Below are 115,343 nucleotides of genomic sequence, written 5' to 3'. Positions count from 1 at the left end.
TATGGAGGAATATCCATGTTGTACTTCGAACGTGCCGTTCTCTGTGCAACGAGAATTAACTATATAGGCTAACGCCGTTTTCACACAAATCGCCTGGTTAGCCGGAAAAATGAGAAGCTCAACGAGGGGCGAGGCGGGAGGCATCGGAAAGCGTATGGCCTGTGTATTCCTGTGTGGGAAGCGCCGCCTGGAGCCTGGCCGAGGTTGGCCAATTTCCTCTTTTCCTGAACACCGTTCAATACGTCCGGTACCCTCAGATTATGACTTATTTCTCAGTGCGAATGCGGTCTGATTCTGCAGGCCAGCACATTTCGGGAGCAGAGCGAATCGTCAGGGAACACGAGGTTCCAGCAGTCTGTGCGGCGCTATCCGAGCGTGCTTTGGCACACCCGAAGGGAATGGCGGAAAATACCTTCATCACCGTGGAGGCTTTGGCCGAGTCCGATATTCTGCACGTCCCTTCCGTAGGAGTAAAAGAAGAAGCGGTACAATCGCCCTCGCAGGCTAGGGAAGTCATCGAGGAACTATTGCGCCCCATGACCGCTCATTCCCAGGTAGTCATTGAAGAGACGTTTACCGCCAGGAATATGCGCGGTGCGATGCTCATTGCGGCCGATACGGGCATGCGCTGTGAACCAGACGCACAGCGCGGCGTCCGCGTGAGCCACATGGACGCGCACAACGCTCAAGACGCGGATTTTAAAGGCAAGGACGCGGCCCGTGAAGCCATCGTTTTGGCGAGCAAGGTTGCCGCGCATCCCGACGTTCTAGCAGAAGTCTGTGTGTCGGATGACCCGGCCTATACCACCGGTTACGTCTGCATAGATGGCACGTATCACCGCCTTCCGCACATTAAAGAACCTGGATCGGATGAGGGGGCACGGGCCTTCATTATCAAACCGGGAGCCGATATTGACGCGTTGATTGATTATTTGGAAAACCGCGCCGTACTCGTGGATTTTGGGGCAGAAAAGTGAACGAGATCCTAGAAGAAGTCGCATCTGCGCGCCTGGATAAGTGGCGAGAAGACGGCCTGTGGCGCAGCCCTTCGGTCTTTGAAAGTGGGCAAGTGCCGGAAAGCTCCTTGCGGACGGCCGCCGGGAAGACAGTCCAAGACGCGGTGCTCTTTAGCTCGTCGAATTACCTAGGCCTGGCAGAGCATCCGGAGATTAAAAACGCCGTAAAGGACAGCGTTGATCACTACGGCGCAGGCTCAGGTGGCTCGCGTTTGACCACCGGTACGTCTGATCTACACGTTGCGGTAGAAGCCGCTGCGGCCCAGCTGACTGGGTATCCAGACTCGGTATTCTTTGCCACCGGGTACCAAGCCAATCTATCGACGTTGCAGGCGTTGGCCTCGCCCGAGCTCACCATTATTTCTGATGCGCGCAACCACGCCAGCATTATCGATGGCTGCCGGCTCGCAAAGGCGAGTGGTGCCTCCCTCGTCGTCACGGCGCACCGCGATACCTGCGCTGTGGAAGATGCCTTGGCTACCAGGACCACCAAGTATGCCTTGGTTATTACCGATGGCCTCTTTTCCATGGACGGGGTGCTCGCGCCCTTGCCTGAGCTATCGCGATTGGCGCGTGATTACGGCGCCTGGCTTATGGTCGATGATGCTCACTCGTTTGGCGCCGTCGGCGACCGCGGCCTTGGCTTGCCAGAATATTTCGGCGTTCAGCCCGATATCCAACTTATTACCGCTAGCAAGGCGCTTGGTGCTGAAGGCGGGCTCGTTGCAACGAGTAAGCCGGTGGCGCAGCTCTTGCGGCAACAAGCCCGGTCCTTTGTATTTTCTACCTCGCCCACGCCAGCCACCTCTGCCGCCGTGCTCGCGGCGTTAAAGCTCATTGAGTCTGATCCCAGTCTGGTTAGCCAACTGCAGGACAATATTGCTTATTGGCACAAAGCACGCGGTACTACGCCACAGCAAGGGCCCATTATTCCCGTGCACGTGGGCGATGAGGCTGCCGCGATGGACGCTAGCGCTGCATTGCTTGACCGTGGATTTATAGTCCCGGCAATCCGGTGGCCAACTGTTGCACGTGGCGCTGCGATTCTCCGCGTCACCCTCATGGCAACCCATACGCGCGCACAAATCGATGCTCTCTGCACAGAACTTGAACAGTTGGGTTTATAAGTAAATCGCTCGGTGAGTGCGTTCAGAGAGTGGGGCTCTCGTCGCATACACTGGCAGGCGTTATGAGCAGCTTTATCATTGATTATTCGTGGCTCCACGAGCTGGTGCTGTACGGGCGTGACGCTGAGCTGTCCGCTGCAATTACCGGCAACTGGGACATTATTGAAGCCGTGTGGGACTTGGAGGAAAAGCACGCTATAGAAGAGGACTCCAGTTTCTTTGGCGGTGATAATTGGACTGCGCGCTTTGTCTCCGGCCTCGATGATGGCGGTCCCTTGGACGTGGGGCTATTGGACGAAGAAGATACTTCAGTGATGCTCGAGCTCTCCGTTACCGGTGACGATGAAGAGACAATGGAGCACGCGCTTATCGATGCCACCGAGACCATCACCTGGCATTTCTCCGACTGGGGCTTTGAGGACATCGAGTGGACTGCGATGCCTTGAGAAATGGAGACGCCGCCGCAAGGTTTTACTAGCTGAGGGCTCAACAAGTAATCTAACTCGCGTTCATCTTGCTGCTGAGGAGAAAGAAGGATACGGGAACAACTAGCAGAGGTTCTAGTTCGAAAGCTTAGAACCTAGCGTTGAAACGTACATTGAATCGCGTCAGTGGCATGCGCGAATGGAATCCGTTCTTGTTCAATTCGCAGCTTGCCCTCGGTAAAGAGGAGGCGGGAGGCGCGCTGCTCTTCGGTGGTGAGGTGGCTAAGCATGGCGGAGCCATCACCAGGATCGGGGACCGCGAGGTGGTGGAAAGCGGTGACGGTGGCGGTATCCATAAGGAGAGACTTCGTGTGGGGAAAGTGGGCGCGCACGCCGTTGAGGATGCTGAAGCCGGCGGCATCGAGATCGCCCCAGTAGGTGATTTCGGCATCGTGGAGCCAGTCGAGGGCGTGGAGTTGGCGGGCGGCATTGCCGGCGCCGAGGATGGCGATGGTGGGTGGGGCGGCATCGGAAAGCAGGGGCAGGGCTAGGAAGGTCTGCTTGTTTTCTACGATGAGAACGCGCGGGGGAGCGGTGGGAAAGAGTTGTGCAGCCTGGGAAAGGGGAACCTCGATATCGGACAACGCGGGGGCGTGGTTGAGGTAGCGCAGGCGCAGGCGGGCATCGGTGCGGCGCAGCCCCAAATCCGTGATGCCAAAGGGCAAAAGCAGGGCGAGCAACAGGCGCCGGTGGGTGCCTATCCACTTGCCATCCACACCTTCGACAGGAACGGCGCGCTCCCACTCGCCGGAGTCTGGGTGGGCGTGCAGCCAGGTCAAGCATGGTGCTAAGCAGCGCAGATCGTATGCAGTTAAGTCTTTCCACTGGGCATAGGTGCGGTACACGGTGTCGGCGAATGCAGGGGAGTCGGGGAAGATCGCGGCGATGTCGTGTGCGCGCTGTTGCGCGCGGGAGTATTCGGCGCTGAGGCCTGCGGCAGCGGCGATGCGGGGAGCACCGGTAAGGACCGTGCGGGTGGGAACGGAATTGGTGCCTAGGCCCGTGCGGGACCAATTGCGCTGTTCGTAGTGGATCTCTTCTTGGTGCGGCCAGTGCTGCCAGGCGCGGATGAACTCCTGGGTGGCGGGGACATCGCGCGCGGCGGTGGCGGCCGTAGGCGGGTGCAGCGGCCAGTCGATGCTCAGCGAATCGGGAGTCGACAAAGCCTCCGCAAAGTGGTTGCGCAGGTATTTTTCCGCATGTGTGTGCAGGTCACTAGGCATCCGCATTGGGGGACTCCGGGGATTCCTGGGGGTAGGTGGTGGCATCGATAAGCGAATAGCCCGTACGCGCCTGCGGGCGGCCCTGGATAATGGGCTCGTCGTAATTGACCACGATGGTGCCATCCACGTACGGCGATAGCGTCTGGATGAGTTTGAATGGCGTTGCCAAAATCATGTGGAAACCAAAGGACGCAAACACGGACATGGCGGTGCGCGTAAAGGCTGGGTCAGCGCGGTCGAAGGCCTCATCCAAAATGATGGAACCGTAGGTGGGAACGTCCTGGTCTGGTTCCGCCAATCGGAAGCGCAGCGCCGCAGCCAAACAGAAGAAGACCAACTTTTGGGCCTGGCCGCCGGAGAGGGAGGCAGAATCCTGATACGTATTGGCGGTCGTGCCATCGGGATAGCACTCGCGGCCGATGAAGCTGACATGCTTGCGGGTATCGAGGACCAGGTTGCGCCACCGAATATCCTCTGGCTCAGACGAGCCCAAGCGGCTGAGAATCTTGTCCAGGGCGTGGTAGCGCGCTACCGCAGCTTCAGGATCATCGGCGCTAATATCCGCCAGGCTATGGGACGTTGCGGCATCAAGATCCCGCTGGAAGTCTTGCACCACCTGGCCCCGGGCATCCTTCACATCAATGCGCAGGGTGCGGTCCCCATTGAAGGGCGTGCGCTCCAGTGACTTATTAATAAACTCCATGCGCTGTTCGATATCGCTACGGGCATGGCGAAGCGAAGAGGCGAGGTGCGATAGGTTTTGCACCGTCGTGCCATTGAGCAGCTCCAAGAAATGAGCGCGAAAATCCGCCAGGCGGTCCGCGCGCAGGAACTTCAGCTTCTCCATGCCTTCGCCGGCGAAGCTGGCCTGCGGCTCCAAATCCGCGGCTTCTGCCGGCCACTGCGATAGGTATTTGTGGAGGACAGAGACAATCTTGGCATTCGTCTCCTCGATGCGGCGCGCGGCCCTACGCGCGGTTTCTTGCAGGCTGGCCTGCACCTCATCGCGCCGGGCATCGATGTCATCGATGGTGAGTTTTCTCCTGCCCTTGTGCAGGGCTTCTTCGACCGCCTTGGCGATGCCCTGATCCGCCACCGTGGGCACGGTTCCGATGCTTTGGCGCCGCCGGGTGGAGCGGTTCAGCTCGCCCTCCACGTTGCCGAGGTGTTTTTGTGCTTCGTTCAGTTGGGCGCGGGCGGCGGTGAGCTTTTCCTTTGCCTGCTCGTGCGCCGTGGCTAGGGCCTGCGCTTCTGGGGAGGACGCCAAAGAATCGTACTGTTCTTGCAAATCGCGTTTGCGCGCCTCAGCGGAAGCGGTATCAATATCCTGGAACTTAGTCTCCAGTACGCGCTGCGCTTTATCGCGCTGCGTGCGCAGGATATCCATCTTCCGGTTGAGCTCGTGGACCTGTTTGGCCATGGCACGAGCAGTGGCTTTCGCTTCCGCCAATTGGGAACGCAGGAGCTCAATCTTGGCGGTATTGGTGGAACCTACTCGGTACCACCGCGTGCCTTTAAAACGCGTGCGATCATCCTTGATAAAGCGCGTCGAGCCATCCTTATCCTTGGGCCGGCTTTCCAAGCCATCGCGCGTGACGGCCGGGGTCTTGGTTACCTGTTCGAGCGCGGCCACCGAGTTGACGCATTCGTAGTTAAACCGGCTTGAAATATGGTGGCGCACCCACGGCGCCATGGGGTGATCCTGGAACTCCAATTTGTGGATGAGCTGTTGCGGGCTGCGCGCGGGCGCGGGCGCAGGAGCAAACTCGGGGATAGTGCGGTATTCGAGCCGGGTGCCCACATTGCGCGAATTGACCCACTGGTTAATGGCTTCCCGCGCGGTTTCCGGAACGAGCAGGGTGGCGGCGAATCCGTGCAGCAGTTTTTGGATCACCGGTTCCCACTCCGCCTGCTGCGGGGCGATATCCAGTAGCTCGCCAGCGAAGGGAAGCTCCGATTCGGCATAGCCAGTATCCCGCGCGAGTTGGGTGCGCAGCTCCACAAGGGCTTTATCGATATTGGTGCGCCGCGAGCTAAATGAGTGCAGCTCACTTTCTAAGGACGCGGATGTTGTCGCGGCATCGCGGGCGGCCACTCCGGCTTCTTGTTGCTGCTCAGTAAGCTGGGCCGAGTCAGTCTCGAAGTCCGCGATGCGCAGGCGGGCATTCGCCTGCAGCTCGGCGAAGCCGTGCGGGTTGAGCTCAAAGTGATCGGTCCACTGGTCGGCGGCAGCGGCAAGGTGGTGGAACTCCTTGGAGCGGTGCTCAATTTCCTTCTCCGCGGTTTCTATCTTGGCTTCTAGGGCGGCCAGCTCGCCGGCACTAAGTTGGGAGACGGCTACGGCGGCGCGGCGCTCGGCATCGTCAAGGTGCGTGACCTCCGCTTCGAGCGCCTCGGCCGCAGAGTGCGCCTCTGCCTGCTGGGCGGTCAGCGCGCGGATGCGATAGTCCAGTTCCTCTGCCACCAAGCGGGCGCGCACCGCCGGCAGCGCCTCATTCATCGCCTCAGCCGTGTACTTATCCGCTTCTGCAGTGGTGCGCTGGGAGTGCAATTGGGGCAGGGGTGCCAGCGTCTCAATCTGGGCCTTGACGTCCTCTACCCGAAGGTATGCCTGGCGCAGATCCTCAAATTGCTCCACCGCTTCCTCCGCCCGCTCGAAAGTAGACGGCGTATCCAGCATATAGTCCCGGAAGAGCTGGTCCAGGCTGGATAGTGACTTGGCAGACTGCGTGCGGTGCAGCAGGACCTGCCCCTGTTCGCTCTTGATGCCCAGGCGTTTGCGAAAGCGATCCGCAAACGTGGTGTACGTCGGCGTAAATGACGCACCAGGCCCCTTGTACATGGCCTTAATCTTGCGGGTATCCAGGTTGCGGGTGAGTAGGGGGCTGAGCTTATCGATGTCCTCATCTCCCTGCACCACCCCATAGAGCCGTTTAATTTGGCTCACCGAATTTTCACCGCCGTTGAGACGGAAGATGGCGATGAGGGTGTGCTGCGTGCCAGCCCCATTATCGTAGGTCAACGCCACCACCGAGTTTGTTGCGCCCTCACGCAAATACTCCGGGGCGATTTCACCCGTGTGCGCATTTTCTTGCTGCCGCCACGCCCCGCGAATATAGGAGACGAGGTTGCGCCCATTATGCCGCCCGAGGTCCTGCTGCGATGCCGCGTTGAATTTGAGGTCCTTTTGCGGCACCAATACCGCCGACATCGCATCAAGCAGCGTGGACTTGCCCGAACCGGATCCGCCGGTGATGAGGAAGCCCTTGCGGGCTACCGGGATGGAAAAGTAGCCGTGAAAAGTACCCCAGTTAATAAGCTGGATACGGCTGATGCGGAATTGGCCTGGATACAGGTTAGTCATCGGAAGCATCCTCCTGGTCGCTTTCGGCTTCTGCGAGGCGGGCGTATTCATCCCGGATGGCGGTGACCGTGGCGGCATCGAAAAGCTGGCGTAACACGGGCGAAACCTCGTAGCGCCCTTCTGTCTCGGTGGTGCTGAGCAGCGAGTATTCATTGCGGATGCGTTTAATCGCCGCATTGAAGCGGTTATTGAACCCGGCTTCATCGCGGTTATCAACCGCGCGGACGTATCCAATGCCCTCCCGGAGATCTTCTACATCCACAATCACGCGTTCACCGGGCAACGCCAAACCAAGTTCCTGGCGCAGGTTCAGCAGGATGGCGGTATCGATGTGCTTGAGCTTATCCGTGCGCAGCACCTGCGGAATGGGCAGCGTTTCCTCTTCCACCATCCGGGTAAAGGCAAACCCTTCTCCTTCATCGACGACCAGCTCGAGGAATACCTCATGCAGGCGGGCGCGCAGATTGTCTTCGTCCGAGATGATGGCGGACCATAAGACAGGTTCCTTGTGCGCACGCACCAGCGGACCTTTCAACAGCTGCACCAACGCGCGGCGCGAGTTATAGGTCAGCGATCCTTTATCGCTTTCCCACAGCGGGGGCTCATGTGCCGAATCGACGCGGTGATTATCAGTAGCGCTCACTACAACTCCTCAACGGTGGTGCTATCGAAATACATAGTAGGGATATACGCCGCGCGGATTGTCCCATCTTCCTCGGCCCAGGTGACCTTTTCATGATCATCGTGCAAAGCCGGAAGCGGGTGCTGGTCCGCAATATGTACCAATCCCACGACGCTGGCCAGGCCCTGCGTGGGCGGGTATGCCTGCAATACTTGGCCAATCGTGCACGGACCCGACTTGCCGACGGCCCCGCGAATCGCCCCATGCAATTCCTCGAAGTCAATTTCTGATTCGCGCACCAGCTCATACAACGCCTCCGCGTTCTCCTGGCCTGGCTGGAAGGCTTCCGGTGCTTCTTCCACGACCTCGCGACCCGGGTTGGCCAAGTGGATGCGCGATACGGAATGAATGGACATGCCGATGCGCTGCAGGGGAGTTTCCATGCGGTGAAAGGCTTTCAGCTCCGATGCCTGCGCTGCATCAATGGCCATGCCCCGTGCCTCACGCAGTAGCTCAATCATGCGCCGATCTTCTGCGAATTGTTCCGAAGAGACATAGTTGCGCAAGCTGCGCGCCAGGCCAGTCATCGTTTGATTGACCTCGAAGCTCGTTTCTTCCATATCGCGGAAGAGATTCCGCAGCTGCCGACGGTTCTCTGGCGCCAACTCTTGGCCGACCTCGCTTTCTAAAACTTGCTTAATCCACTGGTCTAGCCACGCGCTGCGTTCTCTATCCATGAGGTATGAATAGAATCCGCGGAAGCTGCGCCCAGCGTCCGATTCCGCGATGTGGTCTACACCGCTAAAGATTTCCTCGAGCACCTCACCGCGGTAACCTTCTGGATCCAAAAGCTGTCGGCGCAATCGGTGGTTGAGAGCTTCAAGCTCATGGCGCACCCTGGCGAAATCGCTTGGTACCGCCATGGCCATATTCAGCACGTCTTGGACGCGCTCCTCGGTCTCTGCCGCAGTCAGCCTTTCGAACTGCCCTAAATGAGCCTTTTCAATTTCGCGGTCAATGCGGTCTCGCTCCGCCTCTAAGCTGGCGACGCGGCTCGAAATATCCTCATTCGTATCCCGCGCCAAGCGCTGCAGAGCCGAGCCGATAGATTCCACACGCGATGCCGTGACCGTAGTAACCGGAGTTTCCCATCGCTCAACGGCCTCGAGCGCGGACAGTGCTTCCTCGCTCGGTTCCAACGTTTCCCCGCGCGAGCTCTTGCCAGACTTTCGGACTAGCCAACCAGCTTTTACCCAGTCATTGCAATAACTTTGCGGTGTGCGCGGCATCGGGAACTCACTGGCAAGCACTTCGAAATCGGTGACCATCAGCTCATATACTTCTGCCGCCGGCCGTGCGCGAGTGCCGCGGGGAAAATACTCAGCAATCAGCGCCAAAATCACCGGAGCATTATCGGCCGCCAGCAGCCGCACTGCGGCGGAATCATGTAATAACCGCCGCAGTGAAAGGGCGCGAGCTTCAACAGACATGATTCGATTTTGCCAGCTACGCCGGACACGTGCAGCGTAGTTTGACTCACTTATTCGAATCAGTGGATTCGTCCGCGCATGGTGGCCCTTGCGGGCCGAGGACTAAGAGACTGTATTAGTCCTTATTAGTCCTGCGCCACGGTGACGTTGACTTCAATATTGCCGCGGGTGGCATTGGAGTAGGGGCAGACCTGGTGGGCGGCATCGGCAAGCGCTTGTGCCTTGTCGTGTTCCTGGGCGGGGATAATGACCTCAAGCTCAACGGCGAGCTTGAAGCCTTCGCCCTCCTTGCCAATGGACACGCGGGCGCCCACGGAGGAATCGCCCAACTCAGCCTTCTCGCTGCGGGCTACCGCCTGCAGGGCGGAGTGGAAGCAAGCGGCATAACCAGCGGCGAAGAGCTGCTCCGGGTTGGCGCCGTTGCCATCGCCGCCCATTTCCTTTGGGATGGCCATCTTGAAGTCAAGGTCCGAATTTTGCACTACGGCGCGGCCATCGCGGCCTGCACCGGTAGCGAGTGCTTCGGTGGTGTAGAGGGTATCCATGATTACTCCTTTTCTAAAAGTGATTTTCGTACTAGAGCTGAGTACAGCCGCCGATTGTACTCAGAATTGCTAACGGTGTTTTTCGAGGTCAGCGACCTAAGAAGTGAAAGGACGCGCTAGGAAAAGGTGGTACGGCTCAAGTGAGTGTCGCGGGCCTACTCAACCCGCGCCGGGGGAGTGGGCGCTCCTTCTGGCGGAAGTACCTTGGGGTAGCGCTTCGATTGGCTGGCAAGCTCAACCCACCGCGAGGATGGAGGTAGAAAATAATCCCCGCTGACGCGGGGAACTAGTCAATTGACTATTCAAATGAGCACTAACATGGGCTCATCCCAGTGCTAGCTGGGAGTTTGGCATTTCGCCTCCTGTAATCTTACCGCAAAAAGTGATGAAGATTTTAGGACGATTTCAAAAATCGCAACATGTTAGTGCTAAGCGTGGTATAGTCTTAAATCATTAGTTAATAACTCCAGTTCACCATAAAAAGTGGACTAGGTGAGCCTGTAGTGGAGATAGAACCATGAAATTGCCAGCGACGACAGTGGATTTTTGCACTCGTGCAGATGGTTGGGCTGGTCAACGCAGCCAGCAAGCGCGGAGCTTGTGGGCGAAATCGGGTGACGGTGTAGACCATCTCAACCTGCCGCAACATATGGTTGATTCCGCTTGTGCTGCATCCTTGGTGTATAATTCTTGGCTTTCTCGTTCGGTAAAGGAGTTCCTGAAAGCCGAGTTGCGTGTCTCAGAGACGGATATAGAAGTTCTCTACGTCTTTCTTGCTGGGGCCCATGATGTTGGAAAAGGTGTTAAAACTTTCCAGCGGCTTCTTCTTGACCGCAGTGACGTTGCGCATTTGGTCCACGCCGTTAGCGACGCGGGATTGGATATCGAATTGAGCGCCTCAGAGGCGAATATGTCCAAGCTTCCGCATGGTATTGCCTCTGGTGAAATTTTAGCAATCTGGCTTGAAGAACAGGGACTTACCCTGCCAAAGGCTAACTCTGTAGCCGCAGTTGTCAATGCTCATCATGGTGCCGCAAGCGGGCCGAATAAAGCGGTCCGAGAATTGATTCAAGATTATCCTTCGGGGTGGCGAATGGTTCATGGCGAACTTCTTGATGCCATGGCGAAACTCTGTGGGGAAAATGAGCTTGCGCAGGTCTTTGCCAAGCTGCCGAAAGTCTCGCCCGCAGCCGCGCAAATGCTTACCGGCTTAGTGGTTATGGCGGACTGGATTGCTTCCAATGAAAAGGCTTTCAGCTTGCGCGTGGAGGGAACTCAACTAGACCGAGTGACAAGGGCTGCAGAGCTGATTGACTTGACCTCACCCTGGGAACCGGAAACTCGATTGCATCAGGACATTGACGAGCAATTCCGGCAATCGTTTGGGTGGCCCGCAGAGTTTAAAGCGCGACAAGTACAACAGGAAATGGTGGAGGCTGCCAGAGCGATCAATGAGCCAGCGCTCATAGTCCTGGAAGCCGAAACAGGCGTAGGTAAGACTGAAGCTGCCTTAGCGGCAGCGGAAGTGCTTGCGGCGCGTAGTGGGGCACAAGGAATCTTTTTTGCCGCTCCGACCATGGCCACCGCGAATGGCCTATTGCAAAGGACCATCGAATGGAGTCGAAATATAACGACAGATTCTGTTCGATCGATGTATCTCGCGCATTCCAAAAATGCGTTGGCTAAACCTTATACAGATTTAAAATTTACGGGAATCAACCGTTATGAAGAAGAAGGCGGCAACGTAGTTGCATCGCAGTGGATGTCTGGACGGCGCCTCGGCATTCTTTCCAATTTCGTGGTGGGTACGGTTGACCAAGTGCTCATGATGGCGTTACAGCAGCGGTTTTCCATGCTGAGGCACGTCGGCCTGGCAGGCAAAGTAGTAATTTTTGATGAGGTTCATTCCTTTGATGTGTATTCCTCCGATTACCTCCGCAGTGCCATCGAATGGTTGGGGTTTTATGGTGCCAGCGTCATCGTCATGTCCGCCACGTTGCCAGCGGACAAGCGACGCGCATTGGTCAGCGCGTACTCCGACGGTCAATGGCCAGAGGAAGAGCCGACTGGCTACCCACTAATCACAGTGGCGACAGAAGACGAAATTCGTTCCCTAGAGGTCCCAGCATCTCCAACGGATCTTGAAGCCACCATTAGTTTCCTTGCGGAAGGCGAAGATTCACTGCATGAACTTCTCGGGGAATGGCTCGTTGATGGCGGGTGTGTTCTTATTATCTGCAATACTATCGCACGAGCTCAGGCGGCGTATTCGGAACTCGCCGAAAGCTATGGTGATTGCGTGGAGCTTCATCATGCGGGTTTTGTGGCTTGGGAACGCGTAGAAAAAGAAGATTCATTACGGCGACAACTTGGCCCGGATGCCCACAGGGAAGCAGGCCGGCCGAAGCAAAAAATTGTGGTGGCTACTCAGGTGGCGGAACAGAGCTTGGATATTGATGCCGATGCCCTGATTACTGATATCGCACCTATGGATCTGCTTATTCAGCGCATCGGGAGACTGCACCGCCACGCGCGTCCTTCCAACGACCGACCCGAAAAGCTGCGCGAACCACAGGTTGTTATTCGCGGGCTAGAAACTTCCTCACCAGTTCCGGAATTTGAATCAGGTGCCGAGGCCATTTACGGCCGTGCGATATTGCTATCAACCTATGCAGTCTTGCCAAATAAGATTCGCCGACCAGATGACATCGCTTCACTTGTAGCATCTGCATATGATCGAAATTTTACGCCTCCAGAGGCGTGGACCGAATCGTGGGAAGAGGCCACTGCGACGCGTGATTTTGAGGAATCGACAGCGCATTCAGCGTCCTCAACGTTCCGATTGCCAGATCCATGGAGTACCAACGGCCTGGACGCTCTATTTGCACGGCTGCAGGATGACTCCGCAGACGATGCGGAGATCAAAGGTGCGGCACAAGTTCGTGACGCAGAGCCCAGCGTTGAGGTGATCCCCATCATCGAGACTGATTATGGCTATCGCCCGTGGGGCTGGGATGAAGAAGTCATCGAGGCTGCCGATATTTCGTATAGGCTGGCCTTTCATCTTGCGTCTAGTACAGTACGATTGCCTGTGCGAATGACCCGTTATGACTCGGACTTTGATGCGGTGGTCAATGACCTCGAAGGGGCAACCCCGGCCGAGTGGGGGTCACATTATTTACTGCGGGGACAACTGGCTTTGCCGTTAGATGAAGGGGGAGAGACGCAGGTAGGACGCTTTGTTCTGCGGTATACGAGCCAGCTGGGAATCGAAATTATGAGTGATGGGCGTGAGTGATATGTCCGAGGCGCTAGTTAGGCTGAGAGCACCTCCTTTTACTAGGGGCAGCCACATCATCCACCAATTTACTTTTAAAAGAAAGGAGGCGAAAGATAATGACTGATACAGAAACCTTTAACCTGCTCGATGAGCCATGGATTTTGTGCATGGACAGTGCGGATAACCGCAAAGCGTTGAGCGTCCGGGACATATTTTCTGGACAGGGCGATGCCCATAAAATTGTGGGCGATTCACCGACCCAGGATTATGCGGTCATAAGACTGTTATTGGCTATATTTTGGCGTGCTCATGCGCAAGAATTAGCGGAAGCAGCAGGCGGAAGGCGGAAACGCGCCAGCTTTGATTGGGGTGAATGGTTCGCGGAAAAGCGTGAAGAATTATGCGAGACGAAGCGGGACCAAGTTGTTTTAGATTATCTTGATGCCTTTAGAGACCGATTCGACTTACTCTCTGACACCGTTCCCTTCATGCAGGTAGCGGATCTTCACTCGCAGAAAAATGAGACTCGACCGATTTCCTATATAGTTCCAGAAGCCGCTGATGATCATTTCACGATGCGTACGGCTGAGGGGCGGCGGGCAATTCCTCTAGATGAGGCCGCCCGTTGGTTGCTTCACCTGCAAGCTTATGATTATTCCGGTATTAAAACCGGCGCAGTAGGAGACCCTCGCGTAAAGGGTGGTAGAGGTTACCCCATCGGCACAGGTTGGACTGGTCGAACGGGCGGAACTTTAGTACTTGGAACTGAAGGCCTCCTAGAAACACTTTTGCTAAATACTCCTATGTCAGCTGTTATGGCGGATCAGGGAACTAACCCAATTGAGCTGGATAAACCGGTATGGGAAAGAGAACCTGATACCGCTGCGCAGCGCCGTGGATCGGATGACAAGTTTGGTGCTGTGCCCCAAGGAGCGGCTGATTTGGCAACTTGGCAGGCACGACGAGTGCGCCTAGTAGCTGAAGAAGGCCAGATTACTCGTGTCCTCGTATCGAATGGTGATCGCATTCCGGATGCGGGAAAGAATGTCATGGGTGATCCCATGACGCCGTATCGGTATAGCCCCAACCAGTCGAAGGCCGGCCAAGATGCTTACTACGCGCGTCCCTACGATTCCACTCAGACTATGTGGCGCGCACTTGATGCGTTGGTTGCTGTCGAAGACGACCCAGGTTTCGACCAAAAAAAGGCAAAAGCTCCGAAGAGACCCGCCAATCTCAGCAATCTCGCTGCGCTTGACGTTGATGGATACCTAAACCAAGGCGCCTTTGATATTGCCTTGGTTTCGATGGAATACGGACCGCAGGAATCTTCAGTAGCCACCACTTTCAGCACCACGATCGGGCTTCCCCTAGTGGTATTGCGCGAAGATGATCTCGGCAGGCAAGCGCGTAACGCTGTCCGCACTGCCGCCCAAAAGACCTATGAAACAGCCGTGAGCTTGGGCTGGTTTGAAGGTCAACTGCGGGTAGCCGTGGGCGATGATTATGAATTCGGCGTTAAGTCTAAGGACAGGTTTTATGCCCAGTTGGAGCCGGAGTTTATTGCGTGGATGCAGACCATTTCTGCTGAAAATGCAGACAGCGCTCAAATCAACTGGCAGGAACGAGTTCGAACAGTAGCTGTCTCTCACGCAATGGAACTGCTGCGCGGCGCCGGGATGAAGGCGATCATTGGCAGGGAAGTAGATACAGGAGAAGACGGAAAGGGCCGAATCGTCTCAGCTGGATCCCTTTTCCAGCAGCTACAGCGGCGTTTTGATAAGAACCTGCCGTTAACAGGCAAGTCCACACGAAATCAGAGTCCTAGCTCACCTATGAAGGAAGGTGTTGCCCATGCATGACACCAGTCATCCGCAGGCAGGAACTACTGCGGAGTACACGGGCCCGCGTTTGCGAACCTCCGTGGCGCGTACCGCAGAGGCGCTGCAGAATGATTATTTGCATTCGCCACAGCACAATAAACAAGCGCGAGCACGCGCAGTCCTAGCCCAATTGCGAAAGTATTCTGCGGTACGTCTTGAACAACACCCCGTGGCACTTGAAGAGGTCCTCCTTTTATTGGAGCCTGCATTGAGTGAACAAGAGATGGGAAAGGGTGCCGCACCGTCCGCATCAGAGCTCGCGGCCTTTCAAGCCATGACGATGCTAGGTATCCATCTACAAAGCGCTAGCACTGAAGCACATATTAAAGGCCAAAGCTTCGCACGGGCCTGCGGTCGTTTCTATGCGCACAGTCAGTCACAATCCACGAAACCGCGGTTTGATGCGATGCTCGTATCTTCCGATGAGGCTTCCCGCCTCATACATATTCGTTCCTTGGTAACGCTATTGCGCGGGGAAAATTTGGGGTTTGACTACGGTGCATTTGCTCAGGACCTGCGGGTTCTAGGCAGCAAAAACGCTACTCAAAAAGCTCATACACAGCGACAAGGCGTGCTATTGAAATGGGCACGTGACTTCGCACTCGGTTCTTATGCGTCTTCTCAGACCGAACCGACTTCTTAAAATCAATTTTCATATTCTAGAAAGGAATTTTCGCAATGGCTTTGACCATCGATATCCACGCTCTGCAGACTCTTCCGCCTTCTCTGATCAATCGTGACGACACCGGGGCACCTAAGTCTGCCGTTTACGGCGGCGTACCGCGTCAGCGAGTCTCTTCACAGGCATGGAAGCGTGCAATCCGCAAGTACTTTGAATCTGAAATCGATGCGGAATCTGTGGGGGATCGCTCGAAGCGGCTTCCAGAGAAGATCGCACGTAAGGTTCAAGAACACGAAGGCTGGGATGCGGAGCGAGCTCAAAAGGAAGTTGCTGAGCTTTTCAAAGCTGCAGGAATTAAGACGGAAGTGGATGCGAAACGTATCAAGTCGCTGAAAGATTCCGAGGAAACCACCGAAGAAGAACTAGCAGCAGCGCAGTATCCGCAGACCAAATACTTGTTGTTCTTGAGCCCGCACCAGATTGAACGTGCCGCAGAGGCGATTGTTTCGGCCGATGGTGAAAAGATTAAGAAGAAGGATGCCCTGGAGATCCTTGATACGCAGCACTCGGTAGATATGGCGTTGTTTGGGCGCATGGTTGCCGATGATGCTGCGTATAACGTCGATGCTGCGGTACAAGTCGCGCACGCACTGGGAATTCACGCCAGCGCTCCTGAATTCGACTATTTCACCGCGGTCGATGACTTGGCCGAGGAAGGCGAAGAAACTGGTGCAGGCATGATTGGCACTGTACAAATGATGTCTTCTACCTTGTACCGCTATGCCACGGTGAATCTAGATGGATTGACGCAAAATCTCGACTCGGCAGAAAACGCAAAGCAAGCCGCAGTGAACTTCGTTGATGCATTCATCAAGTCTATGCCCACGGGCAAAATCAATACCTTTGCCAACCAAACAATGCCTGAGCTCGTCTATATCGCAGTTCGCGATACCCGCCCGGTGAGCCTGGTTACGGCCTTCGAAGAACCAATAGAACCAACCACCGGTCAGAGCTTGCGCGTCGCCGGTGCCGAAGCATTGGCGAAAGAAGAAACCGAGTTTGAAGAAAACTATGGGCTGCAGCCTAAGGCAGCCTTTGTGGTTGGGTTGAGCGAGGCCCGTCAGGCTTTCGCACAAATCGCTGACGAAGTAACGCTGCCAGAGCTTTCGCAGCGTTTGTCTGCCGCGCTTTCGGAGTAGGAGGCTTAAAACGATGACAGCATCATTGTTGTTGCTGCTTAAAGGGCCGATGCAGTCTTGGGGAACGGAATCTCGCTACGCTACCCGTGCAACTTCGTCCTTGCCCTCAAAGTCAGGAGTTCTTGGCATGCTAGCCGCAGCTGAAGGACGAAGGCGTGATGAAGATATGGCTGATTTGGCTGGACTCAAGTTCGCGGTGCGCGTCGATCAATCCGGTAGCCTTTTGCGGGATTATCAAACCGCGCAAAACTGGCAAAAGGATCCACAGGCATCCGCAAAGCTCATTACCCGCTATTTCCTATCAGATGCCTCATTCGTTGCGGCAATCGAAAGTGAGGATCGCGAGCAACTCGAGAATTTTGCGGAGAATCTAAACCGACCGGTATTTCCACTCTATTTGGGCCGGCGGTCGTGCCCGGCTCCGCCCAATGTGGTGCTTGGTGTGGTTGAAAAGCCTGCGGTTACGGCATTACAAGAGCACGGCACGTGGCACGCCACCAAGGAATATATGAAATCCAGTGGTGGGGAAGTGTCCCTGCCGATTTACCGGGACTCCCTCCCAGGAGAATCCGGCGTGGCTTGCCAGGATGTACCGAACTCTTTTGACCCGCAGCACCGCAAGTATTCATGGCGCACCGTGGTGCAAAAGGAATTTGCGAATGTGGACAACCCCTTAGATAGCGCAGAGCGGCGCCCGGATCCGTTTTTGGAGGCGGTGATGAATGTATGAGTACGTTAACCAAAATTCTTATCAATCCTCAGCGGCGTCAAGGGCGAAAGCTACTTGCTAATCCACAAGCAATGCACGCTGCGGTCGCCGCGTCATTTCCACCAGATGTGGATCAAGAGTCTGGGCGTATTTTATGGCGCCTTGATGAAGGCGCTCATCACCACTCCCTCTATGTGGTGGGGCCTGAAAAGCCAACTGACCATGTGATTGTGGAACAAGCAGGGTGGGATACACGGCCGGGACAATCGGTTGAGTATGACCGTCTGCTGAATTCACTCACTAAGGGGCAAAGATGGATCTTTGAACTGGTAGCCAACCCAACGTATTCGCAAGCTAATGGAGGCAAGCGAGGAAAAGTGAAGGCTCATGTGTCTGTGGAACACCAGTTGGAGTGGTTGTATCGGCGAGCAGAAAATGCCGGATTTGAACTAGCCCCCCGAGCAGGGGATGATGTCAGCGATGATGAGCGTTCTCGGTGGTCCGTGGAAGAAGAAACCGCGATTATTGAGCGAAAAACGTTGGATTTCCGGAAAGGAAGTGGCAACAGGCGTGTGCGTATCGCCACAGCCCGATACCGCGGAACCTTAGAGGTCAAAGATCCTGAGGCTCTTCGGCACACCCTTACTCATGGGATAGGAAGAGCTCGTGGTTATGGTTGTGGCTTAATGACCCTAGCCCGGCCGATGGGGTCCTGATGTCTAATCCGAGCGAAGTCCCTGTCACCCGCCAAGCTTTGTCCCGGATGGGAGACCGAATCAGTTTCCTGTACGCCGAGCGCTGCGTGATCAATCGAGATGGTAATTCTCTAACGATCACGGACCAGCGCGGCGTCGCACATGTGCCAGCCACGCAGTTGGCGGCACTGCTGCTTGGTCCAGGAACGAGGATTACTTACGCGGGCATGGCTTTGCTTGGCGATGCCGGGGTTACCACCCTCTGGGTAGGTGAGCGCGGCGTTAGGTACTATGCGCACGGTCGGCCCCCAGCGAAATCGTCCCGCATGGCTGAAATTCATGCGCAGGTAGTGTCTCACCAGCGGAAGCGTTTGGACGTGGCTCGCAGAATGTATGCCATGCGGTTTCCAGGAGAAGACGTTTCTCAGCTGACGATGTCCCAGCTGCGTGGCCGCGAAGGTGCACGCATGAAGCGAATCTATGCGGCTGAAGCCGAGCGTACTGGAGTCTATTGGAATCGGAGGTCTTATGATCCCAATGATTTCGATTCTTCTGACCCAATTAACCAGGCTCTGACTGCGGGCAGCGCCGCGCTATATGGAGTTGCTCATGCTGTCGTTGCAGCGCTCGGCTTCATTCCTGCCTTGGGGATAGTACATACAGGCACCGATAGGTCATTTGTCTACGACATTGCTGACCTTTACAAAGCAGAGATTTCTATCCCAGCGGCATTCGATGCTGTCGCAGCACAACAGGGTAATCCCTCTGTGGAAGTGCGTCGCTTCGTGCGGGATCAAGTTGTCTCACGTCGCCTCATGCCGCGGATGGTTCAAGACCTTAAAGCACTTTTTGATGTTCCTGATGACGAGCTTGTCAGTGACGCCGAGTTAATGCTGTGGAGTGAACTTGAAGTCATCGCTTCTGGTCTTAACTGGGCAGAAGAGGAAACGTTGTCATGATGGTGCTGGTTATTACTGCTTGTCCCGCTGGACTACGCGGCGATCTGTCGAAGTGGCTCATTGAACTGACTCCCGGTGTATTCGTGGGACGTCCCTCTGCTCGTATACGAGATTTGCTCTGGGATCGCACAACCGAGCTTTGTAAAGATGGCCGCGCACTTTTGGTGTATTCAGCCGCGAATGAGCAGGGAATGGAGTTCAAGACTCACCGACATCATTGGGAACCTACGGATTTTGACGGGATTACCTTGATGACGCGACCGGCTGAGTCTAAGCAACCACAGCGAAGGACTGGATGGTCTCAAGCCCGACGTAACCGTATTTCTTATAAGAAACAGAAGAGAGGATATTAGACCGCGTGGAGCTTCGAGGGTAGCTTTCCCCAAAATACAAGTTGTATGTAAAATACGTTTAAGGCTCGGATTTCTGCTGTTCAGCAAGTGTGCTCCCCGCGTGAGCGGGGATGAGCCCACCCGCTTAAGCGGAGAAGCCGCACACGGGATGTGCTCCCCGCGTGAGCGGGGATGAGCCCCATATTAGGGGTCGGGTCGGGCCGGGCCGGGCGTGCTCCCCGCGTGAGCGGGGATGAGCCGTAGTCATGAATTTCCCCTGCATAGGAAATGTTGTGCTCCCCGCGTGAGCGGGGATGAGCCGTCCCCATCGTGCGCACGCAGCGAGGAACTAACGTGCTCCCCGCGTGAGCGGGGATGAGCCCGGCTGGCCCAGCCTGGAAAACTCCCCGTTCCTGTGCTCCCCGCGTGAGCGGGGATGAGCCCCGAGGGGTCAATTGCGCGTTTTTTCAACAATCGTGCTCCCCGCGTGAGCGGGGATGAGCCGAAACCAGCGAATAACCCCACCAACCAGCCCTGGTGCTCCCCGCGTGAGCGGGGATGAGCCCGACGATTCATGCGTCACCAGAGCACGATAAGTGTGCTCCCCGCGTGAGCGGGGATGAGCCCCGTGCCATCCTTGATGGCGTAGATGGGCTTGCGTGCTCCCCGCGTGAGCGGGGATGAGCCGACCCGCAAAAATTCGAAGCGGCACTCGCTGACGTGCTCCCCGCGTGAGCGGGGATGAGCCGTCCCAGTCTGACCAGATTGACGCTCTTCGTGAGTGCTCCCCGCGTGAGCGGGGATGAGCCTCAACGCCTACGAGCAAGAACTGGCGGAATGAGGTGCTCCCCGCGTGAGCGGGGATGAGCCGGTGCCGCTTGGCCCGATTTTGTCCACCATCGGGTGCTCCCCGCGTGAGCGGGGATGAGCCACCGCGCCGACCATGAAAACCGACTCATCAAAGCGTGCTCCCCGCGTGAGCGGGGATGAGCCGAAACGATCCCTATCGCGAGAATGCTCCCTCCAGTGCTCCCCGCGTGAGCGGGGATGAGCCGATAGCGAGTCGAGGTCGAAGAGACTTAATTGCGTGCTCCCCGCGTGAGCGGGGATGAGCCCTCACCACACACCAAGACCTCACCGCCCGCGCCGTGCTCCCCGCGTGAGCGGGGATGAGCCGGGCTTCGAGAACGGGCGCGGTAACGGCAATGAGTGCTCCCCGCGTGAGCGGGGATGAGCCGCAATGGCGCTCCACGGTAGACGGCAACCGCGCGTGCTCCCCGCGTGAGCGGGGATGAGCCCGCCTCGTCACTACGCCGCAAAGCCTCGTTCGTGTGCTCCCCGCGTGAGCGGGGATGAGCCGCAATGGCGCTCCACGGTAGACGGCAACCGCGCGTGCTCCCCGCGTGAGCGGGGATGAGCCCGATCCCGATAACGAAGAGGGCGAGAGCTAGTAGTGCTCCCCGCGTGAGCGGGGATGAGCCCGATGATTGGTCCGTGGTGATTACCTCGTCGATGTGCTCCCCGCGTGAGCGGGGATGAGCCCGCGCAGGTCGCGGGCTACACCGTAGACATCAAGTGCTCCCCGCGTGAGCGGGGATGAACCCGACTGCGGCAGTCATAGAGCCTGCAAAAGTGCGTGCTCCCCGCGTGAGCGGGGATGAGCCGTCCAGGGGCAGGTTCCTCACCATTGCGCCGAAGTGCTCCCCGCGTGAGCGGGGATGAACCCCATGCCCCACGACCAGGCGCACCAGACCCCGGGTGCTCCCCGCGTGAGCGGGGATGAGCCCTACTCAAAAGCCCAGAGCTGTAACAGCCGGTTGGTGCTCCCCGCGTGAGCGGGGATGAGCCCCGTCCTCATTAAGAATGCCGAGCCACTGGCCCGTGCTCCCCGCGTGAGCGGGGATGAGCCCGGCACCTGGGCTAAAACACGCGGCTTAGAGTAGTGCTCCCCGCGTGAGCGGGGATGAGCCCTTCCCCGATAAGCCAACCGGGATAGGGACATGGTGCTCCCCGCGTGAGCGGGGATATTTTTTAATTTGATAACCTGAATCTCTTGCTAGGCCTAGTAATCAACACATCGAAAGAACCTCCGTCAACGACGAGCAGCACATCGGGCTATGAGGGGCAGAATTCATCTTCGCTGAGGCTCAAACGTGGGCTGCAGCCGCAGTTGTGTGCCTAAAATCCGATACCCGTAAGCCTTGGTTGAAGAAGAAAACTGTGCAACGTAAGTTCACCGACGCGAATTTTGGTTCGTGATTGGGCTAAGCCGGATTGTGCCGGCAGCGCCGCTGGTTGCGTCCTTTAGTGTGGCGTAACGCTTGCTGATGGTGAGCCCCGGAAATAGTGGGGCGGTCACCGTCAGTTAACCTTTCGACTCAACTACCACATCTCACCGAAAGGCATATGACGATGACCGCTGCACCACATTCTATCGACCCTGCAACCTACTTGGATGATCTGCTCGCTCAAGCCTCCCCTGACTTGATGCGCCAGATGCTGCAAGGGTTTATCAACCAAATCCTCTCCGCCCAGGCCGACACCGTCTGCGGCGCCGAATACGGCGTTGCCTCCACCGAACGCGTCAACCACCGCAATGGGTACCGCCACCGCGACCTTGACACCCGTGTCGGCACGATCGATGTCGCAGTACCGAAGTTGCGTCACGGCGCATTCTTCCCGGACTGGCTGTTAGAACGCCGTACGCGGGCAGAACGAGCCTTATCGACCGTCATTGCAACCTGCTACCTCAAAGGGGTTTCCACCCGCAGAATGAACGACCTGGTAGCCACGTTGGGTATTGCCAACATGTCGAAATCCCAAGTTTCACGCATGTCAGAAGAACTCGACGAGATGGTCGCCGATTTCAAAAACCGTCCGCTCGATCCCGGCGGCTACGCCTACCTGTCCTGCGACGCGCTGACAATCAAAGTGCGCGAAGGCGGCCGTGTGGTCAAATGCTCAGTGCTGCTTGCCACTGGGGTCAACGCTGACGGGTATCGCGAGATGCTTGGCATGCATGTCGCCACCACGGAATCCAACGCGTCGTGGAAAGGCTTCTTCCAAGACTTAAAAGCTCGTGGGCTTTCCGATGTCTACTTGGTTACCAGTGATGCCCACGAAGGCATCCAGCACGCCATTTCCGAAGTGCTACCTGATGCGTCGTGGCAGCGCTGCCGCACCCATTTTGCGAAGAACCTTTACGAGAAGGTCCCGAAGACACAGTGGCCTATGGTCTCTGCAATGTTCCAGACCATCTTTCAACAACCAGATGCCCAATCCACCTGGTCCCAAGCCCGTGAGGTAGTCGATCTACTAGAGCCGAAGTTCCCGCAAGTTGCGACCTATCTGGAGGAATCACTCGATGAAGTATTAGCGTTTACCGCAGCCCCGAAGTCGGTGTGGTCGAAGGTCTGGTCGAATAACCCCACAGAACGGTTAAACCGGGAGATCCGCCGGCGCACCGATGTTGTGGGCATCTTCCCGAACCGCGAATCCATCATCCGGCTTGTCGGTGCGGTCCTAGCCGAGCAACACGACGATTGGATCCAACAAAAACGCTACATGTCACTGACCGCACTCGAACACACCAGACACCTCATGCACCGCACAGGAGACGCCAATGGTGACCACAACCAGCTAACCGCCTGACCTCAAACACAGAACTGAATACCGAGCCGAAAGCACAAACGGCTACACCACTACACGGGACTTGACCGCGCCGCTCGAAGTGAAACGGCGTCACGCACTCAACTGGGGTTATTCTATGAGGGGCCGAGAATTGGTCTTTCGCGAGCTATTGACTAATCTTTTGGGAGCGGAGTGTCGTAATATACGACATGGCATCCGTGTGGGGCTATAGCTCAGTCGGTTAGAGCTCCGGACTCATAATCCGTCGGTCCCGGGTTCGAGCCCCGGTGGCCCCACGGTAGAAGGAGGCGTCGGCAAGCAATGCTGGCGCCTCCTTTTTAGTATTCGGTGCGCACGCGCTCGGAGAAAATCGGCCTGGCGGTCAGCTCGATGCGGGTGCCGATATTCTCGTCTTCTTGGGACCTGCAATGGACGGATTTTTGATTCGTGGCCATGATGCAGTGGAGATCGTAGCTCTCACCAGAGCTCGGGTTCTTTACAGTAATGTCGCTCTGCCAGGCTGCAGTAACGGTTGGATCAGGAGTTTCGAGCCTGTATGTGGCATCCATTGCGTGCTTATAAATGTCCAGGGCAAAGGCGCAATCGGTGGCGTCGTCGGCGATGATTTGTGCGTAATCGCGAATGCCGCACATGCCGCCTACCTGCGCAGCGAGTGCGGAATCATCGTCTTTCTCCGCTTTCTGCGGCTTGGAAAGCTTGGCAGTTGCGGAAGGCGCGGAATCGGTATCGAAGTCGGCATCGGCAAGCGCACCGCTGTCTGAACTGGTGCTGTGCGGGCTGGTATCGGTGAAGTTGGGCTCGTCGTCAGCGGGGGCGGATGAGCACCCAACCAGCAGGAGCGCTGGCAAGAGCGCGAGAATCTTTTTCATGCGGAATATCGGCAGAGATAGAAGGGGCAATAGAACAGGAAAAGTGTAGCACCGCAGCGCATGTGGGCAGGCGAATTGCGCGCGGGTGAGCAGTGCAGTCTAATAAACGGCATGACAGAAGTAGATCCGCTCATTGAATCCCTCTATCGCTGGTCCGATGTCAGCGGTGTATTGCTGATGGGAATTATCGGCGGCACCATTGCGCGCAAGCGCGGGTACGACATCATCGGGTTTTTCTTCATCGCGATGTTTTCTTCCCTGGGCGGGGGCATGGTGCGCGATGTACTTATTAATCGCGGCACCGTGGCGGCGATGAGCGAGCCGGAGTACCTGTACCTGGCGTTTACTGGCGCGTTGATTGCGCGCTTTGTCTACTTTAAGGGCAAGACCTGGGATTATATCCAGGCGCATGGCGATGCCGTGGTTTCCGGCCTATGGGCCGGCACCGGCGCCGTGAAGGCCATTACCTATGGGCTTCCGCCGATTCCGTGCATCATGATGGGTGTGTTTACCGCTACTGGCGGTTCCATGATTCGTGATATTGCTATGGGGCGCGAGCCCGCGGTCTTTGGCGATAATCAGCCGACGGTAATTCCGGCCATCGCTTGTGCGGTGATCGTGCTGGTGGGAAACCACTTCGATATGTTGGCCGTCGGCATGATCGTGGGGCCATTGGTGTCTATTTTCTTGGCGCTGCTGGGCATTTGGGCCGGTTGGCGCGTGCCCGCGAAACAGGAGTGGGCGCCGATTAATGATACGGCTGCGCAGGTTAAGGCGCTGGCGAAAAAGGCTGAGAATAAGAGCCGCGCGGTCGGGCGCAAGCTGGAGCCGCACCGCGTGCGCTCTTGGCGCCACCGGCAGATGGAAGAGGCGCTGCAGCGGCGCATCGAAAAGGAAGTGCGTTCCGGCAAGCGCCGCCAGGATGCGGCGGAAGAGGCCAGCGAGTTTTTGCAGTCCTTTGAATCGGACGTCGATCAGTTCAGCTCGGCGCCAGCGGAGTCCGAGGACATGGACTTTGGCGTGGACTTCAGCGGCGATTCCTATGAGGAAGAGGAGCAGACCTCAAGCGAGGAATCCCAGCGGCTGCTCGATACGATTTTGGAAGATGACAAGCTTACTGATGAGCTGATTGATCGCCTGATGGACCGCTACCAATCGCGCGACTAGGTTTCTAGGCGGCTGCTTGCCGATGCCCCTAAATTAAACACCTGAGTCCGGATTTCTGGCAGAAAACTGGCATCAATTTCTCAGCTAGGTGCCATATCCTTGAACCATGAACTTGAGGTATTTCTTTTTTGAGCTGTGGGGCCTCATCGTTGACCACGGCTTGCCGCTCATCGCATTCGTGATTATCGGCATTCTTTTGCCCCGCATGGGGCGCCTAGCCATCCGGATTATTGAACATAATTTGGATGAGCAAGAAGAATCCACGAAGGCGCGGCTGGCGCTGACCGGGGCCTTGGTCTACATCGTCCAAGCGGTTGCGTACTTCCTATTGGTCGCGGCCGCGCTGACTAATCTCGGCGTTCCGGCGCTGGGCGCCGCGGTGCCTGCGACGATAGTGTCTGCCGCGGTTGGTTTTGGTGCCCAGTCCGTGATTTCGGATTTCCTCTCCGGATTTTTCATCCTCACGGAAAAGCAATTCGGCGTGGGAGACTACGTCTCCTTTGCCGGCATCCCAGGGGTAGAAGGCGATGTGGTGACGCTGACCCTGCGCACCACGAAGGTGCGCACCCCAAGCGGTGAGTTGGTGACCATCCCCAATAGCTCCGCCGGCGTGGTGACCAACTATTCCAAGGAATGGTCCCGCGCGGTGGTCAATATCAACGTCCCAGTGCATGAGGGCGAATCCCTGCCGGAGATTACGAGCCGCGTCAAGGAGATTTCAGAGCACGCGATTAAAGCCCCAGAGATTTCCGTCGACGTCGTCGGCGAGCTCACGGTCCTTCCCGCCACGCAATTGGTCAGCCCGCAGGTAGCCGGCCAGCCGTGGCAGGTGGGTTATCGCATCATGGTGACGGTGAATCCCGCCCGCCAGTGGTCCGTGGAGCGCGCCATCCGCTCGTCGCTGCTCTCGGAATTCTGGGACCACTACGGCTCCGCCATCGACTTTGATGAGCTGCAGGAACAGAAAAAGAAGAAACCTGCGGACCCAAAGCATGCCGCGGCGCAGTCGGCCAAAGACGCTTTGGACGCCGGGGAAGGCTCCCGCCCCGATACGCCAGTAGATGACCCCACGGCGGAAGAGGAATTGGTCCCGGAGGAAGTCGATCGTGTTGAGACCAAGGTCGATGAACAAGCAGTCACGGCTGAAGCGGGCGAAGATGCCGCAGAAGGTAACGAGGAATCGCGCCGAAAGATCTGGCGCACGATTCAGACCAGTACCCAATTCCAAAAGGTTTCCACCATCGGCGGGCGCGTGCGCGCCTCCACCACAGGCCTCGTGGCGGCCCTTCTTGTCGTTGGCTTGCTCATCCTCGCGGCAAGCAACCCAGAGGAAGGGGAAGCCGGCTGGCTGTCGCCGGACTATTGGAAGGATCGCGATACGCAATCCTCTTCTGAGGCTCCAACGGAATCTGGGGAGAATGTGCCTTCGGAAGACCCCCTTACTACCGGCGCTCCAACGGAACCGACGGACGCTGACTCAACGCCCACGACCACCAATACGCCGACCGTTCCTAGCTATCCCAGCCAGGCGCCCAACTCCACGCCTAATTCCGGGGACGGGCACGGTAGCAGTCAGGATGGGCCCGCTGACCCAAACGGCGATGCTGGCGATGGCCAGGGGAATGGAGATGGAGACTCCGGTGCAGATGGAAATAGCGGGGCGGCGAATAGCCAGCAGACCGCGATTCCTTCGGAACCCCACTAAACATCCCCACTAGGAGCTCATAGACACCGCCTCATAGTCCGAGGCGGTGTCTTTTTCATTGACCTTTAGCGGGGCGGTGAACTCTAGTTTCTTTACTCTTTCTATCGCAGGTGGGGCAACAACAGAATAAAAGGTGGAACAAATTTCAACCGCGAGCTGTTTCAGTAGACATGACATCATTATTTATACCTTTGGAACTTGGCCGTTATACGTTGAATAACCGCGTGACCATGGCGCCGCTAACGCGTCAGCGTGCAGGTCACAGCGGTGTGCCCAGCGAGCTACACAAGAAGTACTATTCCCAGCGAGCTAGCGCCGGGCTCGTGGTGACGGAGGGAACCTTCCCCGCTTGGACCAACCGCGCGTTCCCGGGGCAGGCGGGCATCGTTGATGATGAGCAGGCAGCTGGTTGGAGCGAGGTAGCCAACGAAGTGCACGACAAGGGCGGCGTCTTGTTCATGCAAATCATGCATGGCGGCCGCACCAGCCACCCAGATCTCATTGATGGCGCCCAGGCAGAGGCCCCGAGCGCGCTGGATTGGGACGGCCAGGTTCGCGGCTTTGCCGGCAAGATGGATGCACCGGTACCGCGCGCACTAGAAGCCGATGAGCTTCCACGAATCGTTGAGGAATTCCGCGCCGCCGCACGCCGGGCCGTCGACGCGGGCGTTGATGGTGTTGAGATCCACAATGCGAATGGCTACCTGCTGCACGAATTCATGGCACCGTCCGCTAACCAGCGCGACGATGAATTTGGCGGCAGCCCCGAAAACCGGTGGCGCTTGCCAGAGATGGTGATCCGTGCTGTCGTCGAGGAAATCGGTGCCGACCGTGTAGGTGTTCGTTTTTCTCCGGCCCACGTCGTACAGGGCATTGTCGAAGACGATGAGGCAGACATGTTGGCCACCTACGGCGGCCTGCTGGACGCCATCGCCCCGTTGAATCTGGCTTATGTCTCCTTCTTGCACGCAGAGCCGGAAGGCGAGCTCATCTCGGCCTTGGCACAGAAGGCCCGCGCCAATGGCGAAACCAAGGTTTTGATGAATGACGGTTTTGGCACCGTGACCACTAAGGAAGATGCACAGCGCGAGCTGGACCTCGACTATGTGGATGCCATCGTGGTGGGCCGCCAGCTTATTGCTAACCCGGACTTGGTGCGCCGGTGGGAAGAGAACCTGGAGCTCAATGAGCCTGACCAGGCAACGTTCTACGTCGGCGGCGAGCGCGGCTACATTGATTACAAGACTGCCGCGGACCAGTAAATAGTCCGCGGCAGTTGTAGGGAGAGAGAAGGGGGAAGTAGAGAACGCGAGTGATAGGTAAGGTGCGAAATATCCTTGAAAAAGGACCTTTCACTTTTTATATCGATCGTGCAGGCATGGATCGTTAACAATCACCCGCTATTTTTTAAAAAACTACTTCCTTCTTCTCCCATTGCCGCCTTGCCCGCGGAAAGTCCCAGTAGGCTAGTGGGCATGAGCGAGTTAGATCTTTTACGCCAGTGGCCCGTAGACAATGTCGCCGGTGCGTTATTACAACGCGGCGATGTCCTCGATGAAGTAGGAGATGTCACCCGGGAATTTCCGGTGGCATCAGTAACCAAGCTCGTCTCCGCGTACGCCATCATGCTGGCGGTCGAAGAAGGCGCGGTAGAACTAGAGCAACCTGCTGGTCCAGAAGGAGCGACGCTAGAGCACTTGCTCGCGCATGCCTCGGGCGTGAAGTTCGATTCGCGCGAACAACAAAAACCGATAGGCGAGCGGCGCATCTATTCCTCTGCCGGTTATGAATGGGCTGCAGAGATTGTAGAAGAAGCCACCGGCATCGAGTTTGCAGAGTACCTGCGCGAAGGCGTGTGCGAGCCGCTGGGCATGTCCTCCACGCGCTTAGAGGGCTCGGCAGGGCATGGCCTGGTCTCTACCGTGCAGGATCTTGCTGCATTTGCAGCCGAGGTCCAGGACCCGCAGCTCCTGCACCCTAGCACCGTGGCCGATATGCGCCGCGTTCACTTCGGTGGCTTGCGTGGCATCGTGCCTGGCTACGGGAGCTTTAAGGATTGCACTTGGGGGCTTGGCTTTGAGATTCGCGGCGAGAAAGACCACTGGATGGGAGCCCTGCCTGCCGATGCCACCGGGCACTTCGGCATGTCCGGAACCTACCTCTGGCTAGCCGGCGACTACGCCATGGTGGCATTGACGGACCGAGAGTTTGGCGATTGGGCTAAACCGCTGTGGAATGAAACCAATTCGAAGATCTGGCAGGCGCTATAAGGCCTCCATCGCAAAATCCCTTTAACGGGAAAACGAGAAAAGCTCCCCATTCCAATGGAGTGGGGAGCTTAAGCTGTTCTATTTAGAACAGGGTCTGACCGGAGAGGCCCTCGAAGAACATCAGGAACTGGGAGAAGATGCCGTCAACGAGGGACAGGAGGTTGAAACCGAGGTTGGACAAAGAAGACAGACCAGACATGGTTGTACCTTTCTTTTTGGGGATGGGTTCAAACCGGATTGTTTGAATTTATTTCAGTATAGTCATGGCTCTGGGTCGTGTCAAACTATTCCTTACCCTAAATTAAATTTATATAAACCATCTGTCCACGGATGCTGCTCTTCTCCTAGAGGGAGGGGTGTGTGGGGAGTATGGCGACCGATTACCCCCGCAGGGGTCTTTTCGAGCAGGATTTTTCGGAGCTCTTTGCCTCTAGGGGGCGAGACGCGGTTTTCTTTTACGGGTGTGGAGTGTGAGCACTGTAGGTCACTGTTCCTACTGGTAGCTGCCCTGCGTCTGACTCTTGTCAAGAAGTTACTTCAGGGAAACAGTTCAAGCGAGAAAACCTCACAAATTTCACTGTTGTAACTTCAATTTCATTGGCCACTTTAGTCACAGTCTGGACTTTGGGTTGAGGTTTAAAACTTGGGGGTTGAAGTGAAAGTTGAGGGTTGTAGAGGGTGGTGTGGCGCAGGAAAATTGGGTGCAGACGCAAAAGACAGTTCGTTGGGGAAGACGAAGCTCGTCTTGCACTGCGCCGCACGCCACGCGTGTGCATCGCAGTGGTGATTTGTCGAGGGAGATATCGGCTATGAATACTTGCGTCAATACAGTGCCGGTTGATCAACCGGCCTCCAACTACACGTGGCCCAGCCGCAATGGTGCGGCCGTCGTGGTCACTGGTGTGCTGAAAATTTCTGGGATGCCGCGTGCGCTGCGCCCAGAAGTAGAGCGTGCCATGGATCGGTGCATTCGCACCGAATCGGAGTTCATCGTCCCAGGCGATGACCCGCTGACCGCCCAGTGGTGCACTCGGTGGTACCGCGATGAGATCTCTATGGAGGCGCTCGTGCGCGGTGAGGCGACGGGCCCGGGCGTGGATTCTGGTGTTGGCATCGGCTGCCACCAGGTGCTCACCGGAACCGAGGCGGAGCTTGCCGCGCTCGAGAGCGCGGTGTGCTACCTTGCGCAACGCTATGGTTTTAGCGCCACCGTGCGTTTTAGCTAAGGCGCTCGAGCGAGTCGGCTCGAGCGCGGCCAAGTAAGCCGAGCCGCACGAGCTAGGTCGCGCGGCGGGGAACCGTTTAGGATACCTCCTCGGCGAAGGGATCCATGATCTTATCGGGAATATCTGCAACCGACTTAAACACGGCGGTCGGGCGGTAAGGGTAGCGGGAGATTTCGCGGTCATCGGAAATGCCGGAGCGCACCAAAATGGAGCGCATGCCGGCCTCGAGGCCCGCCTTGACATCGGTATCCATACGGTCACCGATCATGACGGTGTTTTCAGAGTGCGCGCCGATGTGGTTAAGCGCCGAACGCATCATCACCGGGTTGGGTTTTCCCACGTAGTAGGGCTCGCGGTGGGTGGCGGCGGTGATCAATGCGGCTACAGCGCCGGTTGCCGGGAGCACACCTTCGGGAGCAGGCCCCGTAACATCAGGATTGGTGGCGATGAAGCGGGCGCCATTGCGGATGAGGTTGATAGCGGTGGTAATCGCCTCAAAGGAATAGGTGCGGGTTTCACCAAGGACCACGAAATCGGCGTCATCATTTGTGAGGATCCAGCCAGCCTCGTGCAGGGCGGTGGTCAGGCCGGATTCTCCCACGACGTAGGCCTTGCTGGAGCTGGCCTGGGTAGCCAGGAAATTTGCCGTCGCCGTGGCGGAGGTCCAAATGCGTTCGGCCGGAATATCCAGGCCGGTATTGCGCAGCCGCGCCGCCAAGTCGCGCGGGGTGGACATGGAGTTATTAGTGAGCACCATGTACTCAATGTCATTATCTTTTAGCGCCTGAATGAATTTATCGGCGCCGGGGATCATTTCCCCTTCCTTAATGAGTACGCCGTCCATATCGGATAGGTAAGAAATCATTGGTGGTCCTCCAAATAGTCAGCGATATCGCCGATGGTCTCGCAGTTAAGCATTGTTTCCTCAGTAAGTCGCACCTTAAAGAGCTCTTCTGCACGCACGGTGAGCTCTATAAGCTCGAGGGACTCCACGCCGACATCGGAAAGCGCGGTGTCCCTGCCAAGTTCGGCCTCGGTTCCGGTGACTTTGATAATGAGGGCGATGAGCTCGCCCAGCGTATCCCGATCCGAGTCGTAGTCCTTATCTGGGTCAGAACCCTGAAACTTTGCCTGCAATTGGGCACTGAGGTCATTTGCCATAGTGCCCAGTGTAGTAGCGATTGGCGCGTGGCATAGAAGAAATAGGCGCACGCGGTACTGGTTAGGGGGGGAATAGGGCAAAAATAATAAAGGCGCTCCCAGCACAAAGCCGGAAGCGCCTGAATTAAAAGCCCGTTGTGAAGGCGGGGGCGAAATTACTCGCCGCTATTAGGAGCAGTTGGGTCATCCAACTTCAGCTCGGAGGCTGCCTTTTCCACAACGGAGCGCTCAATCTTGCCATCGCGGGCAAGGCCATCGAGCACGGCGACGACGATGGATTCCGCGTCGTTATTGAAGAAGCGGCGGGCACCCTCGCGCGTATCGGAGAAGCCGAAGCCGTCTGCGCCCAAGGTGATGTAGGTACCTGGGACGTAGGAGCGGATCTGCTCCTGCAGCTCAGTAGTGAAGTCCGAGACACCAACGAATGGGCCCTCGAAGTCCTTGAGCTGGGAGGTAGCGAATGCTTCGGAAGGCTCCTCGCCCTTGCGCAGCGCTTCCTTATTGCGGCGAGCGCCATCGCGGGCCAGCTCGTTCCAGGAGGTCACGGAGAACAGCGATGCCTTGACATCGTAGTCCTCAGCCAGAATCTCCTGCGCGCGAAGAGCCTCATGCACGCCAACACCCGAGGCCAGGATATTGGCCGGGGTGGAACCGTTCTCGGCGGTATTGAAGTGGTAGATGCCCTTGTGCAGGCCCTCCACGTCCAAGTTCTCCGGCTCGGCCGGCTGGTGGACCGGCTCGTTGTACACGGTGAGGTAGTACATGACCGGCTCGTTGTCCTCGCCGTACATGCGCTCGATGCCGCGGGCTACCAGGTGTGCAACCTCGAAGCCGAAGGCTGGGTCATAAGAAATGACCGCAGGGTTGGTGGCTGCCAGGACAGGGGAGTGGCCATCCATGTGCTGCAGGCCCTCACCGGTAAGGGTGGTGCGGCCGGCGGTAGCGCCGATGATGAAGCCGCGGCCCATTTGGTCGCCGGCGGCCCAGAAGGCATCGCCAGTGCGCTGGAAGCCGAACATCGAGTAGAAGATGTACAGCGGGATCATGGCCTCGCCCTGGGTGGCATACGAGGTAGCGGCGGCGGTGAAGGATGCTGCCGCACCGGCCTCAGAAATGCCCTCGTGCATGATTTGGCCATCGGTGGCCTCGCGGTAGGACAACATCAGGTCGTGGTCCACCGGCACGTAGTTCTGGCCGCGCGGGTTCCAGATCTTCATGGTGGGGAACCAGGAGTCCATGCCGAAGGTACGAGCCTCATCCGGGATGATGGGCACGATGCGCTTGCCCAGTTCCTTATTGCGCATGACCTCCTTGAAGGTGCGCACCAAGGCCATGGTGGTAGCCACTTCCTGCTTGCCAGAGCCCTTGCGCACGGAGCGCAGCTTGTCCAAGGAAGGTGCTTCCAATGGGGTGAAGTCCGTGCGACGCTCGGGCAGGAAGCCGCCGAGTTCTTTACGGCGCTCCAGCATGTACTTGATCTCCGGGGAGTCCTTGCCCGGGTGGTAGTACGGCGGCAGGTAGGGATCCTTTTCCAGCTCTTCATCGGAGAAGGGGATTTCCTGCTTATCGCGGAAGTTCTTGAGATCCTCCAGCGTCAGCTTCTTCATCTGGTGGGTAGCGTTGCGGCCCTCGAAGTTGTGGCCCAAGCCGTAGCCCTTAATGGTGTGGGCCAAGATGACGGTCGGCTTGCCGGAGCCCTTGTTCTCTAGGGCGCGGGCGTACGCTGCGTAGACCTTGCGGTAGTCGTGGCCGCCGCGGCGCAGTGCCCAGATTTCGTCATCGGAGAGGTCTTCTACCAGCTTTGCGGTGCGCTCATCGCGGCCGAAGAAGTGCTCGCGCACATAAGCGCCGTCATTAGCCTTGAAGGTCTGGTAGTCACCGTCAGAGGTGGTGTTCATGACGTTGACGAGGGCACCTTCGGTGTCCTTGTCCAGCAGCTTGTCCCAGCCGCGGCCCCAAATGACCTTGATGACGTCCCAGCCGGCACCGCGGAAGAAGGACTCCAGCTCCTGGATGATCTGGGTATTACCGCGCACTGGGCCGTCGAGGCGCTGCAGGTTGCAGTTAATCACGAAGGTGAGGTTATCCAGCTCGTACAGCGCAGCGGTTTGCAGCAGGCCGCGGGATTCTGGCTCGTCCATCTCGCCATCGCCCAAGAAAGCCCAAACGTGCTGCTTGGAGGTGTCCTTGATGCCGCGGGTTTCCAGGTACTTATTAAAGCGTGCCTGGTAAATGGCGTTCATCGGGCCAATGCCCATGGACACGGTGGGGAACTCCCAGAACCATGGCATCAGGCGCGGGTGCGGGTAGGAGGGCAGCCCCTTGCCTTCACCGAGGGAAACTTCCTGGCGGAAGCCGTCGAGGTCCTCCTCAGAAAGGCGACCTTCCATGTAGGCGCGGGCGTACATGCCCGGGGAGGCGTGGCCCTGGAAGAAGACCTGGTCGCCGCCTGAAGGATCGTCCTTACCCTTGAAGAAGTGGTTGAGGCCGACTTCGTAAAGCGGTGCGGCACCCGCATAGGTGGAGATGTGGCCGCCGACGCCGATGCCGGGGCGCTGCGCGCGGTGCACCATGATGGCAGCGTTCCAGCGGATCCAGCGGCGGTAGCGCTTTTCTAGTTCTTCATCGCCAGGAAATTCCGGCTCCATGTTGGTGGGGATGGTGTTGACGAAGTCCGTCGACGTCAACGAGGGAAGCTCCACGCGCTTGGCGGTGGCGCGCTCCAGTAGGCGCAGCATCAGGTAGCGTGCGCGTTCTTGGTCAGAATGGTCCAGCAGACCATCGAGGGAATCCATCCACTCGCGAGTTTCTTCTGGGTCGCTGTCGTGAAGGTACGATGCAACACCATCGCGGATAAGCGGGAAGTTGGAATCGCCCTTGGCGGGGTCCTTCTCGGCCATGTAAACCTCCTAATTAAGGGTCTGCAGAGTTTATCTCCTACGATACGCGTTCCCAGATCGCGAGTGGGAGTCTATCCCGGATAAAACGCCGCGCTTGCCGATGCACCCCCTACCACCTGCGGTTTGCTTTCCTCACCCGGTGTGCAAACGTGGGTAGTAGGCCCCTAAACGGCGCTAGTTCTCCCACAAAACAGGCGCCGGTGTGAGCAGAAAAGGGCCTGCAAATTGGGGGAAAGGGGTGCTATAGCAAGTAAAAGACGGCCTGGGACGTTAAACTACATGTAATAACACACGCCCTCTGTGCCAATCATGGGCCGGGCGTGAGTAAGAATTCACCGGATAAGGAAGGAAATGCATAGTGGCTGACGCTGCAGTCAAGCTCGGAATCAAGGAAGGGCAAATCGCTCTAGAGCTTGGTTGGGACGAGGATTGTGACAACACAATCTCTGAATCGATCGAAGCCGTACTCGGTGAGGATTTCCTCGAAGAGGAAAATGATGAGCTGTGCGATGTAGTCCTTCTCTGGTGGCGCGAGGAAGACGGCGACCTCGTGGACGGCCTGGTGGATGCCAGCCGCCCCCTCGCGGACAACGGTTCCGTCTGGTTGTTGACTCCGGGTGCCGGCAAGCCGGGCACCGTCGAGCCTGGTCTCATCTCCGAATCGGCGCAGCTAGCCGGCTTGGTGCAGACCAAAGCTGAGCGCTTTGGCGAGTGGCAGGGTTCCTGCCTGGTACAGCGCGGCTACACCAAAAAATAGCCTTCACCAGCTGATTTGTGTAGCTTCACAATCCTGCGCTACTGTACATAACAGCGCAAGGGCGCATGCGGCTTTAGCTCAGCTGGAAGAGCAATTGGTTTACACCCAATAGGTCGGGGGTTCGATCCCCTCAGGCCGCACCATTTTTCAAGTCTCGAGACATCGTTTTTAGAACGGTGACTCGAGCCTTTTTGCATTCGTGGCCGAAAGTAGGCCCGAGACGGGCCCATAACCAGCCAACGAAGACGGCTAGTAGCGCTCGCGGCGGCGCTTTTTCAGCTTGGCGTAGTGGTCCGGCTTGGAATCGCCGTAGCGGGAGCGGTTGCGCAGCTCGGTGGCAAGAGGTGCGGGATCGGTGTTGGCATCGGCATCGGCAGCCGTGCCAGGTTCGCCGTTGGAGGTGGGGGCATCGGCAAGCGATTCAGCGTCCGCGTCGAGGGCCTGCATGGCGGCTTCTTCTTCGCGCAGGCGGCGGCGCTCGCGGATCTCGGACCAAATAAAGTAGCCCAAACCCAGCGGGGCCATGATGCCAAAGGCAATCCACTGGTAGCCGTAGGAGAGGTGGTTGCCGCGGTCGAGCTGCGGGATGGGCATGGCGTTGAGCACGCCCGGTTGGTCCTCGGAGAGCTGGATATAGTCTTGGCCTAAGTCGGCTCCGATAAGCGAGCCCACCTGCTCGGTGTGGATGGAATAGACCTGCTGGTAGCCCTCCTGCGTGATGGGGGCGGTTTTGTGCTCGGCCTCATTCGAGCGCACCATGCCGGTAATAGTTACCTCCTCGGAGGGGGCAGGCGGAATATCCGGCACCGCATTGCCCTCCTCAGCGCTGACCCAACCGCGGTTAACCAGCATGGTCAGGCCCGCATCGGTGCGGAATGGCACCAAGGATTGATAGGACGGGCCGGAGCCGGCGGGGCGCAGGCGAAGCAGCACCTCATCCTCGGGCAGGTAGTGGCCTTTGAGCGTGGTGCGGGACCATTCATCACCCGAGATGGCCCCGTCCGCGTCCACGACTTTGTCAATCGGCTGCGGATCGGCCTCATAGGCGTGGGTGATGTTTTCATTGCGCTCCACAATGTCATCGTCCTTTCCCAATTGCCATGGGGCAAGGACACTAAAGGCCAGGTAGGAAAATGCCACCACGAAAAGCAGCATGAGTACCCAGCCTGGCTTGAGGAACGTCTTTAGCATGCCCCCAAGTCTAGTCGTGGTTCTCGCGAATCCAATCCAGCAGGCCGGGTACCGCGGCTTCGATATTCTTGCGCGCGGTTTCGAAGTCTTCTTCGGTGCCGTAGTAGGGGTCAGCGACCTCTGCGCCTTCCGGGGAATTGGGATCGAAGCTGCGCATCAGGCGGACCTTGTCAGAGTCGATGCCCAGATCGATGAGCGAATCATAGTGCCCGGAATCCATCGCGATGAAGAGATCGGCATTCATGTGCTCTTCGCCCAATTTGGATGCGCGGTGGGATGCCCCATCGTGCCCGGCGCGGCGCAGTTCTGCCACGGCCCGCTCATCCGCGCCTTGCCCCACGTGCCAGCCGCCGAGCCCGCAGGAATCCACGGTGGCGAGGAGATCGAGCATGTCGTCTTCCATTTCATCGCGAACGATGATTTCGGCCATGGGCGAGCGGCAAATATTGCCGGTGCACACAAAGACGAGGTAGAGACCCGAGTGAGAAGAAGATTCAGTCATGCGAAAACCCTTTGCGCAGATAGTACTGTAGTGCGGGAGACAGGATATAGCACTAGCGTAATTTACAAGAATCGAGCATAAAGGAGTATCCCCATGTCTGCTGTGCGAGTGGGCGATGTGCGCCGCGTTTTGGATCAGGCCTATCCGCCCCATTTGGCCGAAAAGTGGGATGCCGTAGGCCTTATTTGCGGCGATCCCGCAGACGAGGTGCGCACCGTTGCCTTTGCTTTGGACTGCACCCAAGAGGTCGCGGACCGCGCGGTTGAGCTCGGCGCGGATATGTTGGTAGTCCACCACCCGCTGCTCCTGCGCGGCGTGGAATCAGTGGCGGCCGATACGCCCAAGGGCAAGGTCGTACACACCCTAATTAAAAATGGCGTGGCGCTTTTTGCCGCCCATACCAATGCCGATAAGGCCCGGCCAGGAGTTAACGATAAACTCGCGGAACTCGTGGGCATTACTCCGGGCCGGCCCATCGTGCCGGAGGCCCCAGAGACCATCGATAAGTGGGGAGTGCATATCCCTGTAGGCAGTGCGGAGCAGGTAAAGCAGGCGCTTTTCGATGCCGGCGCGGGCCACATCGGCGCCTATTCTCACTGTTCCTTCGATATCGCGGGCAAAGGCCAATTCAAACCGGAGGAGGGTGCGGACCCGGTAGAAGGGGACATCGGCAAGCTGCACCGCGGCGACGAGGCACGGGTGGAATTTGTGGCTCCCTCCTCGCTGCGGTCCACGCTGATTGCGGAGCTGCACGAGGCGCACCCGTATGAGGTGCCCGCCTATGACATCGTGGAAACGGCCGGAAGCGGCGACCTTGATACCGCGCTGGGCCTGGGGCGCGTGGGCGAACTGCCCCGCGAGATGACCCTGCGGGCGTTTACACAGCAGGTGGCCAATGCCCTGCCGGAGACCGCATGGGGCATCCGGGCCGCCGGCGACCCAGAGCAAAAGGTGCGCACCGTGGCGGTATCGTCCGGTGCCGGGGATTCCTTCCTGGGGGCTGCGGCGAAGTTAGGCGTCGATGTCTATGTCACCTCCGATCTGCGCCACCACCCGGTGGACGAGCATTTGCGCGCCGGGGGACCAGCCGTCATCGATACGGCCCACTGGGCCAGCGAGTTTCCCTGGACGGCGCAAGCAAGCGATATCGTAGAAGCAGCATTAGAACTAGATACGGAAATTATTAGCCTGCGCACTGATCCGTGGACTATCTCCGCGCACCCAAAGGAGTCATAAGTGAAACTATCGCAAGAACTACAGCCGGTACTGCTGGAATTGGCCAACCTGGAACGCTCGCAAGGCATTGGCGGGGAAAAAGAGCTGCCAGAAAAGGTTGAGTACGACAAGGCACAGCAGGAACACAAGCGCTTGCTCGATGCCTCCGGTTCCGCGCAGATGGCAGTCGATGACATGGAAAATGAAATCCTGCGCATCCAGGCCGATGAGCGCAAGCTGCGCCGGCGCGAGCGCGATGACAAGGGTCAGCTCGGCGCCGAATTGGATACCGAAAAGCGCAAGGACATCGAGCACGATCTCTACGCCACCAAGTCCCGCATCGCGGATCTGATGAGTGAGCTGCAAGAAGCCCACAACGAGATCCACGCGCTGCGCTCCAACTTGGACGTCCACGGCGCGCGCGTCTCGGATTCCGAGCGCAAGCTAGAAATGCTGCGCCGCGCCGCCGACGCCGCCCAAGAGGCCGCGGATAACCAGCCCGATCCCGCCGTGCGCATCGCGGATTTGCGCGAACAGCTGCCTTCCGATGTCCTCGAGGAATACGACGCGCAGCGGCAAGAAAACGGCGTTGGCGCCGCGCAGTTTAAGGCCAACCGGGCCTGCGGTGGCTGCTTCATCGTCTTGCCGCCCGCCGATAAAAACGCCGTGCGCAATGCGCCTGCCGATGAGCTGCCACAGTGCAGCGACTGCGGTTCCTACCTGGTGCGCCTGGCATCATGAAGGTCATCATCTACGCCGATGGCGGCTCGCGCGGAAATCCCGGAATCGCAGGTTCTGGCACCGTCGTCTACGCCGCCGATGGTGAGACGGTGTTGCGCGAAATCGTCTATGTCGTCGGCAAGAAAGCCAGCAACAACGTCGCCGAATATCACGGGCTGTTGCGCGGGCTGGAAGCTGCAGTCGAGCTGGGCGCGGATGACGTCGACTTTTATATGGACTCCCGGCTGGTCGTCGAGCAGATGAACGGCCGCTGGAAGATCAAACACCCAGACATGAAGCAGCTGGGTGTACAGGCGCAGAAGCTCATGCAGCAGCTCGGAAGGGTGAACCTGAGCTGGGTGCGGCGAAACGACAACAAAGTAGCCGATGCACTGTCGAATGAGGCTATGGATGCTGCTGCCGCCGGCCACGCGCCGGGTGTGGTGGACCGCGGCGATGATTCTGGCGATGATTCTGACACTGGTGATACTGCCGCTGGCGCTGATGAACAGGCCGTGTCCGATACTTTTTCGGATGCTGGCGCTGCGAAAATTAGCACCGGCTCGCATGCCTCGTGGACGGGCGCGACCTGCCAGCCGACCACGTTGATTCTGGTGCGGCACGGGCAAACGACCTACTCCGCTGAGCACCGGTACTGCGGGCACAGCGATATTGAGCTGACCGAGACCGGCATGCAGCAAGCAGAAGCTTCGGCTGCCGCCGTGGCCGAACGCGGCGAGATTGATCTGGTGGTGTCCTCGCCACTGCAGCGCTGCCAGGTGACGGCGAAAAAGATCGCGGAAAAAACCGGTGCCCAGGTAGAAACGCACGACGCGTTGATCGAGGCAGATTTTGGCGACTGGGAGGGGCTGACCTTCCAACAGGCCCAGGATGACGATGCCGCGCTGCACGATGCCTGGATTACCGATGCGTCGCTAGCACCGCCAGCTGGGGAATCACTCGCACAGGTGCACCGCCGCGTACGGGAATTCCGAAAAGAACTCGTCGCCAAGCACCCCGGTAAAACGATCGCTGTGGTCAGTCACGTTAATCCGATTAAATCGTTGACCCGCCAGGCGTTGAATGCTGGGCCAGCGACGTTTAGTCACCTGTTTCTGGATCTTGCCAGCATTGGCGTCGTCAAGTTTTATGACGAGAACTCGCCGGTGGCATCGGCGGTACTCAGCGTGAACGAAACCGCGCACCTGCGCTGACGGTGATGTGAGCTTAGTTTTTACGCAGCTAGTACCGGGAACTCGATAAGCAGCGGCTACAGTTTTTGCCGCTGCCTTTCTTTCGCTTACTGCCTCCACCGTGCGCACCGTGTTCGGCTTGTACTAACCCCTCGTTGGTGAGCCTTATAAGCCGCCGAGGGCGTTAGGTGCAGCCACTCTTGATGGCAGGACAGGTGCGCAGCGAAATGGAAACAATACCCAATAAGTGATTTGCTTCACATTTTATTATTTTGTTTCTATACTGACATTCGGCAGTTTGCTCATTAACCAGAGCTCATTGCTTGAGCTCACCAACCAGAGGAGGAGAAGCAATGACTACACCAACCAGAACCGCACAGTCCACACAACCACCGAAGGAATTCACGGCAGCAGTCGTGGAAGAATTCGGCCCTAATGTCACCGTCCGTGCAGAAAAACTCCCAGAACCCGGCGAGCACCAAGCACTCGTGAAACTCGAGGCATCCGGGATTTGTCACACCGACCTGCACGCTGCAGAAGGTGACTGGCCCGTAAAACCAGAACCACCGTTTATCCCCGGACACGAGGGAGTAGGGCGCGTCGTCAAGCTTGGGCCGGGTGAACAGTTCGTGAACGAAGGCGACCTTGTCGGCAACGCCTGGCTCTGGTCGACGTGCGGCGAATGTGAATCCTGCTTAACTGGCTGGGAAACCCGCTGCGTGAAAGCAGAGTACGGCGGCTATACCGTCGACGGAAGCTTCGGCGAATATATGCTCGTTGACACACGCTACTGCGCACGCATCCCGGAAGGTAGCGACCCGGTAGAAGTCGCACCGATCCTATGTGCAGGCGTGACCGTATACAAAGGTCTGAAAATGACCGAGACCAAGCCCGGTCAATATGTCGTCATCTCCGGTATCGGCGGCCTGGGGCACCTGGCGGTGCAATACGCCGACGCAATGGGCATGCGGGTTATCGCCGTTGATATTTCCGATTCCAAGCTGGAGCTGGCCAAGCGCCACGGCGCAGAATTTACCGTGAACGCCAGCGAAGTTGACCCGGTACAGGCGGTGCAGGACTTTACTGACGGTGGCAGCCACGGAGTGCTGGTGACTGCGGTGCACCCGGATGCTTTCGGGCAAGCCATCGAGATGGCTAAACGCGGCGGAACCATCGTGTTCAATGGCCTGCCATCAGGGGAATTCCCGGCGTCCATCTTCGACATCGTGCTGAAGGGGCTGACAATTCGTGGCTCGCTCGTCGGCACGCGTCAAGACCTGGCCGAGGCCATTGATTTTTATGCGCGCGGCAAGGTGAAACCAGATGTCACCGAATGCAGCATTCACGATGTCAACGACGTGTTCAAACAGCTGCACGACGGCAGCATCGATGGACGAAAAGTCATCCGTTACGACTAAGCGCCTTGCAGAGTGTTCCAGCAGATTTGCACAGGTGCGCGGCTATCGACGAAGATGGAGCGGGTGAATGAGCCGGCCGGGCGATCGCGGCTGACAAACTGTGCTGACAGCTGGTGGGCGCAAGTGAAAGTCGAGGAAAGTCCGGACTCCACAGAGCACGGTGGTTGCTAACGGCAACCCGGGGTGACCCGCGGGCAAGTGCAACAGAAAGTAGACCGCCTTGTGCCTCCACTTGCGTTTCGGCCCAAGTTGGGGACACAAGGTAAGGGTGAAACGGTGCGTTAAGAGCGCACCAGCATCGTCAGTGATGGCGGTGGCTGGGTAAACCCCACCGGGAGCAAGGCATCACGGCCCTGCCACGTTGCAGGGCCCGATCAGGCGTTTTAAGGCTGCTCGCCCGAGCCTGAAGGTAGCTGCTGGAACCAACTGGCAACGGTTGGTCTAGATGGATGTTCGCCGCGCGGCGTTCCGCTTAATGGGGCGCTGCGGTTAGACAGAATCCGGCTTATAGGCCGGCTCATTCGCCCTTAATCTTCTACTTTGGCGGGCTCGCCTGCGGCCAGCTTCACCAGTAGGAAGCCATCGTCTGCCAAATCCGCCGCGAAGTTTTCCGCGCGGTTGCTGGGGACATAAGCAATAACGGCTCCAGATAGCCCCGCGTGCGCCGAGCGCGCGGCCACCGCGCCGCGGACCGTGACCAGTTCCGCGAGCTTTTCTGCGGAATCGAAGCCATAAATATTGGTCAGCGAGGCCTGCGATTGCAAGATGATGGGGAAGAGCTCGTTGCGGCGGTGCGAGCGCAGGTAGCGCACAAAGTTCTCCACGCGGGAGGTCTCTTCCTCATAAAATGCCATCCACTCAGTAGCCGCATTGATGCTGGGGCGGCCCTCCTCGCCGTAGACCTTGTGCACCGCCTTGAGCCACTCCACCACGCGCTGTTGTGCATCGGGCAATAAGCGCAGCGACTCCGTGCCGAAGGAATGGCAGGCATCATCGATAAACTGCTGGCGCTGGCGGATAGCGTCAATTGCCTGTGACTGTTCTTCCGCAGTGTTCCCGGGCACCGCCACGGTGAAGGCCACCACGTCGTGGTCCACGACGTGGGGCGCGTGGGTGACCGAGCCATCGGCATAGTCGATGATGCAGACACCGTCGCCACTGCTGCGCAGCGCGGCGGTGTGGCGCGCGCGAAGGGCGGGCTTATGGGCAAAGGTGGTCACCGCCTGGGTGCAGACATCCGCAACGCGCACGCGCAAGGGAGCGTCGAGGTTATCTGTTGGGCCCATTAAGGCAAGCGCTACGGCAACATCCGCCGCCGATGCGGCGCCTAAGCCGATATCGTTGGGGACATCGCTCACGATGGTGATATCCGCCCCAGCCGTCTCCCTGGACAGTAACTGGCGGTTGACCATGGTGTGCACGATGCCGCCGATGCGCGCGGCCAGCCCACCTTCTGGTGCGGGCGGGATGACCGGTTGCCCCTCTGAGTCCGTCGTGGGTTGTTGCGCCGCAGCGAGCGCCGCCACCTCCTGGAGGCCAATGGAATCGTGTACAGCCTCCCCACTGGCCGGCACGTAATGGACCGAAACGATGCCATCCGTGCGCGAACTGACGGCCGCTGCTGCGCGGAGATCCGACAGGCTTGCGGCGACGATGCCCCCATAATGATCGATATGCTCACCAATGAGCGGCCAGGTCGCGGGCGCGCTGGCGACATGGGTGGGCTCCGTTTCCACGATAGAGGCGTGTTGTTGTGCAACGCGCTCAGCAATAGGGGACTTAGGCGTCGACCACAGTGGCATGAAGGCAAAAGCTCCTTTTCCAATTCGGCGGATAAAAATCACGCGGCTACGTGGCGCGGGCTAGCGCCATGGACAAAGTAGCCGATAAAGCGGCTCCCTTGCTCTGCTTGACGGTGCAAGGGAGGCATGAAAAGAAATACTGCCCTCATATTCTAGCGGGCGCGTGTTTTCATGCATGGGTAGTGTGGGCACCAACCACAGGCGGGCGGCGCACACGTGCTGTCCAAAGTATATAGACGAAAGGGACTACCGTGGCGACTACAGCAGATGAGAAGTGGTATTACGACCCTTCCACCAAGGAAGTCAGCAAGGGCAAAGTATTCGGCTGGGAAAACCGCATGGGCCCCTATGACACCCGCGAAGAGGCCGAGCACGCCATAGAAATTGCGCGCGCTCGCACCAAGGCCGCCGATGCCGCAGATAAAGAAGATGATGGCTGGGACTAGTTTATTTCCCAACCATCACCTGGCAGCTACCAATGCGGCCTAACGCGCCACAACCGGTGCCACGGCCGCCGCTACTTCTTCAGCTTCTTGCGCAGCGGCTTAAATGCGGCCTTGATGTCTTTGAAAGACTCGTTGTAATCATCCAACGCGGCCAGGCCGATGGCGCGTTCGCGCTGGTACAGCAGGCCGTAACCAAAGGTATCCTCCCCGCGGCGGTGCGCGTTCTGGGATAGCTCGAGCAATTTATCCCGCGAGGTAACCGAGTCTTGGAAATCCCCCAAGACCGATTGCATCTTTTTGCAGGCCTTGTACAGGCGCTTGGTCTTTAACTTCGTTGCGGAACCGGCTGCCTCTGCTGCGTAACGCAGCTTCTTGGCAGCCTTGCGCATATCGTGGAAATAATCCTCGCGCTCGTGCAGCGAAAGCTCCGCGTTATCCCAGTTGTCTACCGCCTTCTTATGGCGCTTGACCAACTTCTTATAGGCCTTTTCCAAGTGGCGTGCCATCACGGCCTCGACGTCCTCGGCCTCCGCACCGCCGGCGTTGGACGACTTTTCCGTCTTCTTTTCAGCGGTCGGTTCTTCCTCTGCGGGGTGCGTTTCCGCGGATTCATCGGCAGAATTTTCGGCTGCATCCTCAGACGTATCCCCGTCTGCGTCCACGGTAGCGGAATCGTCCTCGCTGTCGGCATCTTCTGCAGACTGGGCACCGGCCGTTGGGGGATCCGCCAATAGGCGGTCAAGGGACTCGAGCAATTCGAGGTATTCCTCAGAATTTAGCGCGGCGATAACCCTGCGGTGCGCCCGCCGGTAGGCGGTTCCCATATCGCGGGAGATGTGTTCGCGGGTGGCGGCATCCAAGGTATCGGAGTCTTCGGACTCCAAGAGCTCTTGCCAGCGCTCTTCCACAACCTCTGCATCGCGGGCCACACCCAAAATGCCGGCGAGCTCTTTGAGATCGGCTTCGATCTTCTCAATCTGTGGGCCGACGACAATACCGTGAAAAGTCTGCAGGTGGCTGCGCAGCTCGCGGGTGGCCACGCGCATCTGGTGCACCGAGTCCCACTCATCGCGGCGAACGCGCGGATCGTAATCAATGAGCTTGTCGCGGTTGGTCTGTAGCGCTGCAATCACGGCTGCTGCTGGGGAATCCTCATCAACGTCTGGGGTAATGAGCGTGGGCGGTAGGGGAGCATTGTTGTAGGAATCTCCCAAGGCTGACTTCAACTTAGACGGGGACGAAGAAACGCGAGCCCCAGCGCCGATGAGAAGTGAAGTGGCGCGGCGGATGAACTGGCTTCCCTCCTCGGTGCCTGGAAGCTCACCGGCAAGCTCCACTTCCCATTCGCGCCAGGATTGCTGCTGCCCGCCGGGCAGGAAGGAAAAGGCGGTGACGTGGTCATCGCAGAATTCCGCGACCGGATTATTGTGCTCGTCTGCGAGCAGCATCTCGGTGCGGTTATTATCCACCTGCGCGATGGGGGTTAATTCGTTGTGGCGAACGATGGAACGCACCTGCCGTACCAGCTCTTGGGGTACCTCGTACTTGCCGTCTACCGGTTCTCCCAGCTCGGCATGGATCTCGGTCCGGCCACCCTCGCTGGGGATCTTGATGTGCCAGCCATCGTCATTGCCGCCGGTGCGGCGGCGCAAGGTGATTTTGGCGTGCGTTAGGCGCAAATCTTCCGTGTCGTAATAGATGGCGGATAGAGCGTGGTGGCGCGTTTCTGCTATATGGTCAACGGATTCGAGTCGAGTGAGTTCAGGTAGTTGAGTCGATTCTGCTACGGCGAATTTCGCTTCTACTTCCAGGAAAGTCTGTGTTGACATTCACATACCCTTAAGCTTTTACAACAATTAATTTCACCTGTGATCCTACCCGTGACGCGCAGCGACCGCCTGAAAAATTTCGCAGCGTTTGCTGTGCGCACAGGTAGAAATGTGCCGCCGACACCATGGGCCTGAAACCAGGCAGAGCGGGCCTCGGAGCACCCGCCTTCGGTACTAAGAATCGATGCCCGTGGCTGGCCCACCCAAGTGAGACTTATCCGCAGCTGTGATGCCATCAGTGATGCCATGCAGGCTATTCATAGATAGCGAGGATGTGGTCAGGTTGGGAAATAGGCGGTCGCGGGTTTCCTCGGCATGATCGGTGCGGGCCTGGAGTGCAGGTAGCGTCTGGGTGGCGATGAGCTCAGCGTGGTGGCTGCAATAGGGGGATTCATCGAGTTTTTCTTCGATCCCGTCTTCATTGGCCAGCTCCAGCAGCTCCCCGATCCGGGCGGCATAGGAAAGCCGGAAGCTCCGGCGATAGGCCGCGGTGGTCTGTGTTGCGCGTGCAAACTCGGCACCCTCGCTATTGCGCATGTACCAATCGCATTGGCGGTTCAGCGAGGAGAATAGATCGGCGCAGTGGGCGGCGTCTTCGGGCGCGCCGATGATGCAGGCAAGGCCCTTTTCGTGGATGAGGAGGGTGGTGCACCCATTGGCATTGGCGATGGTGCCTAACAAGGTGACCTGGTGTTTGATATATGGCGGGTGAACGTGCACGCGGTGGGAAATGAGGCGGGGCTGGTCCACGGTCAAGAGATCTTCGATGCGGTATTTCTGCTGCAGCGACTGGGCCTTAGAAATAAGCACCTCTGCCTCTTCTGCAAAGGACGTGGACTCGGCCTTGCGCAATAGCCCCAAGACCTTGTGGCGGATTTTATCCTGCTTGTCGCTAGAACCATCGGCTTGGCTGAGCTCGCCGCCGGCCAAAAGCTCGGTATCGCGCAAACGTGGCAGGTGCATCAGCTCTTTCATGATGGCGCGCATCTTATCGCGGGGAATGAAATTTTCTTGCGGTGCTTCTAATTGCAGCCACGCTTTGCGCAGCGCGGGTGAGGTGATGCGGGCAGGTACGTGCGGGCTAGCGCGGTAGATGAGGGGGTAGGAATAAGCGCCCAGGACGTGGCGTAAATCGTCCGGGGACCACCCGTATTGGGCGGCAGTAACTACGGCATCGATAACGCTGGCAGAAAGTTCATCAACGTGGGAGGTCATACTAGTTTCTTCCTTTAGAAAGGTTGTACAGGTGTTCGCTTGCCCCACTAGCAAAGCACGTCCACGAAGCCGTACCTGCTGCATTAACCCCCGATCGTTACCCCCTGAATACTCTGCCGACCTGCGAATCTGACCATGTGGAAATTGACTAATGAACTGCACACTGCCTAGCGGTGAGCCGGTAAGGTTTAGGGCATGAATAGCCAACACGAATTCGTCTTACGCACCGTTGAGGAACGCGATATCCGCTTTATTCGCTTGTGGTTTACGGATATCATGGGCGCCCTCAAATCCGTAGTGATGAGCCCCTCCGAACTCGAATCCGCCTTTGAGGAGGGGATTGGCTTTGATGGCTCTTCGGTAGAGGGATTTTCCCGCATCTCGGAATCGGACACCATTGCGCTGCCGGATCCCTCCACCTTCCAAATCCTGCCCTTTGATGACAACGAGCCGGACCTGCAAACGGCGCGCATGTTCTGCGATATTGCGCAGCCAGACGGCCAGCCCTCTGTGGTGGATCCGCGCCATATCCTGCGCCGCCAGGTCACCGAGGCCGCCAATGATGGATTTACCTGCATGGCCTCACCAGAAATCGAGTTCTACCTGCTGGAACACAGCAAGGAACTGACAGACCTGGTCCCCACCGATAATGGCGGGTATTTCGACCAAGCGACACACGATACCGCGCCGCTATTTCGCCGCCGCGCCATGCTGGCGCTGGAATCACTCGGCATCGCCACCGAATTTAGCCACCACGAAACCGCGCCGGGCCAGCAGGAAATCGATCTTCGCCACGCCGATGTGCTGACCATGGCGGATAATATTATGACCTTCCGGCGCGTTATTAAGCAGGTGGCCACGGATTCCAATGTACGGGCAACGTTTATGCCCAAGCCCTTTGAGGATCTCCCGGGCTCCGGAATGCACACGCACTTTAGCCTGTTCGAAGGCCAGTCCAATGCTTTCCACGATCCGGACGATGAATTTTCGCTCTCGCGCACCGCTAAGCAATTCATCGCCGGGATTTTGGAGCACTCTACGGAGATGAGCCCCATTATCAACCAGTGGCCCAACTCCTATAAGCGGTTGATGTTTGGCAATGAGGCGCCGGGTTCGGCCACATGGGGCGTGCAGAACCGTTCGGCGCTGGTGCGCGTGCCAACGTACCGCCTGACCAAGGAGGAATCGCGCCGGGTGGAAATCCGCTCCATCGATGCTTCCATGAACCCATACTTGGGTTATGCGGTCATCCTCGCCGCCGGGCTGCGCGGCATCCGGGAAGGCTACGAATTAGACGAGCCCGCAGAAGACGATGTCCACCAGCTCACCCACCGGGAACGCCGCGCCATGGGGTATAAGGATCTTCCCTCCAGCATGGATCAGGCCCTGCGCGAGTTCGAAAAGTCCGAATTTATGGCAGAGGTCTTGGGCGAGCACGTCTTCGAGTTCTTCTTGCGCGCCAAATGGGAAGAATGGCGCGATTACCAGCGCCAAATTACGACAGTCGAGCTGCGCAACAACCTGAACTTCTAGGAGAATAATGCGTCCTGCCACGGTGCCTTCGCCGGCGTCGCTGGGCCTTAGCCGGTCCCATGCCGCACAAGACTTAGAACAACTGGGATGGAATAACCCGGAGTCCGTTGACCTTTTATGGACGCTGGCTGCGGTCGGTGATCCAGATTTGGCGCTTAATAACCTCGTGCGCATTTACGAGCAGGCCCCGGAGCTCGATGCGGAAATCCGCAGCAACGAGCAAGTGCGGGTGCGTCTTCTCGCGCTCTTGGGTGCGTCGACGGCGTTCGGGGATCACCTCGCCGCGCACCCGGAGCTATGGGAGGAGCTGAAAAAGCCCCTCCCAGAGCCAGAAGAGATGCTGACTAGCCTGCTTGAAACGGTGGGGGCGCAGCCGGCAACGTTCGCTGCAGAGCTCGATGCTCCCGACCCAGCGAGGGACGATCTCAGTGCGCCGGGTACGTACCGCGCGAGCGAGGGCGAGCATAAAAAGGAGATGCGGACCCAGTACCGCACGCTGATGATGCGGCTTGCCGCGCACGATGTGGCGGGAACCTTCCACTCCCGCAAGGGGCAATCCCGCCCGCAGCCGGAGGTAAGCTTCCGGCAGGTCACCACGCTGACGACTGCGCTTGCCGATGCCGCCCTTACCGCCTCCCTTGCCGTTGCGGTGCGCAAGATCTACGGCGATGATCCGCTCGATGCGCAGCTTGCGGTCATGGCGATGGGCAAGTGCGGTGCCGGCGAGCTCAACTACATTTCCGATGTGGACGTTATCTTCGTCGGCAGCGAGGCAACGCCCAAGGCCACCAGGCTAGCTGCGGAGTTTAACCGGATTGGTTCCACGACATTTTTTGATGTCGATGCGAACCTGCGGCCGGAGGGTAAGTCTGGGGCGCTGGTGCGCACGCTGGATTCGCACGTGACCTACTACCGTCGGTGGGCAGAAACCTGGGAATTCCAGGCCCTGCTCAAGGCGCGGGCGATGACCGGCTACCTGCCGCTGGGGCAGGACTATCTGGAACAGATTCGGCCGATGGTGTGGACGGCCTCGCAGCGCGATTCCTTCGTGGAAGACGTCCAAGCCATGCGCCGGCGCGTATTGGATAATGTGCCGGATGAGCTCAAACATCGCGAGCTCAAGCTGGGCGTCGGCGGGCTGCGCGATATCGAATTCGCGGTGCAATTGCTGCAATTGGTGCACGGTCGCTCCGATGAATCCCTGCGCGCGTTGTCGACAGTGGATGCCCTCGATGCGCTTATTTCCGCCGGTTACGTGGGCCGCGAGGATGGCACGCAGCTCATTGAAGCCTATGAATTCTTGCGCCTTTTAGAACACCGCCTGCAATTGGAGCGCTTTCGCCGCACGCACACTCTGCCGGCAGACGATGATGAAGCGGGCCTGAACTGGCTCGCGGTGATTTCGGGGTTCTCCCCGCAGGGCACAAAGTCTGCGGTGCAGGGCATGCTTGCGCATTTGCGCCGCATCAGGATGCGCATTTCCGAGTTGCACTCGCGCCTGTTTTATCGCCCGCTGCTTAATTCCGTGGTGACCATGTCCGCCGATGAGCTCAAACTTTCGCCCGAGGCGGCAAAGCTACAGCTTGCGGCATTGGGCTATAGCTCGCCGAATCGCGCCTTCGAGCACCTGACCTCCCTGGCCTCTGGTACGTCGCGCAAGGCACGCATTCAAGCCATCTTGCTGCCCACCTTGATGGAATGGCTGGCAGACACCGCGGACCCAGATATGGGGTTGCTCAATTACCGCAAGCTATCTGAGGCCGCCCGGGATAAGTCGTGGTTCCTGCGGATTTTGCGGGATGAGGGGATCGTCGGCCAGCGCTTAATGCATATCCTAGGAACCTCGCCATTTACCGCGGACCTCATCATCAGCGCCCCGGATTCGGTAAAGCAGCTTTCCGATGGCGCGACCGGCCCCAAGTTGCTCGAAACCAAGCCGGAGCAGGTATCTAAGGCGCTGGTTAATTCCAGCAAACGCCATGCGCACCCGGATAAGGCGGTGGCGGTCGCGCGCTCGCTGCGCAGGGTGGAGCTGGCGCGCATCGCCAGCGGTGATCTCTTAGGAATCATCCCCGTTGAACAGGTGTGCCAAGAGCTTTCGACCATCTGGAATGCGGTCTTGGAAGCCGCCCTGCGCGCTGAGGTGCGGGCCTGGCGGATGGACCACGAGGATGCGGAACCGCCGGCGCGCATTGCGGTCATTGGCATGGGCCGGCTCGGCGGCCGTGAGCTTGGGTTCGGCTCCGATGCGGATGTCCTTTTCGTGGCAGAGCCTGACGCTGCGGACGATGAGGGTGAGGCCATGCGGTGGGCCATCGGGATCGTCGATAAGCTGCGCCGCCGCCTTGCCAAGCCCTCTGGGGATCCGCCCTTGGACGTCGACCTGGGCCTGCGCCCAGAGGGGCGTTCGGGTGCTGTGGTGCGCAGCATTGCCTCCTACAAGCGCTATTACCGCGAGTGGGGCGAGGCCTGGGAAATGCAGGCGCTGCTGCGCGCGGCCTTCATCGCTGGGGATGAGGAAGTGGGCGAGCGCTTTATGGAGATGATCGATGAATACCGCTACCCGGATAGCGGCGCGAGCCAGTCCACCATTCGCGCCATCCGGCGCATGAAGGCCCGCGTGGATAATGAGCGCCTGCCGCGGGGAGCCGATCGCACCACCCACACGAAGCTAGGGCGCGGGGCGCTGACCGATATTGAGTGGACGGTGCAGCTGCTGATTATGATGCACGGGCACGAACACCCCGCGCTGCGGCAGCCGGGGACCTTGCCGGTATTGGATGCGCTGGAAGAAAGCGGTGTCTTAAGCTCTATTCAAACCAGTGACCTGCGAAAAGCATGGTTGATGGCAACGGATGCCCGCAATGCGTTAGTGCTGGTGCGCGGCAAGCGCGTGGATCAACTGCCTGGGCCGGGCCCGCAACTGGCACAGGTGGCCGGTGCGGCCGGTTGGACGCCGGAGAATAACCAGGATTTCTTGGATACGTACCTGAAATTGACCCGGCATGCGCGCAAGGTGGTCGATGAAGTCTTCTGGGGAGAGGAGGAATCCTTCGAGCATTCTTAAAGTTGCCGCATAACTTGGTCTATACAGCGCTCATTCCCTTAACTTTTGAAGTATCGGACTACTAAAGTAGGAACAAGTTAGAGAAAGGATCTTTGGTATGTCATTTCAGCTGCAGCTCGATGTGGACTCCGCCACCGTGGGAGAATTGGCCGCCTTGCTTTCCGCCGCTCGCGCGGCAGGGGTCCGCGATGATGACGTCCTAAAATTAGATGGCTCCACCTTGACCATCGCGGTATCGGCCCCACACACGGGCGCGTCCAGCGGCGGGCAGAACCTCGATGCGTTGCATCGCCAAGACGACCTTGATCGTGAGGGCGGTGCGGACTCCCGCTCGCGCGGGCGCGGCGACGGCATTGGGGAGGCCACGATCCGCTCGCTCATTGATATTTTGAATGAACGCGGCACTGGCAATTCCTCGCGCGGTAATGGTTATGGCTTCTTCGGAGGAAGTTCGGATTAACATGGCTAAATCTTCGGGAGCCCACCGCAGGAAGCTTATCTACCTCTGGGGCTGTATCGCCGTGGCGACCATTATCGCCGTCGTCGTTGGCACGTGGGCAACCAGCCGCCATCACCCGCCTAAAGGGACGATGACCGTGGGTGATGCCGTAGCCGGGGGAGTGGTACAGGAAGAAGCGCCCGCTCAGGTTAATGGTGCAGTAGGAGGCGATGCGTCTTCGGAAGCCAATCGCGTGATGTCGCTGGCGAAGGCATTGGGCATTCCCCTGGAATCGGTGCCGCGCGATATTACCCAGAATAAATCCGGAAAGTCTGATGTCCGGCAGTATCTCGAGCGCGAGTTAAAGAGCGCCGTGGCCTCTGGTGAGTTGGATGAAGACGATGAAAAGGCCATCATCGGTGCCTTCGAAAAGGGGATTGTCATCCCTGCCAGCGATGGCATCGTGGCCGAAAGCGCCCCGGCGAACTAGGCCAGTGCCATGGGCACTGGAATGCCTGCGAATGGTCCCTAAGAAGTTTCAGGAAACCGGCAGACTGACGGCATGGCCTTAACAGCTCGTCTCCCTAGAGTTATCCCATAACGAAACGGTAACGAATAAAGGTGTGCGTTACCGAGGGACGGGAGGAGACGATGACAATAAGCAATAGATTATCTACAACCTTGGCGGTGGCTGCAGCCATAGTATTTCCTATTAGCGGGGGATTGGCGATAGCCTTTGCGGTAAATACGGTTCCAGCAGAGACCATTGCCCAAGCCGCAACCGGGGATCCATTAATCCTGCACCTCAAGTCCGCACTCGAGGTAGCAACAGCACTAGCGAAGAGATAGCGTGCATACCCCAACTGTGCACCGCCGCTGCTGCTAAAGTTCCAGGCATGTTGGTTGATGCCATTCGCCTGAAATCCATGCCGCGGGATTATCGCCGCAGCCTGCCTGCCTTCGATTACCTAGCGGATTTAAGGCGCTTTTCCTTTACCCGCCCGGTGACGATTTTCGTCGGCGATAACGGCATAGGAAAATCCAGCCTCTTGGCCGCCATGGCAACGGATCTTGGGTGCTCTCCCAAGGGCGGCCGGATGGGGGATCCGGAAGCAATCTTGCCAGTAAGCCCGGTGGCTTGTGAGTGCACGGAGCTCATCCAGCGCGCCTATTTCTTGCGCGCGGAAACCCACGAATACCTGCTATCGCGCGAGCAATCCCCCGAGGAAACCGGCGGGCGTTCCACCCTGCCCATCCAGGTGGATGTGCAGGCCCGCTCGCACGGCGAGTCCGTCTTCGACGTGCTCTATGAACGAGTTGACGGCGCTGGGGTCTATATTCTGGATGAACCAGAATCGGGCTTGTCCGTCGTCCGGCAATTGGCGCTGATCGCTGAAATCGCCCAGGCCGTTGACCGCGGCGCGCAGGTATTTATCGCCACGCATTCACCCATCCTATTAGGCTGCCCCAATGCCGATATCGTGGAATTAAATGACACCGGCTTCCAGCGCATTTCCTTTGATGAGGCCGAAGCCGTGGCCGCCACTAGGGAGTTCCTCGCGGATCCAGTGGGAACCATCAGCTTTATCTTGGACCCAGACGCAGAAGATGCAGAGGCGGAGGATGCAGAGGCGGCCGACACCACGGTGGACGAGGCCGAAAGACCCGAATAGACCGCTAGGTTACTTCCACGATCCGCACGGATGGCCCCGCGTAGCCGCCGCGCCGGCGCAGGATGTGGGTGATGACGACACCAGCCATGCCGCACAGCCATACGGCGAGGACGGCGAGTGAGGCGGAGGTGAAATCGGGCATAGAGTAATTGGGGGCATCGGCAGAGTGGTCCAAGACCATGCCGAATAATTGCGCACCCAACATGCCGGAGGTAAACCCGCCCATATTACCCAAGCCGGTGGCGGTGGCGACGACGGAGCGGTCCATGTTCTCGCGGATGATGTCGAAGCCATAATTCGACGTCGGCGTGCACAGCGCCAAGATAAAGGAGACCACGGTGATGGCCGCCAGACCCCCGCCGGTGCCGAAGGCGAAGAATAGTACCCAGGTCAGCACGTGCAGGCACACAAACCCAAGCGCGACCCAGGGACGGATATTCTGCGCGCGGGAGGAAATCCGGCCGTGTAAGGGCCCGACCAGAACCAAAAATACGGCCAAGAGGGTGAGCACAAGGCTGGCCTTGCCCTTGGACAGCTCCATGCCTTGGGTCATCATGGGCATGCCCCACAGCATGACAAAGACAATCAGCGGCAACATGCCGCTGTAGTGAATAAAGTACGCCTGCCAGGCGATGGGCGAGGTAAAGACCGCCTTTAAGCGGACACCGATGCTGCTGCCCTGGGAATTGGGCGGTTCTTTTTCTAAAGGGATAACCCCGAGCTTCTCTGGGGAGTCAGCGACCGCGACGGCGGCGGCAATGGCGACGAGGATGCCTACTGCGCCCAAGGTCACGAACGCCGCGGTCCATCCCGCAGTTCCTAGCAACCAGAGGAAGGGGACGGCGGAAATGAATTGGCCCATCTGGCCAATGGAGGAAGTCACCTGGGTAAACATCGGTGTGCGGTGCAGCGGGAACCAGTAGGGCAGGATGCGCATCACCGATAAGAAGCCCGTGGCATCGCCGGCGCCGATGAGCACGCGTGCGAAGATAGCTACCCCGTAATTGCTGGTAAAGCCGAGTATGACCTGGCCAACGCCCATAATGACCGCGCCCACCACGAGCAGGATGCGGGGGCCAAATTTATCGATCAGCATGCCGGTGGGGATCTGCGCGATGGCATAAACGCCCAATTGCACGGAGGTAAATACCGCGATGCGCCCGGCATCGACGTCGAAGCGCTCGATGGCATCGAGGCCGGCTACGCCGAAGGAAGACCGCCCGGTAATGGCTACGAGGTAGACCGCCATTGCCGCGATCCAAATCATTAACGCCTGGGTTGTGATAACTTCTCTGGGATTTGGCTGCGACATGGCTGATACCTTACGCGTTAACTACTAGGATTCATCTTGTGAAGTATATTTCGACCCGTGATACCACCGGCCAGCCCGCATCCTTTACGGATATCCTTTTAGGAGGGCTCGCGCCCGATGGTGGCCTTTACCTGCCTGAAACCTACCCGCAACTAGATTCCGCCACGTTGGATGCGTGGCGCGATGTGGTGAAAACCAACGGCTATGCCGCCCTTGCGGCCGAGGTCATCAAGCTGTTTATCGATGATATTCCAGACGAGGATCTGGATAAAATCGCAGCCCGGGCATATACCAACCCGAAATTTGCCTCCCCAGAGATCGTGCCGGTCACTGAGCTTGGCGATGCCCTCTTTATCGGCCACCTGTCCGAGGGCCCCACCGCTGCATTTAAAGATATGGCCATGCAGCTTTTGGGCGAGCTTTTTGAATACGAGCTTGCCCGCCGCGGGGAGACGCTGAATATTTTGGGCGCTACCTCCGGCGATACCGGCTCTTCCGCCGAGTACGCCATGCGCGGGCGCGACGGCATCCGCGTTTTCATGTTGACTCCGGCTGGGCGCATGACCGCCTTCCAGCAGGCCCAAATGTTTGGCCTGGATGATCCGAATATCTTCAATATCGCCCTCGACGGTGTCTTTGATGATTGCCAGGACGTGGTAAAGGCCGTCTCCAGCGATGCGGAATTTAAGGCCAACTACCGCATCGGCGCGGTCAACTCCATTAACTGGGCGCGCCTGCTAGCCCAGGTGGTTTACTATATTTCCTGCTGGATCAAGGTCACCGATACTAACGAGCAGAAGGTATCCTTTAGCGTTCCTACCGGTAACTTCGGCGATATTTGCGCCGGGCATATCGCTCGCAGCATGGGCCTTCCCATCGATCGTCTCATCGTGGCGACGAATGAGAATGACGTATTGGATGAGTTCTTCCGCACCGGCAACTACCGCCCGCGTCCGGCCGCGGAAACCATGGCCACCTCATCGCCGTCGATGGATATTTCCCGTGCCTCCAACTTCGAGCGCTTCGCCTTCGATCTTTTAGGACGCGATGCCGCCCGCGTTGCAGATCTCTTTGGTACCAAGGTCAAAGAAGGCAGGTTTAACCTTGAAGAAGAGCTCATCACGGCCGCGCGCGAAGATTATGGTTTCTTGTCCGGTTCCTCTACCCACGATGACCGCCTTGCCACCATCAAGGACGTCCACGAGCGCTATGGTTACCTGGCGGATCCGCACACGGCCGATGGCATCAAGGTGGCGCGTGCGGCCCAAAAAGAGGGTGTGACGACGCCCATTATCTGCCTGGAAACGGCACTGCCGGTAAAATTCAGCGAAACCATTACCGAGGCCATCGGGAGCGCGCCGCAACCACCAGAGCGTTTCGCTGACATCCTGGACGCGGAACGTCACGTGGCGGATCTGCCCAACGATGCGGCAGCGGTGAAGGACTTTATTACCTCGAGCATCAAGAACACGGAGGTGTAGCAACCACATGGCATTAGAAAACTTCGCCGGACCGGAGCACTATACCGAATTCGATCCGGAAAAATTCATCCGCGACTTAAAAGCACAAGCAGAGGCGGATAAGGAAGAACAGGACAAGGACTCTGCAGGTGACGCGGGTACGGATAGCCAGTAGCCTGCTGGCAGCAGCAGGGCTGTTTATGGTGGCATCGTGTAGCACCGATGCCACCCAGCAGCAGGATGGGGTGGTTGCGCAATCCACTGACACGCCACCGCCGGCGCCGCCGAACGAGTTTTATGAGCCCGCGGTGGTGCCGGTACCCCCAGGCGCCGCGCTGAATTTAACCACGAGCGACCCACAGCCGGGCGAGTACTTTAACTTCCAGTCCTGCACCGCGGCGTGGTCCTTCGCGCTTGCCGATGGCCGCACCATCGCCGTGACGGCCTCCCATTGCGGCAAACCTGGCGATAAGGTCTGGGCCGGAACCCAAGAGGGCGATTTCGCCTACCCAGCCGATCCAGTAGGCGAGGTGATCTATTCGGACTTCTTTGCCGAGGAGACCAATCACTTAGACGTTGCCTTTATCGAGCTGTACCGCGATGCGCAGTACTTCACCCCAGGCGAGGTAGCCACCACCGTAGCCACGCAGCTGAACAAGTTGCCGGATGCGGTGTGCAAGCTGGGCAGTTCCACCATTGTGACCTGTGGGAACGTAAAAAACGCCGTGGATTCCACGCAGCTCAACTACCAGGGCCTAGAACACGATTCCAACGCTGCCTTGGCGGAGATGTGCAGTGCCGTCGGGGATTCCGGCGGGCCCGTTTACGGCGATGTGGATGGCCGGCAGACCATTGTGGGGCTGGTTTCTGGAATCACCGAGCCCTTGGACGAGGGGCATAGCTGTGAAGACACGCAACAAAACATCGACGTGGCCTTTACCACCGCACCGGATATCCAAGAACTGGCGCTGAAGGTCCTCGGCCCCGTGGCATAGGACCGGCCAAGATTGGCTACGCTAGGTGGTATGCCAACGCCTGATTATATTGTGAAGCTGCGCGAATCCATCGGCCACGATCAGATCTTCGTCCCCGCGTGCAGCGCCATCATTCTCCGCGATGTCCCCACCGGTGCGGCCCTGTGGGAGGTGCCGTCTGTACTGCTAGTCAAGCGCGCCGATAATGCCGTGTGGACCCCGGTCGAAGGCATCTGTGAGCCGGGCGAAGAGATTACGACCACCGCCTTGCGCGAGGTCAAAGAAGAGGTGGGCCTCGATGCCAAGGTGGAAGCACTCCTCGGTGTTGGCCAATCCGGTCCGGTGACCTATCCCAATGGCGATGAATGCATGTTCATGAGCACCGCGCTGCGCCTATCTGTCGCCGACGGCGCCGAGCCCGTCATCAGCGATGAAGAAAATACCGAAGCGCAGTGGTTCTCGGTGGCCCACCTCCCGGATAGCGTGTCGCGGCGCCATCGCCTGATGATCGCGGATGCCGTGGCGCACCTCAAGCACCCGCAAGGCTTTTCTCCCCGCATGGGCTGGATGAAGCGCAGCGAGCAGCCCGGGCTCTAGCGCGTTTCCTCCGCGCCTATGAGCAGTCGCTTTAACTCCTGCGCGCTGTTCGCTACGACCAGCTCTTGGGCGATGCACTCCCTGGCCTCTTCCACGTCTTCGTCGTAACCGCAGCAAATGACCGTGGCATCGATAGTCATCAGCAGCTTGCTGCGGCGCGCCAGCTCAAAAAATAGCTCGCTATCGTCTGGCCCCCATTCCCAGGCGGTGCCATAGAAATCCTGGGCGCCATCGCCAAGCCAGGAGGTTTCAAGCGCTAGGCTTGCTCGGAATAAAAAGACCCCGTCGCGCCGCAAGCCGGCGAGCACCTCCCGCACCCCGGCAAGGTCCGCAGCATCCCAGGCAATGAAGGTAATAGGCGAAGAGCTCATGGCCCGATGATAGACGAGGGAAGACATCACCTAGTGAGTCAGTTCTTTGCGTGTGCGGCCCTCCCAGAGCCAGCCTAAGAAGCGCGCTGAGCACAGGCACCAGTGAGCGATAAGCAGCAGGGGAATGCTCAGCGCGATAACGTCAAGCCATTCTGAACCATTGACCAATGCGGTCTGGTGCCCGCCCATGCTCACGGTGCCAGGCGGAAAGGTGCACGCCCACCACGCAGGGGAATAGGGAACCCAGCGGGCTGCTTGCGGATAAAAGTTCACCATCGCATACAGCGATAACGGGATGGCGATGGCGAGCGCGATAAGCCCGTAGTACACGGAGACACTGCCGGGGTAGAGGATCTGCATTGCGGTAGTAGATTGCCCAACCACGCCCAGTGGCACCCACGCGGTGGCGGATTTTCCACCGCTAAAATCCACTTTGCCGTGCCACGCCGCCCAGTAGACGTAGACAAATACCGGGACTGCCGTCAGCAAAGACATAGCGAAGAGCGCGGTACCCATGATGTGGTAAATCTGCCCGTAATCGCGGGCCAACCACCCGGCTACCGATGCCGAAATCATTGGCCCTACCAAGGGGAGACCCCAGGTAAAGCGCGGCTCTCCATCGAAGCGAGTGAGCTGAATGCCCCACGTGATGACGGTGACGGGACCACCTACCCAAAAGCCGACGAGGCGGAATATTCCAATGTCCGTCAAACCGGATAATGCCGCCCCAAGCGCGAGGACGCCGATGAAAAACATGGACCATTCCGCCATGGTGGTCCTCTCAAATCGCGGACTGCGGTAGCGGGCGTAACCGGCAGTCAGCACGACGAATATGGCGCATGCAAGTGCAGCAAATACTCCAGCGGCAACGAGCATGTCTTCTTCAACCAACATGCGTGAGACGATGGAGGTGCCCATGAGGCTGCCGGCCCATGCAGGACCAGGAGGGGGAAGTTGGCGGAAAGTATCAGTCACTATCCAGATTCTAATTTCATCCGAAGCCTCTTACTAAGACTGAGCCACTTTTTGCCTGGTGAAAACCCTCATGTGTGCTGCAGAGAGCGTCCAGCCTCAAAGTGAGCGTCGATTATGACGACGCTCTCGGGCATGCTCAGCGGTACCGCCGTAAGCATGAGAAGAAGGCAGCCACCTAACTAATGCTTAGGTGGCTGCCTTCTATCCGGAGCTAGCTGAGAACTAGCAGCGACGATTTAGCAGTCGAAGTAGAGCTCGAACTCCTGCGGGGTGGGACGCAGGCGCGCGGGGTTGATCTCGTTTTCGTACTTGTAGTTGATGTAGGTCTCGAGGAGATCCTCGGTAAAGACATCGCCCTCGGTCAGGAAGTCCATGTCTTCCTTCAGAGCCTCTAGGGAGGCCTCCAGGGAGGTTGGTGCCTGCGGGATGGACTCGGCCTCTGCTGGAGGCAGCTCGTAGAGGTCTTTATCCACTGGGGCGTGTGGTTCGATGCGGTTCTTCACGCCATCCACACCGGCCATCATCATGGCGGCAAAGGCCAGGTATGGGTTGCTGGATGGGTCCGGGGCGCGGAACTCGATGCGCTTAGCCTTTGGATTGGAACCGGTGATCGGGATGCGGATCGCGGCCGAACGGTTGCGCTGGGAGTACACCAGGTTGATTGGCGCCTCGAAGCCAGGGACCAGGCGGTGGTAGGAGTTCAGCGTTGGGTTGGTAAAGGCGAGCACGGCACCGGCGTGGTGGAGGATGCCGCCGATGAAGTAGCGGGCGATATCGGAAAGCCCGGCGTAGCCAGCCTCATCGTGGAAGAGGGGCTCGCCGTCCTTCCACAGGGACATGTGGGCGTGCATGCCGGAACCATTATCGCCGGCCAGCGGCTTAGGCATGAAGGTCGCGGTCTTGCCCCACTCCTGGGCGGTGCGCTTGACCACGTACTTGAAGGTCTGGATGTCATCGCCGGCGTGCAGCAGCGAGTTGAAGCGGTAGTTAATCTCGTTTTGTGCCGCGCCTACCTCGTGGTGGAAACGCTCGATCTCAAATCCGACCTCTTGCAGGTTGGCCACGATGTCATCGCGGACCTCGCTGTGCTTATCGTACGGCGGGGTGGGGAAGTAGCCGCCCTTTACGCGGGTCTTGTAACCGGTATTGGGGGTGCCGTCCAGGTTGGTCTCGTTATCGCGGTTCCACCAGCCTTCATCGGAGTCCACCTCATAGAAACCGTGCTGCATATCGGTGCCATAGCGCACGGAATCGAAAAGGTAGAACTCGGCCTCGGCGCCAAAGTTACAGGTATCGGCGATGCCCGTGGACTGCAAGTATTCCTCGGCCTTGCGGGCGATATTGCGCGAGTCACGGGTAAAGGGCTCAAAGGTAAAGGGATCGTGGACGAAGAACTTGATATTCAGGGTCTTCGCCGAACGGAAGGGATCGATATGCGCGGTGGCCGGATCCGGCAGCAGCGTCATATCGGATTCCTCAATGGTGGTAAACCCACGAATGGAAGAACCATCAAAGGCCAAGCCATTTTCGGCATCTTCTTCAGTAAATTCGCTGGCAGGGATGGAAAAGTGGTGCTCGGTGCCGGGGACGTCCGTAAAGCGGACATCCACGAACTTTACGTCCTCATCCTGAATATATTGGACGATGTCCTGCACTGTCTCGAAAGACAAGATTGCCTCCTGTTTGTTGGCCGATGAATTATCTGCCTATAGCCTACTAGTTTTATCCGGCCGGCATGGCCAATAGCCTCGTTTCACTTCTGAGTGAGGGGCAACTAAATTGGTGAGCATGGCAGACAAGCGCACGTGGCTCGATGGGCCCAATATTCCGGGCGAATATGACGATGCAGGAACCCCCGGACGGTGGCCTGGTGAAAACCTGGGCCTGCCGGAATCCGGACCCGGATCCATGGCGTCGGTAGGCCGCCGCGCAGGCGCCGTGGCCATTGACTGGATCATTTGCATGCTGCTGGCTAACGTCATCCACATGGTCACCACGCAGCTTGGCGGCGTGTCCTTTTTGGGCTATGCGCTCTGGGCATTAATGGGCATCGTATGTGGCTGGCTGTTCGCACGCACCCCCGGAATGCTCATCCTTGGCATGGGCGTGGCTCGCCTGGACGTGCCGGGCGCGCAGGTGGGGCTCTGGCGCGCGGCAGTGCGCACGCTGCTGACCGGCGTCATCTTCCCAGCCGCCATGGTGGATGCGGACGGGCGCGGCATGCACGACCGGGCGACGGGCACCATCGTTATTAACTCTTAGCGGCGCGCGGGGATAAGTCCCGCGCACCGTATAGCCACGAAAACCACGACAGTCCCTGCAACCTTTCCCAATCGGGTGGTTGCAGGGACTGTTTGTGTTGTAGAGCAAGGCGAGAGCCGAAAGCCTAGCCAAGGCGAAGGGCTAACGGTGTGTTTAGCCCTTGCCCTTGCGTTGTTGCGCGCGGCGCATGCGGCGGTTCATGCCGGACATGTTCTGTGCCTGCTGCGGCATTGGGCCCTTGGGCATGCCCGGCATCGTCCCAGGCATCGAGTCCATGGCCTCAATGCGGCGGATATTGTCGTAGGTGGCGTTCTTATTGTAGTTGCGCGGCAGCTTCATGAGGTGGTTGCGCAGCTTGGATACCGGCACCTCGTCTTCGCCGGTGCCGACGTAGACTTCATAGACCGGCACGCCGCCGGCAATCTTGTCCACGCGCTTTTTCAGCTGGTTAAGGGTGGGGCGAAGGCGGTTCTTATTGCCCTCGCACACGAAGATGACGCCCGCATTGCCGATGACCCGGTGGATAAGGTCCTGCTGGCGGGTGGCGGCGATGCCAGACTTTACGGACCACACGATGCCGACGGTATTGCGCAGCTGCTGCTCCAAGGCCCAACCGGCGGCGCCGGGCTGGTCTTCGACGCGCTTGTACATATCGCGTTCCAAGCGGCGGGTAAATAGGAACATCGCCAAAAGCGCACCCAAGCCCAAGCCGATAATCAGCATGAACCACTGGCCATTAAAGAGCAGGCCAATGAGGAAGAACAGTAGGCCGACGCCGAGGAAGGCGGCCAGCATGATAGGGATGAGAGCCTTATCCTGCTTGCGCTGCAAATTGAATGCCTGCCACAACTGTGACCAGGTTTGCTTACGCTTTTGGCGCTTGGCCGCGCGTTCTTGCTTCTTGGCAGCTTTCAGGGCTGCTTTGTCATCTTTCGCCATGGTTCCTACTTTAAAGGTCAGGTGACATAAATGTTAAACGGCCCCCGCAGATGGCGAGGGCCGAGTAAGAATATTCCGCGGTTTAGCGCACGGTTGCCGCGACCGAATTAGCATTGGCCGGAGTCTTGGCCATGCGGGTGGTCACCGGGGTTTCCTTGGAAGGGCCGTACTTATCCAGCAAAGTGGATGCCTCCTGGGCGGTAGCGCCCTGGGACGTTTCCTTCAGGTGCTGGAGGTTTTCCGGCAATTCCAGGCCGCGCTTTTCCATGGCCTGCACGTACAGGCGGCCGGCGCGGTAGGAGGAGCGAACCAGCGGGCCGGACATGACGCCGCCGAAGCCCAGCTCCTTGGCCAGCTTGGAGTGGGCCACGAATTCCTCCGGGCGCACCCAGCGCTCGATGGGGTGGAAGCGCGGGCCGGGGCGCAGGTACTGGGTGATGGTGATGATGTCACAGCCAGCCTCGCGCAGGTCGCGCAGTGCTTCCTCGACTTCGTCCTCGGTCTCGCCCATGCCCAAAATCAGGTTGGACTTGGTAATGAGGCCGTAGTCGTGGGCCTGGCGGATGACATCGAGGGAGCGCTCGTAGCGGAAGGCCGGGCGGATGCGCTTGAAGATGCGCGGCACGGTCTCCAGGTTGTGCGCGAAGACCTCCGGTTGTGCCTCAAAGACCTCTTCGAGCAGGTCTGGCTTGCCAGAGAAATCCGGGGTGAGGTTCTCCACGCCGGTGTGCGGGTTGAGCTCGTGGATCTTGCGCACGATCTCCGCATATAGCCACGCGCCCTCATCTGGGAGGTCATCACGGGTCACACCGGTAATGGTGGTGTAGTTAAGGTCCATTTCCTGGATGTTTTCGGCCACGCGGCGCGGCTCGTCGCGGTCAAGCGGCTCCGGCTTGCCGGTAGCGATATCGCAGAAGTCGCAACGGCGGGTGCACTTATCGCCGCCGATGAGGAAGGTTGCCTCGCGGGATTCCCAGCATTCGTGGATATTCGGACAACCGGCTTCTTGGCAGACGGTGTGCAGGGAAGCGCCGGCCACGCGGGACTTCATGTCCTCATAGCCCGGTCCGGTGCGTACCTGGTTGCGGATCCACCGCGGCTTTTGTTCGATGGGCGACTCCGCATTTTTCTTCTCAATGCGGAGCATCTTGCGTCCTTCAGGCTTTACAGTCACAAATACTCACTTTATCGATTAAAGATGGTGATGGCTAATAGCTCTTCTAGGTTCAAGGCGCGCGGGCGCACAACTATTCCACGCTAGCCCCAAACTAGGGCCACGGGGCTTAAGCCTGCGCTTGCCGACGCCGCTCCCGCGCCTTCTCATTCGCAAGCTTCGTGGGATCGGGCGCGGAACCGAAACTGTGGTCGGCGACGGTGAGGCGGCCCGAGAGGGCATCATCAAGCGCCCGCAAAAGCGGTTTAGCGGCTTCCTCCATCGTGACCTCGCGGCCGAGTTCTAGCGACAGCGTGGTGATATCTGCATCATCGATGCCACAGGCCACGATGTGATCGTAATACTCCAGCGTATTGCTGCAATTGAGCGCTAGGCCGTGCATGGTAACCCCGCGGGTAATGCGGATTCCCAGCGCCGCAATCTTGCGATCGCGCTGCGAGGCGGAAGGATCTTTAGCCTGGGTGGTAGAAGGAACCCACACCCCAGAGCGGCCGTCGATGCGGCCTGCGGTAGTCACGCCCAGCTCGCGCACCGCCTGGATGGTGGCCTCCTCGAGGCGGCGGACATAATCGACAACATCGACAGGCTCCGCCAGCTTGATGATGGGGTAGAGCACCAACTGCCCCTCGCCATGCCAAGTAATACGCCCGCCGCGGTCCACGGTGATAACCGGCAGATCGTTATCCGGCATGTCCTCAGGCTGTGTGCGCTTGCCCGCGGTGTAGATATTGGGGTGTTCGACCACTAAGACCACATCGTCCTGCGTGCCCTGCGCGCGCGCCGCCGCCACCTCCGCCTGGTAATCCCATGCCTCTTGGTAATCCATGCGGCCCAAGTGGCGTATTTCAAGGGGGTTGTCCGAGGCGCGAATGGAGCGTTCAGCGGGAAAGAAAGGATCGCGTGGTGCAGTCATAATCTCTAGTGTCGTCTTCTTTGGTGGGGAAAAGCAAAGCGAGGAAAAGCAAAGCGGGAGAATGCCATGGCATCCTCCCGCCTTATTTTATGTTCGAGGGTGTCGAACGAACCGCCTTTTAGTCTAGGCCGTTAGCGGAGGCGTATTCGTCAGCCTCCATGAGCTCGCCTGCTTCATCCACCTCGACCTCGAAGAGCCAGCCTTCACCGAAGGGGTCGTTGTTGATGACGGCGTAGTCATCGTGCACGGCATCGTTGACGGCCTTCACGGTGCCGGTGACCGGGGAGAAAAGGTCAGACACGGACTTGGTGGATTCGACCTCGCCACAGGAATCGCCGGCGGTGACGGTATCGCCTACCTCTGGCAGTTCTGCGAAGACGACCTCGCCCAGGCGGTCTGCGGCCACGGAGGTGATACCGATGCGAACGGTCTTGCCTTCTACGGCGTCCTTGGCGGCGTTAACCCATTCGTGGTCTTCGGAGTAGGAAAAGTCTTGGGGCAGGTTAGACATGATATGGAGTCCTTTCGGGCTGAATATTTAGGGTGTGCGGGTGGCTTACTTATCGCGCTTGTAGAACGGCAACGCGGTTACCTCAAAAGGATAACGCTTGCCGCGGATTTCTACCTCGACTGCGGTGCCCGGTTCGAGCTCCGCGCTGGTATCGAGCAGCGCAATGGCCACTGGGTGGCCAAGAGTGGGGGAGGGCTGGCCAGAGGTGACGGTGCCGACCTTGGTGTCATTGAGGAAGACCTCGGCGCCGGCGCGCGCGGCGCGGCGCTGATCCGAGGTGAGCCCGGAGATAACGACCTGCGGGCCTTCCTCGGCGCGCTTGCGGATGACCTCAGCGCCGACGAAGTCCGCTTCCTTTTTGGCAAAGGCGCGCGACATTCCCGCCTCTACCGGGGTGATTTCGCGGGAGAGCTCGTTGCCGTAGAGCGGCATGCCGGCCTCCAGGCGCAGCGAATCGCGCGCGGCTAGGCCGCACGGCTTGATGTCATATTCCGCGCCCGCCTTGAGCAACTCTTCCCACAGCTGCGGGGCATCGGAGTTGTAGACGATGAGCTCGAAGCCATCCTCACCGGTATAACCGGTGCGCGCGATGATGGCGAAGGTGCGCGCTACCTTGCCCATCGTGGCGGCGTAGTAGCCCAGCTCGTAGACGGCCTCTTGCTTATTGTCCTCTACCAGCGGGACGAGGATCTCTGCGGCCTTGGGGCCCTGCACGGCGATCATGGCAACATCGCGGGACTCGTTCTTGAGCTCAACGTCAAAACCCTCGGCGCGCTTATTGAGCTCGTCCCAGACGATATCGGCATTGCCGGCATTGGGCACAACGAGGAACTTTTCTTCCTCGAAGCGATAGGAAATCAGGTCATCGATGATGCCGCCGTCTTCAGCGGTGATCATGGAGTACTTGGCCTTGCCCACCTTCAGCGAATCCAGGTTCGAGATGAAGGAGTAGGACAAGAACTTGCCGGCATCGGGCCCATTGACCCAGATTTCTCCCATGTGGGAGAGATCAAACAGGCCGGCGCTGGTGCGAACGGCGCGGTGTTCTTCCAGTTCGCTGTTGTACTTCAGCGGCATATTCCACGGCCCAAACGCCGTGAAGGTAGCGCCGAGTTCCTCGTGCTTGGCATTGAGCGGGGAGGTTAGAAGTTCGGACATTGTTACTCCTCGGAATCGTCGATCTCGAATGCTTCTGGCGGCGGGCAGCTGCACACCAGGTTACGGTCGCCGTAGGCCTCATCGAGGCGGCGAACCGGTGGGAAATACTTGTAGCTATGCAGTAGGGATTTGACCGGCCACGCGGCCTTGTCGCGGCCGAAGGAGTACTCCCAGTTATCGGTAGCCACCGACTCAGCCGTAAACGGTGCGTGGTGGATAACGGAGTCCTCGTAGGCCACCTCACCGTCGATGATCTCCTGGATTTCGGTGCGGATGGTGCGCATGGCTTCGATGAAGCGATCCAGCTCGCCCTTGTCTTCAGACTCGGTGGGCTCAATCATCAAGGTGCCGGCCACGGGGAAGGCCAGGGTGGGGGCATGGAAGCCGAAGTCGATGAGGCGCTTGGCCACATCGGCGGCGGTGACCCCGGAGGCATCGGTAAGCTCGCGCAAATCGATGATGCACTCGTGCGCCACCAAGCCCTCGTTGCCGGTGTAGAGGACAGGGAAGTACTCGTTGAGCGAGGCCGCCAGGTAGTTTGCGCCCAATACGGCGTGGCCGGATGCGGCGGCAAGGCCCTCGGCACCGGTCATGGCCAGGTAAGCCCACGAAATGGGCAGGACGCCGGCGGAGCCGTACTTGCTGCCGGTAATGGGAACACCCTGGCCCACCGGGGTTTCCGCGGTGGCGTCAAGCTCAGCGGACGCGGCATCGCTGGGCAGGAACGGGATGAGGTGCTCTGCCACCGCTACCGGGCCAACGCCCGGGCCGCCGCCACCGTGGGGAATGGTGAAGGTCTTGTGCAGGTTGAGGTGGGAAACATCGCCGCCGAAATCGCCCGGGCGAGCCCAGCCGGTCAGCGCGTTCATGTTGGCGCCATCGATGTAGACCTGGCCGCCGACCGCGTGCACCTTATCGCACACATCGCGCACCTCGGGGTCGAAGACGCCGTGGGTGGAAGGGTAGGTGACCATGATGCCGGCGATGTGGTTGCCGTGTTTTTCGATCTTTTCTTCCAGGTCCGCGACATCAATGGAGCCGTCCTCGGCGGTCTTGACCACGGCGACGCGCAGGTTTGCGAGGGTCGCAGAGGCGGCGTTGGTGCCGTGCGCGGAGGCCGGAATGAGCACGACATCGCGCTCATTATCGCCATTGGCCACGTGGTAGCGGCGAATGGCCAATAGACCCGCCAACTCGCCCTGGGATCCGGCATTGGGCTGGATGGAGACCTTGGCATAGCCGGTAAGCTCGGCGAGCCAGCCTTCGATTTCTTCCACCAGCGCGCGCCAACCCGTCGTGGTTTCTTCCGGGGCATATGGGTGGATGCCGGCGAATTCTGGCCAGGAGATGGGCTCCATGGCCGCGGTGGGGTTGAGCTTCATGGTGCACGAGCCCAGCGGAATCATGGAACGATCCAGCGCCAAGTCCTTGTCCGCGAGCTTGCGCAGGTAGCGCAGCATCTGGGTCTCGGAGTGGATAGAGTGGAAAATCTCGTGCTCCAGCGGTTCCTCGGCGCGCTGCAGGTTCTCCGGCAGCTCAAAGTTCGCTTCCGCCGGGTTGGCACCGAAGGCCTCTGCCAGGTGTGCGACATCGCGGGCCGTAGCGGATTCACCGAAGGATACGGATACCTTGTCCGTGCCAATCGCGCGCACCAAGTAGCCCGCATCCTGCAGGTCGGCCTTGATCTTCTGCGCGTCCACACCGCTAACGGTAACGGTATCGAAGAAGTCCCTTGCCGTAATCTCCAGTCCGGCATCCACGATGGCCTGGGCGAAGGAGGAGGCCAAGCCGTGCACGCGCTCGGCGATGTCCTTCAGGCCCTTCGGCCCGTGGTAGACGGCGTACATCGAGGCCACGTTGGCCAAAAGGGCCTGAGCGGTACAGATATTGGAGGTCGCGCGCTCGCGGCGGATGTGCTGCTCGCGGGTTTGCAGCGCCAAGCGGTAGGCCGGGCGGCCATCAGCATCCTTGGAGACGCCGACGATGCGGCCCGGCATCTGGCGCTTGAGCTTATCTGTTACCGCCATGTAGGCAGCGTGCGGGCCGCCGAAGAAGAGGGGCACGCCAAAGCGCTGGGACGAACCCAAGACGATATCGGCACCCAAGTTGCCGGGGCCTTCCAGAAGCAGCAGGGACAGTGGGTCAGTGACCACGGAGGCCAACGCGCCGCGGGTGTGCAGCTCTTCAATCAGGGCAGAGGGATCGAAAATTTCGCCTTCGGTGCCGGTGTAGGCGATGACGGCACCGATGAGGTCTTCACCCACCAAGCCCTCGCGCACGTCCACGATCTCTACCTCGAGGTCAATGGCGCGGGCGCGCTCAGCGGCAACGGTAAGCACCTGCGGATGCAGGCGGGAATCCAGCACGACGCGGCGGCCCTTCTTTACCGCGCGCGACATCAGACCGACGGCCTCGGCGGTGGCGGAAGCCTCATCCAACAGGGAAGCATTCGCGATGGGCAGCCCCGACAAAGACTCGATCATGGTCTGGAAGTTGAGCAAGGCCTCCAAGCGGCCCTGGGAAATCTCGGGCTGGTACGGGGTGTACGCGGTATACCAGCCGGCATCCTCAAGCAGGCCGCGGCGGATGACGGCCGGGGTCAGGGTGTCTGAGTAGCCCTGGCCGTAGAAGGGCTTCAGCACCGTGTTTTGATTGGCGAACTCCCGCAAAGCGGCCTGTGCCCCGTCTTCAGAGAGCGCTTCTGGCAGGTGGGGAAGTTCCTTAGCGCGGATCTTGGGTGGAATGGCGGCATCGACAAGCGCTTGCACGCTGTCGTAGCCCACCGTCCCGAGCATGGCGGACTGCTCGGCAGAATCCGGCCCTAGGTGGCGGGAGATGTAATCCATCTGTGAGGTCTCCTTCATCGGGTGCAATGGTCTTAACCGCCCCTAAGTATATGTTTAATAACCGGTAAAAACAGCGCCCTTGACAAACTTTTATGCAGTAACTCACCGATGAAAATGTGTTGTAGCCCGCTTACCTCCCACTTAGTGAAATATGTCCTGTAGTGCCGGGATAAAACTCCTCTGATATTTGTGCCGGAAGTTCTCCCGCTACACCCCCGCGGAGTACCCCAGGCATGACAAAACCTCCCGCCCCCTTCGCGTTGAAGGAGTGGGAGGTATGCCAGTTAGCTAACTGCTTTTAGATATCGAGGTCAGCCTCGAAGTCTGCAGTCTCCAGGCGGTCCTTGATGGTGGTGATGAAGCGACCAGCGTCTGCACCATCGATGACCTGGTGGTCGTAGGTGAATGGCAGGAAGCACATCTGGCGGATGGCGATGGCGTCCTGGCCGTTCTCGTTGACCACGACGGCGCGCTTCTGGATAGCCGCGGTACCCAGGATTCCGGCCTGTGGCGGAACCAGGATCGGGGTATCGAGCAGGGCGCCCTCGGAACCGATATTGGTCACGGTGAAGGTCGCACCGGTCAGGTCATTCGGCTTCAGCTTGTTATTGCGGGCCTTATCAGCCAGCTCTGCAATCTGCTGCGCGATTTCCGGCAAGGACAGGTCCTGTGCCTTGTGGATGACCGGGGTGAGCAGACCCTTCGGGGTGTCTACGGCAATGGCGACGTTGACATCCTCGTGGTAGGTCATCTCCTTGGTCTCTGGGTCATAGGAGGCGTTCACGTTCGGGTGGGAAACCAGAGCCTCCGTGGTGGCCTTCACAATGAACGGCAGGAAGGACAGGTTGGCGCCGTACTTATCAATGAACGCCTGCTTGCTCTTCTTGCGCATATCCCAGATAGGAGTCATGTCGACTTCCTGCACGTGGGTAAGCTGTGCGGAAATCTGCAGCGCTTCCACCATCTTGGTAGCGGTGATTTCGCGGATACGGTTGACCTTCTTGGTGGTGCCGATAAGCTCCTGCTTTTCCGGATCCACGGACTTGGTGGACCAGCGTGCGCGTGGGGAGTCAGCAGTCTTCTTATCGTCGCCTGCCGATGCCTTCGCATCGCCCTCGCCAGCAGCGGCCAGGACGTCTTGCTTGCGGATGCGTCCGCCTACGCCGGTGCCCTCAATGGAGTTGAGGTCCACGCCGTGCTTATCAGCCAGCTTGCGCACCAACGGGGTGACGTATGGAACGTTATCGCCGTTGTTGACCTTGGCGGAGGTGTTCAGGGAAGAATCCTGCTTCGGCTCTTCCTTCTTCTCCTCCTTGGCAGGCTCGCCCTTGTCTTCCTTCTTCTCGTCAGACTTGGACTCTTCCTTCTTGTCCTCGGACTTGGTTTCTTCCTTGTCTTCGGACTTGTCGTCGTCGGAGTCGTCGGAGGATGGTGCGGCGTTTTCGTCGCCGACGCGGGCGATGGCTTCGCCGACCTCGATGGTTTCGTCTTCTTCGGCGAGGATTTCTACCAGGGTGCCGGCAACGGGGGAAGGAATTTCGGTGTCGACCTTGTCGGTGGAGACTTCGAGTAGTGGTTCGTCTACCTCGACGGTGTCGCCGACGGACTTGAGCCACTGGGTGATGGTGCCTTCGGTGACGGATTCGCCGAGTTCTGGCATTTCGACATCGGTGGTCTCACCGGAGGACTTAGCGGAGGAGTCAGACTTGGACTCTTCCTTCTTGTCCTCGGTCTTGGTTTCTTCCTTGTCTTCGGACTTGTCGTCGTCGGAGTCGTCGGAGGATGGTGCGGCGTTTTCGTCGCCGACGCGGGCGATGGCTTCGCCGACCTCGATGGTTTCGTCTTCTTCGGCGAGGATTTCTACCAGGGTGCCGGCAACGGGGGAAGGAATTTCGGTGTCGACCTTGTCGGTGGAGACTTCGAGTAGTGGTTCGTCTACCTCGACGGTGTCGCCGACGGACTTGAGCCACTGGGTGATGGTGCCTTCGGTGACGGATTCGCCGAGTTCTGGCATTTCGACATCGGTGGTCTCGCCGGAAGCCTTGGAGCTGGAGCCGGACTTCTTCTCGTCCTTGTCTTCCTTCTCCTCGGACTTGGATTCTTCCTTGTCCTCAGATTTGTCATCGTCGGAGTCGTCAGAGTCATCGGAAGAGGAATCAGCCTCGTCTTCATCACCGATGAGTGCGATGACCTCGCCGACCTCGATGGTGTCGTCTTCTTCGGCCTTGATTTCTAGGATGGTGCCTGCAACGGGGGAGGGGATTTCGGTGTCGACCTTGTCGGTGGAGACCTCGAGCAAAGGCTCGTCCACCTCGACGGTGTCGCCGACGGACTTAAGCCACTGGGTAATGGTGCCTTCGGTTACGGACTCGCCCAGCTCGGGCATCTCAACGGAGTTCGCCATGAGTTTTAAGACTCCTCGAAAAGTTGGAAGTATTCTATCGCTACCGCACAATCTTACAGCGTGATGACCGTCATCGTGCAGTAGTGGGGTTAGTAATACCCTCCATGCGGGTAAACTAGTGGGTTATGTTCAACCTCTTCCGCCGCAATAAGTCCCGATCGCCACTGCGACCGCCCCGCGGTCCGGGAGAAACTATCCGCCCAGAAGACGAACAAGAACTCAAAATGTGGGCCGCCGATAAGGCTTTTATTGAGGCATTTATCGAGCCAGAGACCGTGGTCAATGAAATGTCCGTGGTCGTTGTGAATGAAAAGGGTGAGTTTATTCGCCGACGCATCGGCGGGCCGAAGGGGATTGACGCGGTAGGAAAACTATTGCAGTGCGACGTTTTTGATGTCGAAGAAACCGGGTACCCCCAACGCATGCGCGAGCGCATGGAACGCCAACGTATCTTGCGTAAAAGGGAAGAACAGCGCCTTCGCCGCGCGCGCTTTGAGCGCGGCGAAAACCCTGATTCGGGGCAGGACTTAAGTTAATCGGCCTAGACGATGGTGGCGCCGGCCTTTTCTAACTTAGCCAAGGCGGCATCCCCGCGGTCCGGATCAACGGGAGAGCAATACTCGCTTAAGACGCGGACGGAAAAGCCTTCCTTTAGAGCGTCCGCAGCGGTTGCCTGCACGCAGTGATCCGTGGCAATGCCGACGATATCCACTGCGTCGATATCGTGCTCGCGCAGCCACTCCGCCAGCAATACGCCGTGTGCTGCGCCCTCAAAGCCGGAGTACGCGGCGGTGTATTCGCCCTTGCGGAAATATGCTTGCGCAGGCCCGATGGCCTCGTGCATTTGAGCCCCATAGGAATCGGCGACGCAGTGCACCGGCCAAGAATCGATAAAATCCGGGTCCTCCGCAAAGTGGGAACCCGGATCGATGTGCCAGTCCTGCGTGGCAACGACGGTGTCATACTCGGACTGCAAAGAAGAGATCTTCTCTGCAACCTCGTTGCCGCGATCGGTGCCAAGCGCGCCGCCTGGGCAAAAATCGTGTTGGACATCAACGATGATTAAAACAGTGTTCATAACTCCGCTATTTTATGCCCAGGCGGCTACGTGAGGTATTACTTTGATTCAGCAATCTCGCGCAGGGCAGCAATGACGGTGCGGGTGGGAACGCCCGTACCCATCTTTGGCGTATAGCCATAAGCGCCGGTGGTATTGAAGGAAGGCCCGGCGACATCGATATGTGCCCATTCGATGCCCTCGCCCACGAACTGCTTCAAGTAGGTGCCGGCGTATTCCATGCCTCCCTCGCGCTTGGCGTTGATATTGCGGATATCGGCGCTGGCGGATTTCACGGATTCATCGTGTTCTTCCAATAGCGGCATGGCCCACGCATTTTCGCCGACCTCGCGGCCGATGCCCGCCATGCGGTCGCGGAAGTCCTCCGAACCCATGACGCCGGCGGTGCGCTCGCCTAGGGCGACCATCTGGGCGCCGGTCAGCGTGGCGGTTTCGATGAGGAAGTCGGGCTTATCCTCGCTGGCGCGCGCGATGGCATCGGCAAGCACGAGGCGGCCTTCTGCATCGGTATTGAGAACCTCAGAGGTAATGCCGCCGTAGTGGGTGATGACATCGCCCGGGCGGGTGGCGTTATCGCCCGGCATGTTTTCTGCCAGCGGCAGGGTAGCGGTGATCTTCACCGGCAGGTTGAGCTTGGCCGCAGCGATGATGGAGGCGGCCATGGCGGCGGAACCGCCCATATCGGAAATCATGTCCCACATGCCAGAACCCGGCTTCAAGGAAATGCCGCCGGTATCGAAGGTGATGCCCTTGCCCACGAGCGCCACGTGCTTCTTCGCCTTCTTCGGGTTCCAGCTCAGGCGCACCAGGCGCGGCGGGCGAGCGGAACCGCGGCCAACGGCGGTAATGCCGCCAAAGCCCTGCTTCTGCAGCGCCTTTTCATCCAGGATTTCCACCTCGAGGCCAACTTCTTTAGCCTGGGCGGAGAGGAAGTCTGCATAAGACTCCGGGTACAGCAGGTTGGACGGGGTATTGACCAGGTCGCGGGCAATCACCACGGACTCCGCGGTGATCTTGGCCGCCTCGAACTCCTCGCGGGCGGACTTTTCTGCCACCACGGTAAAGGCGGCTGGCTGCTCGGAATCCTTGCCAGGCTTAGAGCGCAGCCCCTGGAATTTGTAGCCGCCCAAGATGAGGCCTTCTACCGTGGGAGCGATTCCGAAATCGCCCAAGGAAGTGGCTACCTCTTCCACCTTGGAAATCGAGCGTGCGGCGCTGCCGGCGGCGCGGCGCAAGGTTTCTGCATCGAGGTCCTCGGCATCGCCAAGGCCGACGGCGATGATGGAATCGACCTCTGCCTTCTTAGGCGCTGGGATGCGGGTGACCTCATTGGCCTTGCCGGTTGCTCCCACGGCGATAAGGGACTCGTATGCTTCGCGCAGCGCGGCCGACTTGAGCAGCGAGGTGCCCGGAAGCTCAATGCCCTCCTCGCCCTTAAATGCGGCGATGAGTAGGGCCTGCGCGTTCTTCGGGGCCTTCTTTTCTAGCTTAAGCTCCGGAAATGCCCCACGTGCGGGTCCAGTGTGCTGAGACATAAAGTCCTCCTTTTTAATTGGTGCTAATGAAACTTCTGCCCATGATACCGCGCTAGAGTGAACATATTCCTACCCGGCTATAGATAAAAGGAGTAGATTGTGGGCATGCTTGATTACACGATCACCCGTACGAATCAACCAACGGCGGCAGCAGATTTAGATAAAATCCTGGCCAATCCCGGCTTTGGCCAGCATTTTACGGACCACATGGTCACCATTGATTGGTCCACGGACAAGGGCTGGCACGACGCGCAAGTCCGACCCTATGGCCCGCTGACGATGGACCCGGCGAGCAACGTCTTCCACTACGGCCAAGCCGTCTTCGAAGGCATTAAGGCCTACCGCCAGCCCGATGACTCCATCGTTACCTTCCGCCCCGATCAAAACGCGCAACGCTTTATTAATTCGGCGCAGCGCTTGGCGATGCCCGAGCTACCGCAAGAAGAGTTCATCGAGGCGCTGCGCCAGCTGGTGGACATCGATAAGAGCTGGGTCCCAGAGGCAGGCGGGGAAGCATCGCTCTACCTGCGCCCCTTTATGATTTCGACCGAGGTATCGCTGGGCGTGCACCCGGCCAATGCCTATCGCTTCATCCTCTTGGCCTCGCCCGCCGGTGCGTATTTCAGCGGCGGCATCAAGCCTGTTTCGGTGTGGTTATCTACCGACTTTGTCCGCTCCGCGCCGGGCGGAACCGGTGCCGCGAAATTCGCCGGCAATTACGCCGGTTCCTTGTTAGCGCAAGCACAAGCCGAAGAAAAGGGCTGCGATCAAGTGGTCTGGCTGGATGCCATCGAACGCCGGTATATCGAGGAAATGGGCGGGATGAACCTCATGTTCGTCTACGGTACCGGCAGCGACGCCGAGATTGTCACCCCGGCCCTTTCCGGATCTCTGCTGCCCGGCATTACCCGCCAATCCCTGCTGCAGGTCGCCGAAGACATGGGCTACAAGGTAACCGAGCGGCGCATCACCGCCGAAGAATGGCAGCGCGATGTGGAATCGGGCGAGATGACCGAGGCCTTTGCCTGCGGTACCGCCGCCGTCATCACGCCGGTGGGACGCGTGCTTGGTGAGGACACCGATTTCAGCGTCAATAATAATGAGGCCGGCGAGGTTTCCATGGCTTTGCGCGAGCGCCTAACCGGTATCCAGCGCGGCGCCGTGGATGATGCCCACGGCTGGTTGCACACTTTGGTCTAGCACGCCACAGTGAAACGCGGCGTGAGGCGGACCTGCGCCGCGCAGTTAGGCCTCTGCCTGCGTTGCGTCCGCAGTAACTTCTACGCCTAGCAATAATAGGGGTAGGGCAGCCAAGGCGCCGAGTGCCGGTACCGGTTCCATCTGTAAATCCAGCAGGGGCTCTAGCCGTAGCTTCTTTAAAGCCAGCCGGTGAGCCGGCTGCGGCGCGATATTGGTGGCAAGAAGCCAGTCGTGGATCCGCGTGTCGGTAGCGGCGCATGCGGCGGCGGTGGCGGTCAAGGGGGCATCGACAAGCAGGGGCGTGCGACGCCTAGCCGCCTGGGACATAAATCCCACCAGCGCGGCCAATACGGGGGAGCCGCAGGCCTTGATGAGCTCTCGCCCAGTCAGGCCGCGCATCCGAAACATGGAATCGCGAATGGCCGCAACCTCGGCCTTCCAGTCCTCGACGCTCGGCTGCTTGCCGACGACCACCACCGGCTCCTCCTGCGCCATCACCCCCATGGCGGCCGCGGCAACCTGCGTGGTGTCGATGCCGCCCGGAATGAGCAGATCCGCACCGCCATCGATTTCCGCATCCGCCGCCTGCACGCCTAAGTCATAGGCCGTGGAGCAATCCGTCACCGTGACAGAAATAATGCTGGCCCCAACCCGCCGCGCCGCGGTCTCCGTGGCCTGGGGGATCCCTTCACCGTCCTCGGCGAAAATTACGGCCCGCACCCGCTGTGGCTCGGAAGCGGGGGATCGATCTTGGCAGGCGGCGAGCCACTGTGCGGCATCGCTTAGCCTGCCGTAGGGATAAAGCTGCGGGGAATCAGCCATGAGCGTGCTTCCTTAAACGTCGGCACCGCGCTCGACGCGCGGGCGAGGAATGCGCCACTTGCGGGGCTGGCTGGCGCGGGAAAATGCGTAGAATCCCAGTCCAAAGCCGGTGGCGGTGGTGCCGGGGAACTTCTTGCGAACCGCATTATTAGCACGGCGGCCCAGCCAGATGCCGTCGATGGCGAAGATGAGGATGACCACCATAGCAATCGCATTGATGAGGCCGGCGATGCTGGGGGCCGCATAAGTCACAAAGACCACGACGATAAGGGCAAGCGCCATCGGCATGACCCATTCCGAAAGCGTGCGGCGGGCATCGATCCAATCGCGCACGTAGGCGCGCTCTTCGCCCTGATCGCGGGCTGGGAGGAAGCGCGGATCGCCTTCGGCCATGCGCTCCTGGCTTTCGCGATTGCGCTGGTTGCGCTCCTTGCGCTCCTGTTTTTTATATTCTTTCCACTCGTCCTTGCTCATGGACTTTTTGAGTTCCTTGCGGCGCTTATAGCGCTGCGCATCGGATACCCCATGTGGATCGCGCTTCACGCCGCGCGCGATTTCTTGTTCCTGGCGCTTTGGCGTGGGACGACCCTTCGGCGGGGTATACCCCTTGCGGTGGGTTTCTTCCTGAACTTCTTCCTGCACGGGAGCGGGCTCAGGGGAGGTCTTGTCATCTTTTTGCCACGGAAGTTTCACGCTGATCAGACTACAAGGTTTCGACCCCAAGAGGGGAATAGGCCTGCCCACGGTGTTGTTATTACTATGGGCTACCTTTTCCCTCCTTGTAGATGCGGGTAGGGTAGTGGCTACGCAACCAAGACACATTTGAGGAGAAGTGATGACCGCTCCAGTTTCCGAAACCGGCGTCATTCTGACCGAGGCCGCAGCCGCAAAGGCAAAGGGCCTGCTTGATCAGGAAGGCCGCGACGATCTCTCCCTGCGCATCGCAGTACAGCCCGGCGGCTGCGCTGGCCTGCGCTACCAGCTCTACTTCGATGACCGCAGCCTTGATGGCGACAAGGTCGACGAGGTGGGTGGCATCAAGCTCGTCGTGGACAAGATGTCCGTGCCGTACCTTACCGGCGCCAAGATCGACTTCGCTGACACCATCGAGTCCCAGGGATTTACCATCGATAACCCGAATGCCACCGGCTCCTGCGCGTGTGGCGATTCCTTCAACTAAACAGAAGGATAAAGAAAAAGGGTGAGTGCTTCGCGGCGCTCACCCTCTTTTTATGTCTTTAAAGCTCGGCGTGGAACTTTGCCCAGTTCGTCTTAAAGCTTGACCGGGTAGTCGCGCTGCTCGATCTGCGGGTCGATGCGCTTTTCCACAAAGATACCGTGCCAGATCATAAAGGACAGCACGGTCCACAGGCGGCGAGAGTGATCGGAAACGCCATCGCGGTGCTCCTTGAGCATCTCCAAGACTTCCTTCTTATTGAAGATGTCCTCGGTCTGGGAATCGTTGATGGTGTCTTGTGCCCAGCCGTAGAGCTCGTCGCCGGCCAGCCAGTGGCGCATGGGAACCGGAAAGCCCAGCTTCTTGCGGTTGAGGACGTGGGCGGGAACGATCTGTTCCATGGCCTTACGCAGGGCATACTTGGTGGTGCCGTGGGAAATCTTTAAATCGTGCGGGATGGATTCTGCGACCTTAAATACTTCCTTATCCAGGAATGGCACGCGCAGCTCCAAGGAGTTGGCCATGTTGATCTTATCGGCCTTGACCAAAATGTCACCGCGCATCCAGGTAAACAGATCAAGGTGCTGCATGCGGGCTACCGGGTCAAAGTCTTCCGACTGCGCATAGATGGGCGCGGTGACCTCGCGGTGATCCCATTCGCGCTTGGCCCATGGGATAACGCGCTGCATCTGCTCAAAGTTAAAGGACCGCGCATTGCCGTAGTAGCGCTCCTCCATGGTCATGGAGCCGCGGTTAAGTAGGGACTTGCCCTTCATGCCATCCGGCAGTACGCGGGAGAGCTTGCCCAGGCCCTGGCGCAGGGGATAAGGGATCTTCTCAAATGGCGCGAGGGACAGCGGTTCCTTATAGATGGTGTAGCCGCCGAAGAGCTCGTCGGCGCCCTCACCGGACAAGACCACCTTGACGTGCTTGCGGGCCTCTTGGGCCACGAAGTACAGCGGCACGAGGGAAGGATCGGCCACCGGATTATCCAGGTACCACATGATCTTAGGAATCGACTCAGCATATTCTTCCGGCGAGACGATCTTGACGATGTGCTCCACGCCGATGGCTGCCGCCGATTCCGCGGCCACGTCCACCTCGGAATAGCCTTCGCGCTCGAAGCCAGTGGTAAACGTCAGCAGATCCGGGTTGTGGCGCTTGGCCAGGGTAGCGATGGCGGTGGAGTCGATGCCGCCAGACAGGAAAGAACCCACGGTGACATCGGCACGCATGTGCTTGGCGACGGAATCCTCCAACGCTTCTGCAATGCGGTCAAAGAGCTGCTGTTCTTCGCCTTCTGGGACCTGCTGGACCGGGAAACGCGGCTTGAAGTAGCGCTCGGATACGACGTCCTCGCCCGGCTTCAAGGTGACCGTACAGCCGGATTCCACGCGGCGAATATTGGCGTGCAGGGATTCCGGTTCCGGTACGTACTGCAGGTCGACGTAGTGCTCAATGGCGCGGCGGTCAAGGTTGAGTTCTAGACCAATGTCCTCGGCCATTTCCAGGATGCACTTCATCTCGGAGGCAAAGACCGTGCCGGCGTCCGTAGTGGCATAGTAAAGCGGCTTGATGCCAAACTGGTCGCGCGCGGCAAACATGGTCTTGGTCTTGGTATCCCAAATGACGATGCCAAACATGCCGCGGAGGTGCTCGACGACATCCTTGCCCCAGTGGTGGTAGCCCACCGCAATGGGTTCGCCATCGCCTTCCGTATAGAAGGTATAGCCCAAGGCCTTGAGTTCTTCGCGGAGCTCAACGTAGTTGTAGATCTCGCCGTTAAAGGTAAGGGCATACCGCTCTGGTTCATCCTCAGGGCCCCAGCGCAGGGGCTGGTGGGAATGTTCCAGGTCGATAATGGACAGGCGGTTAAAGCCGAAGGCGGCGTCGCCATCATGCCAAGTACCGGCTGCGTCCGGTCCGCGGTGGTGCATGCAAGGAAGCGACCGCTCCAGCGCGTCGACATATTTGTCCACGTCACCGGTGGCCGCGAGCATGCCAAGAAGTCCGCACATGTAAAGATAGCTCCTTTTAATTAAGCGACTAGTGCTCGTTGTTCTACTTTACGGTGCGTGGGGTAGAAACCAGAAAGCGCCACGGCTTGGAAGAAGCTGCAGAAAAGCTTAAATTAAGCTTCCCCGTAAGGGTGCGAACTTTCGGATGATGGGCGGACTACTTCCCTGTGAGTTAAGGCACATGGCAAAGGTGCAGACTGGGGGTACGGTTGGAACATTGTGCAGGTGGGGCGGTAACCTACTGGAATGTGGATATAAATTGAGCGCCCTGGGTCTCCTTTTAAGCTTCAAAAAGGCTGGGAACCAAGCATTTATCCATTATTCTGATTGGGTAAGGGTGCTCTGTGAGTATTCGAGAAGTTTGTGTGGACAGAAAGGCAGAACACACGTGGGACAGCGTAATAAGCGCACCTTCGCCCGTAAGGCGGGCGTAGCTGGCGCACTTGCCCTAGGCGGTCTCGCCCTGGCTGGTTGTGACGTTCAGGCGCCAACTGCTGTAGAGAACCTCCTGGGATTCGGTTGGCCAAAGGGTGTGACCCCTGAGGCTGAGGCAATGTACAACTTCTGGATCTGGGTCTGGGTAGCAGCTTGGATTGTCGGCTTCGTCATGTGGGGCCTCTTCCTTACTGCAATCTTCCGCTGGAGTGCGAAGAAGGCCAAGCGCGATGGCAAGGGTGAATTCCCGCGCCAAACGCAGTACAACGTGCCATTGGAGATGGTGCTGACCATCGTTCCAATCCTGATCATCATGACCTTGTTCTTCTTCACGGTGCAGACCCAGCAGAAGGTCACCGCATTGGATAAGGATCCAAAGGTTACCGTTGACGTCACGGCATTCCAGTGGAACTGGAAGTTCGGCTACGCCGAAAACCGCGTCAACGGTGAAAACTACAACGGTGCGGACGAAGCGCGTCAAGCTGAAGCGGAAAAGACCGCCCATGACCCTGAGGGTGTGGATAACCCCAACCCGATTCACGGCAAGTCCAAGGGTGACCTTTCCTACCTCAACTACAACAAGATTGAGACCGTAGGCTCCACCGAAGAGGTTCCGGTTCTGGTGCTTCCTTCCGATACCGCCATCGAGTTCCGTCTGGCTTCCGCTGACGTTTCTCACGCGTTCTGGGTACCGGAGTTCTTGTTCAAGCGCGACGTGTACGCACACCCTGAAGCCAACGCCCAGGAGCGCAGCTTCCAGATCGAATCGATTGATAAGCAAGGCGCCTTTGTTGGTCGCTGTGCTGAGATGTGCGGTACCTACCACTCCATGATGAACTTCGAGATTCGCGTTGTGTCCCCAGAGGACTTCAATGCCTACATGGACTTCCGCGAGAAGAACCCGAACGCCACCAACGCCGAGGCGCTGAAGGAAATCGGCCAGGATCCGTACGCAGTTACCACCCACCCGTTCTCCGGCGAGCGCGACACCGCCGATGGTGACAACTACGTTAAGACCGCGGCATAAGAGATAAGGACATTACACAATGCGTGCTACATCGAAAGTCTTTTACTCAATCGCGACCTACCTTTTCGTCTCGCTGATTGTTTATATCTTTGGCGTCACCCTCGTGAAGGATGATGGTTACCTCTACGGTGCCGAGTGGGTTGGCATCGTGGGTATGTTCCTCTCCGTCGTGCTCTGCCTCATGCTGGGCGGCTACCTGCACTTCACCGATAACCGCAGCGACGTTCTGCCGGAAGACTGGGAAGAAGCAGAGACCGAAGACTCCGCCGGTATCTTGGGCTTCTTCTCCCCAAGCTCCATCTGGCCGCTGGCCATGGCCGGTGCCATCGGCTTCTTGGGCTTGGGTGTCATCTTCCTGTACTACTGGCTCATCGCCTTGGGTGCCGTGTGCTTGATTGCTGCCTGCACCGGACTGTCCTTGCAATACGGTCTGCCTAAGGAAAAGCACTAGAAATTATCTAGTCGCAGCCACTGCCTAAACTTCTCAGCCCTCCTCACCATTCCTCGGTGGGGAGGGCTTTGGCGATCTGCGTCGGAAATCGACGGGTAAAGTTCCCGCGGTTCCTAAATTTTTTTGAGGAGGGGGAGAGGGGTTGCGTCCAGGTTTTAAGTGGGCAGCAAAAGCGCATCCCAGCACGTAAACGGCTATTTCTGCGGGGGTCAACCGAAAGTTGCAAATGGGCCATTTTCCCCGGAAACCACCGTGTGATTTATCTCTCTAAGAAACTTGCCGAAACCGGTTGCGGACGAAGGGTGGATTATCGTGTATCGGCTAGGTCGAGTCGTAGGAATTGCGGCTATAGCCGGAGTTTAAGTGTGTCACCTGCGTTGATGTCTCGTCGGATAAGAATACAAAAAGTTCCCAGGTATTTATTGTTGACGGATCTCGTTCGTTTCCTTATTGGTAGCTGGCAATTTGGTGAAATCCGAATAGAGAAAGCGGGGGGAATTGAAGTGACTTTAGGATCCAGAACGGCCATAATTACCACTGTGACGAGCGTAGTTTCTAACCAAGGTATGACAGCACCACGTGTTGCCTCGCTGAACCGACCCAATATGGTCAGCGTGGGCACCATCGTGTTCCTGTCTCAGGAATTGATGTTCTTTGCCGGACTGTTCGCGATGTGGTTCACCTCGCGAGCGAACGGCCAGGAAGGCGATTGGGCAGAGCACACTGCCCATATCAACCTGCCAATGGGCTTTCTCATTACTGCAGTGTTGATTTCTTCCTCCGTGACCTCGCAGTTCGGCGTGTTTGCCGCAGAAAGGGGTGACGTTTACAAGCTTCGACTCTGGTACACCATCACGCTGGTATTGGGTGTTGTCTTCCTGGGCATCATGGCGTTTGAGTGGGCTGAGTTGATTCACGCAGGCGTGACGGTACAGTCCAGCGTCTTTGGTTCGGTGTTCTACATCATCACCGGCTTCCACGCTGCGCACGTAACCGCCGGTTTGATTTCCTTTGCAATCATCCTGGCGCGTATCGCTAAGTCTAAATTCACGCCGGCACAGGCTACCGCCGCGATGGCAGTGTCCTACTACTGGCACTTCGTTGACGTTGTGTGGATCGGTGTGTTCACCGTTATCTACTTGATTCAGTAGTGTCGGCGACCCTCTCCCCAAAACAGTCCTCCCGTGTTCGAGTTATCTAAAGGAAAATGATGGATAACAATTCGCAGTCCGCGGCAGTGGAGCAGACCACTGCCTCGGCTAAGAAGACCCGCCGTCGCCGCAAGGCGAAGCGCACCCTTGCAGGTGGCTTTGCTTTGGCCATCGGTTTGACCGGCGCTGGCGTCTTGGCCTCTGCCTTGACGCCTGACGCTCAGGTCGCTACGGCGGAAAAAGATGATCAAGCCCTCGTGCAAGAGGGTAAGGACATCTACGACACCGCTTGTATCACTTGCCACGGTGCCAATCTGCAAGGCATCGAAGGCCGTGGCCCCTCTCTCGTAGGTATCGGCGCCGGCTCTGTGTACTTCCAGGTTCACTCCGGCCGTATGCCGATGATGTCCAACGACGCACAGGCAGAGCGCAAGGCTCCTCGTTACACCGAACAGCAGACCTTGGCGCTGGCCGCTTATGTTGCTGCTAACGGCGGCGGCGCAGACATTGTCTACAACGACGATGGAAGCATCGCCCAAGAATCCCTTCGCGGCGCCAACTACAACGGCCAGATTCAGGCCGAAGACGTTGCCAAGGGCTCTGAGCTTTTCCGCATGAACTGCGCATCCTGCCACAACTTCACCGGTCAGGGTGGCGCGCTGTCCTCCGGTAAGTACGCCCCGGAGCTGGCACCTGCTAACGAGCAGGAAATCTACCAGGCAATGTTGACCGGTCCGCAGAACATGCCAAAGTTCTCTGACCGCCAGCTGACTGCAGATGAAAAGAAGGACATCATCGCCTACTTGAAGTCTGCAGAAGAGACTCCGTCTCCTGCCGGTTGGGACCTTGGCGGTCTCGGCCCTGTGGCTGAAGGCCTGGCAATGTGGATTATTGGTATCAGCGCCCTGTGCGCCGCTGCTATGTGGATTGGATCGCGCTCATGAGCAATGTGAAAAAGAATTACACTGACGCAGAGCTCGATAAGATGAGCAATGATGAACTTGCTGCACTTGGTACCGAGCTCGATGATGTCACCGTAGCGTTCCGCAAGGAGCGTTTCCCGGTTGAAGGTGACCCCGCGGAAAAGCGTGCGGGTCGTAATGTCGCCATTTGGCTGGCACTCTCCGTTATCGGCGGATTGGCTTTCTTGGGCGTCTACCTCTTCTGGCCTTGGCAGTACAAGCAGCTAGGGGAGGACGGCCTCGTCTGGCACACTCTCTACACCCCGCTGCTCGGTATTACCGCTGCATTGTCCATTTTCGGACTCGGCTTTGCCATCGTTCAGTACGTGAAGAAGATCCTGCCGGAAGAAATCTCCGTGCAGCGTCGCCACGATGGTCCTTCCGAAGAAGTTGACCGCCGTACTCTTACCGCTCTCTTGAACGATTCTTGGAAGACTTCCACTCTCGGCCGCCGCAAGACCATCCAAGGTCTGCTCGGTGGTGCAGGCGTTCTCTTCGGCTTGACTGTTATCGCCCCGCTCGGCGGCGCAATCCGCAACCCATGGAAGGTTCGCCACGAGGTGAACTACGCCGGTGACGGCACGCTGTGGACCTCCGGCTGGACGATGCACGAGAAGGGCGTAAAGCTTTACCTCGCTCGTGACACCGGCACCATCGCTGAGAAGCACTCCGGCGAGTCCGGCGAACACTACACCACCGAAGGCGTTACCCGCCTAGTGCGCGTTCGCCCCGAGGACTTGGCTGCCGGCGGCATGGAGACCGTCTTCCCGCTTGCGGAAGAAGACGTCAACGACGGTGACCAGTACGACGCTAAGCGCGACGTATACGAGCACCACATGCACTCCATCCACGGCAACCGCAACGCGGTGATGTTGATTCGTCTGCGCCACTCCGATGCGCAGAAGGCGATCGAGCGTGAGGGTCAGGAAGACTTCCACCACGGCGATTACTACGCCTACTCCAAGATTTGTACTCACATTGGTTGCCCAACGTCGTTGTACGAGGCACAGACCAACCGAATCCTGTGCCCCTGCCACCAGTCGCAGTTCGACGCATTGCACTACGGTAAGCCTGTCTTCGGCCCAGCCGCCCGTGCTCTGCCACAGCTGCCCATCACGGTGGACGATGAGGGCTACCTTGTTGCAGAGGGCAACTTCATTGAGCCTGTCGGTCCGGCATTCTGGGAGCGTAAGTCATAATGAGCAATAAACTCGCCCAAATGGGCAACAACATGGACGAGCGCTACAGCGCCGCCGGCGTGCTAAGGACGCAGCTGAACAAGGTCTTTCCGACCCACTGGTCCTTCATGCTCGGTGAGATGGCGCTGTACAGCTTCATCATTCTTCTACTAACCGGTACATACCTGGCGCTATTCTTTGACCCTTCCATTACGAAGGTCATCTACGACGGCACCTACGCACCGCTGAACGGCGTTGAGATGTCGCGCGCCTATGCAACCGCACTCGATATTTCCTTTGAGGTCCGTGGCGGCCTCTTCGTTCGCCAGATGCACCACTGGGCAGCACTGCTGTTCATGATGTCGATGGTTGCGCACATGCTGCGCATCTTCTTCACCGGTGCATTCCGTCGTCCCCGCGAAGCTAACTGGATTATTGGTTGCACCCTTATCCTGTTGGGCATGATCGAGGGCTTCCTCGGTTACTCTCTGCCGGACGACCTGCTTTCTGGCGTCGGTCTGCGCATTATGTCCGCCATCATCCTGGGCCTGCCGATCATTGGTACCTGGCTGCACTGGGCCATCTTCAACGGCGACTTCCCGTCCGACTTGATGCTGGACCGCTTCTACATCCTGCACGTGCTGGTCATCCCTGGCATCATCCTGGGCCTCATTGCGGCCCACCTGATCATGGTGTGGTTCCAGAAGCACACCCAGTTCCCTGGACCGGGTCGCGCAGAGAACAACGTGGTTGGCGTCCGCATTATGCCGGTCTTCGCCACCAAGGCGATTGGCATGGGCATGATGGTCGCCGGCGTGCTGGCCTTGATGTCCGGTGTGCTGACCATCAACGCCATCTGGCTGCTTGGTCCGTACAACCCGTCACAGGTGTCTGCAGGTTCCCAGCCCGATATCTACATGCTCTGGACTGACGGTGTGGCTCGTGTCATGCCCGCTTGGGAGCTGTACCTGGGTAACTACACGATTCCTTCCGCCTTCTGGGTCGCGCTGTTGTGTGGCCTGATGGTTGTACTGCTTATCACCTACCCGTTCCTGGAGAAGAAGTTCACTGGTGACGATGCGCACCACAACCTTTTGCAGCGTCCGCGTGACGTTCCTACGCGTTCCGCTATCGGTGCCGCAGCAATCGTGTTCTTCCTGCTGGTTACTCTCTCCGGTGGTAACGACCACGTTGCGCACTTCTTCCAGATTTCGTTGAATGCGATGACCTGGGTCGGACGCATCGGCCTGATTGTCCTGCCGCCGATTGCTTACTTCATGACCTACCGCATTTGCGTTGGTCTCCAGCGCTCTGACCGCGAGGTGCTCGAGCACGGTATTGCTACCGGTGTCATCAAGCAGCTGCCTAACGGTGCCTTCATTGAAGTTCACCAGCCGCTCGGCCCGGTTGATGAGCACGGCCACGCAGTACCGCTTGAGTACGCAGGCGCTCAGGTGCCGAAGCAACTTAACCACCTCGGTTACGCTGACTCCGAGATTCAGGGCACCTTCAGCCCGGACGATCCGGAACTCATGCGCCGCGTTCACGAGATTCACGATGAGAACCACGAAGAGGAAGCGGAGATGTTCCGCCGCCTCAACGAGGCCAACCGCCGTGATGACGAGGAAAACGGTCGCATCTAACCTTCCCTTGGGTTAGCTCGATACACGCTCACTAAACGAGCCCGCTAAGCCACCAATATCTGGTGGTAAGCGGGCTCGTTTCAGTTTTGCGACGGTCGCTTTCTTAAGGAATCCCGGGTTACTTCTGCTCGGCTATCGAGCTAGGAGTCGGCACATAATACAGACAGCCTGGGACTGTCTCTGTAGGACGCAAATGGGAAAGGCACCCGAAATGTCTTGGTAGAGAGCCGCGGATGGATGTGGGGCGGTCTGACTAGGCGGTAAGAACCTCGTCGTCCTCCATGTGCGGGAACGAAAGTACCAACAAACGCCGGCTCACGCGGAAACGGCTTGTCTAGCGGTAAGGAATAGCGCAAGCCCTGTTAGTTAGCAGTAGGGTAGCCGTCCTAGCAGCAGGTGGGTGCCACTGAACCTGGGGTGGAGGATTTCCGCGATATGAGGATTTGAGTGAGTCCCATAGCCGGGATTTGTCTTTAAGCGTGGTCTACAGGGCTTCGGAATAGCTATTGCACTCCCTCCAGCCCTAATGTGTTCTTTTCCCGTTGCTTCCCTTTCTTGGACACAGTTAGCATAGTTCTTAATTGCAGCTTTTCTGCTGTAGTCATTACCACTAGAAGCGTGAGCCTCATCTGGGGCCGTCGTCGCAGCTTTCCGCTAATGCTAGAACTCTTCGAGTGTATCGTCGCCTTGAGCAGTCGCAGGATCCACGTTCGTATCCTCTTCGCCATTTCGCCTGGGTTAATTGAAGAGCGCTGTGCTTTGTGCAGACATTTGGTTTGGGAATCAGCCAATCCGACAACGAGAGCGTTCCTCGGGGTGCGAAATATAGGCGTTATTCTCCGCCCTTAGATACTGCAGTGAGGTACACGTCTTTGCCAGGCCTTTAAGCAAGCATTGCCGGCCGCTGCAGTGACTAGGCGGACCAAGGCCTTTCTATAGGGGCGCGCGCCGTAAAGCGAGGGACCGGGCTAGACTCATCCTGCTTTGCCCATGGGTAGTGGAAGCGGCATCACCTAGCAGGACTCGGAGCTATGTAACGAGCCGCGGGATAGGCCCCTGGGTTTAACGCGCAATAGGGTCACGCGCTCAGTAAAACCTGGAGGGATACCGCTGGATAGGCGGCCGGTTTTAGGCGATCAGTGGGCGTTAAAGGCCGAGGCTGGTGGTACGAATGTGATTGTTACACATAGTATGTGTCGAAAGTCACAAATAATAATTTTTGAACTTGTTGAAGCCCTCGTTCATGGAAGGGATGACTGCTGAAGGTGGGGTAAACCTAGGCTATTGTCCCAGTGTAGGGGCCTTAAAAATCAGTAATAGCTTTATTGAATCTTCGATATGTCCGGTTTGTCTCGGCTTGGTCAAAATAAGATAACGAACGTGTAACAAAGCTAGATCCAGGGTAGTGAATGGACATTGATTGTGATGATTTCGTAACCTATTCGAGACATTGAGTTACCGCCCGAAAAGGTGCTCAATACGAAATGAAAATTTAAAGCGTCGCATCTGGCTCCTCCTAGTGAGGGGCCGAGTGGAGGAAGGCCTAAAGGAACGGCCCTCCAATGAACACTAGGCCCCAGGGTCAGAGCTTTTCTACAAGGGAAAGTAGACGCGTAGGAAGATTTGGAGTTTTTCTCGTGGCAAAGCACCGTCGTGAGGGCACTGTAAATACCCGTCGTATCGCATCTACTGCAGCTATCGCTGCAACCGCAGCTGTCGCCGCCCCAGGCGTCGCTCAGGCTGCTGAGGTCGTTGTTCCTAATACCGACTACCGTTTCGAGGTTGCCGGTCTGGAAAACGTTCCGAACATTGACCAGGTCCCGAACATCGACAAGTACGTCCCGTCCTTGGGTCAGGTTTCCAACCAGGGTGGCGACAACTTCGTTGCCGCTGCTGAGCAGCAGGCTGCTCCGGCACCGTCCACCGTTGGCCAGAAGGCTCTGGAGGCTGCACGCTCCGTCCTCGGCTCGCCGTACGTTTACGGCGCTGCTGGCCCGAGCGCATTCGACTGCTCCGGCCTGACCAGCTGGGCCTACTCCCAGGCTGGCGTTCAGATTCCGCGTACCTCCCAGGCTCAGGCCGCTGGCGGTACCCCGGTTTCCCTGGACCAGCTGCAGCCTGGTGACATCATTTCCTACTACGGTGGCGCTTCCCACGTCGGTATCTACACCGGCAACGGCACCATCATTGACGCGCTCAACTCCGGCACCCCTGTGCAGGAGCGCGACTTGAACTACATGCCGATCCACAACGCTGTGCGTTTCTAATCGGCAGTGAAATGACATGCCCTTCCCTTTGTAAAAAAGGGAAGGGTTTTGTTGTGCAACAGCGGCCAAAACCCGCTATAGTAAATTCGATTTTTGAAAATTTTGAGTTGAAGGTCTTCTCGTGTCTAAACGTGTGCTCCCAGCCGCTGCACTAACTGCAGTTCTCGCTGTTACTTCTCTTTCTGGCCTGCCGCAAGTTATCGCGCAAGAGGCGGAACCGAACCAAGAATCTGCCACTGAAAATGTTGACGATCTGGTGGATCGCGTCGGTGAGGTCGCCCGCAAGGTCTCTGCTAAGAACGAGGAAGTCAAAGAGCTAGAAGATAAGCTCGCGGCCAAGGAAGAAGAGGTCGCACAAGCAGAAGAGGACGCCGATCAGGCACAAGAGCGCGTGCGCGACGCGCAGGGCGATGTCTTCACGCAGCAGGGTCGGGTGGACGATCTGGCACAGTCTCGCTACCGGGGAGACTCCCGTTCCGCCGTCTCGGGCGCTTTGGCAGCAGAAGACCCCGCTGACGCCGTAGAGCGCATGGGTTACTTGGGCGCGCTCTCGCGCAAGGCGCAGCGCACCCTCGATGCCAAGGCTGATGCCGCCTCGACGGCCGAAGCGGTTCAGCAGGAAGCGGCTGAGGCTGCGAAAAAGGTCCGAAAGGAAAAGAAGGACCTCGAAAAGCAGCGCGATGAGCTGGTAAAGCAAAAGGATGCGCTGGAAGAGCAGCAGGCCGATATCGAGGCGCAGGTGGATGCGCTCAGCGATGAGCAGCGTGAAGCCTGGGAGGGACAATTCGGCGGCACGGATAAGCTGGACATCGACTTGGGCGAGATCGCTGATGGCGCTAGCTCTGCGGCTCTGTCCAAGCTGGGCTCGCCCTATGGTTGGGGCTCTGCCGGCCCGAACCAGTTCGACTGCTCTGGCCTGATGTATTGGGCCTACCAGCAGATTGGTAAGACCATTCCGCGTACCTCGCAGGCGCAAATCGCTGGTGGCACGTCCGTGCCGGTTGACCAGCTGCAGCCTGGCGATATCGTGGGCTACTACCCGGGAGTTACCCACGTCGGAATGTACATTGGCAACGGCCAGGTAGTACATGCCTCGACCTATGGCGTGCCGGTTCAGGTCGTACCGCTGAACTCGATGCCTATTTCGGGGACTGCACGGTTCTAAGTGGCCCGCATACTGCTGGTAACGAATGACTTTCCTCCCAAAGTCGGAGGAATCCAGTCCTACCTGCGGGACTACCTAGAAGCGCTCAACCCAGACGATGTCGTAGTATTCGCTTCCACTCAAGAGCCACCGGAGGACTATGACGCCTCCGTCGCCTACAAAGTCATTCGGTGGCCACGCCGCGTGATGCTGCCCACCCCGGCAACCACGCGCCGCATGCAGGAAATCATCCGGCAAGAATCCATTGACGTTGTATGGTTTGGTGCGGCGGCACCGCTGGCGCTGATGGGCAAGGCCGCGCGACAGGCGGGGGCGCGCCGCGTGGTGGCGACCACGCATGGCCACGAGGTGGGCTGGTCCATGGTTCCGCTGGCCCGGCAGTGCCTGCGGTTGATTGGCAATAACGCCGATGTCATTACCTATATTTCGGACTACACTCAGCGTCGCCTGCGTGGAGCGTTTGGCCCGCACCCCGAGTGGGCGCACCTGCCTTCCGGCGTCAGTCTAGATTCACTTTCCCCCGCAACCCCTGCCCAGCGCGCTGCGGCAAAGGCGGAGTTTGGGGTAAATGGGCCAACCATCGTCTGTATTTCCCGGTTAGTCCCGCGCAAGGGGCAAGACCAATTATTGCGGGCGATGCCACAGGTCAGAGAAGAATTTCCCGATGTGCAGCTAATGTTGATTGGGCGCGGGCGCTATCACGACGTACTGCAAGAATTGGCAGAGATGTACTGCCCCGATGCGGTGATTCAACCGGCCCCCAGCATCGAAACCGCGCTTCACGCTGCGGATATTTTTGCCATGCCGGCCCGCACCCGGGGCGGCGGCTTGGACGTGGAAGGCCTGGGCATCGTCTATCTAGAAGCACAAGCCTGCGGGCTGCCGGTCGTTGCCGGTGATTCTGGGGGAGCACCGGAGACCATTACGGGGGAGACGGGGATCGTCGTCAAGGGCGCGTCCGTCGATGAGCTCGTGGAGGCCTTGAAGGCGCTCTTGCGCTCTCCAGAAATGCGTGATCGTATGGGGCAGGCGGGGCGCAGGAATGTTGAACAGCACTGGAGCTGGGAGATCATGGGGCAGCGGCTGAGAAAGCTTATGGCTTGATGTGACCCTGGCCCGGTTGTCGGTATATTCTGATATCCATGCTTGAAAACAACTCCGCCGATCTTACTATCGGCTTCGATGTCGGTGGCACCAATGTGCGCGGTGGAGTAATCACTCGAGACGGGGAAATCCTTGCGAGTCGCACCATGCCAACGTCGGGGGATCCGCGCCAGCTTGACGATGACCTGGTAGCGATCGTCGAAGAGCTGCGCGCGGACTATCCCGTGGGCGCGGTGGGCCTTGCCGTGGCGGGATTTTTGGACCCAGAGTGCGAAACCGTCCGCTTCGCCCCGCATCTGCCGTGGCGGAATGCGCCCGTCCGGAGAAACCTCGCGGAGCGCTTGGGGCTGCAAGTCCGGCTGGAGCACGATGCCAACTCCGCTGCTTGGGGTGAATGGCGCTTTGGCGCTGGGCGCGGCGCGAAGGATTGGGTATTTTTTGCCGTCGGCACCGGCATCGGCGCGACCTTGATGACCCATGACACCATCTACCGCGGCGCGTTTGGAACGGCCCCGGAATTCGGCCATATCGTGGTGGTGCCGAATGGCAGGCAGTGCTCGTGCGGCAAGCGAGGATGCCTAGAGCGCTACGCCTCTGGCACGGCGCTGCCGGATACCGCGCGAGAGCTGCGGCCAGACTATGAGACCACCTTGCCGCCTTACCCCACCGGTGAGCAGGTCGCACGCGCGGCCCGTGGGGGAGACCCACTCGGCATTGCGGTAATGGAGAACTTCGGTCAGTGGTTGGGCCAAGGCCTATCCATCGTCGCCGATGTGCTCGATCCGGAGCTCATCGTGATCGGCGGCGGGGTGTCCCAAGACGCGGATATGTACTTGAAGGAAGCCACCGCTGCCATGGGCCGGGATATCGTCGGCGCTGGGCATCGCCCCCTTGCTTGCGTTGCAACCGCGGAATTGGGCTCGGCAGCAGGTATGATTGGCGTAGCTGACTTGGCCCGCCGCGGCCACTAGAACGAGCGAAGGACGAGCTGGAGATGAAAAACAAGTGGTACTGGGCGTTTAAGCATATCTTTTTCGGTCCCGCCCTGCGTGTATGGAACCGCCCTTGGTCAGAAGGAATGGAAAAAATCCCTGCTGAGGGCCCCGCGATTTTGGCATCCAACCACCAAGCGGTGATGGATTCCTTCTTCTTCCCCTTGCTGTGCCCGCGCCAAATTACGTTCTTGGCCAAGGCCGAGTACTTCACCACCCCCGGGCTCGTGGGCGGCATGCAGAAGTGGTTTTTTAGCTCCGTCGGGCAGGTCCCCATTGAGCGCGACCATGAATCAGCCAGCCAAGCCATGCTCGAAACCGCGCGGAAGATTTTGGGGCGCGATGATCTCTTTGGCATCTACCCAGAGGGCACACGTTCCCCAGATGGGCGTGTGTACAAGGGTCGTACCGGAATGGGGCGCATCGCGATGGAGACCAATCAGCCGGTCTATCCCATTGCCATGATCAATTCCCGCAAGGCCAACCCGATCGGATCGTGGATTGTCCGCCCCGCCAAGGTGGGCGTGCGCGTGGGAGACCCCATCTACCCGCACGATTGGGCGCGCGAACACGGCATGGATCCACAGGAGCACGAGACCATCCGTGCTTTTACGGATATGGTCATGAAGACCTTAGCCGAGCTCTCCGGCAATCCCTATGTGGATGTCTATGCGGCTGATGTGAAGGAATCATTAAAGGCCGGCCACGGGTACCCGGCCGGTGCGGAGATTAAAGGGAGGTAATTACAATTCCTCAGGCCCGCTTAGCGTGGCCGGATACCGCAAAAGGAATTTCTATCATCGGCGTGGTGCTCCTACACATCACGCTGAAGGTGCCAGGAGCCGAACAAACGTGGCTTGCAACTCTCAATACCTTTCTCGATCCCCTGCGCCTTCCCCTGTTCTTTCTGGTCTCCGGCTACTTCTCTTATAAAGTCTTTCGTTACAATTTCGCGGAGTTATTCACCCGCCGCCTCTGGTTCTTCCTCATCCCTTATCTGGTGTGGATGTCCGTAGAGCACTTGACCAAACAGCTGGAGTACCAGTGGGTTTTCGGTGACTCTTCCTGGGGCATGACCGACATGGTGTATAACCTCTTGCTCGGCCATACCATGGCGTGGTTTATCCATGCGCTCATTTTGTTCAACCTATTTCTGTGGTGCGTGCGCAAATTGCCTGCGTGGGCGGGCATCGGGCTGAGCTTTACCCCCGTTATTTTTATTGCATGGCAGGAACAGTTTCAGTTTATTAGCAAGGCCATCATGTTCCTGCCCATCTTCGTCGGTGCAGCCTACCTGCGGGAACCGATTACCCGTTTTGCCGCCGCGGCAGAAGAGGTATTCCACGGCTCGTGGACGGCGCGCAGCGTTGGGGCATATGCCGCGGCCATCGGCACGTACTGTGTTGGCCTGGCATTGCGCCACGCGTGGGACGGCAACGAAGAAGACATTGCTTTTAACTGGCCCCTATTGGGCGCGGACTTTTTGGAATGGGGAGATATCAACCTGTTAGTGCGCTTCGCGGAACAGGTGCTAGAGGTACCCGCGGGAATCGTTGGGGCCGTGCTCATTAGCCACATTCCGTGGATTGCAGAAGGCGTGAAGTTCGTCGGCCGGCACACGCTGCCGATTTATCTCTCGCACCCCATCGGCCTGACCGTGGGCTATGGGTACTACATGGCGCATCATGACTATGTCGTCTCTTTGGCTGGGTCGTGGCCGCTGGAAAACACGTGGTTCTGGATCGCTATTTGTTTTATCTTTACGGCCATTTCCTCCCTGGCGCTGTGGGCGCTAGGAAAGGTTCCTATCCTTGGCTGGACGCTGGTTCCGCCGCGGATCGATCGACGCCGCCCCGCCGTAGAGCCAATGGTAGCGAACAAACAACCAACAACACGGTGATGATGACGTAGTCATTGCCAACGATGTGCTGCCACCACGTCCAATCCAACTCCTGGTCCTCGGTGTGCGGAACCTGCCAGTGGCCGCGGGCGAAAAGCGCCAGCCAGGTGAGAGCGGCGAGGACCCAGCGGCGGCTGGCGACCAAATAGATGCCTGCTAATACCAGCCAGGTAAAGTGGTGCGACCACGATACGGGGGAGCACAGCAGCGATACGGAGGCTGCCAGCAGCATGAGCACAACCTGGTTACCGCGGGACAGGCGCTCCATGGCAAACCACACAATCGCGATGACGACGATGACGCCAATGAGCCACAGGGTTTCTGCGTTATCGGGGCTTAAGCGGGTAAATAGCCCGCGCAAGGATTGGTTGGCGCTATAGGCTAGGCCGCCGATGCGCTCGGAATCGCGTAGGGTAGAGGTCCAATACTCAATCGAGCTATGCGAATTGGCGGCAAAGGCGATAAGGCCGGCAGCCACGAAAGAACCCAGGGTGGTAAAGAAGGCCTTCCACTCGCGGCGGACGAAGAAGACAGCCAAAAAGACCGCCGGGGTGAGCTTGATGGCGATGGCGATGCCGGTCAGGATGCCGCGGGCCTTTTTCACCCACAGTAAATCAATGACCACGAGTGCGGTGAGCAGGATATTGATCTGGCCGAAGCTAAAGGTCTGCGTAATTGGCTCGGCCAGCATGGCGGCAAAAAGCCCCCAGGCCGCCCATTGTTGGCAGTTGAGGGTGCGCAATACCAGCGCAATACAGACCCACAAGGCGAGCACGGAGAGGACCGTGATCACCACGGCGGCAGCGGTGAGGGGAATCCACTGGAGCGGGGCGAAGAGCAGGGCCGCAAACGGTGGGTAGGTAAAGGGGAGAGAGACGTTGCGGTCGGTGCCTACGAAATAGTCGCGATTATAAAGGTCGCTGCCGAATCCGGCCCCGCCTTCGCGGTACACATCGAGGTCAATGTGGTAAAAGGCGCGAAAATCACCGGCGAATAAGGCAGGAATATCGATAATCCACCACAGGGCGGCAAGCGCTGACAGGATTAGGGGAAGGGCGGTGGTCCACAGGGATTTATTATCGGTTCGGCTCACCTGCAAAATTTTACAGCGGCGCGATCGTGGGGCCAATTTCCCGCGCCCGTCGCCGCAGCGCTAGGCTTGTACAACGTGCGTTACTTCTATGACACCGAATTTATCGAGGATGGCAAGACCATTGAATTGGTCTCCATCGGCATCGTCGGTGAGAACGGAAGTGAATATTATGCCGTATCCACGGACTTTGACCCGTCCAAGGCCAACTCTTGGGTCAAGGAAAACGTCTTGGCCAAACTACCCAGTCCCCAGGATTCCGCATGGAAGCCGGCGAGCACCATCCGCACGGAAATCCTGGAGTTTTTAACGCGCAGCTCTACGCCCATTGAATTGTGGGCGTGGGTCGGCGCGTATGACCATGTGGTATTGGCGCAGCTGTGGGGCGATATGGCGAGCTTGCCCAAGCGCCTGCCGCGCTATACCCGCGAGCTAAAGCAGCTGTGGGAGTTCGCCGGGCGTCCTAGCTTGCCGGCCGTGCCTAAGGGTAATCATGATGCGCTTGTCGATGCCCGCCATAACCTCGCCAAATTCCGCGCCTGCACCGAGGTCTTGCCCTTGTCCAAGGGTAATAGAATCAATTTCTAGCAGTTAACTACCAAGCGACAGGCATTAAATGGTTAAATGGAAGAGTGAGTTGGACAGTAGATATTCCCCAAAGTGTTCTGCCTGATCTTCCGCCCTTGCCTGAGGGTATCGAGGAGGTCTTCCAGGACGTCATCAAGCGTGACGCAAAGCAGCAGCCCAGTTGGGATCCCACCCAAGCCGATAACGTGCGCAAGATTCTTGAGTCGGTACCGCCCATCGTGGTTGCCCCCGAGATTGAGAAGCTGAAGCGGCAGCTTGCCGATGTCGCACTAGGCAACGCCTTCCTCCTGCAAGGCGGCGATTGCGCCGAGACCTTTGAATCAAATACCGAACCGCATATTCGCGGCAACGTTAAGACCCTGCTGCAGATGGCCGTCGTTTTGACCTATGGCGCGTCTGTTCCAGTGGTGAAGCTGGGGCGCATTGCTGGGCAGTATGCCAAGCCGCGTTCCTCGGATACGGATGCGAATGGCCTATTAAATTACCGCGGGGACATCGTCAATGGCGTGGACCCCACCGATGAGGATCGCCGCCACGATCCTGCCCGCATGATCCGTGCTTACGCTAACTCTTCTGCCGCCATGAACTTGGTGCGCTCGCTGACCTCCTCCGGCACCGCGGATCTCTACCGCCTGCATGAATGGAACCGCGAGTTCGTCCGCAAATCGCGCGCGGGTGCCCGCTACCAGGACTTGGCCCGCGAAATTGAAAATGGCTTGAAGTTCATGAATGCGTGCGGCGTGCAGGATTCCACCCTGCACTCGGCGGATATTTACTGCTCGCACGAGGCGCTGCTCAAGGATTATGAGCGTTCCATGCTGCGCTTGGGCCAAGACGATAATGGCGATACCAAGCTCTATGACCTCTCTGCGCACCAGGTGTGGATTGGTGAGCGCACCCGTGGGCTGGATGACTTCCACGTTAATTTCGCCGCGATGATCGGCAACCCGGTGGGCATCAAGCTCGGGCCTGGCGCCACGCCTGAGCAGGCCGTGGAATACGCCGAAAAGCTAGATCCCAACCGCGAGCCCGGCCGCTTGACCATCATCTCCCGCATGGGTCACGACAAGGTTCGCAGCGTCTTGCCCCCCATCATCAAGGCCGTCGAAGATTCTGGGCACACCGTGGTCTGGCAGTCCGACCCCATGCACGGCAATACCTTTACCTCGTCCAACGGGTACAAGACCCGCCACTTCGACAAGATCGTCGACGAGGTGCAGGGCTTTTTCGAGGTACACCGCGATTTGGGCACCCACCCGGGCGGCGTGCACCTCGAGTTCACTGGGGAAGACGTGACGGAATGCTTGGGTGGAGCCGAGGACATCACCGATCTGGACCTGCCGGGCCGCTATGAATCCGCCGTGGATCCGCGCCTGAATACGCAGCAGTCCCTCGAGCTCTCGTTCCTCATCGCGGAGATGCTGCGGAACTAGGGCGCCACCTAGACCCAGAGGGACGGGGTCCCTTCGTAATAGGAGGAACCAAACCACCACCCGCTGATAGCGACCGCGCCGGTTGCCACCGCCACTGCGAGGAGAAAAACCAGCAGTGAGGCGGGATGGCGATTGGTCAGAGGCCGCTCGGCGGGTTCTTCTTCTGCCGCCTGTGCCGGCGGCTGCACGGGAGAATGCGCCGCCGCACCCGCTCCAGCCTCCATGGAAGAACCAGGGGCCGGCACTGGGGCCGGGGACGGTGCTGGAGCAGGTGCCAGCGGCCGCTCGGGGGAATCGTCGGCGGGCGCCTGGGGGACATCGAGGCGCGTTTCAAAGTCTGGCTGCGGCGGATCCGGCTCGGGCTCAGGGGGAATGACCTCGGTGGGCCCGCCGTCTAAATGCTCGGTGGCGCCCTGCGGGATGGTCCGCGTGGGCTCAAATACATCCGTAGCGCCGATGCCGGAATAATCCGTCGGCGTTTGCGCGGTGCGCGCGGCGGCCGCATTGCGGGGAACCGGGATGGTCACCGTGGGCAGATCCAATTCCCGGCAAATATCCTCGATGGCATCCAAAAACTCCCCGGCATCGGCAAAGCGCTCGCGGGGATCGCGGGCGGTGGCGGTGGCTACGAGGGCATCGACAAGCTTGGGTACGCCCTCAGCGCGTGTGGATGGGGCGGGAACGTCATCGTATAGACGCGCGGTGGCGTGCGCGATCGGGGTATCCCCTGAGAAAGGCACGGTTCCGGTGAGGAGCTCAAAAAGCACGATGCCGGCCGAATACACATCGGTAGCGGGGGTTATATCCTCACCGGTGACCTGTTCCGGTGCCAAGTACGAGACGGTGCCGACGATCATATTTGAGGTTGCCTGCGCATTCGTCGCACGCACCAAGCCGAAATCGCCCAATTTCACCCGGTGATGCGAGGTAATGAGCACGTTATCGGGCTTAATATCGCGGTGGATAAGCCCCGTGGAGTGCACCTCGGTCAAGCCCTGGAGCACGCTGCGCAGCGTCGATAAAGCGGCAGGGACGGTAAGGGGGCCGCCTTCGGCAAGCAGCTCGCGCAAGGTGCCGCCATCGATGAGCTCCATGATGAGGTAAATGGGCTCGCCGTCAGCGGAAAAATCATGAATGGCCACGAGGTTGGGGTGCTGCAACCGCGCCATCGCGCGGGCCTCGCGGGAAAAGCGCTTGATAAAAACCGGGTCATCGTCATAGCGCTCATCCATGACCTTTGCGGCCACTTGGCGGCCCAAGCGCATATCCACGCAGCGATAGACGGTAGACATACCGCCGCGGGCGATGGGGCGATCGATGCGGTAACGGTCTTCCAACACGTCACCAATTTCCAACCTAGTCATACCTCCCAGTATGGCCGATCCCCTAGGCCGCGTTAAAGTAGGTGGCGTGACTAACGCAGAAAACTCCCTGAATTCCTTATTGGCCGGCGAAGAACTGCTCAGCATGCAGCAGGTGGCAGACAAGCTGGGCCTTCCCATCACCCGCGCCTATGACTTGCTCCAGGACCGCAAATTCATTGTCTGGGACTCGCCCGAAGGCAAGCGCGTGCCGCTGGCATTCTTCAATGACAAGGGGAGCATTGCCAAGCACGTCACGGGCGTTATCACCGTGCTTACCGATGGCGGCTATGACGACGAAGAGATCCTGCGCCACCTATTTACCGCAGATGACTCCCTGCCTGGCCGGCCCATCGACGCCCTGCACGGGCACCTGGCGCGCGAGGTTATTCGGCGGGCGCAGGCGTCTGCTTTTTAACCCAGCGCTTGGGGAGTTGAGGGCCTTTTGGGCTCACGCCATCGAACATCCATTGCGTTGCGGACCAGGACACAACGATGAGGCCAATGACCCAGAACCAGTTATAGAGCTGGTGGTTGCCGTCGCCGGAAAAGCTCAAGCTGATAAATAGCGCTACGCCGGAGGTAAACTTCAGCAGCCACAACGGCGGGCGGAAGGTGCCCATGAGCGTGAAGATGGAGGCGTAGTACCACGGCAGGGTCACCGAGTTGAAGACGAAGGCAACCTGGTAGGCCGCCGCGGTGCCCATAATGGCATCGCGGGCCGTGTGCCGGCTTAGCCACCACACGATGACCAACCCGATGAGCATGCACACCATCGCGATTGTGCGCAGGACGCCCAGGATGGCGTTATAGGATGCCTCCGGGTCAAAAATGTGGACCGCCGGGACGATGATGTCCGCGGCCAATGTCGGGCCCGCCAAGGGGTTAATCACCTTAGAATTGCCGCTGACCTGGGATAGCCAGCCCCATGAGGTGCCGGAGGCCCAGGTGATAAGCGCCACGGACGCGATGATTTCCACGGCAGCGATGAGCCCTGAGCAGACGAAAACCACCGCGGTGCGCGCCGCGGTAGAACCCTTGGGCGCGTAGCGGTGCAGCATCAGCCAGACGATGAAGGGGGCGGCAAAAATCGCGGTAGCCTTCATCGCCACCGCCGTGCCGACTAGCAGCAGCGCGGCGTGGAAGCGCTGGTGCAGCGCGGCCAAAAGCCCCAACGACACCAGGCCGACCATGAGGGATTCATTGTGCATGCCACCGATAAGGTGCAAGATGATGACTGGGTTGGCAACGCCGATCCACAGCGCGACCGCCGGATCCGCGCCGAGCTTTCGGGCGATCCGCGGGACCGTCCACGCAATAAGGACAAAGCCTGATAGCGAAAGCAGCTTATAGATGATGATGCCGACGGTGACATTATCGCCCACGACGGTGGTGACGATTTTGCCAATCCACAGGTGCAGCGGTCCATACGGGGTGGTGGTATTGCGCCAGTCTTGTGAGACCTCGAGCAGGAAGGGCCCGGGGTTGACGGCGGCGCCCTCGGTATAGGGGTCGAATCCATCGCGGACCATGGCGCCCTGCATGAGGTAGGAATACACGTCCCTGGAAGCCATAGGGCCGGCGAAGAGCAGTGGGGTGACCCATGCGATAAGGATGCGTTGTAACTCGCGTACCCCTCCCTCCGGGCGCGGGTGTTTAAGCTGCTTGCGAATAATCATGCGCCCGGCAAGCACCCAGGCGGCGGCGAGGAGGAAAATGCCCACCCAATACAACACCAACCCGAGGTTGCGCCCGTGACCATACGATAAGAATCCGATATTGAGCGCTTCGAGCACGCCGCCGCGGTTGCGGGTTGAGCCGCCAGAAAAAGACGAGAAAAGGAGCACGCACGAGGCCACGAGGCCCAGCGGGAGCGCGCGGGGGACTGGCAAGGAGTAGGTATTGGCCACGGTGATACCTACTTTTGGCGCGTCGTCGCCTGAATGGCTAGGTGTTCTAGCGTTTCGGTGATCTGCGGATCCACGTTCGCCGCACGCAGATGAGCCAACCCGGATTCCGTCAACGCGGTAATGCGGCGCTCAATCTCATCCGGGGCGCCGGAATCCGCAATGATTTGGGACAGGCGCAGCAGGTCCTGCGTATCGGAGGTACGGCCGATGAATTTCCGCAGGGTAGCGGCGGCGCTGGGGTCGCGTTCATCGGCGCGCTGGAGTGCTAAGGCGAGAAGCTCCGTGCGCTTGCCTTCCCGCAAATCGTCGCCGGCAGGCTTGCCGGTAATCGCGGGATCCCCAAAGACCCCCAGTTGGTCATCGCGCAGCTGATACGCAATGCCGATATCGTGCCCATAACCGCGGAAAGCCGAGATTAATTCCTCGCTCGCCCCCGCGATGGCAGCGCCCAAATGCAGGGGCCGCTCGATGGTATAGGCGGCGGTTTTATAGCGATTGACGGAATTGCTCAGCGCCACCGACTCTGAACCGGCCGCCTCGAGGGAAATATCGAGCAACTGACCGCCCAAAACCTCGGTGCGCATTCCCCGCCAGGGCTCGCGCGCACGCTGCAAAGCCTCCGGGCTGAGCCCAGAATCCTGAAACATATCCTCGGCATAAACCAGCGCAAAATCGCCCACCAAGATGGCCACGGACGTGCCAAAGAATTCCGGATCCCCTAAGAAATCGGACTCCCGGTGAAGGCGCTCTGCTTCCCGATGCACCGTCGGTTTCCCACGCCTCGTATTCGACGCGTCAATGATGTCATCGTGGATAAGCGCGCAGGCTTGGATGAACTCCAGCGAGGATGCCGCGCGCAGCATCGCCTCTGGGGATTCCGAACCACGGCCGGCGGCGAGGTAGCCCGCCCACGCATACATGGGGCGCACCCTTTTCCCGCCATCGAGGACGAATGATTCCAAAAAGCTCATAGCGGTACTGACCGGGGCGCCGATTTCTGCCACGTGATCCCGGCGCTGGTCCAAGAAGATGGCCAGTTTTTCGCGCACCGCGCCGGGGATATCCGCAAGCTCAGGAATATTCGTCATAGTCACACCTCCACACGATACCGCCTTGGGCCGAGAAGAAATAACACAGGTTTATAGCGGCAGGACCACTCCCAAAATGGCAAAGGGTCGGGGATCCGCGGGGTAGCGATGGTGGCGCACGACATCAAAGAAGCCCACAGACCGGTAGAGGCGAAAAGCCCCGTTGGCTTCCTGTGGTGCTTCCGGCGTTGACAATAAGGCAAATCGGGCAGGGATATTCCATAGCAGCCCTTCTAGTAGCTGCCTGCCTAAACCGTGTCCTTGAAAAGACGGCAACACGTGTACTTCGGCCACCTCAAAATAGCTGCGCAGCATGCTCCATTCGGACTCGGTTGGCCCGCCATTGCGGCGCAGGGCACGGCGTAGCTCGGAATCCCACCAAGTATCTGGTGAGCCCAAAAATCCATAGGCCACTCCCACGACGCCATTGTCATGCGCAGCAATAAGCGCTGTAAACCCGGGCTGCATGGAATCCGCCCGCCAATTGTCCACGCTGCGCGAAAACGTGACCGGGTCATATCCCATGGCCTCGATGTAGATCTCCACGAGTTGGGGAGCCAGCATAGAGAACTCTTGCGGGGTTAAGCGGCGGATTTCGAAACTCACGGTATCTATCACACCAGATACGCATGTCCACCGGCGGACAAGGGTGGGGGCGGGGTTATTCCATCGAACCCCAAGGGATTTCGAACTGTGTTCGATTTATAGGCATTTGTTACTGGTAAAACTCTTGAGTAATTCGAACAGGTGAACTAGAATAGGGGGTAGATGTCCGGTTGGCTACTTAAAGTGAGCGGCAATCGAACACGGTTAGTTATTAGCACAGTACAGGAGAAAAACAATGGCACAGATTATTTCGGCAACGCAGTCCCGCTCTGCCGGTCGCTTTGCTGGCAAGCAGGGCGCGAAGCGGGCCCACTTTCTTTTCCAGGCTCGCGAGCTTCTGGATCGGGCGAGGGGATATGCGGCGGATGGTCGCTTTGACCAGGCGCTGGAGGTGGCTTATCAGTCCGCATTGCGTACGGCGGGTGCGCGAGTAGCTGTATCGGTGGTCTCTCGCCGCCGGCGTCTGCCAACGAGCGCGTGGGACCGCTTGGCTTTGGTGGGGGCCGAGGAAAAGCAGTGGGCCGAGGCTTTTAAGTCCTACTCTCGTACCCGTGCCCGGGTGGCGTCTGGCTTGGATGCAACGCCGGATGAGGAATATGTCTACGGGTTAATGCAGCAGGCGGCGCAATTTTTAGATGAGAGTGAAGCCGAGACGATTCTGGGATCCTTTGCGGCATAGCAGCAGCATAGCGGCGCCATAATCACTGTTGAGGGGAATAACTACCTTTTGGGGAACATACTGGTTACTCTGGACGTTAGTATTGGTAGAAGATATATCGGCCGAAGCCCAGTCCCTAGTTGGAGGAAAAGTGTCTCTTTCTGAGCAGGAGCAACGCACGCTCCGTGAAATAGAGGAATCGTTATTAGCGGACGATCCTAAATTTGGCGCTTCTGTGTCTGAATCTACCTCGATCGGCGGTTCCGGCGGCGCAGTTACGCTGCGTGGGATTGCGCTCATCGTGGTTGGTCTGTGCATGCTTGTTGGCGGCGTGGCCTTGGCGCAGCAAAGCTTGTGGTTTATTGCGTTGTCCATCGCCGGGTTCTTAGTCATGTTCGCTTCCGGCGTGTGGATGCTCCGGGGCGATCGGCCTGCTGGTGGCGGAAAGAAAAAGTCCACCAATGGGCGGTCAAAGAAGGCAGCCTCGTCTCGTAATAGTGGAGTAGGCAGCAAGCTGGAAGAAAACTTCCGTCGGCGCTTTGAGGAAAGCTAGCCGCGAACTTTCCATTTCCCCAGTCACTAGGAAGGGTGGCTGGGGATTTTTTATGCCTTACCAAAATTCCCCACTTTGCCCCACCTTCTGACCAAAACCGCGGCGCGGTGGGGGATTGTGGGTGGTAGAGGACAGTAGCAGGTCCAATATGCAGGCATTGCGCTGTATGTGGTGTATGAGGTGGGGCGATCTTGATGTTGTAAGTGGGTCTAAAGGGGTGGATTTTCGGGGTTGTCAAGGTGGGGCGCGGGATTTCTCCCCACCGGAAAAACACCCTTTTAACTGCGCATACTTTTTGTGTTGCTGAGAATATGGCGATTTAAGTGGGGCATGTGGGGGAAAGTGGGGTAGAGTGGGGCACAGCGGAGGAATGGGGTTGAAAAACTCTCTTCTGACGTGAGGAAATCCGGAGTTGTCGAGTGAGGAAGGTGGACGCCGGGATGTTTCTCGGAACCTACACTCCGAAACTTGATGACAAAGGGCGCTTAACGCTTCCTGCAAAATTTCGCGACGAGCTCGCCGGTGGCCTGATGGTTACCAAGGGGCAGGACCATTCTTTGGCCGTGTACCCGCGCGAAGAGTTCGCCGAACGCGCACGGAAGGCTGCGGCGGTTTCTCGAACCAATCCGGAAGCGCGCGCTTTCATTCGTAACTTGGCTGCAAGTGCGGACGAACAGCGGCCCGACGGGCATGGTCGCATCACCTTGTCCGCAGGCCACCGTGAGTACGCGGGTTTGTCCAAAGAGTGCGTGGTGGTTGGCTCGGTAGATTTCCTCGAAATTTGGGATGCAGCCGCGTGGGCTGAGTATCAATCGCAAACTGAAGATGCTTATTCGGCAGCAGATGCCGATGACGTACTTGCGGGCTTGCTGTAAGCGCCCGCATTTCGAGTGCGTGTAAGGACTCTGTCCGAGGCGGATGATTCTGGTGTACTTCCCCGATATCAGAAACCTGCCTCGGACAGGGCCCTATATGCACTCGTCGTGCTTTCCACGATAGGAAGTCCTGCACAGCGGAAATAAGAAAGGGGGATGCGGGGAGACATGGCTACAACTAACCTTAATTACGATGTGGCGGATAACCACGGCCATGTGCCGGTCATGCGCGAGCGCATGGCAGAGCTCCTGCGCCCCGGGGTAAAGTCTGCGGGCTCGCAGGCTGTGCTTGTCGATGCCACGTTGGGTGCCGGCGGCCACAGCGCGTACTTCCTCCAGACCTTTCCGCAGGCACGCGTTATCGGTGTGGACCGCGATGAGCAGGCATTGCAGAATGCTTCGGCGAGGCTAGAGCCCTTCAGCCCGCGTTTTTGCGCGGTCAATGCACGCTTCGATGAGCTGGGTACCGCCATTGCCCAGGGCGAGGGCGATATCTTTGATGCTGCCCGCGCCCACGGTATTGCGGGAGCCCTGTTTGATTTGGGCGTTTCTTCCATGCAGCTGGATCAGGCAGAGCGCGGCTTTGCCTATAAGACGGATGCACCGCTGGATATGCGTATGGATCCGAGCCACGGACTTACCGCCGCTGATGTGCTCAATACGTATTCGCACGGGGACTTGGCGCGGATTCTCAAGACTTATGGTGACGAGCGCTTTGCGGGCAAGATTGCCTCCGCCGTGCTCAAGGAGCGCGAGAAGGAACCATTTAGCACCTCGGGCCGCTTGGTTGAGCTTTTATACTCGACCATCCCGGCGGCAACGCGCCGCACGGGTGGGCACCCGGCAAAGCGTACGTTCCAGGCGCTGCGGGTAGAGGTCAACCGCGAGTTGGAGGCCATTGAAAATGTGCTTCCCGTCATCACCAGTGCGCTATCTATTGGGGCGCGCGCGGTCTTTATGAGCTACCAGTCCTTGGAAGACCGCCTCGTAAAGGCAGCATTCAAGGAGTTATCTACGTCCACCACGCCTGCTGGCTTGCCGATGGACCTGCCGGGCACCGCACCGGAATTCGCCACGGTCACCCGTGGGGCCGAAAAGGCATCTCAGGCGGAAGTAGAAGAAAATTCCCGCGCCGCGTCGGTGCGCGTGCGCGCCCTTGAACGTCTTGAAGGCACGCCAGAATTTTTACCACCGGGAGGCAAGAAATGAGCACCATCCCACGCCGAAACCAGCACTTGACGGACAGCCGCGACAGAGAGGCCACTCGCAGCATGGGCGCCAGCCGAGACTTCACCACCGGAATCGACACCGGAGCGCCTACCGCTGTGCGCGAGCGCACAGCCACTAGGGCTACCGGGAAAACGGTGCGCCGGACGGCTCCTAGCCGTACCCGGGTTCCGCACCGCGGGGCGAAGCGGCTTGGTTCGAAGCAGGTCGTCAGCTTCCGCGGCCGGCGGGTGCAACAGCAGACGAAGCAGAATAATGCTTTTACCCGCGTTGCAGTCTTGGCCGTTACCTTGGTCATCGGCGGGGTAGCGCTGGCCATGTGGCTATCTGGTTTGTCCACCTCGCAGACGTTTAAAATTCAGCAGCTGACGGTGCAGGAATCGCAGTTGGAAAACCAGATTGAGTCGCTCAACCGAGACGCAGAAAACTTAAGCTCCTCGGCGGATATTGCCCGCCGCGCGGATGAATTGGGCATGGCCGTGCCCAAGCAACCCGGCGTGACGGAGGTCGGCGGGGATGGCGAGATCATCGCCAAGCGCGAAGGCACCCCGGATACGGAAAAGCTTATCGATGTCAACGGTGAACCCATCCGCCCAGGCCAAGCCTCTAGCGACCCGAAGGATACGGAGGGAATGTCTGATTCCCTGAACGCCGTGCCGCGCGGGCAGCAGCAACATGCCCGCGGCAACGATGCGGACGAGAACCGGGATGAGCAACGCGGCGGCGATGACGCCGATAATCGCGATAGCGCAGACGATAATCGCCCCAACCTTCCCGCCCGCGCGCCGTACACCAGCCAGGCTGATTAAATGGACAGAATAAGTGGTGAAATTCTCTGTGCTCGCGCGTGGTAGCGCGGGCATTGCCCATCTTGTAGGGCACAATCGATACACGCAAGAACCTGTGGCGGCGAAGGGAAGGTGACTGAGCACCGTGACTGCACCGAATAATGGTGGCAACCGTGGGTACCGTCCGCGGCCGCGCCGCGCTGCTAGCTCTGTTGTGCCCCAAAAAGCGATCATGCGCCAGCGCCTGCGCATCATTTTGACCTGTGTTGTCGTCGCCACCGTCGCCTTGGGCGGGCGCCTTGCTTGGGTCCAATTAGTCTGGGGCCCGGACCTTGCGGCGAAGGCCGTCACCCAGCGCGAACGCGTCTATATTGATCCTGCCCGCAGGGGAGAGATCCTGGACCGGGATGGCCAGCGTTTGGCCTATACAATGAAGTCTCGTTCCTTGACTGTCTCTCCCACGCGCCTGCGCGATGAGCTCAAAGAGCAGGCGAAGATGGAAGCCACGTCCGAGGGGAAACTCGAGGGCATGGATGAGAGCAAAAAAGATGAGTACCTCACCAAACAAATGGAGGACAAACTCAAGGAGATGGCTGAGGGCATTCCGAAGATGATTGAGGATTCGGGTGCTTCTGCCTCCAAGGTCGATGCGAACGATATTAAAAACAAGCTCAAGGCCGATACGCAGTACGAGGTCTTGGTCCGCAATGTGGATCCGGATGTCGCCGTAGAGATTTCCAATAAGTACCACGGTGTGGCGGCTGACCGGCAAGACATCCGCCAGTACCCGAACGGGGCGATTGCAGAAAACGTCGTGGGCAAGGTCTCTATGGATGGCCACGGCCAATTCGGCTTTGAGGCGGCCCGCGATACCGAATTGACCGGCATCGATGGGCAGTCCACGGAGGATGTGTCCACCGATGGGCAGGTCATTCCCGGCACCCTGCGCGATGTCGTGGATGCCGTCGATGGCCGCGATGTCACCCTCACCCTGGATTTGGATCTGCAGACCTACGTCCAGCAAAAGCTGGAAAAGGCCAAGGCCAATTCCCAGGCGGAGGGTGCCGAGGCCGTGGTGCTTGATGCCGCGACCGGCCAGGTGCTCGCCATGGCTAATACCGATACGGTGGATCCGAATAAGAATATCGAAGACCAGCTCAAGGAGGGCAAGGACTTCGAGAACCGCAGCATCTCCCACCCCTATGAGCCGGGTTCCGTTGCCAAGATAGTGACGGCGGCGGCAGCTCTGCAGGAGGGTATTACCACTCCGGATGAGGTGCACCAGGTTCCAGGCTCCATCGACATGGCCGGCGTGACCGTCAACGATGCCTGGCCTCACGGTACCGAGCCGTATACCACCACCGGCATCTTTGGTAAGTCCTCCAACGTGGGCACCTTGATGATCGCGGATAAGCTTGGGCCCGAGAAGTATGCGGAGTACTTGAAGAAGTTCGGCTTGGGCGCGACCACGGGCGTTGAGTTGCCCAATGAATCCGCCGGCACGGTGCCAGATCAAGAGCAGTGGTCGGGTGGTACCTTTGCCAACCTGCCCATCGGCCAGGGCCAGGCGTGGACGACGCTGCAGATGGCGAGCGTGTACCAAGCATTGGCCAACGGCGGCGAGCGCATCGAACCGCGCATCATCGACGAGATCAAAGACCCCGACGGCGAGACGGAAAAGCTACCCGAGCCAAAGAAGACCCAGGTAGTGGACAAGGAAACCGCCAAGACTGCGGTGGATATGTTCCGCGCCGTCTTCCAAGATGACGATGCCGGCGTGCAAAACGGTACGGCCGCCAACGCCCAATTGGACGGTTACCAGCTCTCCGGCAAGACCGGCACCGCCCAAAAGGTGGACCCGAATTCCGGGGCGTATTCTAATTCCGCCTACTGGATCACCTTTGCGGGCATTGCGCCTGCCGATGACCCACGATTCGTCGTCGCAGTCATGCTCGATGAGCCTAAGTCCGGCGTGGAAGACAATGGCGGCGGCGGCCAGTCCGCGGCGCCTATCTTCCGGGATATCTCTTCCTGGCTGCTCAATCGCGATAACATTCCCACCTCGAAACCAGCGCCGCGGATGACCCTGCGGGAACAATAGGAGCTTGATATGTCTGTTTCCTTAGAAAAACTTGCGCAGCTTTCGCACGGACGCGTCATCGGTGATGGCACCGTTGAAGTCAGCGCGTGCGGCTTGGATTCCGCGAGCCTTCCCGAAGGCGCGTTATTTGCGGCCCTTCCCGGCACGCGCGTGCATGGCGCGCAGTTCGTCGGGGATACCAAGGCGGGCGCGGTGCTTACCGATACCCCCGGGCTCGACCACCTCCGCCAGGCCAACGAGACCCGCCCGATCATCGTGGTAGACGATATCCGCGCCGTCTTAGGCCCGATTGCGGCAGAAATCTACGGACACCCCACCCGCGATCTCACGGTCTTGGGTATTACCGGCACCTCCGGCAAGACCACGACTAGCTACCTCCTCGAAGCTGGTCTATTGCAGGCCGGGCACTCCGTAGGCCTAATCGGCACCACCGGCACCCGCATCAATCGCACGCCGGTGCCTACCTCCTTGACCACTCCGGAAGCCCCACGGCTGCAAGAGCTTTTTGCCCGCATGAAGGATGAGGGCGTGACCCACGTGGTCATGGAGGTCTCCTCCCACGCCTTGGAGCTCGGCCGCGTGCGCGGAACCAACTTTGCCGTGGCTGGCTTCAGCAACCTTAGCCAAGACCACTTGGATTTCCATCCCACGATGGAAGAGTACTTTTCGGCCAAGTCCCGGCTATTTCTGGGAGAGCAGGCCGCCGAGCGCGCGGTCATCTGCGTTGATGATGAGTGGGGCGAGCGCCTGCGCGGAATGGTGAAAGATGCGGGCGCCCCGGTAACGACGGTGGCAACGCGTACAGGCGATGCCACGATCTCCGCTCGGCAGACGGCTACCGAAGTGACCGGTGCACAGGAGGTTGACCTCAACCTAGACGGCACCGACTATTCCTTCCGGCTACCGCTGCCCGGCGAATTCAATATCGCCAATGCCTCGCTCGCCCTAGGGATGGCTACTGCGGTGGGCGAAGACCCGCAGGTCTTTTTGACCGGCGTGGAAAACGTCGCCGTTCCGGGGCGTATGGAAAGGATCGACCGCGGGCAGGACTTTGTGGCCGTGGTGGATTATGCCCACAAGCCCGCAGCCATCGCAGCGGTGCTCGATACCCTACGCTTGCAATTGGAGGGCACTTCCGGTCGCGTCGGCGTCGTCGTGGGCGCCGGCGGTGACCGCGATAGCACCAAGCGCCCGATTATGGGAGAGGCTGCGGCCACCCGGGCGGATCTCACGGTGGTGACCGATGATAATCCGCGCACCGAGGACCCAGCCGCAATCCGCGCAGCGGTCATTGAAGGCGCTCGCCAAGCCGCGCCGGACGCCGATATTCGGGAGCAGGGCTCGCGGGCACGCGCCATCGATGAAGTGGTGGATTGGGCGCAGCCGGGCGATGCCATCATCGTCGTCGGCAAGGGCCACGAGGTAGGCCAGCTCGTGGGCGAACGCACCCTGCACTTTGATGACCGAGAGGAAATGGCGCGCGCCATCGAGGAAAAGCTGGCGGGAACGGCGCATCGCGATACTCTTAGGGATACGAAGGAGTAGTAATGATTCCACTTTCTATTGGAGATATCGCCGCGATAACCGGCGGTAGCCTGGATAGCGTTGATGATCCCGATGAACGCGTGACCGGTTTCGTAGAGTTTGATTCGCGCAAGGTCACCAGCGGCAGCTTGTTCGTAGCCCTACCCGGTGCCCGCGTCGATGGCCATGATTTTGCCGAAAAGGCCATAGAACAAGGCGCCGCGGCTGTGTTGGCCGCTCGGCCGGTGGGGGTACCGGCGATCATCGTCAAGCCCCAAGGCCGCGTGACCGGGGATGCCGCCAATGCCGATATTTATGCCAACGATGAGGATGGCTCCGCCGCCGCTGTGATTGGGGCATTATCCGATCTCGCGCGCGAGGTGACTTCCCGTCTCGCCGCGGAACAGGGCTTGGATATCGTCGGCGTTACCGGCTCCGCGGGCAAGACCTCTACTAAGGATTTGCTGGCTACCATCTTCCGCGCCGAGGGCGAAACCGTCGCCCCGCCGGGCTCCTTCAATAACGAGGTGGGCCTTCCCTATACCGCCCTGCGCTGCGATGAGCATACGCGTTTCCTCGTGGCGGAGATGTCCGCGCGCGGCATCGGCCATATTCGCCACCTGACCGAGATCACGGCCCCGACGGTGGGCTTGGTGCTCAACGTGGGCACCGCCCACCTGGGTGAGTTTGGTTCGCGTGAAAATATCGCCCAGGCCAAGGGCGAGCTCATTGAGGCCCTGCCAGCCGCGGCAGACGGCGGGGTAGCGGTGCTGAATGCGGACGATCCCTTCGTGGCTTCTATGGCACCGCGCACGCAGGCCAAGGTGGTCTTTTATTCCGCCAATCGCCCGCAAGCCGCGGATGCGCAGTACTATGCCACAGACATTGAGCTTGATGATGTCGCCCGCCCGTCCTTTACCTTCCACGCCCCCGGCGTCGCGCCGATGGAGATTAAGCTGCAGGTCTTTGGCAAGCACCAGGTCTCTAATGCCTTGGCCGCGGCCGCTGCGGCCATCGAATCGGGCGTGGAACCCGCCGTTGCCGCGCGGGCGCTCAGCGGACACCAGACGAGCTCGGCGCACCGCATGGACGTGCGCACCCGCCGCGATGGTGTCACCGTCATCGATGACTCCTATAATGCTAACCCGGATTCGATGCACGCGGCGATTGCCGCCTTGGCCTATACCTCCGCGGCTCGTCCCGATGCCCGCTCCATCGCGGTGCTGGGAGAGATGGGCGAGCTCGGCCGCGAAGCCGTCGAAGCCCACCGCATCTTAGGCTCGGTCCTCTCTAAGTACCACGTGGATTACCTCGTCGCGGTAGGAGAGGGAGCGCATACCGTAGCCATGGTGGAGGCCGCGCACGCACACGGCATCCAGACCGAACTCTGCCCCGATATTGAGGCCGCGACGGCGGCCGTAGAAAATATCCTGCGGGTCGCCCCTGCCGGGGTGGAGGACTGGTCCGCGCGCGCGGCCAAGGACGTCGTCCTCGTAAAATCCTCGAATGCCCAGCGCCTGTGGCGCGTGGCAGAACAGCTCAATCGCCGTTAGTCCCTATCTCAAGGAGAAAGATCTCTAGCAATGACTCAGATCATTATCGCGGGCGTCGTTAGTTTCCTCGTCGCGATTTTTACCACCCCAGTTTTGGTTCGGTATTTTTCTGGCGTCGGAAAAGGCCAAGAAATCCGCGAAGACGGCCCGCAGCTCCATCTGCGCAAGCGGGGCACCCCGACGATGGGCGGTCTGGCGATCTTGCTGGCCATCACGGTGGCCTACCTCATCGTGGGCATCTATGCCCGCGCGACCGGCAACGGTGGGTTTAGCCCCTCGGGGTTATTGGTCTACTTCTTGACCATGGGACTCGGCGGCCTGGGTTTTGCCGATGACTTCATCAAGCTGTTCAAAAAGCGCAACCTCGGCCTCAATAAAACCGCCAAGCTGGTAGGCCAGCTGGCCATCGCGCTCATCTTCGGCATCCTCGCCCTACAATTCCCGGATGCCAATGGGCTAACCCCTGCCTCGACCAACCTGTCCTTCGTCCGCGACTTCGATACCTTCGATATCGCCGTCGGCGGCGCCGTTATTGGTACCATCATTTTCTTGGTCTTTTTGTACCTGCTCATCGCCGCGTGGTCGAATGCGGTCAACCTGACCGATGGGCTGGACGGCCTCGCCGCAGGTACTACCGCCATGGTGATGGGGGCCTATACGCTCATTAGCTTCTGGCAGTTCCGCAACTCGTGCTCGATTTCCCCGGCCGCTGGTTGCTACGAGGTCCGCGATCCTCTTGACCTCGCGGTTCTCGCAGCCGCGGGCCTGGGTGGCTGCCTCGGCTTCCTGTGGTGGAATGCCGCACCGGCGAAAATCTTCATGGGCGATACCGGTTCGCTCGCGCTCGGCGGCCTCGTCGCCGGCCTTTCTGTGACCACCCGCACCGAGCTGCTGATGATCATCATCGGCGCCATCTTCGTCATCGAGACGGTCTCCGTGGTCATCCAGATCGTGGTCTTCCGTACGACAGGCAAGCGCTTTTTCCGCATGGCGCCCATCCACCATCACTTTGAAAATGGCGGCTGGGCAGAGACTGCGGTTGTCACGCGTTTCTGGCTATTAAGCGCGATGGCCGCGATGGCGGGCATCTGCATCTTCTACGGCGATTGGCTCTCTGCAGTCAGCTTTGGAAACCTGCAATAAAGTTTTGGCACTAGATACTTAAGGATTGAGGCACTCATCATGGCTGAGCTACCACCTTTTCTGCGCGGGCGCGTCCTCGTCGCAGGAGCCGGCGTCTCTGGCCGCGGGTGCGTGGCGATGCTCGCGCGCCTCGGCGTGGATACCACCGTCGCAGATTCCAATGCCGCGGCCCTAGCGGCCTTGGCGGAAGAGTTTGGCGTGGCTACGGTATCGACCGACGCTCCAGCACCGGGTGAGTATGACCTGGTGGTGACCTCGCCGGGATGGCGGCCCGATTCCACCCTCTTAGATTCCTTCCAGGCCACCGGCGTGGAGGTCATCGGCGATGTCGAGCTGGCCTACCGCCTCGACCGCGCCGAGGTCTTCGGACCGCAGCGAACCTGGCTCGTTGTCACCGGCACGAACGGCAAGACCACCACCACGGGAATGCTGACCAAAATCATGCAGGCCGATACCGCTCGCACCGGGCTGCGCGCGCAAGCCGTGGGCAATATTGGCGTCTCGCTTTTTGATGCCCTGACCGCCTCCCCGCGGGTCGACATCCTGTGCGCCGAGCTTTCGTCCTTCCAATTGCACTGGTCCAGCGAGCTTCGCCCCGATGTCGGCGTGCTGCTCAACGTGGCCGAAGACCACCTAGATTGGCACGGTTCCTTTGATGCCTATGCGAGCGCCAAAGCCAAGGCCCTGCACGGCACCCGCGCCGTGGTGGGCAAAGACGATGCTGCCGCGGGCCGCTATGCCGCTGGAATCGACGGCGTATACGGCTTTACCGCCGGCGAACCGGCCACTGGTGAGGTAGGGGTGAGCGCCGGGCGCTTGGTCTCCAGGCTGGAAGGCGAGGACGCCTTAGATCTTGCCTCCGCCGAGGGCATCGAGCCGGCGGGCCTTGCGGGTGTCCTCGACGCGGCGGCGGCCGCGAGCGTGGCCCGCTTGGCAGGCGCTAGCCCCGCCGCCATCCAGGAGGGCCTGGCCGCCTATGCGGTGGCCGGTCACCGCGGGGCCGTGGTCCACGAGCACGGCGGGGTGGCCTATATCGATAACTCCAAGGCCACCAACCCGCATGCGGCCGATGCCGCCCTAGAAGGCTTCAATTCGGTGGTCTGGGTCGCTGGCGGTCAGTTGAAGGGCGCGGATGTAGATGAGCTCATCGCTACCCACGCCGCGCGGTTGAAGGCGGCGGTGCTGGTGGGCATCGACAAGAGCATCATCGCCGAGGCGCTGGCCCGCCGCGCCCCGCAAACCCCGGTTGAGCTCATCGAGGATACCGATCCGCAGGCGGCAATGAATGCTGCCGTGGGCGCCGCAGCGCAACACGCCGAGCCGGGCGATACCGTCCTCTTGGCGCCGGCTGCGGCATCGTTGGATATGTACACCGGAATGGCCCAACGCGGCGACCTTTTTGCCGCGGCGGCGCGGGATATCGCCCGCGCGCATTAGACCTTTTTCAAAATTAGGAGACTTCATGACGGCCACCTCCCCGCAGCGCCCCCGCGCAAAGAGCACGCGCGAGCGGATTAATGACGTGCGCGAACAAGCCCGCCAGCATCCCGGCCTGGATTATCTGCTTTTGCGCCTGATTATCTTCTCGCTCATTGGCATCGGCGTGGTCATGGTCTTTTCCTCGTCCATGGCCACGTCGCTAACAGAAGATGGCGGCGTGTGGAACCAGGCGCTGCGCCAAACCGCCATGGTCATCATCGGCTTGGGTGCGTTTTGGCTCGGCCTCAAAGTTTCCCCGCATACGCTGCGCAAATTTATCCCGTGGCTATTGGCCCTTTCCATTCTGCTGTTGATCGCGGTGCTCATCCCTGGCATCGGTACCGGCCGCGAGGAGGTGGGCTCCCAGTCGTGGATCTACATTGGCCCTATTTCCCTGCAGCCCTCCGAGCTGGCACGCATCACGGTGGGCATGTTCGGCGCCTCGGTGCTCGCGGATAAGAAACACCATTCCCTCAAGCTCTCGGACCCGTTCATGATGTACTCGCTCATCGCGGGCCTCATGTTCCTGCTCATCGTGGGGCAGGGCGACTTGGGCATGGCCTTGTCCTTCGCCCTCGTTGTGGTCTTCACGCTCTTTTTCGCCGGCGTCAACAGGCGGGTGCCCATCATCATCGGCATCCTCTGTGTGCTGGGCCTGGTCGCCGTCTTCCTCATCGGCGGCTTCCGCTCCCACCGTTTCCACACCTATTTCGATGCCCTCTTTGGCAATATCTCCGATACCCAGGGCACGGGTTTCCAGTCTTACCAGGGCTTTCTCTCGCTTGCCGATGGCGGCTTCTGGGGCGTTGGCCTCGGCCAATCCCGCGCCAAGTGGTTCTACCTGCCAGAAGCCAAGAATGACTTCATCTTCGCCATCGTGGGCGAGGAGCTCGGCCTGTGGGGCGGCGCGCTAGTGATCATCCTTTTCGCAGCCTTGGGCTACGTGGGCCTGCGCACCGCCACCCGCGCGCAGAACCAATACCAATCCCTGCTGGCCGCGACGCTAACCATCGGCGTGGTGACCCAGGCGTTTATCAATATCGCCTACGTCGTCGGCTTGCTGCCGGTGACCGGTATTCAGCTGCCGATGATTTCCGCGGGTGGTACGGCCGCGATTATTACGATTGGCTCGATGGGCATCTTGTGCAACGTGGCCCGCCATGAGCCGATGCAGATTTCTGCCATGCAGAACTTCGGGCGCCCGCTATTTGATCGCCTCTTTTTCATCGGCGAGCCGGAGCCGCCGGCGGCGAAGAAGAAATCGCGGGGCCGTCACTCCCAGCCGCAGGGTGCCCGTCCGCGGGTGCGCGACGAGCGCTACGGCCGGCCGGTGACCGGAAGCGGGCGGAGGTATCCGCGCGCCGAGCACCGCCCGAGGCGGTAGGCGCTGGTAGCCTTTAGGCTATGAATTCCACGCCATTTTCCGTCGTCCTTGCAGGTGGCGGCACTGCAGGACATATTGAGCCCGCCCTTGCCGTCGGTGAAGCTTTGCGCGAGCGCTACGGCGCCCGGATTACCGCATTAGGGACCGAAAAGGGGCTGGAAAGCGATATTATTCCCGCCCGCGGCGTGGACCTGCGCCTGATTACCCCCGTGCCGATTCCCCGCAAAGTGAGCACCAACCTGGCCAAGCTGCCCGTCAAGCTTGCGCGGTCCGTCCGCCAGGCGCGCAAGGTCTTAAAGGACGTCGAGGCCGATGTCGTCTTTGGTACCGGTGGTTATGTCTCCGGGCCGGCCTATATCGCTGCAAAGACCTTAGGCATTCCCTTCTATGTCCTCGAGACCAACGCCCTGGCAGGCATGGCCAATAAGCTGGGCGTCAAGCTCGGCGGCATTGGCCTTAATGCCCACGCCAATTCGGGCAT

98 protein-coding genes, 3 tRNA genes, 1 other RNA gene and 1 CRISPR repeat array (2 of these 103 running past the window's edge) are annotated in these 115,343 nt (G+C 58.9%); of the genes, 66 read left to right on the top strand and 36 right to left on the bottom strand.

The window, feature by feature from the left end; translation table 11 throughout:
- Nucleotides 1-9: transfer RNA gene (locus ACP8IT_RS08705), tRNA-Asn, on the bottom strand (it extends 64 nt beyond the left edge of the window).
- A 251-nt stretch (nucleotides 10-260) separates the two neighbouring features.
- Between ACP8IT_RS08705 and ACP8IT_RS08700 the strand changes: the two genes are divergently transcribed.
- From ACP8IT_RS08700 to ACP8IT_RS08690, 3 genes are all read left to right on the top strand, one after another.
- Nucleotides 261-977, top strand: coding sequence for a 6-carboxyhexanoate--CoA ligase (locus ACP8IT_RS08700; RefSeq protein WP_284902026.1), 717 nt, complete (start codon nucleotides 261-263; stop codon nucleotides 975-977).
- Entirely contained in the window at nucleotides 974-2,143 is a 1,170-nt protein-coding gene (locus tag ACP8IT_RS08695) for an aminotransferase class I/II-fold pyridoxal phosphate-dependent enzyme (protein ID WP_284902025.1), read from the top strand. The genes ACP8IT_RS08700 and ACP8IT_RS08695 overlap by 4 nt, the downstream gene beginning before the upstream one ends.
- Nucleotides 2,144-2,205: 62 nt before the next feature.
- Nucleotides 2,206-2,589: a hypothetical protein gene (locus ACP8IT_RS08690; RefSeq protein WP_005278156.1), complete on the top strand. Its 384-nt coding sequence runs from the start codon at nucleotides 2,206-2,208 to the stop codon at nucleotides 2,587-2,589.
- A 134-nt stretch (nucleotides 2,590-2,723) separates the two neighbouring features.
- Here ACP8IT_RS08690 and ACP8IT_RS08685 read toward each other — a convergent pair whose 3' ends face one another.
- The 5 genes from ACP8IT_RS08685 to ACP8IT_RS08665 form a co-directional block, all read right to left on the bottom strand.
- Nucleotides 2,724-3,857, bottom strand: a complete 1,134-nt coding sequence (locus ACP8IT_RS08685; RefSeq protein ID WP_490289923.1) for a DUF3322 domain-containing protein — start codon at nucleotides 3,855-3,857, stop codon at nucleotides 2,724-2,726.
- Complete coding sequence (locus ACP8IT_RS08680) at nucleotides 3,844-7,215, bottom strand: ATP-binding protein (RefSeq protein WP_490289922.1); 3,372 nt, start codon at nucleotides 7,213-7,215, stop codon at nucleotides 3,844-3,846. The genes ACP8IT_RS08685 and ACP8IT_RS08680 overlap by 14 nt, the downstream gene beginning before the upstream one ends.
- Nucleotides 7,208-7,858 carry a DUF4194 domain-containing protein gene (locus ACP8IT_RS08675; RefSeq protein WP_490289921.1) on the bottom strand — a complete coding sequence of 217 codons (651 nt, stop codon included), beginning with the start codon at nucleotides 7,856-7,858 and terminating at the stop codon, nucleotides 7,208-7,210. The genes ACP8IT_RS08680 and ACP8IT_RS08675 overlap by 8 nt, the downstream gene beginning before the upstream one ends.
- Entirely contained in the window at nucleotides 7,858-9,327 is a 1,470-nt protein-coding gene (locus tag ACP8IT_RS08670) for a DUF3375 domain-containing protein (protein ID WP_490289920.1), read from the bottom strand. Before ACP8IT_RS08670 ends, ACP8IT_RS08675 begins: the two co-directional genes overlap by 1 nt.
- A 125-nt stretch (nucleotides 9,328-9,452) precedes the next feature.
- The gene (locus tag ACP8IT_RS08665; protein WP_237792584.1) at nucleotides 9,453-9,872 is read right to left on the bottom strand and encodes an organic hydroperoxide resistance protein; all 420 of its coding nucleotides are present in this window, start codon (nucleotides 9,870-9,872) and stop codon (nucleotides 9,453-9,455) included.
- 517 nt (nucleotides 9,873-10,389) lie between these two features.
- Between ACP8IT_RS08665 and cas3 the strand changes: the two genes are divergently transcribed.
- From cas3 to ACP8IT_RS08615, 10 genes are all read left to right on the top strand, one after another.
- Nucleotides 10,390-13,170, top strand: a complete 2,781-nt coding sequence (gene cas3 / locus ACP8IT_RS08660; RefSeq protein ID WP_490289919.1) for a CRISPR-associated helicase Cas3' — start codon at nucleotides 10,390-10,392, stop codon at nucleotides 13,168-13,170.
- A gap of 98 nt (nucleotides 13,171-13,268) precedes the next feature.
- On the top strand, nucleotides 13,269-15,014 hold the full coding sequence (casA, locus tag ACP8IT_RS08655; protein WP_490289918.1) for a type I-E CRISPR-associated protein Cse1/CasA: 1,746 nt from the start codon (nucleotides 13,269-13,271) through the stop codon (nucleotides 15,012-15,014).
- Nucleotides 15,007-15,678, top strand: coding sequence for a type I-E CRISPR-associated protein Cse2/CasB (gene casB / locus ACP8IT_RS08650; RefSeq protein WP_005278170.1), 672 nt, complete (start codon nucleotides 15,007-15,009; stop codon nucleotides 15,676-15,678). The genes casA and casB overlap by 8 nt, the downstream gene beginning before the upstream one ends.
- Nucleotides 15,679-15,713: 35 nt before the next feature.
- Nucleotides 15,714-16,856 (top strand): type I-E CRISPR-associated protein Cas7/Cse4/CasC, encoded by a 1,143-nt coding sequence (gene cas7e, locus ACP8IT_RS08645; protein ID WP_490289917.1) that lies wholly within the window; start codon nucleotides 15,714-15,716, stop codon nucleotides 16,854-16,856.
- A 13-nt stretch (nucleotides 16,857-16,869) separates the two neighbouring features.
- Nucleotides 16,870-17,586, top strand: a complete 717-nt coding sequence (cas5e, locus tag ACP8IT_RS08640) for a type I-E CRISPR-associated protein Cas5/CasD (protein ID WP_490289916.1) — start codon at nucleotides 16,870-16,872, stop codon at nucleotides 17,584-17,586.
- Nucleotides 17,583-18,281, top strand: a complete 699-nt coding sequence (gene cas6e, locus ACP8IT_RS08635) for a type I-E CRISPR-associated protein Cas6/Cse3/CasE (RefSeq protein WP_237800077.1) — start codon at nucleotides 17,583-17,585, stop codon at nucleotides 18,279-18,281. Before cas5e ends, cas6e begins: the two co-directional genes overlap by 4 nt.
- Nucleotides 18,281-19,219, top strand: a complete 939-nt coding sequence (cas1e, locus tag ACP8IT_RS08630; protein ID WP_023023269.1) for a type I-E CRISPR-associated endonuclease Cas1e — start codon at nucleotides 18,281-18,283, stop codon at nucleotides 19,217-19,219. Before cas6e ends, cas1e begins: the two co-directional genes overlap by 1 nt.
- Nucleotides 19,216-19,572, top strand: coding sequence for a type I-E CRISPR-associated endoribonuclease Cas2e (gene cas2e / locus ACP8IT_RS08625; protein WP_490289915.1), 357 nt, complete (start codon nucleotides 19,216-19,218; stop codon nucleotides 19,570-19,572). The genes cas1e and cas2e overlap by 4 nt, the downstream gene beginning before the upstream one ends.
- Before the next feature lie 89 nt (nucleotides 19,573-19,661).
- Nucleotides 19,662-21,582: a CRISPR direct-repeat array (repeat unit 28 nt; unit sequence GTGCTCCCCGCGTGAGCGGGGATGAGCC).
- Between the two features lie 381 nt (nucleotides 21,583-21,963).
- Nucleotides 21,964-23,202 carry an IS256 family transposase gene (locus ACP8IT_RS08620; protein ID WP_490289914.1) on the top strand — a complete coding sequence of 413 codons (1,239 nt, stop codon included), beginning with the start codon at nucleotides 21,964-21,966 and terminating at the stop codon, nucleotides 23,200-23,202.
- Between the two features lie 201 nt (nucleotides 23,203-23,403).
- Nucleotides 23,404-23,477: transfer RNA gene (locus ACP8IT_RS08615), tRNA-Ile, on the top strand.
- A gap of 42 nt (nucleotides 23,478-23,519) precedes the next feature.
- Here the strand turns inward: ACP8IT_RS08615 and ACP8IT_RS08610 are convergent.
- Nucleotides 23,520-24,071: a hypothetical protein gene (locus tag ACP8IT_RS08610; protein ID WP_490289913.1), complete on the bottom strand. Its 552-nt coding sequence runs from the start codon at nucleotides 24,069-24,071 to the stop codon at nucleotides 23,520-23,522.
- 111 nt (nucleotides 24,072-24,182) lie between these two features.
- On the opposite strand from ACP8IT_RS08610, the gene ACP8IT_RS08605 reads away from it, so the two are divergent.
- The 5 genes from ACP8IT_RS08605 (at nucleotide 24,183) to ACP8IT_RS08585 (ending at nucleotide 30,439) form a co-directional block, all read left to right on the top strand.
- On the top strand, nucleotides 24,183-25,238 hold the full coding sequence (locus tag ACP8IT_RS08605; RefSeq protein WP_034658255.1) for a trimeric intracellular cation channel family protein: 1,056 nt from the start codon (nucleotides 24,183-24,185) through the stop codon (nucleotides 25,236-25,238).
- Between the two features lie 106 nt (nucleotides 25,239-25,344).
- On the top strand, nucleotides 25,345-26,943 hold the full coding sequence (locus ACP8IT_RS08600) for a mechanosensitive ion channel family protein (RefSeq protein WP_490289912.1): 1,599 nt from the start codon (nucleotides 25,345-25,347) through the stop codon (nucleotides 26,941-26,943).
- 170 nt (nucleotides 26,944-27,113) lie between these two features.
- Nucleotides 27,114-28,205 (top strand): alkene reductase, encoded by a 1,092-nt coding sequence (locus ACP8IT_RS08595; RefSeq protein WP_490289911.1) that lies wholly within the window; start codon nucleotides 27,114-27,116, stop codon nucleotides 28,203-28,205.
- Nucleotides 28,206-28,418: 213 nt separating this feature from the next.
- The gene (locus tag ACP8IT_RS08590) at nucleotides 28,419-29,213 is read left to right on the top strand and encodes a serine hydrolase domain-containing protein (protein ID WP_490289910.1); all 795 of its coding nucleotides are present in this window, start codon (nucleotides 28,419-28,421) and stop codon (nucleotides 29,211-29,213) included.
- A gap of 809 nt (nucleotides 29,214-30,022) precedes the next feature.
- Nucleotides 30,023-30,439 (top strand): hypothetical protein, encoded by a 417-nt coding sequence (locus ACP8IT_RS08585; RefSeq protein WP_302525593.1) that lies wholly within the window; start codon nucleotides 30,023-30,025, stop codon nucleotides 30,437-30,439.
- A 76-nt stretch (nucleotides 30,440-30,515) separates the two neighbouring features.
- Here ACP8IT_RS08585 and ACP8IT_RS08580 read toward each other — a convergent pair whose 3' ends face one another.
- The 3 genes from ACP8IT_RS08580 to aceE all read right to left on the bottom strand — a co-directional run bounded on the left by ACP8IT_RS08580 (nucleotide 30,516) and on the right by aceE (nucleotide 34,500).
- Entirely contained in the window at nucleotides 30,516-31,304 is a 789-nt protein-coding gene (locus ACP8IT_RS08580; protein ID WP_023017178.1) for an HAD-IIA family hydrolase, read from the bottom strand.
- Nucleotides 31,301-31,600, bottom strand: a complete 300-nt coding sequence (locus tag ACP8IT_RS08575) for an acyl carrier protein (protein ID WP_490289909.1) — start codon at nucleotides 31,598-31,600, stop codon at nucleotides 31,301-31,303. Before ACP8IT_RS08575 ends, ACP8IT_RS08580 begins: the two co-directional genes overlap by 4 nt.
- A 155-nt stretch (nucleotides 31,601-31,755) precedes the next feature.
- The gene (gene aceE, locus ACP8IT_RS08570; RefSeq protein WP_490289908.1) at nucleotides 31,756-34,500 is read right to left on the bottom strand and encodes a pyruvate dehydrogenase (acetyl-transferring), homodimeric type; all 2,745 of its coding nucleotides are present in this window, start codon (nucleotides 34,498-34,500) and stop codon (nucleotides 31,756-31,758) included.
- A gap of 358 nt (nucleotides 34,501-34,858) precedes the next feature.
- Here aceE and ACP8IT_RS08565 point away from each other — a divergent pair, with 358 nt between their 5' ends.
- Nucleotides 34,859-35,257 (top strand): DUF3052 domain-containing protein, encoded by a 399-nt coding sequence (locus ACP8IT_RS08565; RefSeq protein ID WP_005278208.1) that lies wholly within the window; start codon nucleotides 34,859-34,861, stop codon nucleotides 35,255-35,257.
- A gap of 67 nt (nucleotides 35,258-35,324) precedes the next feature.
- Nucleotides 35,325-35,400 (top strand) — tRNA-Val (locus tag ACP8IT_RS08560).
- Nucleotides 35,401-35,506: 106 nt separating this feature from the next.
- Here ACP8IT_RS08560 and ACP8IT_RS08555 read toward each other — a convergent pair.
- A complete protein-coding gene (locus ACP8IT_RS08555; RefSeq protein WP_490289907.1) occupies nucleotides 35,507-36,448 on the bottom strand; it encodes an SURF1 family cytochrome oxidase biogenesis protein in 942 nt (313 codons plus the stop codon).
- A gap of 10 nt (nucleotides 36,449-36,458) precedes the next feature.
- The gene (locus ACP8IT_RS08550; protein ID WP_005278211.1) at nucleotides 36,459-36,950 is read right to left on the bottom strand and encodes a low molecular weight protein-tyrosine-phosphatase; all 492 of its coding nucleotides are present in this window, start codon (nucleotides 36,948-36,950) and stop codon (nucleotides 36,459-36,461) included.
- 93 nt (nucleotides 36,951-37,043) lie between these two features.
- On the opposite strand from ACP8IT_RS08550, the gene ACP8IT_RS08545 reads away from it, so the two are divergent.
- From ACP8IT_RS08545 to rnpB, 5 genes are all read left to right on the top strand, one after another.
- On the top strand, nucleotides 37,044-38,186 hold the full coding sequence (locus ACP8IT_RS08545) for a Nif3-like dinuclear metal center hexameric protein (protein ID WP_237801007.1): 1,143 nt from the start codon (nucleotides 37,044-37,046) through the stop codon (nucleotides 38,184-38,186).
- Nucleotides 38,187-38,906 (top strand): zinc ribbon domain-containing protein, encoded by a 720-nt coding sequence (locus tag ACP8IT_RS08540; RefSeq protein WP_239269718.1) that lies wholly within the window; start codon nucleotides 38,187-38,189, stop codon nucleotides 38,904-38,906. It abuts the gene before it with no gap.
- Nucleotides 38,903-40,099, top strand: a complete 1,197-nt coding sequence (locus ACP8IT_RS08535; RefSeq protein WP_023017185.1) for a bifunctional RNase H/acid phosphatase — start codon at nucleotides 38,903-38,905, stop codon at nucleotides 40,097-40,099. Before ACP8IT_RS08540 ends, ACP8IT_RS08535 begins: the two co-directional genes overlap by 4 nt.
- A gap of 332 nt (nucleotides 40,100-40,431) precedes the next feature.
- Complete coding sequence (gene adhP / locus ACP8IT_RS08530) at nucleotides 40,432-41,496, top strand: alcohol dehydrogenase AdhP (protein WP_005278221.1); 1,065 nt, start codon at nucleotides 40,432-40,434, stop codon at nucleotides 41,494-41,496.
- A 68-nt stretch (nucleotides 41,497-41,564) separates the two neighbouring features.
- Nucleotides 41,565-42,020, top strand: an RNA gene (gene rnpB, locus ACP8IT_RS08525) — RNase P RNA component class A.
- A gap of 3 nt (nucleotides 42,021-42,023) precedes the next feature.
- Here rnpB and ACP8IT_RS08520 read toward each other — a convergent pair.
- Nucleotides 42,024-43,298, bottom strand: coding sequence for a galactokinase family protein (locus tag ACP8IT_RS08520; protein WP_284623254.1), 1,275 nt, complete (start codon nucleotides 43,296-43,298; stop codon nucleotides 42,024-42,026).
- A 251-nt stretch (nucleotides 43,299-43,549) separates the two neighbouring features.
- On the opposite strand from ACP8IT_RS08520, the gene ACP8IT_RS08515 reads away from it, so the two are divergent.
- The gene (locus ACP8IT_RS08515) at nucleotides 43,550-43,744 is read left to right on the top strand and encodes a hypothetical protein (protein ID WP_023017187.1); all 195 of its coding nucleotides are present in this window, start codon (nucleotides 43,550-43,552) and stop codon (nucleotides 43,742-43,744) included.
- Nucleotides 43,745-43,815: 71 nt separating this feature from the next.
- Here ACP8IT_RS08515 and ACP8IT_RS08510 read toward each other — a convergent pair whose 3' ends face one another.
- Both ACP8IT_RS08510 and ACP8IT_RS08505 read right to left on the bottom strand, forming a co-directional pair.
- Complete coding sequence (locus ACP8IT_RS08510) at nucleotides 43,816-45,573, bottom strand: CYTH and CHAD domain-containing protein (RefSeq protein WP_284623253.1); 1,758 nt, start codon at nucleotides 45,571-45,573, stop codon at nucleotides 43,816-43,818.
- Nucleotides 45,574-45,747: 174 nt separating this feature from the next.
- On the bottom strand, nucleotides 45,748-46,788 hold the full coding sequence (locus ACP8IT_RS08505; RefSeq protein WP_490289906.1) for a DUF2786 domain-containing protein: 1,041 nt from the start codon (nucleotides 46,786-46,788) through the stop codon (nucleotides 45,748-45,750).
- Nucleotides 46,789-46,983: 195 nt separating this feature from the next.
- Here ACP8IT_RS08505 and ACP8IT_RS08500 point away from each other — a divergent pair, with 195 nt between their 5' ends.
- The 5 genes from ACP8IT_RS08500 to ACP8IT_RS08480 all read left to right on the top strand — a co-directional run bounded on the left by ACP8IT_RS08500 (nucleotide 46,984) and on the right by ACP8IT_RS08480 (nucleotide 53,500).
- On the top strand, nucleotides 46,984-48,321 hold the full coding sequence (locus ACP8IT_RS08500; RefSeq protein ID WP_005278236.1) for a glutamine synthetase family protein: 1,338 nt from the start codon (nucleotides 46,984-46,986) through the stop codon (nucleotides 48,319-48,321).
- Between the two features lie 7 nt (nucleotides 48,322-48,328).
- Nucleotides 48,329-51,388, top strand: a complete 3,060-nt coding sequence (locus tag ACP8IT_RS08495) for a bifunctional [glutamine synthetase] adenylyltransferase/[glutamine synthetase]-adenylyl-L-tyrosine phosphorylase (RefSeq protein WP_490289905.1) — start codon at nucleotides 48,329-48,331, stop codon at nucleotides 51,386-51,388.
- Between the two features lie 97 nt (nucleotides 51,389-51,485).
- Nucleotides 51,486-51,848 (top strand): hypothetical protein, encoded by a 363-nt coding sequence (locus ACP8IT_RS08490; protein WP_490289904.1) that lies wholly within the window; start codon nucleotides 51,486-51,488, stop codon nucleotides 51,846-51,848.
- Between the two features lies 1 nt (nucleotide 51,849).
- Nucleotides 51,850-52,317, top strand: coding sequence for a hypothetical protein (locus ACP8IT_RS08485; protein WP_126319458.1), 468 nt, complete (start codon nucleotides 51,850-51,852; stop codon nucleotides 52,315-52,317).
- Nucleotides 52,318-52,723: 406 nt separating this feature from the next.
- Entirely contained in the window at nucleotides 52,724-53,500 is a 777-nt protein-coding gene (locus tag ACP8IT_RS08480) for an AAA family ATPase (RefSeq protein WP_349835621.1), read from the top strand.
- 4 nt (nucleotides 53,501-53,504) lie between these two features.
- Here ACP8IT_RS08480 and ACP8IT_RS08475 read toward each other — a convergent pair whose 3' ends face one another.
- Nucleotides 53,505-54,812 carry an MFS transporter gene (locus tag ACP8IT_RS08475; protein ID WP_490289903.1) on the bottom strand — a complete coding sequence of 436 codons (1,308 nt, stop codon included), beginning with the start codon at nucleotides 54,810-54,812 and terminating at the stop codon, nucleotides 53,505-53,507.
- A gap of 38 nt (nucleotides 54,813-54,850) precedes the next feature.
- Here ACP8IT_RS08475 and thrC point away from each other — a divergent pair, with 38 nt between their 5' ends.
- The 4 genes from thrC to ACP8IT_RS08455 are packed head-to-tail and all read left to right on the top strand — an operon-like array spanning nucleotide 54,851 to nucleotide 57,843.
- On the top strand, nucleotides 54,851-56,293 hold the full coding sequence (thrC, locus tag ACP8IT_RS08470) for a threonine synthase (protein WP_490289902.1): 1,443 nt from the start codon (nucleotides 54,851-54,853) through the stop codon (nucleotides 56,291-56,293).
- A gap of 7 nt (nucleotides 56,294-56,300) precedes the next feature.
- The gene (locus tag ACP8IT_RS08465; protein WP_005278279.1) at nucleotides 56,301-56,447 is read left to right on the top strand and encodes a hypothetical protein; all 147 of its coding nucleotides are present in this window, start codon (nucleotides 56,301-56,303) and stop codon (nucleotides 56,445-56,447) included.
- Nucleotides 56,422-57,267, top strand: coding sequence for a trypsin-like serine protease (locus ACP8IT_RS08460; protein ID WP_474897791.1), 846 nt, complete (start codon nucleotides 56,422-56,424; stop codon nucleotides 57,265-57,267). Before ACP8IT_RS08465 ends, ACP8IT_RS08460 begins: the two co-directional genes overlap by 26 nt.
- A gap of 30 nt (nucleotides 57,268-57,297) precedes the next feature.
- The gene (locus tag ACP8IT_RS08455; RefSeq protein ID WP_005278283.1) at nucleotides 57,298-57,843 is read left to right on the top strand and encodes an NUDIX hydrolase; all 546 of its coding nucleotides are present in this window, start codon (nucleotides 57,298-57,300) and stop codon (nucleotides 57,841-57,843) included.
- Here ACP8IT_RS08455 and ACP8IT_RS08450 read toward each other — a convergent pair.
- The 3 genes from ACP8IT_RS08450 to glnA all read right to left on the bottom strand — a co-directional run bounded on the left by ACP8IT_RS08450 (nucleotide 57,840) and on the right by glnA (nucleotide 60,859).
- The gene (locus tag ACP8IT_RS08450) at nucleotides 57,840-58,214 is read right to left on the bottom strand and encodes a hypothetical protein (RefSeq protein ID WP_126319450.1); all 375 of its coding nucleotides are present in this window, start codon (nucleotides 58,212-58,214) and stop codon (nucleotides 57,840-57,842) included. The genes ACP8IT_RS08455 and ACP8IT_RS08450 overlap by 4 nt on opposite strands.
- Before the next feature lie 30 nt (nucleotides 58,215-58,244).
- Entirely contained in the window at nucleotides 58,245-59,189 is a 945-nt protein-coding gene (locus ACP8IT_RS08445; protein WP_490289901.1) for a TDT family transporter, read from the bottom strand.
- 236 nt (nucleotides 59,190-59,425) lie between these two features.
- Nucleotides 59,426-60,859: a type I glutamate--ammonia ligase gene (gene glnA / locus ACP8IT_RS08440; RefSeq protein ID WP_284641368.1), complete on the bottom strand. Its 1,434-nt coding sequence runs from the start codon at nucleotides 60,857-60,859 to the stop codon at nucleotides 59,426-59,428.
- A 118-nt stretch (nucleotides 60,860-60,977) separates the two neighbouring features.
- Here glnA and ACP8IT_RS08435 point away from each other — a divergent pair, with 118 nt between their 5' ends.
- Nucleotides 60,978-61,451 carry an RDD family protein gene (locus tag ACP8IT_RS08435; protein ID WP_005278294.1) on the top strand — a complete coding sequence of 158 codons (474 nt, stop codon included), beginning with the start codon at nucleotides 60,978-60,980 and terminating at the stop codon, nucleotides 61,449-61,451.
- Nucleotides 61,452-61,604: 153 nt separating this feature from the next.
- On the opposite strand, the gene ACP8IT_RS08430 is transcribed toward ACP8IT_RS08435, so the two are convergent.
- From ACP8IT_RS08430 to sucB, 7 genes are all read right to left on the bottom strand, one after another.
- Entirely contained in the window at nucleotides 61,605-62,390 is a 786-nt protein-coding gene (locus ACP8IT_RS08430; RefSeq protein ID WP_284624739.1) for a DUF4191 domain-containing protein, read from the bottom strand.
- An 82-nt stretch (nucleotides 62,391-62,472) separates the two neighbouring features.
- Nucleotides 62,473-63,537: a lipoyl synthase gene (gene lipA, locus ACP8IT_RS08425; RefSeq protein ID WP_005278301.1), complete on the bottom strand. Its 1,065-nt coding sequence runs from the start codon at nucleotides 63,535-63,537 to the stop codon at nucleotides 62,473-62,475.
- 136 nt (nucleotides 63,538-63,673) lie between these two features.
- The gene (lipB, locus tag ACP8IT_RS08420) at nucleotides 63,674-64,477 is read right to left on the bottom strand and encodes a lipoyl(octanoyl) transferase LipB (protein WP_023030463.1); all 804 of its coding nucleotides are present in this window, start codon (nucleotides 64,475-64,477) and stop codon (nucleotides 63,674-63,676) included.
- Between the two features lie 118 nt (nucleotides 64,478-64,595).
- Nucleotides 64,596-64,988 carry a glycine cleavage system protein GcvH gene (gcvH, locus tag ACP8IT_RS08415; protein ID WP_005278306.1) on the bottom strand — a complete coding sequence of 131 codons (393 nt, stop codon included), beginning with the start codon at nucleotides 64,986-64,988 and terminating at the stop codon, nucleotides 64,596-64,598.
- A gap of 45 nt (nucleotides 64,989-65,033) precedes the next feature.
- A complete protein-coding gene (gcvT, locus tag ACP8IT_RS08410; RefSeq protein WP_023030464.1) occupies nucleotides 65,034-66,146 on the bottom strand; it encodes a glycine cleavage system aminomethyltransferase GcvT in 1,113 nt (370 codons plus the stop codon).
- Between the two features lie 2 nt (nucleotides 66,147-66,148).
- The gene (gcvP, locus tag ACP8IT_RS08405; RefSeq protein ID WP_490289900.1) at nucleotides 66,149-68,992 is read right to left on the bottom strand and encodes an aminomethyl-transferring glycine dehydrogenase; all 2,844 of its coding nucleotides are present in this window, start codon (nucleotides 68,990-68,992) and stop codon (nucleotides 66,149-66,151) included.
- 298 nt (nucleotides 68,993-69,290) lie between these two features.
- The gene (gene sucB, locus ACP8IT_RS08400; RefSeq protein ID WP_490289899.1) at nucleotides 69,291-71,396 is read right to left on the bottom strand and encodes a 2-oxoglutarate dehydrogenase, E2 component, dihydrolipoamide succinyltransferase; all 2,106 of its coding nucleotides are present in this window, start codon (nucleotides 71,394-71,396) and stop codon (nucleotides 69,291-69,293) included.
- 125 nt (nucleotides 71,397-71,521) lie between these two features.
- Between sucB and ACP8IT_RS08395 the strand changes: the two genes are divergently transcribed.
- Nucleotides 71,522-71,932 (top strand): oxidoreductase, encoded by a 411-nt coding sequence (locus tag ACP8IT_RS08395; RefSeq protein ID WP_490289898.1) that lies wholly within the window; start codon nucleotides 71,522-71,524, stop codon nucleotides 71,930-71,932.
- A gap of 5 nt (nucleotides 71,933-71,937) precedes the next feature.
- Here the strand turns inward: ACP8IT_RS08395 and ACP8IT_RS08390 are convergent, their stop codons facing one another.
- Nucleotides 71,938-72,474, bottom strand: coding sequence for an isochorismatase family protein (locus ACP8IT_RS08390; protein WP_023030467.1), 537 nt, complete (start codon nucleotides 72,472-72,474; stop codon nucleotides 71,938-71,940).
- Nucleotides 72,475-72,512: 38 nt separating this feature from the next.
- Nucleotides 72,513-74,009 (bottom strand): leucyl aminopeptidase, encoded by a 1,497-nt coding sequence (locus ACP8IT_RS08385; protein WP_005278336.1) that lies wholly within the window; start codon nucleotides 74,007-74,009, stop codon nucleotides 72,513-72,515.
- 105 nt (nucleotides 74,010-74,114) lie between these two features.
- Between ACP8IT_RS08385 and ACP8IT_RS08380 the strand changes: the two genes are divergently transcribed.
- A complete protein-coding gene (locus tag ACP8IT_RS08380; RefSeq protein WP_284609053.1) occupies nucleotides 74,115-75,209 on the top strand; it encodes a branched-chain amino acid aminotransferase in 1,095 nt (364 codons plus the stop codon).
- A gap of 45 nt (nucleotides 75,210-75,254) precedes the next feature.
- On the opposite strand, the gene ACP8IT_RS08375 is transcribed toward ACP8IT_RS08380, so the two are convergent.
- A complete protein-coding gene (locus ACP8IT_RS08375; RefSeq protein WP_278723397.1) occupies nucleotides 75,255-76,031 on the bottom strand; it encodes a nicotinate-nucleotide--dimethylbenzimidazole phosphoribosyltransferase in 777 nt (258 codons plus the stop codon).
- A 12-nt stretch (nucleotides 76,032-76,043) separates the two neighbouring features.
- Complete coding sequence (locus ACP8IT_RS08370; protein ID WP_005278343.1) at nucleotides 76,044-76,724, bottom strand: DUF3043 domain-containing protein; 681 nt, start codon at nucleotides 76,722-76,724, stop codon at nucleotides 76,044-76,046.
- A 142-nt stretch (nucleotides 76,725-76,866) separates the two neighbouring features.
- Here ACP8IT_RS08370 and ACP8IT_RS08365 point away from each other — a divergent pair, with 142 nt between their 5' ends.
- The gene (locus ACP8IT_RS08365; protein ID WP_005283948.1) at nucleotides 76,867-77,211 is read left to right on the top strand and encodes a HesB/IscA family protein; all 345 of its coding nucleotides are present in this window, start codon (nucleotides 76,867-76,869) and stop codon (nucleotides 77,209-77,211) included.
- Nucleotides 77,212-77,303: 92 nt separating this feature from the next.
- Here ACP8IT_RS08365 and asnB read toward each other — a convergent pair whose 3' ends face one another.
- On the bottom strand, nucleotides 77,304-79,226 hold the full coding sequence (gene asnB / locus ACP8IT_RS08360) for an asparagine synthase (glutamine-hydrolyzing) (protein WP_284609055.1): 1,923 nt from the start codon (nucleotides 79,224-79,226) through the stop codon (nucleotides 77,304-77,306).
- 388 nt (nucleotides 79,227-79,614) lie between these two features.
- Between asnB and ctaC the strand changes: the two genes are divergently transcribed.
- The 12 genes from ctaC to ACP8IT_RS08300 all read left to right on the top strand — a co-directional run bounded on the left by ctaC (nucleotide 79,615) and on the right by ACP8IT_RS08300 (nucleotide 93,501).
- Nucleotides 79,615-80,688, top strand: coding sequence for an aa3-type cytochrome oxidase subunit II (gene ctaC / locus ACP8IT_RS08355; RefSeq protein ID WP_005278347.1), 1,074 nt, complete (start codon nucleotides 79,615-79,617; stop codon nucleotides 80,686-80,688).
- A 19-nt stretch (nucleotides 80,689-80,707) separates the two neighbouring features.
- Nucleotides 80,708-81,139, top strand: coding sequence for an aa3-type cytochrome oxidase subunit IV (gene ctaF, locus ACP8IT_RS08350; RefSeq protein WP_005278348.1), 432 nt, complete (start codon nucleotides 80,708-80,710; stop codon nucleotides 81,137-81,139).
- 539 nt (nucleotides 81,140-81,678) lie between these two features.
- Nucleotides 81,679-82,290 carry an aa3-type cytochrome oxidase subunit III gene (gene ctaE / locus ACP8IT_RS08345; protein WP_369707792.1) on the top strand — a complete coding sequence of 204 codons (612 nt, stop codon included), beginning with the start codon at nucleotides 81,679-81,681 and terminating at the stop codon, nucleotides 82,288-82,290.
- A 56-nt stretch (nucleotides 82,291-82,346) separates the two neighbouring features.
- Nucleotides 82,347-83,234, top strand: coding sequence for a cytochrome bc1 complex diheme cytochrome c subunit (qcrC, locus tag ACP8IT_RS08340; RefSeq protein WP_005283937.1), 888 nt, complete (start codon nucleotides 82,347-82,349; stop codon nucleotides 83,232-83,234).
- Nucleotides 83,231-84,451 carry a cytochrome bc1 complex Rieske iron-sulfur subunit gene (gene qcrA, locus ACP8IT_RS08335; RefSeq protein ID WP_039885744.1) on the top strand — a complete coding sequence of 407 codons (1,221 nt, stop codon included), beginning with the start codon at nucleotides 83,231-83,233 and terminating at the stop codon, nucleotides 84,449-84,451. Before qcrC ends, qcrA begins: the two co-directional genes overlap by 4 nt.
- Nucleotides 84,451-86,073, top strand: coding sequence for a cytochrome bc1 complex cytochrome b subunit (gene qcrB / locus ACP8IT_RS08330; RefSeq protein ID WP_474896830.1), 1,623 nt, complete (start codon nucleotides 84,451-84,453; stop codon nucleotides 86,071-86,073). Before qcrA ends, qcrB begins: the two co-directional genes overlap by 1 nt.
- 1,637 nt (nucleotides 86,074-87,710) lie before the next feature.
- Nucleotides 87,711-88,340 carry a C40 family peptidase gene (locus ACP8IT_RS08325; protein WP_490289897.1) on the top strand — a complete coding sequence of 210 codons (630 nt, stop codon included), beginning with the start codon at nucleotides 87,711-87,713 and terminating at the stop codon, nucleotides 88,338-88,340.
- Between the two features lie 121 nt (nucleotides 88,341-88,461).
- On the top strand, nucleotides 88,462-89,505 hold the full coding sequence (locus ACP8IT_RS08320) for a C40 family peptidase (protein ID WP_337886815.1): 1,044 nt from the start codon (nucleotides 88,462-88,464) through the stop codon (nucleotides 89,503-89,505).
- On the top strand, nucleotides 89,506-90,609 hold the full coding sequence (locus tag ACP8IT_RS08315; protein WP_490289896.1) for a glycosyltransferase family 4 protein: 1,104 nt from the start codon (nucleotides 89,506-89,508) through the stop codon (nucleotides 90,607-90,609).
- Nucleotides 90,610-90,647: 38 nt separating this feature from the next.
- On the top strand, nucleotides 90,648-91,580 hold the full coding sequence (locus ACP8IT_RS08310; protein ID WP_490289895.1) for an ROK family protein: 933 nt from the start codon (nucleotides 90,648-90,650) through the stop codon (nucleotides 91,578-91,580).
- A gap of 23 nt (nucleotides 91,581-91,603) precedes the next feature.
- Nucleotides 91,604-92,344: a lysophospholipid acyltransferase family protein gene (locus ACP8IT_RS08305; RefSeq protein WP_005278376.1), complete on the top strand. Its 741-nt coding sequence runs from the start codon at nucleotides 91,604-91,606 to the stop codon at nucleotides 92,342-92,344.
- Between the two features lie 65 nt (nucleotides 92,345-92,409).
- Complete coding sequence (locus ACP8IT_RS08300; protein ID WP_237801627.1) at nucleotides 92,410-93,501, top strand: acyltransferase family protein; 1,092 nt, start codon at nucleotides 92,410-92,412, stop codon at nucleotides 93,499-93,501.
- Here the strand turns inward: ACP8IT_RS08300 and ACP8IT_RS08295 are convergent.
- Entirely contained in the window at nucleotides 93,407-94,594 is a 1,188-nt protein-coding gene (locus tag ACP8IT_RS08295; RefSeq protein WP_284610075.1) for a glycosyltransferase 87 family protein, read from the bottom strand. The two genes, ACP8IT_RS08300 and ACP8IT_RS08295, sit on opposite strands and share 95 nt — an antisense overlap.
- Nucleotides 94,595-94,669: 75 nt before the next feature.
- Between ACP8IT_RS08295 and ACP8IT_RS08290 the strand changes: the two genes are divergently transcribed.
- The gene (locus tag ACP8IT_RS08290; RefSeq protein ID WP_023028997.1) at nucleotides 94,670-95,179 is read left to right on the top strand and encodes a polyadenylate-specific 3'-exoribonuclease AS; all 510 of its coding nucleotides are present in this window, start codon (nucleotides 94,670-94,672) and stop codon (nucleotides 95,177-95,179) included.
- A gap of 44 nt (nucleotides 95,180-95,223) precedes the next feature.
- Complete coding sequence (locus ACP8IT_RS08285) at nucleotides 95,224-96,612, top strand: class II 3-deoxy-7-phosphoheptulonate synthase (RefSeq protein WP_005283913.1); 1,389 nt, start codon at nucleotides 95,224-95,226, stop codon at nucleotides 96,610-96,612.
- A gap of 8 nt (nucleotides 96,613-96,620) precedes the next feature.
- Here the strand turns inward: ACP8IT_RS08285 and ACP8IT_RS08280 are convergent, their stop codons facing one another.
- Nucleotides 96,621-97,976: a protein kinase domain-containing protein gene (locus ACP8IT_RS08280; RefSeq protein WP_284610076.1), complete on the bottom strand. Its 1,356-nt coding sequence runs from the start codon at nucleotides 97,974-97,976 to the stop codon at nucleotides 96,621-96,623.
- Nucleotides 97,977-97,986: 10 nt separating this feature from the next.
- Here ACP8IT_RS08280 and ACP8IT_RS08275 point away from each other — a divergent pair, with 10 nt between their 5' ends.
- Nucleotides 97,987-98,391, top strand: coding sequence for an Rv2175c family DNA-binding protein (locus ACP8IT_RS08275; protein WP_005278391.1), 405 nt, complete (start codon nucleotides 97,987-97,989; stop codon nucleotides 98,389-98,391).
- Here the strand turns inward: ACP8IT_RS08275 and ACP8IT_RS08270 are convergent.
- From ACP8IT_RS08270 to ACP8IT_RS08260, 3 genes are read right to left on the bottom strand one after another with little or no spacing between them, the layout of a single operon-like run.
- Complete coding sequence (locus tag ACP8IT_RS08270; RefSeq protein ID WP_302520327.1) at nucleotides 98,360-99,883, bottom strand: alpha-(1->6)-mannopyranosyltransferase A; 1,524 nt, start codon at nucleotides 99,881-99,883, stop codon at nucleotides 98,360-98,362. The genes ACP8IT_RS08275 and ACP8IT_RS08270 overlap by 32 nt on opposite strands.
- 8 nt (nucleotides 99,884-99,891) lie before the next feature.
- Nucleotides 99,892-100,971, bottom strand: a complete 1,080-nt coding sequence (locus ACP8IT_RS08265; protein ID WP_284628651.1) for a polyprenyl synthetase family protein — start codon at nucleotides 100,969-100,971, stop codon at nucleotides 99,892-99,894.
- Nucleotides 100,972-101,022: 51 nt separating this feature from the next.
- Nucleotides 101,023-101,577: a GNAT family N-acetyltransferase gene (locus ACP8IT_RS08260; protein ID WP_490289894.1), complete on the bottom strand. Its 555-nt coding sequence runs from the start codon at nucleotides 101,575-101,577 to the stop codon at nucleotides 101,023-101,025.
- A gap of 235 nt (nucleotides 101,578-101,812) precedes the next feature.
- Here ACP8IT_RS08260 and ACP8IT_RS08255 point away from each other — a divergent pair, with 235 nt between their 5' ends.
- The 12 genes from ACP8IT_RS08255 to murG form a co-directional block, all read left to right on the top strand.
- Nucleotides 101,813-102,256 (top strand): SAV_6107 family HEPN domain-containing protein, encoded by a 444-nt coding sequence (locus ACP8IT_RS08255; RefSeq protein ID WP_237801636.1) that lies wholly within the window; start codon nucleotides 101,813-101,815, stop codon nucleotides 102,254-102,256.
- A 130-nt stretch (nucleotides 102,257-102,386) separates the two neighbouring features.
- Complete coding sequence (locus ACP8IT_RS08250) at nucleotides 102,387-102,788, top strand: DUF3040 domain-containing protein (protein WP_023030482.1); 402 nt, start codon at nucleotides 102,387-102,389, stop codon at nucleotides 102,786-102,788.
- A gap of 440 nt (nucleotides 102,789-103,228) precedes the next feature.
- Nucleotides 103,229-103,663 (top strand): division/cell wall cluster transcriptional repressor MraZ, encoded by a 435-nt coding sequence (gene mraZ / locus ACP8IT_RS08245; RefSeq protein WP_034654127.1) that lies wholly within the window; start codon nucleotides 103,229-103,231, stop codon nucleotides 103,661-103,663.
- A 168-nt stretch (nucleotides 103,664-103,831) separates the two neighbouring features.
- On the top strand, nucleotides 103,832-104,872 hold the full coding sequence (rsmH, locus tag ACP8IT_RS08240) for a 16S rRNA (cytosine(1402)-N(4))-methyltransferase RsmH (protein ID WP_302527136.1): 1,041 nt from the start codon (nucleotides 103,832-103,834) through the stop codon (nucleotides 104,870-104,872).
- Nucleotides 104,869-105,699: a cell division protein FtsL gene (gene ftsL / locus ACP8IT_RS08235; RefSeq protein ID WP_237801638.1), complete on the top strand. Its 831-nt coding sequence runs from the start codon at nucleotides 104,869-104,871 to the stop codon at nucleotides 105,697-105,699. Before rsmH ends, ftsL begins: the two co-directional genes overlap by 4 nt.
- A 211-nt stretch (nucleotides 105,700-105,910) precedes the next feature.
- A complete protein-coding gene (locus ACP8IT_RS08230; RefSeq protein WP_023017229.1) occupies nucleotides 105,911-107,779 on the top strand; it encodes a peptidoglycan D,D-transpeptidase FtsI family protein in 1,869 nt (622 codons plus the stop codon).
- A 9-nt stretch (nucleotides 107,780-107,788) separates the two neighbouring features.
- Nucleotides 107,789-109,324 carry a UDP-N-acetylmuramoyl-L-alanyl-D-glutamate--2,6-diaminopimelate ligase gene (locus ACP8IT_RS08225; RefSeq protein ID WP_302520333.1) on the top strand — a complete coding sequence of 512 codons (1,536 nt, stop codon included), beginning with the start codon at nucleotides 107,789-107,791 and terminating at the stop codon, nucleotides 109,322-109,324.
- Nucleotides 109,325-109,326: 2 nt separating this feature from the next.
- Nucleotides 109,327-110,856, top strand: coding sequence for a UDP-N-acetylmuramoyl-tripeptide--D-alanyl-D-alanine ligase (locus tag ACP8IT_RS08220; protein ID WP_490289893.1), 1,530 nt, complete (start codon nucleotides 109,327-109,329; stop codon nucleotides 110,854-110,856).
- Between the two features lie 30 nt (nucleotides 110,857-110,886).
- Entirely contained in the window at nucleotides 110,887-111,999 is a 1,113-nt protein-coding gene (gene mraY / locus ACP8IT_RS08215) for a phospho-N-acetylmuramoyl-pentapeptide-transferase (RefSeq protein WP_005278411.1), read from the top strand.
- A 39-nt stretch (nucleotides 112,000-112,038) separates the two neighbouring features.
- A complete protein-coding gene (murD, locus tag ACP8IT_RS08210) occupies nucleotides 112,039-113,436 on the top strand; it encodes a UDP-N-acetylmuramoyl-L-alanine--D-glutamate ligase (protein ID WP_490289892.1) in 1,398 nt (465 codons plus the stop codon).
- Nucleotides 113,437-113,461: 25 nt separating this feature from the next.
- Complete coding sequence (locus ACP8IT_RS08205; protein WP_302520338.1) at nucleotides 113,462-114,862, top strand: FtsW/RodA/SpoVE family cell cycle protein; 1,401 nt, start codon at nucleotides 113,462-113,464, stop codon at nucleotides 114,860-114,862.
- A gap of 20 nt (nucleotides 114,863-114,882) precedes the next feature.
- Nucleotides 114,883-115,343, top strand: the start of a protein-coding gene (gene murG / locus ACP8IT_RS08200; RefSeq protein ID WP_005283867.1) for an undecaprenyldiphospho-muramoylpentapeptide beta-N-acetylglucosaminyltransferase. 649 nt of this gene lie beyond the right edge of the window; the window shows 461 of its 1,110 coding nt (coding positions 1-461); it begins with the start codon at nucleotides 114,883-114,885; its stop codon lies beyond the right edge, outside the window.

The organism is Corynebacterium sp. LaCa_23 (assembly GCF_058182375.1).
Note: the sequence above shows the minus strand (reverse complement) of the source record. Positions and strands in the feature narration are given on the sequence as shown.

Coding starts and splice junctions, on each gene's coding strand:
- ACP8IT_RS08475 (WP_490289903.1), bottom strand. CDS start 54,812: ATGTCGCAGCCAAATCCCAGAGAAGTTATCACAACCCAGGCGTTAATG.
- ACP8IT_RS08455 (WP_005278283.1), top strand. CDS start 57,298: ATGCCAACGCCTGATTATATTGTGAAGCTGCGCGAATCCATCGGCCAC.
- ACP8IT_RS08430 (WP_284624739.1), bottom strand. CDS start 62,390: ATGGCGAAAGATGACAAAGCAGCCCTGAAAGCTGCCAAGAAGCAAGAA.
- casA (WP_490289918.1), top strand. CDS start 13,269: ATGACTGATACAGAAACCTTTAACCTGCTCGATGAGCCATGGATTTTG.
- ACP8IT_RS08580 (WP_023017178.1), bottom strand. CDS start 31,304: ATGATTTCTTACCTATCCGATATGGACGGCGTACTCATTAAGGAAGGG.
- ACP8IT_RS08690 (WP_005278156.1), top strand. CDS start 2,206: ATGAGCAGCTTTATCATTGATTATTCGTGGCTCCACGAGCTGGTGCTG.
- ACP8IT_RS08575 (WP_490289909.1), bottom strand. CDS start 31,600: ATGGCAAATGACCTCAGTGCCCAATTGCAGGCAAAGTTTCAGGGTTCT.
- ACP8IT_RS08280 (WP_284610076.1), bottom strand. CDS start 97,976: ATGACTAGGTTGGAAATTGGTGACGTGTTGGAAGACCGTTACCGCATC.
- murD (WP_490289892.1), top strand. CDS start 112,039: ATGGCTGAGCTACCACCTTTTCTGCGCGGGCGCGTCCTCGTCGCAGGA.
- ACP8IT_RS08230 (WP_023017229.1), top strand. CDS start 105,911: ATGCGCCAGCGCCTGCGCATCATTTTGACCTGTGTTGTCGTCGCCACC.
- ACP8IT_RS08500 (WP_005278236.1), top strand. CDS start 46,984: ATGAATAGCCAACACGAATTCGTCTTACGCACCGTTGAGGAACGCGAT.
- cas3 (WP_490289919.1), top strand. CDS start 10,390: ATGAAATTGCCAGCGACGACAGTGGATTTTTGCACTCGTGCAGATGGT.
- rsmH (WP_302527136.1), top strand. CDS start 103,832: ATGGCTACAACTAACCTTAATTACGATGTGGCGGATAACCACGGCCAT.
- ACP8IT_RS08610 (WP_490289913.1), bottom strand. CDS start 24,071: ATGAAAAAGATTCTCGCGCTCTTGCCAGCGCTCCTGCTGGTTGGGTGC.
- ACP8IT_RS08510 (WP_284623253.1), bottom strand. CDS start 45,573: ATGTCAACACAGACTTTCCTGGAAGTAGAAGCGAAATTCGCCGTAGCA.
- ACP8IT_RS08585 (WP_302525593.1), top strand. CDS start 30,023: ATGAATACTTGCGTCAATACAGTGCCGGTTGATCAACCGGCCTCCAAC.
- ACP8IT_RS08550 (WP_005278211.1), bottom strand. CDS start 36,950: ATGACTGAATCTTCTTCTCACTCGGGTCTCTACCTCGTCTTTGTGTGC.
- ACP8IT_RS08485 (WP_126319458.1), top strand. CDS start 51,850: ATGGCTAAATCTTCGGGAGCCCACCGCAGGAAGCTTATCTACCTCTGG.
- ACP8IT_RS08535 (WP_023017185.1), top strand. CDS start 38,903: ATGAAGGTCATCATCTACGCCGATGGCGGCTCGCGCGGAAATCCCGGA.
- cas6e (WP_237800077.1), top strand. CDS start 17,583: ATGAGTACGTTAACCAAAATTCTTATCAATCCTCAGCGGCGTCAAGGG.
- sucB (WP_490289899.1), bottom strand. CDS start 71,396: ATGGCGAACTCCGTTGAGATGCCCGAGCTGGGCGAGTCCGTAACCGAA.
- ACP8IT_RS08310 (WP_490289895.1), top strand. CDS start 90,648: ATGCTTGAAAACAACTCCGCCGATCTTACTATCGGCTTCGATGTCGGT.
- ACP8IT_RS08205 (WP_302520338.1), top strand. CDS start 113,462: ATGACGGCCACCTCCCCGCAGCGCCCCCGCGCAAAGAGCACGCGCGAG.
- ACP8IT_RS08685 (WP_490289923.1), bottom strand. CDS start 3,857: ATGCGGATGCCTAGTGACCTGCACACACATGCGGAAAAATACCTGCGC.
- ACP8IT_RS08390 (WP_023030467.1), bottom strand. CDS start 72,474: ATGAACACTGTTTTAATCATCGTTGATGTCCAACACGATTTTTGCCCA.
- aceE (WP_490289908.1), bottom strand. CDS start 34,500: ATGGCCGAGAAGGACCCCGCCAAGGGCGATTCCAACTTCCCGCTTATC.
- ACP8IT_RS08665 (WP_237792584.1), bottom strand. CDS start 9,872: ATGGATACCCTCTACACCACCGAAGCACTCGCTACCGGTGCAGGCCGC.
- ACP8IT_RS08450 (WP_126319450.1), bottom strand. CDS start 58,214: ATGAGCTCTTCGCCTATTACCTTCATTGCCTGGGATGCTGCGGACCTT.
- ACP8IT_RS08375 (WP_278723397.1), bottom strand. CDS start 76,031: ATGGCTGATTCCCCGCAGCTTTATCCCTACGGCAGGCTAAGCGATGCC.
- ACP8IT_RS08265 (WP_284628651.1), bottom strand. CDS start 100,971: ATGACGAATATTCCTGAGCTTGCGGATATCCCCGGCGCGGTGCGCGAA.
- lipA (WP_005278301.1), bottom strand. CDS start 63,537: ATGCTCCGCATTGAGAAGAAAAATGCGGAGTCGCCCATCGAACAAAAG.
- mraY (WP_005278411.1), top strand. CDS start 110,887: ATGACTCAGATCATTATCGCGGGCGTCGTTAGTTTCCTCGTCGCGATT.
- gcvP (WP_490289900.1), bottom strand. CDS start 68,992: ATGGATTACATCTCCCGCCACCTAGGGCCGGATTCTGCCGAGCAGTCC.
- ACP8IT_RS08520 (WP_284623254.1), bottom strand. CDS start 43,298: ATGCCACTGTGGTCGACGCCTAAGTCCCCTATTGCTGAGCGCGTTGCA.
- ACP8IT_RS08395 (WP_490289898.1), top strand. CDS start 71,522: ATGTTCAACCTCTTCCGCCGCAATAAGTCCCGATCGCCACTGCGACCG.
- ACP8IT_RS08700 (WP_284902026.1), top strand. CDS start 261: ATGACTTATTTCTCAGTGCGAATGCGGTCTGATTCTGCAGGCCAGCAC.
- cas5e (WP_490289916.1), top strand. CDS start 16,870: ATGACAGCATCATTGTTGTTGCTGCTTAAAGGGCCGATGCAGTCTTGG.
- ACP8IT_RS08495 (WP_490289905.1), top strand. CDS start 48,329: ATGCGTCCTGCCACGGTGCCTTCGCCGGCGTCGCTGGGCCTTAGCCGG.
- ACP8IT_RS08465 (WP_005278279.1), top strand. CDS start 56,301: ATGGCATTAGAAAACTTCGCCGGACCGGAGCACTATACCGAATTCGAT.
- qcrA (WP_039885744.1), top strand. CDS start 83,231: ATGAGCAATGTGAAAAAGAATTACACTGACGCAGAGCTCGATAAGATG.
- ACP8IT_RS08225 (WP_302520333.1), top strand. CDS start 107,789: ATGTCTGTTTCCTTAGAAAAACTTGCGCAGCTTTCGCACGGACGCGTC.
- ACP8IT_RS08275 (WP_005278391.1), top strand. CDS start 97,987: ATGGCCGATCCCCTAGGCCGCGTTAAAGTAGGTGGCGTGACTAACGCA.
- adhP (WP_005278221.1), top strand. CDS start 40,432: ATGACTACACCAACCAGAACCGCACAGTCCACACAACCACCGAAGGAA.
- ctaF (WP_005278348.1), top strand. CDS start 80,708: ATGCGTGCTACATCGAAAGTCTTTTACTCAATCGCGACCTACCTTTTC.
- ACP8IT_RS08595 (WP_490289911.1), top strand. CDS start 27,114: ATGACATCATTATTTATACCTTTGGAACTTGGCCGTTATACGTTGAAT.
- gcvH (WP_005278306.1), bottom strand. CDS start 64,988: ATGTCTAACCTGCCCCAAGACTTTTCCTACTCCGAAGACCACGAATGG.
- ACP8IT_RS08490 (WP_490289904.1), top strand. CDS start 51,486: ATGTCATTTCAGCTGCAGCTCGATGTGGACTCCGCCACCGTGGGAGAA.
- lipB (WP_023030463.1), bottom strand. CDS start 64,477: ATGACTGCACCACGCGATCCTTTCTTTCCCGCTGAACGCTCCATTCGC.
- ACP8IT_RS08255 (WP_237801636.1), top strand. CDS start 101,813: ATGGCACAGATTATTTCGGCAACGCAGTCCCGCTCTGCCGGTCGCTTT.
- cas7e (WP_490289917.1), top strand. CDS start 15,714: ATGGCTTTGACCATCGATATCCACGCTCTGCAGACTCTTCCGCCTTCT.
- asnB (WP_284609055.1), bottom strand. CDS start 79,226: ATGTGCGGACTTCTTGGCATGCTCGCGGCCACCGGTGACGTGGACAAA.
- qcrC (WP_005283937.1), top strand. CDS start 82,347: ATGATGGATAACAATTCGCAGTCCGCGGCAGTGGAGCAGACCACTGCC.
- ACP8IT_RS08365 (WP_005283948.1), top strand. CDS start 76,867: ATGACCGCTCCAGTTTCCGAAACCGGCGTCATTCTGACCGAGGCCGCA.
- qcrB (WP_474896830.1), top strand. CDS start 84,451: ATGAGCAATAAACTCGCCCAAATGGGCAACAACATGGACGAGCGCTAC.
- ACP8IT_RS08480 (WP_349835621.1), top strand. CDS start 52,724: ATGTTGGTTGATGCCATTCGCCTGAAATCCATGCCGCGGGATTATCGC.
- cas2e (WP_490289915.1), top strand. CDS start 19,216: ATGATGGTGCTGGTTATTACTGCTTGTCCCGCTGGACTACGCGGCGAT.
- ACP8IT_RS08555 (WP_490289907.1), bottom strand. CDS start 36,448: ATGCTAAAGACGTTCCTCAAGCCAGGCTGGGTACTCATGCTGCTTTTC.
- ACP8IT_RS08590 (WP_490289910.1), top strand. CDS start 28,419: ATGAGCGAGTTAGATCTTTTACGCCAGTGGCCCGTAGACAATGTCGCC.
- ACP8IT_RS08620 (WP_490289914.1), top strand. CDS start 21,964: ATGACCGCTGCACCACATTCTATCGACCCTGCAACCTACTTGGATGAT.
- ACP8IT_RS08380 (WP_284609053.1), top strand. CDS start 74,115: ATGCTTGATTACACGATCACCCGTACGAATCAACCAACGGCGGCAGCA.
- gcvT (WP_023030464.1), bottom strand. CDS start 66,146: ATGTCCGAACTTCTAACCTCCCCGCTCAATGCCAAGCACGAGGAACTC.
- casB (WP_005278170.1), top strand. CDS start 15,007: ATGCATGACACCAGTCATCCGCAGGCAGGAACTACTGCGGAGTACACG.
- ACP8IT_RS08600 (WP_490289912.1), top strand. CDS start 25,345: ATGAACTTGAGGTATTTCTTTTTTGAGCTGTGGGGCCTCATCGTTGAC.
- ACP8IT_RS08220 (WP_490289893.1), top strand. CDS start 109,327: ATGATTCCACTTTCTATTGGAGATATCGCCGCGATAACCGGCGGTAGC.
- ACP8IT_RS08435 (WP_005278294.1), top strand. CDS start 60,978: ATGGCAGACAAGCGCACGTGGCTCGATGGGCCCAATATTCCGGGCGAA.
- ACP8IT_RS08605 (WP_034658255.1), top strand. CDS start 24,183: ATGACAGAAGTAGATCCGCTCATTGAATCCCTCTATCGCTGGTCCGAT.
- ACP8IT_RS08670 (WP_490289920.1), bottom strand. CDS start 9,327: ATGTCTGTTGAAGCTCGCGCCCTTTCACTGCGGCGGTTATTACATGAT.
- mraZ (WP_034654127.1), top strand. CDS start 103,229: ATGTTTCTCGGAACCTACACTCCGAAACTTGATGACAAAGGGCGCTTA.
- ACP8IT_RS08680 (WP_490289922.1), bottom strand. CDS start 7,215: ATGACTAACCTGTATCCAGGCCAATTCCGCATCAGCCGTATCCAGCTT.
- ACP8IT_RS08385 (WP_005278336.1), bottom strand. CDS start 74,009: ATGTCTCAGCACACTGGACCCGCACGTGGGGCATTTCCGGAGCTTAAG.
- ACP8IT_RS08305 (WP_005278376.1), top strand. CDS start 91,604: ATGAAAAACAAGTGGTACTGGGCGTTTAAGCATATCTTTTTCGGTCCC.
- ACP8IT_RS08545 (WP_237801007.1), top strand. CDS start 37,044: ATGTCTGCTGTGCGAGTGGGCGATGTGCGCCGCGTTTTGGATCAGGCC.
- cas1e (WP_023023269.1), top strand. CDS start 18,281: ATGTCTAATCCGAGCGAAGTCCCTGTCACCCGCCAAGCTTTGTCCCGG.
- ftsL (WP_237801638.1), top strand. CDS start 104,869: ATGAGCACCATCCCACGCCGAAACCAGCACTTGACGGACAGCCGCGAC.
- ACP8IT_RS08505 (WP_490289906.1), bottom strand. CDS start 46,788: ATGACCTCCCACGTTGATGAACTTTCTGCCAGCGTTATCGATGCCGTA.